A 115,343-nucleotide genomic window follows, 5' to 3' on the forward strand; every position below is an offset into this window, starting at 1 on the left:
TTTATGAAAATGTTTATAAAGTACTAATGCCTTTTGAAAATCGAGACTATCAGAAAAGACTAATACTTTACTCATTGGATCAATACCCAATTTTTCATAATGCGCGATCGCTTTTTCACCCCATTCAATAGGATCACCAGAGTCGTGACGTAAACCTTGGTAGCTCTCTGCAAAGGTTTTATCAAAATCACGCAAAAATGCATCCATTGTAATGCAATCTGTTAATGCGATACCTAATTGATCTGGATATTCATCTAACCAAGATTGCAAGGCGGCGCGTTGGCTGTTTGCCAGTTCAGGACTAATCTGTTGATGAGCCTGAAACCACTCGTGAGCTTGTGTTCCCACAGGGGCTAATTGCATCCGTTCAGCTAAATGATAGTTACTTGTACCAATAAGATAAGGAAAATGATTTTTCAGCTCATCCACAATGGCACGCTGCACATCATAAGAAAAACGGCGACGAGTACCAAAATCCATCAATTTGAAATCAGCTAAGTCAATCTGTTGCTTAGCAGCATCACGGTAGAAGATATCAATTAATTTACGTAGTTGATTAACTGCATCGTCAGGAGTGACTTGAGGCGAGCGAGCACGATGTACAATTTCACTCACTAAAGCCAACAAAGGAACTTCCCATAGAATAACTTCACGCCAAGGGCCTGTTATCCTGATCATCAGTTGGTTTTCAGGTGTCGCTGAAATTTGGACTTGTTCTGGTTTAAAGCGAAAATGCTTAAACCATTGCAGATAGTCATTTTTGAAAAAGGGGAGACTCTGAAGATAGTCAAATTCTTCATTCGTTAATGACAGGTCTGCCATCATATTAACTTGATGGCGTAAGGTTGTTGCATATTCACCTAGACGTTCATCACTCCGACAGCGGAACTCAGCAACGACAGGAATATCACTATAATGATGGTAAACCGCTTGTTGCATGTGGAGCTTATATGCATCGGTATCCAACAGTGATGTAATAATCGGTGTAGCGTCTAAAATCATAGCGCGTCAAGCATCCTCACGGAGCGTTTTTATGTCTGCTAAATCGTTAAGGTTGGAGAGTATACCCGAATATGACGACAAAGCGTCACTATTCAACAATATTTCTCTGCGACATAAAAACAAGCTGTAAAACTTAGATGAGTTTACCACGTTAAACATAATTTGGGAGTATATTAGCATCATTTACCAAATAAATTGATTACATGTATTAATAAACTATTAACATTCTGTTGACTTTTGATGTTTTCAATTGAATATTCGACTGGCTAAACAGATTTTTGACGAGTAAGCTTTGGTAATATAACCGTTAAATAGTCGTGTTAACTAAAAGGTTTTTTCTATGACACAACAAAGAATCGCGAAATTTCGCAAAGATTATCGTGCCCCTGACTACACAATCACCGATTTACATCTTGATTTTATCTTAGATAAAGAAAATACCCAGGTTACGGCGATAAGCCAGTGTAAACGCCTAAACTCAGATGCAACAGCATTAGAGTTAGATGGTGAAGACTTAACATTAAAATCAATTGCAGTAAATGATGTTGCTTGGACACACTATAAAGAAGAAAACGGCAAACTCATCATTGAACAATTGCCAGAGCAATTTACATTAAAAATTGTTAACGAGATTAATCCATCGGCTAATACAGCATTAGAAGGGCTGTATGTTTCTGGTGATGCGTTATGTACACAGTGCGAAGCTGAAGGTTTCCGCCATATTACCTACTATTTAGATAGGCCGGATGTGTTAGCTCGTTACACCACAACAATTACGGCAGACAAAAAACAGTATCCTTATTTATTGTCAAATGGTAACCGTATTTCACAAGGTGAACTTGATGATGGTCGTCATTGGGTAACATGGGAAGATCCACATCCAAAACCAAGTTATTTATTTGCGGTAGTGGCGGGTGACTTTGATGTATTACGAGATACTTTTATCACCAAAAGCGGTCGTGAAGTCGCTTTAGAGCTTTTTGTTGATAAAGGTAATTTAGATCGTGCCGATTGGGCAATGACATCATTGAAAAATGCGATGGCATGGGATCAATCTCGCTTTAATTTAGAATACGATCTCGATATCTATATGATAGTCGCTGTTGACTTCTTTAATATGGGTGCGATGGAGAATAAAGGACTGAATGTCTTTAACTCTAAATATGTACTAGCAAAAAGTGAAACGGCAACTGACAAAGATTATTTAGGTATTGAGTCTGTTATTGGTCATGAATATTTTCATAACTGGACAGGTAACCGCATCACTTGTCGTGATTGGTTCCAATTAAGCCTAAAAGAAGGTTTAACAGTTTTCCGTGATCAAGAATTTAGCTCTGATTTAGGTTCTCGCTCTGTTAATCGTATCAATAATGTACGGGTGATGCGTACCGCACAGTTTGCAGAAGATGCAAGCCCAATGGCGCATCCAATTCGTCCTGATAGCGTGATCGAAATGAACAACTTCTATACTTTAACAGTATATGAAAAAGGTTCAGAAGTGATCCGAATGATCCACACCTTATTAGGCGAAGAGCAATTCCAAGCTGGCATTCAAATGTATATTCATCGTCATGATGGTAGTGCTGCAACTTGTGACGATTTTATTCAAGCAATGGAAGATGCTTCTAATGTTGATCTGACTTTATTCCGTCGTTGGTATAGCCAATCAGGTACGCCACAACTGACAGTTCGAGATAGTTATGATGCTAATAAAAAGCAATACACTTTAACTGTTAGTCAAATGACGCCCCCGACAGCGGATCAAACTGAAAAACAGCCATTACATATTCCATTAGATATTGAGTTGTATGATAGCAAAGGCAATGTGATCCCACTGCGTTCACAAGGTCAAACTATTTCTAATGTATTAAATGTGGTACGTGAAGAGCAGCAGTTTATCTTTGACGATGTACCAGAACAACCGATCCCATCTTTATTACGTGAATTCTCTGCGCCTGTAAAACTTGACTACCCATTTACGGATGAGCAACTCTCTTTCTTAATGAAATATGCACGTAATGCATTTTCACGTTGGGATGCAGCCCAAGCATTATTAGGTCGCTATATAAAAGAAAATGTTGCTCGAGTTCAAAAAGGTGAAACCTGCATTTTGCCTGAAATGGTGGTTGATGCTTTCCGCGCAGTATTACTTGATAAAGATATTGATCCTGCATTAGCAGCACTTATTCTGACATTACCAACAGATGTTGAAGCGGGTGAATCATTTAGTATTATTGATCCTGTTGCCATCCATAAAGCGCTTGGTTTTATTCGTAAAACACTGGCAACTGAAATGGCCGATGAATTTTCTGCTGTTTATCATTCAATGCATATTGGTGCTTATCGTGTTAATCATGATGATATTGCAAAACGTGATTTACGCAATGTTTGCTTAGGTTATTTAGCAGTTGAAAATGAGCAAACAGGCAACAAACTTGTTGATGCGCAATATCACAATAGCGATAACATGACCGACGCACTTGCCGCACTTAGCGCGGCTGTAATGGCTCAGTTACCTTGCAAAGATGCGTTATTACAAGAATTTGATGATAAATGGTATCAAGATGGTTTAGTGATGGATAAATGGTTTAGTTTACAAGCTATGAGCCCAGCAACAGATGTGTTACAGACAGTACGTAGCCTGTTATCTCATCGTTCATTTACACTTGCAAATCCTAACCGTACTCGTGCGTTAATTGGTGCATTTGTAAATAATAACCCAGTTGCTTTCCACGCTGCAGATGGTTCTGGTTACTTATTATTGACAGAAATTCTGACTGACTTAAATAGCCGTAATCCACAAGTTGCATCACGTCTTATTGAGCCGTTTATCCGCCTTAAACGTTACGATGCAACACGCCAAGAAAAAATGCGTACAGAGTTATTAAAACTGAAAGAACTTGAGAATTTATCAGGTGATTTATATGAGAAAATCACCAAAGCTTTAGCTGATTAATATTACGTTTTATATCACTTTATGAGTGAGCGAATAGTATAAAATCAGCATGATAATTAGATCCCCAGCATAGTCTGGGGATTTTTTTATGGTAAATTGTGAAATTGAAGCGTTTACTTTTCGTGCTTTTATCTATATGATGCACGACGCTTAAATTGTCGTAGACATATCATTCCTAATACCCGATATTCTCAATGGAGATCGTATGTATTATTCCTTAGTAAGGAAGGCATTGTTTCGGCTAGATCCTGAACGTGCCCATGATTTTACCTTCCGTCAGTTAAAACGTTTATCTCATTCCCCATTTCAATTTCTTATTCAGCAGTCTCTTCCTTCAAAACCCGTTTCCTGTATGGGACTCTCATTTAAAAATCCACTTGGTCTTGCTGCCGGTCTTGATAAAAACGGTGATTGTATAGATGCATTGGGTGCAATGGGATTTGGTTTTATTGAAGTTGGTACCGTGACACCTCGTCCTCAAGTAGGAAATGATAAACCCCGTTTATTTCGCTTAGTGGAAGCTGAAGGCTTAATTAACCGAATGGGTTTTAATAACCTTGGCGTCGATAACTTAATTGAAAATGTAAAACAATCTCGTTATGGTGGCGTACTGGGTATTAATATCGGTAAAAATAAAGATACCCCAGTAGAGCAAGGTAAAGATGATTATCTGATTTGTATGGAAAAAGTCTATGCTCATGCCGGTTATATCGCAATCAATATCTCATCACCAAATACCCCCGGTTTGCGTACTCTACAATACGGTGAAGCATTAGACGATCTGCTATCAGCAATTAAAAATAAACAATTAGAGTTGCAGGGAAAATATCAAAAATATGTTCCTGTTGCTGTTAAAATTGCACCTGATTTAACACATGAAGAATTAATTCAAGTTGCAGATAGCTTAGTTCGTCACCATATTGATGGTGTTATTGCGACAAATACCACATTAGATAAATCATTAGTTAGTGGGTTAGATCACTGTAATGAAGCTGGGGGATTAAGTGGTCGTCCGGTACAATCAAAAAGTACACAAATAATTCGCCAATTAAATGAAGAATTAAAAGGTGCATTACCTATTATTGGCGTTGGTGGAATTGATTCATTAACGGCAGCCAGAGAAAAAATGGATGCAGGTGCTTCTCTTATTCAAGTCTATTCAGGATTCATTTATCAAGGTCCTGCACTTATCAAATCTATAATTAATCATATCTAAATACATTTTATAATGAGTTAGGGGCTTTTCTTCTGCCCCTAACTCGTTTATATTGCCCCTAGTTGGTTATTTTTTATTAAATTGCACTGATTGTGCTTAATTAATAGTAAAATGAATCCTGTTTTTGTTAGGTGATATTAAATATTTTATTTAGGTCATTTAATTTTGATTGTTTATCAGAGTATAAAACAGGGAATGAATCGAAGGGGGATTAATTAGTGATAATAAAACCCGATGATCGCTGGCGTTGGTATTTTGATGTTGAGCAACAAAAATTAATGCTTGATTTAGCAAATGGTATGGTTTTTCGTTCCCGCTTTCCAAGCAAAATGTTGAGTGAAAGTGCTCGACAATCAGCATCTTTTACCGTCGATGATGCAGCTCTTTATTATGGATACGATGAGCAAATTCGACAAATAGATATGCCATCAGAATCAAGAGCTGAATTAGCTTTAAATGCATTAATAGCCCATCGCTTTTTAAAGCCACTGATGCCTAAGAGTTGGTATTTTGAAGTTAACAATAATCAAATCAACCCTTATTTATCTCAAGTGGTAGAAGCCTCATTAAAGGAAGCAGACGAAACAGCTCTTTTTTTAGTGACTGAAGTGGGGGCTCAAGCTTGTTTATGTTTATTAGCTCAACCACAGTTAACATTATTTGATAGAACACTTAATTTTTGTGACCCAATAAAAATTATGAATGATAGGTTAAGCAATTACCATAAAGAGTCAGAGTCAGGATCATTTTTGTACGAGAAAGTTATTTAACAAAAAGAGTAAAAAGGACTTACTCTTTTTATCGTTACTCATTATTTATAACATTCTAAAAACAAATTCACCCTAAACAAAACTCCCCAAAATCAAATCCTCATTACTCTCTTTCTGTATCTTTTTTCTAGAAATAAATTTATTGATAATTCATCATTGAGTTTTTAATAAGATAATTCTTATTAAATAAACTGTTTTATTTAAAATAAAAAAGAAGGTCAGGACAAATTACCTTCTTTTAATTTGCGATAAAGATAAGTGTTATTTTTTATTAAGCGAAAGTTTGACATTACCGTTAGGAACACAGCTACAGGCTAAGATTTTACCTGAGCGTTTAATTGCGCCAGCTTTTAATGCATTAACATCGCCTTCATCCAATTGGATAACACAAGAGCCACAAAGGCCGGCTCGGCAACTATAAGGAATGGTATAACCATTATTTTCAAGCTGTTCTAACAGAACTTCTTGGTTATTACCTTCAAAAACCTCGCCGTTAAATTCAATGCTGACAGTCCGTTCTTGTGTGTTTTCAATGACAGGTGCTGATTGTGTTTCAACAGGTGCTGTTACAAGATATTGTTTTGCTTCTTTATAAGCTAATACCTCAACAGCATCTCCCACACGAATAATACCCGTTTGACGAATAATGATATTTTGACCAAAATCGACATCACCGGTTTCATCACTACGGAATGTTTGCAGTGTTGCGAGTGGTTCTGTGTTAGGATGCTTAACGCCTTTATCAATACTAATTGTGGTCATGATGCAACGGCTACAAGGTTTCATCAGATCCATCACAACAGAGCCAACACGAATAGTCTGCCAAGTATCTTCTTCAAAAGGCTTTGCACCTGTTACGAGGATATTACCTCGAAATTGTTCAATATTAATTGAAGCAGGGCAGCGCTGTTGTAAGTATTGAAATGAGGCTTCATTAATTAATAAGTAAGGGTAACCATCGGCGAAAGAAACAGCGGTTTCTGGATTTCTTTTCACTCGGCGTGTCGATTTTTCGCCTGTCCAACGAAGTTGAACATCCATTTTTAAATAACGACTGAACCACTGATTTATTTCATCTGGTGCCACATACGCGGTAAAATGGTTGCCCCAAACTTCTGTCGGTTGCAATGTGGTCTCAAAATCTTGATAGGTGATAGCAATGCCTTCACCATCAGGTGCTTGAATATAAATACCATTTGCCATGATCGTGGGAATAAAACACAGCAAAACGGGAAATTTTCGTGCCGTGATAAAAGTCCCTTCTGGGGTGGTTATCATAAAATCACGATCAAACGTGAATCCGCTCTCACGAGCAAATGCATGAGAAAGTCGAATTCCCTTCATTGATTTAACTGGGTGTATATAAAGGCGTGAAACGTTGATCATCAGTGCTCCCAAAAGACATTATTATTTTTTATAGCCAGTAACTTTATGACAACGTAATACAATTAGCTATAATGCCCAACAATTTTATTTTAGGTGGTAACAATATTATGCGCTCTCTGTTTGCCAGCACAGGCCGAGGTCTGGAAGAACTATTAAAATCTGAACTTGAACACCTTGGTGCTCAGGCTTGCCAGATAACTCAAGGCGGTGTTTATTTTCGTGCTGATGATAAAACCATGTATCAGTCTTTACTTTGGAGTCGTTTAGCGTCGCGCATTATGTTGCCGTTAAATGAGTTCAATGTTTATAGTGATCTAGACTTATACCTTGGTGTGCAGGCAATTGACTGGAGTGAGATTTTTACTGTTGATCAGACTTTTGCTATACATTTTAATGGCACGAATGACATTATTCGTAATAGCCAATATGGTGCATTAAAAGCGAAAGATGCCATTGTTGACTCATTCCAACGTAAAATAGGGCAACGTCCAGATGTCGCTAAACAATCTCCTGATATCCGCTTAACCATTCATCTTCATAAAGAAAAAGCCTCGCTATCTTTAGATTTAAGTGGTGATGGTTTACATCAGCGCGGCTACCGCGACTTAACAGGGCAAGCACCTTTAAAAGAGAACTTAGCTGCCGCAATTATTATGCGTTCAGGCTGGAAAATTGACACACCACTGATCGATCCAATGTGTGGCTCAGGGACGTTATTAATTGAAGCCGCAATGATGGCGACTGATTGTGCTCCAGCATTAAATCGTGTGCATTGGGGATTCCGTCATTGGCTAGGTCACGATGAAGCGTTATGGAAAGAAGTGACCCATGAAGCTTTTGCTCGTTTCCGTGAAGGTAAAAAGAATACCACGGCGCGTTTCTATGGTTTTGATGTTGATAAGCGCGTATTGGATATGGCAAGAGCCAACGCACGCAGAGCCGATGTTGCTGAACTGATCACATTTGCTCACGGTGATGCGGCTAAACTGACAAACCCTGTTTCAGCAGAAATCAAAGGGACAATTATCAGCAACCCACCATATGGTGAACGCTTAGAAAGTGAACCAGCATTAATTGCACTTCACAGCCAATTAGGAAGAGCAGTAAAAGCACACTTCCCAGGGTGGAGATTGTCACTATTTAGTGCATCACCTGAGTTGTTAAGCTGCATTCAATTACGTGCTGAACGAGAGTTCAAAGCAAAAAATGGTCCTCTAGATTGTGTACAAAAGAACTATTTACTTTCTGAGACACCATCAACGATTAACACTGGACTTGCGGAAGATTTTGCAAATCGTTTACGTAAAAATGAGAAAAAACTCGCGAAATGGGCAAAACAACAGCAAATTGAATGTTATCGCTTATACGATGCTGATTTACCTGAATATAATGTTGCTGTGGATCGCTATGGCGATAAAGTGGTTATCCAAGAGTATGCGCCACCTAAAACAGTTAATGAACACAAAGCCCGTCAGCGTTTATTCGATGTGATTAGCGCAACAATGGAAGTACTGGCATTACGTTCTGATCAACTGATTTTAAAAACCCGCCAACGTCAAAAAGGTAAACAGCAGTATGAAAAAATGGCCGAAAAGGGTGATTTCTTCTTAGTTGACGAATTTGGTGCAAAATTCTGGGTGAACTTAACAGATTATCTTGATACAGGATTGTTCTTAGATCACCGTATTGCACGAAAAATGCTAGGTGAAATGAGCAATGGAAAAGATTTCTTAAACCTCTTTGCTTATACCGGTACTGCATCTGTACACGCTGGGATTGGTGGTGCAAAAAGTACGACGACAGTTGATATGTCACGTACCTACCTTGAATGGGCTGAGAAAAACTTCCAAGCAAATGGCTTATCTGGTAGACAACATCGTTTAATGCAAGCTGATTGTTTACAATGGTTAATGCAAAGTAATGAACAATTTGATGTGATTTTTATCGATCCACCTACGTTTTCTAACTCAAAACGAATGGAAAACACCTTTGATGTGCAGCGTGATCACATTGAACTAATGAAGCATCTGAAACGTTTGTTAAGAAAAGGCGGAACAATTATGTTCTCAAATAACAAACGTGGATTCAAAATGGAACATGACGAGTTAGCAAAAATTGGGTTGTGTGCAAAAGAGATAACACAGAAAACATTATCACAAGATTTTGCACGTAACCGTCAAATTCACAATTGCTGGCTGTTAACTCATGCTGGTGAGGAATAATTTACAATGCCGTTAATTAGTTTGACAGGGGCTTATTTATCTTTCAGTGATGCCCCACTATTAGATAGCACCGATTTATTTATTGAAGAAAATGAACGAGTTTGTTTAGTTGGGCGTAATGGTGCAGGTAAATCAACACTATTAAGAGTGTTATCTAAAGAGCAACCTTTAGATGACGGTCAAGTTGTTTATGAGCAAGATCTTGTGACTGCTCGCTTACAGCAAGATCCTCCAAGAGATATTGAAGGCACTATCTTTGACTTTGTTGCTGAAGGTGTTGAAGAAGATGCTAAATATCTAACGGATTATCACCATATTTCTAAACTGATTGAGACAGATCCTTCTGATAAAAATCTCAATAAAATGGCAGAGCTACAAGAAGTACTTGATAGCCGTAATTTGTGGTTGCTTGATAGCCGAATTGCAGAAGTGCTAGAAAAACTTGGTTTAGATGGTGAAGCTGAGCTTTCTTCTTTATCAGGTGGTTGGCTAAGAAAAGCAGCCTTAGGGCGCGCGTTAGTCAGCGCACCAAGAGTGCTATTTTTAGATGAACCAACAAACCACCTTGATATTGAAACGATCCTTTGGCTTGAAAAGTTCTTAAAAGATTTTCAAGGAAGTATCGTATTTATTTCCCATGACCGTTCATTTATTCGTAATATGGCAACGCGTATTATCGATCTTGATCGAGGAAAACTTTCTTCATGGCCGGGAAATTACGATAAGTATCTTGAAAGCAAAGAAGAAGCGTTGCGTGTTGAAGAGCAACAAAACGCAGAGTTTGATCGTAAATTAGCGCAAGAAGAAGCGTGGATACGCCAAGGCATTAAAGCACGACGTACTCGTAACGAAGGTCGTGTAAGAGCATTGAAAGCATTACGTGTTGAACGTAGTGAACGCCGTGAAGTGTTAGGCAGTGCTCGTATGCAAGTCGAAGAAGCTACGCGTTCTGGTAAAATCGTATTTGAGTTAGAAGATGTTAATTATAGTATTGGAACCCGCAAGTTAGTTCGTGATTTTTCTGCCAAAGTACAACGTGGCGATAAAATTGCGCTGGTGGGGCCGAATGGTTGCGGTAAAACCACTTTATTGAAACTTATGCTAGGCGATTTAAAAGCAGACAGTGGGCGAGTTCATTGTGGTACTAAGCTTGAAGTTGCTTATTTTGATCAGCACCGTGCAACACTTGATCCTGATAAAACAGTGATGGACAACCTTGCTGAAGGTAAGCAAGAAGTAATGGTAAATGGTCGTCCTCGCCATGTACTTGGTTATTTGCAAGACTTTTTATTCCCACCTAAACGTGCAATGACACCTGTTCGTGCACTTTCAGGAGGTGAGAGAAACCGTCTATTGCTAGCACGTTTATTCTTAAAACCAAGTAACTTGCTTATTCTTGATGAGCCAACTAATGATCTCGATGTTGAAACATTGGAATTGCTAGAAGAACTCGTTGATGCTTACCAAGGCACTGTTTTACTGGTTAGCCATGACCGTGAATTTGTTGATAATAGTGTTACTGAGTGTTGGATCTTTGAAGGTGATGGTGTTATTAACAGCTACGTTGGTGGATATTTTGATGCTCAGCAACAAAGAGCACAGTCGGTTTCACTAAAGGGTGAGGCAAACAAATCACGTAACACACCAGAAAAAACTGAAAAAGAAGCAAAAGCGAAAGATAGCTCTAAAAAGAACACTCGCACTAACAAGTTAAGTTATCATTTGATGCGAGAACTGGAGCAACTTCCTGCAAAATTAGAAAGCTTGGAAATGCAGTTAAGTGCGTTACAAGAAGAAGTGAGTGGGGCGGATTTCTTTACGCGTCCTCATGAAGAGACAGAAAAAGTCTTAAAAGCGCTTGCAGATAAAGAACAAGAGCTTGAAACTGCTTTTGATAGATGGCAAGAGCTAGAATTGATGCAAAACGGCGAATAGCCAACCGAAAACGGGGCATCACGCCCCGTTTTACTTTCTAGATTAAATATTCTTTTATTGATTATTCTAAATAAGAGGTGTCGCTGTGTGCTCTGGTCAACAACATCGTCATGAACATAAACATGAGCAAATATTATGTCCTCAGTGCGATCTGGTGGTCAGTGTTCCTCAATTAGCACAAGGAACAAAAGCAACATGTCCTCGTTGTCATACTGTATTAACTGCACGTTGGCGCCAGCCTTTTTATCAACCTGTTGCATTAGCAATTAGTGCATTATTTATGTTGCTGATGGCAAGCCAGTTTACCTTTGTGAGTATGGAAGTGGCGGGTATTGTCAACAATGTCACATTGATGCAAATTCCAACGGTTATGTTTAGCGAGAATTACGTTGAATTAGGCGCATTCTTCCTACTGTTTGTCCAAATTGTGCCCGCTTTTTGTATGGTGGCAATCTTACTTCTTTGTACACCTATTCAATTACCTAGAAAGCTACAAATTTGGTTATCACGTATTTTATTCCAATTAAAATCGTGGTGTATGGCAGAGATTTTTCTTGCAGGAATTTTAGTTAGCTTTGTAAAATTAATGGCTTATGGTGATATTGGACTAGGACTCAGTTTCCTGCCTTATGTGCTTTATTGCTTATTTCAGATTCGAGCATTCCAGTGCCTTGATAGACATACTTTATGGGAAAAATTAGAACCTCGTCCAAATTATCCTGATATTGAATCGGGTAAGTCTGGGTTAAAACAAGGGGTTAGATTATGTCGTTCATGTACGGCAATTTTACCTGCAGATCAATATGAATGTAGCCGTTGTGAAGTGAAAGGACATGCAAGAAGACCTAAAAGTTTACAATGGACGGTCTCTTTGTTGATTACGTCATTAATTCTTTATATCCCCGCTAATTTATTACCCATTATGGTCACTGAATCTTTAGGTAATAACATTTATTCAACCATTATGGCTGGGGTTATTTTGTTATGGGAAGATGGCTCTTATCCTGTCGCAATGGTGATATTTATTGCCAGTATTATGGTACCAAGTTTAAAAATGCTCGCTATTGCTTGGTTGTGTTGGGATGCACACAAATCTAATGGAAAAAGAGATCCTGCTAGAATGCATTTTCTCTATGAAGTTGTTGAATATGTAGGGCGTTGGTCGATGATTGACGTCTTCGTAATTGCTGTTTTAGCTTCATTAGTCAGAATGGGACGTCTGATGAGCATCTATCCTGATTTTGGAGTGGTGCTATTTGCATTGGTTGTAGTGTTAACTATGTTCTCTGCAATGATGTTTGATCCTCGGTTGACGTGGGATAAGTGTACAACCGATGATGATAAACCCACGATTAAGGAGCCTAAGGGTGACTGAAAAGAATGAAACTGCTTTAACTGAAGCAAAAATTAACAAGCTAAAAAGCTGGTCTCCAGTTTGGATCATACCACTTGTCACCTTACTGATTGGTGCGTGGATACTTTATTATCATTTCAGCCATCAGGGTCCAGAAGTTACATTAATTACCTATAATGCAGATGGCATTGAAGCGGGTAAAACCAAAATTAAAAGTCGCAGTGTAGATATTGGTCTAGTTGAAAGTGTCACTCTCGATAGTAATTTTAGTCGCGTTATTATTACGGCTCGCCTTGATAAAGGAATGAAAGAGTTATTACGCGCAGATACTGCATTTTGGGTTGTAAGACCTCAAGTTGGTAAAGAAGGTGTAACGGGTTTAGGAACCTTACTTTCTGGTGCTTACATAGAGTTACAGCCGGGATTGAAAGGTAAAGAAGAAGATGAATTTAATCTTCTCGACTCGCCGCCGTTAGCTTCGCCAGATGCAAAAGGTATTCGCATCAATTTAGTCAGTGAAAGAGCTGGCCAATTAAATGCGGGTGATCCTGTTTTATTCAGAGGTTATCAAGTCGGTTCTGTTGAAACCAGTGAATTTAATATTGATAGCCGAGACATGCATTATCAACTCTTTATCAAAGCGCCTTATGACAAAATGGTGACATCGAATGTTCGATTCTGGAAAGATTCTGGTATCGCTTTTGATATGTCTTCATCGGGTGTTCGCGTTGAAATGGCATCACTTTCTACACTCTTTAGTGGTGGTGTTAGTTTTGATGTTCCTGCGGGATGGATCCCGGGTGATCCTATTGCACCTAAAACAGAATTTAAGCTCTACGATAATGAAAAGAGTATTCAAAACTCGTTGTATACTGACTATCGTAGCTACATCATGTTCTTCTCTGATTCTGTAAGAGGATTACAAGCAGGAGCTCCAGTAGAATTCCGTGGAATTCGCATGGGAACAGTTGTACAAGTACCTTATTACACTAAAGGTATGCAACAATCGCTGGATAAAGATTTTCGTATTCCCGTACTTATCCATGTTGAACCTGAACGTTTCGCCAATGATGTTGGTGAGAGTTTCGACTTCGTTAAAGAAATAGCCTCCGCTTCTAATAATGGATTAAGAGCATCACTGAAATCAGGTAACCTTTTAACTGGCGCACTTTATATTGATCTTGATTTCTATCCTGATGAAACTCAATGGAAAGGCCCACAAGAAGTTGCCGGTTTCCAACAAATTCCGACAGTTGGCTCTGGTTTAGCACAAATTCAGCAAAAAGTGATGACATCACTGGACAAGATCAACAATCTTCCTGTTGAACCAATGCTTAAAGAGATGACAGCGACATTATCTGAAAGCCAAAAAGCCGTCAGTGAAGCTAAAGAAACATTGAAGTCATTGAATGCCATGATTGGTAGTGATGAATTTAGAAATCTTCCTAATGATATTCAGCAGTCATTGAAAGAGATCAATCGTAGTATGCAAGGCTTCCAACCAGGCTCTCCTGCATACGGAAAAATGATTGATAATATGCAACAGCTTGATCAAGTGTTAAGAGAGATGCAGCCTTTATTGAAAACATTAAACAATAAGAGCAACGCATTGATTTTTGAAGCGAAGGAAGGTAAAGATCCAGAACCAAAGAGGGCTGAAAAATGATGAAATACATCATTGGGATATTTGTATTGATGTTAACGGCATGTTCAAGTCAGACTAATAAAACGTATTATCAGTTGCCTGATGTTTATCAAGGCAGCGTACCAGAACAAGTCTCAGTAACACAATCAGCTAAGAAGCCTCAAATTTGGGTTCAGCCGATCCGTTTATCTAATATGTTAGTCAATGCTGGAATTGTTTATCAAACGACGGATATTAACTATACCGTGGCTAATCAGCACCTATGGATTAACCCACTTGATCAGCAGTTACAACAGAACCTTATTTCAGGTTTAACAAAAGCCTTACCGGGTACAGTGGTTGCTAATCAACCTGTTGAAGATAACTTGGCGAAATTAACAGTCACGGTCAATTACTTTCAAGGTCGTTATGATGGGCAGGTGATTATTTCGGGTGACTGGATTTATACTGAAAACAATAAAGTGATTAATCAGCCATTTTCTTTAGTTTTAACGCAAACAGAAGATGGTTATCCAGCTTTAGTGCGTACATTAGGACAGGGATGGGAGCAAGTTGTTTCTGATATAGCGAAAGCAATTCAAGCTCAATATTAACTGACTTAGTATTACGTTTATTCAAACCCAATATTCTCTTAATTTGTGTCTAAGTTGAATATTGGGTTTTGTTTGTTAAAAAATAAAGGAAACAATATGTTAGAAATCCTTAAAAAGAAATATCCCACTGCGATCAGTTGGTCATTTGGTGATAATGCTCAGTTAGCGGATGAGTTGGCTATGCTGGTGGTAGAAGGAAAAAAAACGGCAACGTGTAGCTCATTAAATGGCTTTTTTAGTGACAGCGTTATTCCTGTTATTGGGGGATTTAGTATTATTCTAAACAGTCAAAATGAGCCAGTTTGTGTTATTCGAACACGTTCTTTGCAGCTAATCCGATTTAATGAAGTTACCGAAGAATTGGCTAAGAGAGAGGGGGAAGGAGATTTAAGTTTGGCGTATTGGCAAGAAGGGCATAAAGATTTCTTTAATCGAGAAGGCCATTTTTCAGAAGATATGGAGTTGGTATTTGAAGAGTTTGAATTAATAGAAGTATGTAAGAGGTGTTAATAGCCTCTTTTATTTTCAATAATAGCTAATTCCTTAATAAAACAAAGGTAATTAAAACGAGTTTTCTACAAAAAAATAAAAATAGAGCAAAAAGTTATATTTATAAACCAAGCCTTATATTGACATAAATTTAAATAAAAACATTATTTTATCTTATTTAATTTATTGGTTTCATAAGATAAACCTAAAAAGGTTATTTTTTATTCCTCTATCTTTATAAAATATCAATAACTTATAATCACCACAATATAACTCATTAAAAGAAGTAGCTAATATTTTTAATTAAAACATTAAATAAAATAAATGATAACTATTGTTATTAAACTTGCGGTTGGCTCAACATCACAAATATGACATTTGTATTAACTTCTTTACTTGCTTAAATGCTCAATAAAGCGTATCAATTTATAGTGGTTGTTGAAAAAACAATCATTATCTTTCCGCTTAAACTTAGAACGTGAGGGTTGTCTAGATATGAAAAGACAGAAACGAGATCGTTTAGCAAGAGCATTATCGAAAGGTTATCAAGCTGGTATGCAAGGCCGTTCAAAAGAACTTTGCCCTTATTTCGCCATTGATGCGCGTTCACATTGGCTTGGAGGCTGGCGACAGGCCATGGAAGATCGCCCGAGTCTGGTAAAATAAATAACCCGTCGTAGTGAAATAGATAATAGCTTATTTTTAGTTTTATTAAATATTATCACTAAGATTTTACCGACAATCAAAACGAGGTTATTTATATACATTCCTATGTACACATTGAGCATAGGACAATTTGATTATAAATAACAAAAAATCAATTTGGATATAAAAAGGCTTACATATTTTGTAAGCCTTTTTACGTTATCTTATCATTACTTTTTTAATTTTGTTTTATGAAAACTTTTGCATAAGCGAAAACCATAAATAGTAAGAAAAATAGCAAGAATTCTATGCGCGTGTTTTATAACCAATCAATTTGTTATAAAGGGAAAATAGACTATTGGAGTAGATAAAAAAATACCGTGTACTTTATATTACACGGTATTTCTATAATAGATTCAGATTTTGATCGAACTTAGAATGCAGTTGTATCTTTAAATAAGCCAACTTTTAAGTCTTTTGCTTCATAAATTAGCTTACCATCAACATACACTTCGCCATCGGCAATACCCATAATCAGTTTACGATTGATAACACGTTTGAAATCAATTTTATAGGTAACTTTTTTTGCTGTTGGTAATATTTGTCCGGTAAATTTAACTTCACCAACACCAAGCGCACGGCCTTTACCTTCACCACCAAGCCAGCCAAGATAGAAGCCAACCAGTTGCCACATGGCATCTAGGCCTAAGCAACCCGGCATAACAGGGTCATTGACGAAGTGGCAATCAAAGAACCATAAATCTGGCTTGATATCGAATTCTGCTTCGATAAAGCCTTTATTATGGGTGCCGCCATCTTCCGTCATTTTAATGATGCGATCCATCATTAGCATATTACCAGATGGCAGTGGTGGGCCATCTTGGCCAAATAATTCACCACGGCCTGAAGCAATGAGGTCTTCTTTAGAATAAGATTCGCGTTTATCAACCATTGTCTATATAGCCTTTATCAAGTGTAAGACAACAGAATAGCTTACACTTGTACGCTGAACAACTCCGATCACTTGAAATAGAATTATCTGAATAGACGTAAGAACCAAGGTAATTTAGGTCTATCCTGATTATTTGCGAGTGTTATACGATCATGAATAACAGCTAACAAGTGTGAGTCTGATTGTTCTGGTTCACATTGCTCTTCATAATATGGCTGACGAGTCAGTAACGTTATTGCTTCTGCTACATGAGTGACAGGCCAAATATGAAATTTCTCTTCTTTTACCGCTTGCTGCACATTTTCGTTAAGTACAAGATGACGAATATTAGCAAGGGGGATAATCACGCCTTGCGCACCCGTTAATCCTCTTTGTTGGCAGATATCAAAGAAGCCTTCGATTTTCTGGTTTACGCCACCAATCGGTTGAACTTGACCAAATTGATCGACTGCACCTGTAACGGCAATTTGCTGATCAATAGGTTGTTGTGCCAGAGTGCTAATAAATGCACATAATTCAGCCAAAGAGGCGCTATCACCATCAACTTCGCCATATGATTGCTCAAAAACAATCGAGGTGCTAAATGGCTGTGGTTGGTCTAAACGTAATTCTGAGTTCAAGTAAGCTTGCATAATCATCATTCCTTTAGCATGAAGATTGCCACCAAGCTCAGCTTTTCGCTCAACATCCGTAAATTCACCATCACCTATATGTGCAACGCAGGTAATTCGAGTCGGTTCTCCGATTAAATCAGGATATCCCGGGTAATCTAAGACAGAAAGTCCATTGATTTGACCAACAGCTTCACCTTCTGTTTGTATCATGACTTGGTCTTGTAAAATCTCATCACGGCTACGCTCTAACAAATAGCTGTGTCGCCATAGGCGATTTTCTTCTGCTTTTTTCAATGAATCGGCAGTTAGAGAAGTCTCATGATTGAAACGTATTGCATAACGAAGTTGGCGTAAAAGCCACTCTAAATCGAGGCTCAGCATTAGCTGATCTTCATGCTGTCTTGCTGCTTGTGTTAGCAAGACTTCCCAAGCATCCGCAGATAAAGAAGGGAGTCGATATTTTTGGCACAGTGAATTTACAAAGCCACACCATTGAGCAAGTGCTGTTTCATCTTCTAAATACATGTCGTATTCATATTCACCATATAAAGCTGCGCTACTTAGCTCAGGCTCCATAAATTCAAGCTCTTCAAGGCTTAGCCTATCACCAACTAAAATCACACGAAGATTGAGCGGCATACTTTCAATAGGTAAAGGCAGGGACTGATTGTCATTCCAGACAAGCCACTCAAAACGTTGCTCTTCAACCATTTTTTTAAGGCGAAACCACATTAGTGGTTGTGCGAGTAAAGACTTTATAGAGAGGACTAAAATGCCTCCATTTACTTTATGCAATAAGCCTGGGCTAAGAGTAACTTCGTCTTTATGGCAATAGAATGAACCAAAGAGTTGTTCTGGTTCTATCCATTGGCAACAAGTAATAGATTCTGATGATGAAAATGCGCCGAGTACATTTTCTTGCCAATCGATTTTATTGGTTTCTGCTTGATAGCTACCAACAACAGGATCAGTTTTGATCCCTGATTGCGTTAATGTGTCTGTCAACATATCAAAGTAAGCAGTAGAATCATCCGCTTTTAGCAGCATAAACTGCCCTGAATCTGCATTGTTTAACCATTGCAAGCTTTCATACAGGCGAGGTTGAACCTCACGAAGTAGAGATGCAGGTAATTGAGATGCTGTTTGAAAGAAAGTTTGGTAGGAGGCGTAATCAGGACGTAACGCCTGCCATTCTAATTCGTTGTTTTTCAAGGTTACCGTTTTTATTATTGATTAGTGAAAAGAGATAATTAGATATCGTATAAGTTGATATCTATCCTGCAATAAGACGGTTCTTTAACTGTCATCAACTGCATAGGCAGGGAATATGTATCGCTACGACCTTATAATCACGAATTAATAAGTGGTCATTAAGGTTTTATGATAGCGACGCTCGATTCTATCATAACGTGCTCAGAAAACTATCCCTTATCAAGGCTTGTTATTAATTGATAAGCAAGATTATCTAAAATAGCTTCGTCTATAAAATAGTCAAAAAATTTCGGTTCAGTGGCAGTATTTTTGTAAAATTGTTGATATGCTACTATATAGTTACGTTGTCACGGGATTTTGTATGAAATATCAACAATTAGAGAACCTAGAATGTGGCTGGAAGTGGGCCTACTTAGTAAAAAAACACCGCGAAGGTGAATTAATTACCCGTTATATAGAAAAAAGTGCAGCTGATGAAGTTATTGAGCAATTGTTGCTTCTTGAATCGCAACCATTAAAAGTTTTAGAGTGGATAGATCTGCATATGGATCCTGGTTTATCTAATCGGATGAAGCAAACTATTCGTGCTCGTAGAAAGCGTTATTTTAATGCAGAGCATCAACATACGCGCAAAAAATCAATCGACTTAACGTTTAAAGTTTGGCAACGCTTATCTGCATTGTCACAACGAAGAGGGATCACATTATCAGAAACGATAGTGCAATTAATCGAAGACGCTGAGCGAAAAGAACAATATGCATTGAAAGTGCATAGTTTAAAAGATGGGCTTATTGAGTTATTAGAACGCGATAAAGAAAAATAAGTTACATTAATTTTGGCTAACCGTCTTTGATAATTTATTTTTATAGTTATTTTTGTTCTCTGTTTTTATTGTGATATTTCATACCTGTTCGAAAACGTTTTTGTCTTTATGTTCCTACCTTAATTTTATCTCTATAAAGAAAAACCCTGCTAATGGCAGGGTTTTGAATTCATCAACAGTAGATTATTCTACTATATGAATTATTGACCAGGTTGAACAATAACTTCAGTTGTACCTTGGATTTCAATTTCAACACGACGGTCTGGCGCTAAGCAATCGATCAGAGCTGAACGAGCTTTAACGTTGTCACATGTGTTGCCAGTAACTGGGTTTTCTTTACCACGACCTTCTGCAGAGATGCTGTTTGCAGGGATACCTTTAGATACCAGGTAATCAACTACAGATTGAGCACGTTTTTCTGACAGAGGCAGGTTGTAGTTTTGTGAACCAATACGGTCAGTGTAACCAATAACTACTACACGACCTTGAGTTGGGTCGATGTTAGCCAGTTCATTGTACAGACCATTCAGAGCTTCTTGACCTTCAGCTTTCAGAGTAGATTTGTTGAAGTTAAACAGAACGTCTGAACGTAGAGTAAAGGTTTTGTTCTCAACAACTGGTGCTGGAGCTACAACTGGTGCTGGAGCTACAACTGGAGCTGGAGTTTCTTGGTTGAAGCGGTAAGCAACACCAACACTCAGCATGCCGTTGTCTGGACGCGTATTCAGAGTACCTTTATCACCAATGTTGTTGATCCACTGATATTCAACACGGGTAGCGATGTTTGGAGTGATCGCGTATTCAGTACCTAATGCGAATACTGGAGAAACACCAGTGTCGTTATTAGAGAAACGTTCTTGTTTTGGAGATAAAGAAGTAGCGTTTTTAGTTGCAGAAGAATCTGCACGCCATACCATACCACCTAAACGTGTATAAACGTCTAAGTCTTCCATTACTGGATAGCTTAATTTAGTGGTTAATTGGATACCTTGAGCACGGAATGCACCGTTGTCATATGAACCTTTATAAGTCATACGACCTAACCAATCATAACCCAGTTCAAAACCTAAGTATTGGTTGTACTGATAACCAGCAAATGCACCTGCACCTAACTGATCACGGTGAGTGTTACCGTTACCGATAGAAGTTTCACCGAAATGGTTACTTGTACCTTGGTATTGAGACCAACCTAATTTACCACCAGTATACCAGGTATTGTCTTTTGGAGCTGCTTGCGCTGCAGTTGCGAAAGCTGCCACTGCCACTGCTAATGCGATAGCTGTCTTTTTCATTTTACGCCTCGTTATCATCCAAGTTAGGCATTTGGCTTTAAGCCTTATTATTTGCCCTTGGTTAAATTATTGTTAGGAATCCAATGCTTTCATCAAGTGATGATCCCAAAAATGGGATTTAAAGCATAACCTTAACGACATAAAGTCTACAATGAACTTAAAAAGTTACAAGTAATCCTTTAAAATTCGACTTAAAATTTTAAAAAGATCCGCCTTATTCCACAATGGGAAAGATTCTGTATTTTTGTTAAATTTATTGTAACTATTTGATTTAGGTTATAAATGCATTTGACTTATCTTAAATGATACCAGGGTGTTTTGAGTATTAGGAAAACTCTTAAATTTCACTAATGGTAGTGAATTGAATGAATTTTTACGGAATTCAAATGTCGTTTAGATGCATTACTACTTTCTAAATGGATATTCGTACTAATTTGCTGTCGCATAATAAACCCGAGGGTTTTCCCTTTATTGGCAGCAGATTCTAACCGTTTCATCTCTTCTGACGATATTTCTGGTAACCAACCGAGCACTACACTGTAATTACCACTCACCAGTGCTTTTTCCATTAAATCAACAGTGGTTATCATATTTATATGATTTAATTGAATTATTTTGTTAAGCGGTAATCCTGCATTTTTTAACCAAGCACGATTTAGCTTTTGTTGTGGGTTTAGCCACAATAACCAGCGTGATTCATGGCTATACTGTTTTAGTAGTGGTAAAAGGATGTGATTAATGACGAGCGGATTTTGGTAGAGAAGTTCACTCACCATACCTTGTTTATTATTACTATCGTAAGTCGCCACTGTTGAAGGGATAGATAGAGGTAATACCTCATTTGAGATCTCTTGGAGAATGGTGTTCTGTCTTGTCGGAGATGATGTTGAGAGTTTCATGTTTACCTCTGCCTATATGCACTGTATGAATATACAGTATCTATAAATTTCGCTTAAATCAAGCTCATTTTTTTGAAAGTTCCTCTCAAATTTCATGTAAATCTCTATTTTTAAGTCGTTAACTATTGGCAATAAAAAGGAAATTCTTTATTGTCTTTCTTGTTATATCTTATGCATGTTTTTGAATTCAAAGATAAAATTTAATCTTAAAATTTGTGTTGGAGTTTCAATGTTATTTTTACCTGAGCAAAGGAAGGCTCATTTGTTATCGCGTATTGCGCAATATGGGGAGTTAACAACAAAGTCTCAATTTGGTGGTGTTAGCTTAATGATTGATGATGTTATGTTTGCTATCACGTCTGACAATGAGTTTTATTTAAAAGGAAGTGGTTTTTTAGAAACTCTCTATAAGGCAACAAAAATGAGTTCCTATACCTATTTGAAAAAAGGAATTCCTATCATATTGCGTTATTACCACATAACGGATTCGTTATGGGAAAATCAGCAAAAATTAGATCAATATATTGATATGTCATATCACTACAGCATTCAAGAATATTTAGGGCAACGAAAGAAGCCTTGCAGAATAAAAGACTTACCTAATCTAGGTGTGATATTAGAAAAAAGGTTGAATCAAATTGGTATTAATCAAGTTGAAGAACTGCGCTTAATCGGTGCTAAAGCGTGTTATCTAAAACTAATGCATAGCCAAAATTTGAGAAATAGTGAACTTTTACTTTCATTGGCAGGAGCAATTGTTGGGTGCCATCGTTCAGTATTGCCTAGTCAACTTAAAATGGAGTTATTAAATTGGTACAACGAATTGTCTTTTCAATAAGATAAAAGTAATGACCGTTATTTTCTCTAATGTGCTTATGGGAATTAGAGAAAATAACGTCAATTAGAGATTAGACTTGGGGTTGATGTAAGCTATTTGATTCACTTTGCTCAATAATTTGGATACAACTAATAATTTGTGGCAGTAAATCTAATAGTAATCGGATTTGAGTGAGTACCAATTGAATACGAGGATTATCTGCATTAGGTAATAGATTGATCCTTTCAATTAATTCTACATGAGATTGCTTAACCCCTTCATCTTGAGGCATTTTTCGACGTAAAGCAGAATCAATATAACAAACAGTATCATTAAGCAAAGTGAGTACATTCTCATCTTCTATTTTTGAACGATGAACGCCAAGTGCAGAAATATAACTGAGTAAAGTATGATTCAAGCAAAGCAACTGGAAAGCTACTTCTTGGGAAGCTTGATAACTTTTTGGCTCTGATGACATATTGGAGATCAGTGATGCTAACTCACCATCACTGCTATGGGCATTTCGACGAGCAATTCGATAACTCAAGCTATTATCTTTTCCTTGGTAATACTGAATAAGGATGGCATCAAGATAATAGCAGTTATTTGTCATTGTTTTTTGAATAACAACAGGCAATTGGCGGAATTTCCAATCAGGCCAAATAAAGCTGACTGCAAACCATGCTATGGCACAGCCAATTAAGGTATCGATAATACGGGGGAGGGCAACATCATAGCCTTCACCCAGTAAATTGAAGCTTAATAAAACTAATAAAGTAATAAATAGTGTTGCATGTGCATATTGTATGGTTCTAAATGCGAAAAAGAGCGTACCAGTTATCACAATTAAAACTAACTGACCTTCGATTGAAGGAACAAAATATAAAATAGGGAAACCGATTAAAATACCAATAATAGTACCACTCACACGTAAAGTAAGACGTCGGCGAGTAGCATTGTAGTTGGGTTGGCAAACAAACAGGCTGGTCAATAATATCCAATAGCCTCTATCCAATTGGAAAAATTGAATAATGGCATAACCAATACATAACACGAGTGACATCCTAACAGCATGTCTAAAAAGTGCTGATTTAGGCGTGAGATGCTCTTTTATTCTTAGTGCTATATCGCGCCATCCAGTTAAACCATCATCAGAAAGTTGCGTCTCTTCCTTTTGGTCATGAGATATTTGGTATTGCTCTGTACTAATACTTCGTAAAAGCGCATCAATACCTTGGAGATTTTGCAGTAAGTTATTTAAAGGTGTTATTAATTGTGGCTCTGAAGTTGTGTTTTTTAAATGACTTAATGCATTTTCTAAATAATTTATAGCGCGTTCTAATGAAGGATTATGCTGATATTTTTTATGCCAAAGAATAGATTGTGCAACTTGTTCACAAGCCCGAGCCTGCATAGAAAGTAGACGTTGAAAACGAAATAACACATCGCTATGTCGCAATTCACTACTTAATAGTTGGTATTGAACATGCGACGAACTTGCTCGCTCATGAATATCTTGAGCAACAAAATAGTAATGAAGTGTGAAACGACTACTACGTTGGCCCCTGTCACCTTTTAATCGACTTAATAATGTAACTTTAGTTTGGTTCATAGTGTCAATTAGTTGGCTATTTGCCATTGCTAAATTATAAAGCGAATGTTGATAGTCATCTTCAATATCAGGATCAAATAATGTTGCTTTAGCTTCGAGGTAAGTTGCAAGTTGTTGGTAGCAGCGTGTTAAATTGTCCTGAACTGGACGAATTGGGAATAATAAGTGACCAACTAATGTTAAAGAGTTATACCAGATAGCCCCTAACAGTAATAAAACGGGTTGTTCATACCATTCAGGGAAAATAGGCATACCCAACATAGTATAAATTGCGATTAATAAAGCACCAAAAGCAATAGTCGCGTAACGTTGCCCTAAAGCACCTAATAAAATAAATCCCCAAGTAGAAATGGCTAAACCACAAAAGAATAAAATAGGATATGGATAAAGCAGCCCTATTGATGCTGAAGCAAGAAGAAAACAGCATAAGGTAATAACGAGGTTTTTTAAACGACCAACAAGCCTATCATCTAAGTCAGTTAATGCGGCCGCTACCACGCCTAAAGTTAGAGGAATTGTATATTTAGGCTCTTGCCCTAAAATCCAAGGAAACAAAGTCGTTCCTGTAAGCGCGATTATTATGCGAATATAATATAAAAAGTGGCTATTATAGATAAATCGGCGGGCGCCATTTAGCAAAGTGAACACAAAAAGCCCTTAAATAAACAAGATGAAGATAATTACCTCTTAGAATATAGGGTTTATCACCGATTAAAAAGAGCTTAACAACAGACTATTTGTTATTTATTGCAGGAATTACGTATGGAACTGAAATCCACCCCGATGGGACAACGTTTAGCACAACATCCTTATAATAGAGTCAAATTGTTAAATGCAGGTATTGAAGTCAGTGGTGAAAAACATCAGTATTTAATTCCTTTTAACGAATTGATTAATATTTTCTGTAAAAAAGGGATTGTGTGGGGGGAATTAGAATTTTTATTGCCTGAAGATAAAGTTGTTCGATTACATGGAACAGACTGGGAAGAAACTCAGCAGTTTTATCGTTATCTTTATCAGACATGGCAAAATTGGAGCAAAGAAATGAGCGAAATAAGTGCTCAGGTTCTTGAGAAGCAACTCCATAATATTAATGAAATCACTCAATCAAATAGATGGATAAAACAGTCTAAACTGAGTGAAATTCAACAATCTATCAAAGAAAGCTTTTCTGCTATTCCTCTTCCTCTTGAACGCCTTATTCAATTTGATAATTGCCAAGCACTTTATCAGCAATGTTTGGAATGGCTAAAGCAAGGCGAAACACTTATTAATAAAGAAAACTCTGCATGGGTAACTCAAATATTAAATGAGCATGCGGAATTTTTTAATACAATTGAATCATCATCATTAAATGAATCACAATGTCGAGCCGTAATTAATGGCGAAGAAAATATTCTTGTTCTAGCGGGTGCGGGAAGTGGTAAAACATCGGTATTAGTCGCGAGAGCAGGTTGGTTATTACGTCGTCAGTTAGCGCAACCCGCTCAAATTTTATTACTTGCTTTTGGGCGTAAAGCCGCACAAGAAATGAATGAAAGACTTTCTAGTCGTTTAAATGCCGATATTATGGCAAAAACATTTCATGCACTGGCATTATCCATTATTCAACAAGCGACAAAAAAGCAACCTAAAATTAGTGAGCTTGAAATAAACAGTGAAAAAAGAAGATCTCTATTATTAGGTGAATGGCGAGAGCAGTGCCAACAGAAAAAAGCACAAGCAAAAGGGTGGAGAGAGTGGTTATCTCAAGAACTTGAATGGGATATCCCCGACGGTGAGTTTTGGCATGATAAAAAATTAGAAAACCAAGTTGCTGTAAGATTAGAGCGTTGGGTTGGTTTATTAAGAATGCAAGGTGGTAGCCAAAAGTCTCTGATCGAAAGTGTACAGCCTGAATATACAGACGCCTTTAAAAAGTATTTAAAATTATTATCACCATTATTAAAAGCTTGGAAAACGGCACTAAAAGAAGAAGAAGCGATCGACTTTTCTGGCTTATTACATCAAGCTATTAATCTAATTGAAAAAGGGCGTTTTATTAGCCCATGGAAACATATTCTTGTTGATGAATTCCAAGATATTTCACCCTTAAGAGCTTCATTATTAACCGCATTAAAACAGCAGAATAAACAAACATCTCTATTTGCAGTGGGAGATGATTGGCAAGCCATTTATCGTTTTAGTGGCGCAGAATTATTATTAACGACTTCTTTCCATCGTTCTTTTGGCGAAGGTGCTGAATGTGCACTAGATACGACTTATCGCTTTAATGACACGATAGGAAATATTGCCAATACGTTTATTCAACAAAACCCAACTCAATTATCTAAGCCTTTAAATAGTTTAGTGAAAGGTAATAAAAAGTCAGTTGTACTGTTATCTGACGATCAACTTGAAAACTTACTAAATAAAATGAGTGGTTATGTAGAAGAAAATGAAACTATTCTTTTACTTGCTCGTTATCACTATTTAAAACCAGAATTATTAAAAAAAGCAAAAACACGCTGGCCTAAATTAGACCTACAATTTATGACTTTTCATGCTTCAAAAGGGCAACAAGCGGATTACGTTATTATTTTAGGTTTACAAGAAGGTAAAGATGGTTTTCCAGCACCAGCAAGAGAATCGATTATTGAATTAGCATTACTGCCTAGTGTTGAAGATTATCCTAATGCAGAAGAACGACGTTTAATGTATGTCGCTTTAACAAGAGCAAAAAAACAAGTATGGCTATTATTTAATAAACAACAGCCATCTTGTTTTGTTTCAGAGCTAAAGTCTCAAGGTGTTCCTATACAGCGCAAACCTTAGATTATTTTAATCTATCTTTTAAATAACCTTCGTAATCTGGAATTTTAATTGTAGATTCTTGTGAAAAAAGAGGTGATGAAATTAAAAAGTTCGCAGTTGCACGATTCGTTGCAACTGGGATATTCCAGACAGTAGCTAAGCGCAGAAGAGCTTTAACATCTGGGTCGTGCGGAACGGCATTTAATGGATCCCAAAAGAAAATCATAATATCAATTTTCTTTTCAGCAATCATTGCACCTATTTGTTGGTCGCCACCCATTGGGCCACTTAGCATTTGAGTAACAGTAAGACCAGTGTGGTGATTAATTAAATTACCGGTAGTTCCTGTTGCAAATAACTTGTGTAGAGACAGTTGTTCACGATTATTTTCAACCCATTCCAGTAATGAGCTTTTACAGTGGTCATGGGCAACAAGCGCGATATTTTTTTCTTTTAAGAGCGTGCGGTCAATTTGTTCCATTTGATACCTTTAAAAATAAATATAGTAATTGTTCCAGTTTTCAAAATACCTTTTTTTTATCTTATAAGCTATGAACAGATCAAGATACTATGATGTATCATAATATTTTCAATCTTCATGATGAACGGAGTAGATAAATGGTGGATTCAGATATTTATGACATTTTAAGAAGCGTTAAGACCATTGCGCTTGTTGGTGCGAGTAATAAAGAAGATCGCCCAAGCTATAAAGTCATGAAATTCCTATTAGAACAAGGCTATGATGTTATTCCTGTTAATCCAGGTATGTCAGGTCAAACCCTATTGGGGCAACAATGTTATGCCTCATTAAAAGATATTCCTGTTGCTGTTGATATGGTTGATGTTTTTCGTCAATCTGATGTTGCATTAGAAATTGCACAAGAAGCAATTGAAATTAATGCCAAAGTATTATGGTTGCAAATTGGTGTTATTAATGAAAACGCTAAAGATTTAGCTGAAGATGCAGGGTTGCGTGTGGTAATGGATCGCTGCCCTAAAAAAGAAATTGAAGCACATGGCCTTCCTTGGTAATACACTAAAATAAAATCGCCGAAAACAAATCGGCGATTATCATTTCATTCAGATCACTGCTTATATAGATTAATTAAGTTAATTTCTTAATCGTGGTGCCTGTAATTGGCTACGAATTGACTGTGATAACTCATCTAATGAGTCATTATCTAAGTGTTCATCTGAAACTTCATAAGTTATCTGCGCTTCAGCAAGATAAGTATGAACGGGTTGTCCTTCATCATCTTCCATCACAACATGGTACCAAGGTGCTGCTCGCAAGGTCACATTAGATGCAATATCATCCTCATTAGGTTGATCAAGGGAATATTCAGCATCCACATCGACAACAACGCCTAAGTAGCCGAGTAATTTATGTCTAACTTGCTGTCCTATCCCAAATTTGCTGGCGGTCATCATAGTATCACCTCCATATAGCCTTGCTTATTGGTTATATATATGAGGGTACAAAGTGAAATTTCAAGGATTTGAAAAAAATATAATCCTTTGCTTTCATTATGAATAAAGAACCTCACAAAATCAGATTATCTATTGTATAAAGAAAAGACAATAACCTAGACAGAATTTTTATTTGAAAATACTATTAGAAGGGCATATGAAAATCGGTAGAGAATATATTATTCAAGGGCGAGTTCAAGGTGTTGGTTTTCGTTTTTTTACTTATCAATGGATGAAAAAACAACCAATAACAGGATATGTTTGGAATCGTGATGATGGTAGCGTGGGAGTAAAGGCTTTTGCGAAAGAAAATGCGTTAAAAGAATTTGAGGATTGGTTAGAAGCTGGTGGCCCAAGAAGCGCCAAAATTACATTTTGGTCAGCAACATCTTGTGAATATGAAAAAATGGTAGATTTTTCAATCCACCATTATGAGTAATATTATTTTAATGATTTCTAATTATCTTTATCGAAAGATAATATTAAATACATTTAACGGGTTTTGGTAAACCAGCAAGTTTTGTAGCTTGTTTTGCAGGGCCTTTAGGAAACAAACGATAAAGATAACGGCTATTTCCCTTTTCATCGCCATATTTTTGTGCAAGTGCTTTTACTAGCATACGAATAGCAGGAGAGGTATTAAACTCTAAATAAAATTGGCGAACAAAACGGATAATCTCCCAATGTTGTTCTGTAAGCTCAATTTCTTCTAGTTCAGCTAATGTTGGAACCATATCTTCATTCCACTCATTGCTATTTTTTAAATAACCGTGACTATCTGTCTCGATTTCTTTTCCGTTAAATACAAACATGTGAGTAGCAACCAATCAAAAATAATACCGCTAATTTAGCAAAAATAAGGAAAATACCCAAGTAGAACCCATAAATCGTTGATAAATTAAGCCATTGACTTGTGATGCGTTTAATTTTACGGCAAACAGTACGATAAGGGCTTTACAACATAAGCATAGGTGTTTATATTGCTCCCCATTGCGGAGGGGTGGCCGAGCGGCTGAAGGCAGCGGTCTTGAAAACCGCCGATGGGAAACCATCCGAGAGTTCGAATCTCTCCTCCTCCGCCATCTTCACTTCTAGCAACGTCTTCTAAAGTTTCCCAATCCCAAGTAAATCAAGCATTTCAACTAAATCCCATTATTCCAACGTCTACTATCGTCTATTGAAAATTACCCCCTCTAGCTGATACATATGGGGTACATTTATACCCCATGATTTGAGTATCCCCAAATGAAGCTAACCACCTTTAAAAATATTGCCCTTGAATGGTATAAAGGCAGAAAGGATCGCTGGTCTGTTGGTTATCGTGATGACATGATGGACGCATTCGAAAAAGACGTCTTTCCTTATATAGGTAATCGCCCGATTGCTGAAATCAACCCATGGAATTACTTGAAGTGCTTTCTATTATGGAAAAGCGCGGAGCAACCGAGAAGCTAAAGAAAGTGCGTCAACGTTGTGGCGAGGTATGGAAGTACGCCATTATTACTGGTAGGACTGAGTATAATCCTGCGCCAGATTTAGCCAGTGCCTTTGTACCACATAAGCGTGAGCACTACCACTACGCCCACCTTTCAGTTAGTGAATTACCAGAGTTTCTTTCTTCTATAGATAAGTACATGGGGAGCCAGATTGTGAGAGTGGCACTGAGGATACTTATATTAACTGGAGTTCGACCAGGCGAATTGAGAAAAGTGGAATGGTCAGAAATTAATTTTGATACTGGAGTATGGGAAATACCGGCTGAAAAAATGAAAATGCGTCGCCTTCATATTGTACCATTATCAGAGTAGGTTATTGAGTTGCTAAAACAGATACACCCAATCAACGGAATTAAGCATAATCAACAGGTATATCTACATACGGGATAATCCCGTATCATTATGGATAAATTAATGTTTAGATCACCCCTAGAAATTGGAATTATTATCCGATGTTCCAGAGTCCCTATAAGCATTTTATTTTAACCAATAGCTTATATTGTGATGGTATCAAGATTAATAAACCAAAAATTAAAAAAGCAAAATTAATCAAGATCACCACGTCAGGAACGGTAATAAAAACACCAGAGCGAATTAAAACAGCCACAGGTAAAGTTATGGCCACAATGACTATTCAGGCCGAGAGTGACAAGCGTAGTCCATACCCATTAAAGATAGTGGCATTCGATATTAACGCGCTGGAGCTAATGACCTGCCAGAAAGGAAATAAAGTAACCGCTACAGATCGCTATGAATGGTTTAATGGTTATCAGCTAACAGGGGTACAGATAGTTACTTGCTAGCATCTGTATGTAAATATAATCTTTAATGTTAATTTGTGTTTGTGACGAGAGTTTTATCAAAATGAAAAATTTATTAGTTTCAGTTGGTTGTGTTTTTGCTTTATCTGGATGTGCCGTGACAGAATATAATTACACTCCAGACTCGTATAAAATAAGCGAGCCGAAAGTAGGGAGTGTTAATCGTGCGATCATAGGTCAAACTTTAGTAAGAGAAGGTAACATAAGTGAACTGAGTGCGATTAAGATACTAACCCCAATACAAATAGATTTGGTTTATAAAATTATTCCTGGTGTATTCAAAAAAGTTGGTTCAAGCGACAAAGGTGATTTTTATATGCCAACTCAAACTATTGACTCTGGTTCTGTAGTTGTTGAGGAGCTTGGTCAACCATGGAGTTCAATTTTAATAAAAAAAGGAACTAATACTGATGAAATTTGTATTGTAACTGACTTGAATGTAGTTGTTTGTAGCGATAAGGCTAAAATTGAATATCTTAAGCTAAATAATTCCGATGGTAATTCATTTGAGCAGGCTTTAATTTTTAATGGGATAAATGATCAAATTGTAGATATTAGTTATAGAAAAATAGGCTCAAATATAGAAAATCAAGGGTTTGGTAATAATATTCAATATAACCTTAAAGAAAATAATATTATTTCTTATGAAAATGTTAAATTGAAAATTATAAATAGCTCTGACAATTCATTGACATATGAAGTTATAAGTAATTTCTCTGGTAATTAGAACCCGCGAAAACGAATAATTTTTCCAACACATAGCGTTAAACATATAAAGCAAGTTTTTTGTTTAACGCTGCCATCGTAACGCTGAAATATTAGAGCTGATAATTTCCCATATATAAAAAATCATCAATGAGCTAGTTACTGGGCTACACACGGAATCACAATTATTTATATCATTTTTGACACTGATAGCATCAATTTTGACGTTACGTTGATCTAAAGTCCTAGAAATCGTTGACATTACGCTGGTGGGCTTGCCTATATGTTTGACGCTATCGAAATATCACCCTTATATAAATATATTTCTATAAGTCCGAATTGATCATAACTATAAGTGCGTTAAAGCCAGTTGTATCAATGCTTACGGGATGGTTGATAGATAAAATATACGTCAACGTAACGTCAACAATATAAGGTGTTTTTTGTTGATCTAATGATGTATTTCTCTGTATTTATTCGTCTCTGAAATTTTAGCCTTATAGCTCACGGTAAATAGGCTATTTCCCCTCTTTAAACTAACCCACAATTAGTTACCTACCTTAAACTGCCCCTCTTTAAGATGGCTAGTTCAATTAGCTAGAAAATATCTAATTAATCTTAAATCAGCCTATATAAATTTAGTTACTTGTTCGCTTAGTTAATACATAGTTAATCTACCAAAATACTGTTTAATGACTTTCATGCTGAGGAATAAATATGATTATTCGTTGTTATAGCGGCAAAATAGGCGAAAACAAAATAGATGAGCTTACCAATTTGTTGTATAGATGCGTCCTTGGTGGTGCTAGTGTTGGGTATACTGACGCAGAAGCTCAAATTGATGATATGAGAAATTATTGGATTAGCATTAGTGACTCATTATCCATGAATAATTTTAAGCTTGTTTCAGTAGAGGTCGACAATAAAATTGTTGGCGTTGTTGGGCTTGAGCTATGCACAAAACCAAATGGCAAGCACCGAGGCGAAATTTGTAAGTTATTAGTGCTGCCTGACTACAGACGTAAGGGGCTTGCAAGAAAATTGATGCTAGAGGCTGAGCAAATAGCATGGGAATTAGGATTGTCACTTTTAACACTAGATACAAATACGAAAGGTGTAACAGTCAGTCTATACAGCTCGTTAGGGTGGCGGGTTAGCGGAGAAATCCCTGCTTTTGCACAATCAGTTAATGGCGAACTTGAATCAACTACTATCATGTTCAAACTCAGGCCAGAAAATAAAGTTTAAATAATATTGGTTGATGGCAAGTCAATTTGAGATTACATCCGTGTTAGTTTTACGGTTCCGTTTGAAACGGAGTCGTGAAAAACACAGGGTAGGGTTATTTCTGGTTGGTGTTTTATTATCTACAATGAAATTACTATTGATGATATTTATGCAATGATGTTACTGGAAAGTATAGGGCTAACATGAGATTAAAAATCACCTCAAAACAGGCATGATAAAAATATTAGGGGGTACATTTTGGGGGAACTATAAAGTTAGAATTTAAATAATTATTTTATCTTTTTTATGGGGAGTTATTGGCATGTCAGGGCTGTTTTTTTCGTTCTATTAAATAGGTGAGAAAATAATCAATAAAACTCACCTATTTAATATCAAAATAATTTTAAAGACTTATTTATTGATTTCATTATTCTGAGCTTGAAGATAATCAGTGAGAAATGCTTGTGCATTACCTTCATGGGATATCCCTTCAGCGTAATTTACTGATATAGGCTGAGGTTCTCCTGGTATATAAAGGTTACCACAGCATTTATTCTCAATAATTAGAGCAACAAATTTATTTCCATTAGTATTTATTGAATATCGGGTATCTCTACTTGTTTTTTCGACCTGCATCTTCTGAATTTTTAAATTCCAGTCATGATCAATACCTTCGATCTGTACTAATGCTTCATTAGCATTACGATCACCAATACGTAGAGTCCAAACAATCACTCCTTGTTGACCTTTATAGGCAATGACATTATTTGCCACATCAGGGCGTTGCTCTGCATGTGCGTTCCCTATTATGCAGGTAAATAATATAGCGATTAAAGCTATTAATTTTTTATAACTAGCCATATTTTTTATCCTAATATATTGTTATATATAAATAATTATGTAAGCACTAATATTCGATTACTATGATATTAGTTATCATAATAGATTTGTTTATTTTTAAACATAGCATGAAGTTATTATTAGGATATTTCTTGTTTAATTTTCAAGAAAATATTAATCAATTATTATTGAGAGAAAGTAACCTTAACTTTTAAATAATATAATAAAAATTGATACAGAGAAGCTACACTTCTCTGTATTTTTCTATTTGATTCAGATTACAAAGATAAAATTCGTTCAGATATTAGTGACATTAATTTTTCCGATTGAACATCGGTGATTATCATCGTATTCATACGACATTCATTCAAATTGCTATTATTTTTAGGTGGTCTTAGATCATCGTGGACTGTTGCAAAACTTAAACCAAAAAGTTTGCGTGATTCATATTCAATATCAATATGCCCATTTATACCGGTGAAAATATCTGGGCGGATTAGATAACCTATTACACAAGGATCATGTAAGAAGGGATCAAATGCAGCATATCCACGAGACATTTTTGCTGCTGTTCTAGCAATGACATTACCTTGCTCTAACGACTGACATAAACCTGCTCGAATATCAGCTTTATGTGTGACATCTAATCCCAACATAGTAATGTGTTCTGCTGTATCAAAGACAATATGTGCCGCGTGTGGATCGACATGAAAATTGAATTCGGCTGCTGGTGTTATATTCCCATTACAAAATGCAGCCCCTCCCATTAGTACAATATCTTTCACATTATCCTTAAGCCTTGGTTCTTTTAGCATTGCCATGGCGATATTAGTAAGTGGTGCTGTCGGGCAAAGGGTGACTTCTTTAGGATTAGACATCACAGTATCAATAATAAAATCGACGGCATGTATATCGGGATAAGTGTAATTAGATTTTGGTAACATCACACCAGCAAGGCCGTTATTGCCGTGTACTTGTGTCTTACTTCCCCTACGTGCTATCAAAGGTCGTTCACATCCTCTGGCTAAAGGAATATCAGGCCGTGACACAAATGAAAGAATATTACGAGCATTCTCATGAACTTTATCTAACTCAACATTTCCAGCTACTGTTGTGATCCCCAGCACTTTTATTTCTGGTGACGCCAACGCCAGTAAAATAGCAATAGCGTCATCTACACCCGGATCACAATCTATAATAATTTTAGTCATATACTTCTCCTTTGATAACTTACATAACACATTGAATAACAACTAGAATTAAAAACATGACTCATGAAATAAATATCAGCTAATAAAAATACCAACCATAGTTGCAGATAAGCAACTCACTAACGTTGAACCCACAATCAGTCTAAAACTATTCGCCGCTATCATTTTTCCATGTTCTTTGCTGATACTGGCGACACAAGCAATAATCATTCCGACTGAACCAAAATTTGCGAACGAAATTAGGAATACAGAGATAATGGCTTCTGTTCTTGGGCTCAGATCACCCAATTTGATATAGTCAACCATTGCAACAAATTCATTCGTTAAAATTTTTGTGGCAATAATTTGCCCGAACTCAATACTGTCCTGCCAAGGGACACCAAGCACAAATGCAATAGGAGAGAAAATATAACCAAGAAGGCCTTGGAAACTTATTCCTATGAGGCGTAAAAAAATATCATTCAACATGCTAATTAGAGCAATAAAGCCAAGAAGCATTGGAACTATCGCTAGAATTAATTTAAAACCATCGAGCATATGCTCTGTTAGTACTTCAAAAAAACTATGATGTTCATTTTTAGGGCCAGAAAAATGGTTCGATATCTCAATAGGATCATTAGGGTTAATAATGGAAACAATAACGAAAGTACTAAAAAAGTTTAGGCAAACACCAATAAATACAAACTGAGGTGATAACATTTGAGTATAAGCACCCAATATTGCGATATCGACAGTAGACAACGAGCATGCAGCTATTGTATACATTTGTGGTTTTGTTAAATTGGGTATGTATTCTTTAATCGAAACATATACGGCCATCATACCTACAATGACAGCACTAACTGCTGAAAACGATTCAAGTTTACCTACTTTGGCTATTTTATTAATAAGGTATCCGATAGTAAGAATAATCAAACGTAGAATACCAAAATATTTTAATATCCCAATAATTGAACAAATAAATACTAAAGGCATTAGAGCAACAATAACGAACACAATAGGTGTTTTTGTGCTTATATCTCCAAATACAAAATCAATTCCTTTATTTGCATGATGTACTAAATATTCTATACCTATATTCGTCGTATTAAGAATTGAGATCCCAATAGATGTGTGTAGAAGTATAAAAGCAACGGAGGCCTCTATTAATAAAAGAATAATAATAGGAATAAATTTTATTTTTATTTTATTAGCATTAAAACTAATAGAAGATGCGACTATAAAAATTAAGAGAAGGCTAATAATGAAAATTAAATATTTCATAACGACCTCGATTATATAATTTATTAACGGGGTGGGTTATTTGTGCACTTCCCTTACATACGCTCTTTTTTTAATCTGGCATCAACACTTGTTCTAGATGGCATTGATGATGCCCCTTTTTTTTCAACGGCCAATGATGCATAAGCAATAGAAAACTTAATTGCTTCATCCATATTTTTACCTTCTATTAATTTTGCGGCTAAAGCACCTGTAAATGCATCACCAGCACCACTTGTATCAACGACAGATGCATTCATCGCTTTGTAATATTTCATCGTGCTACCATTGAAATAAAGAGCACCACTGTCACCAAGTGTCATTACTATTTCTTTAACACCTAAATTGTGTATTGCTTTTATGGCTTCCTGTGCTGAAATAACGCTATCAATTTTAATGTTTGATATTAATTCTGCTTCTGTTCCATTCGGTATTAATAAATCAATAGATGGCAAATGTGAGACAATTTGATCTGAATAGGGCGCTGGGTTAAGAATGACATAACATCCCGATTTTTTTGCTATTTCAATCGCAAACTTGGTCGCTTCTATATTATTTTCTAATTGAGTAAGAAAAACACTTGCCGATTGTAGATTATTAATATCTGAAAGAATTTCAGCTTTAGTGATTGTTGCATTAGCCCCTAGATCAATAACAATACTATTGTTACCAGTAGCGTTCTCAACCATAACTAATGCATTCCCTGTTTTTGCATTGGCATCCTTAATTAATGTATATGAACTTATTTTTGTAGTGCCGAAATATTTTTCTGCGGTAGCACCAAATGAATCGTCGCCTACTTTAACAAAAAAATGTACATGATCATTTAATTCAGCAGCTGCAACCGCTTGATTTGCACCTTTCCCTCCAGGGAAAAAATTTGTCGAAATTGCTTTGATTGTCTCTCCAACAAAAGGAAATCTTTCAACTTCTGTGACAACATCTAAATTGAAAGATCCTAAAATATATAATGAGCATTTATCTGCAGTTTTTTTATCTCTACCTTGTTCTTCGCAATCAATTTGAAGTACTCTGGTTTCATCAATAGTTCTATTTATTATTGGTTCTAATTCAATTTTTTGTAATCTCACTCCACCATGAAATTTAGTTGCTATACCTAATAACTCTAATTCATCTATGTATCTTCTTACGGTTCTTTCCGATACATGAAGTAGAGCACTGAGTTCTTTTACGTAGATAGAATTATCTTTCACTAATTTTTTTCTGATAAATGCAATACTACTCTTTTTTTTCATATCACCCCTCGTTTGTTAAAAAATGTTTTACCATTTGTTAGGATGATAGAGGTTAATCAAGTTTATTCTGCTTGAGTAGTCACGTTTTTTGCTCGTAATTGGACAATTATCTGTCCGTTTAGATAAATTTTAAGGAAAATGTTTGGATAACGCAGTTTGCTTATGTTAAATGGACGGGTTAGTTAAAATCGTCCATTTAACGTCAAAGTAGTTAGCGAAACCATATCAGACCCGAATATTTATTGTTGGATGCCGTTCTATTAAAACGAATTTATTTGTAGTCAGATAAAGATAATTTTTATTGATGATGCTAATGATAATTGTTAGCATTAACTCTCTATTATGGAGAGTATACTATGAAAAATAAATATCACCTGTTAGCAATATTCCTTTCTGCATTACTTCCTTTTACCGCATCGGCTACAACATATCCAGTTACAATTACCGATACAGATGGGCAAAAAATAACGTTAAAACATGAACCTAAACGCATTGTATTACAAGATGGTAGAGATATTTTAACGCTGGCTTTGCTTGATAGAAATAACCCGTTTGAAAGAGTTGTAGCATGGAATAATAATCTGAAAAAATCGGATCCACAGACAGTTTCTTTATTAGAACAGAAATGGAAATCTAATATAAATGCGATCCCTGATATGGGATTTAATGACAAAGGTGAAGTTAATGCAGAGCGAGTTATTGCACAACGACCTGATGTTCTGATCGCTCAACTAAGAGCCAAACCCGCATTAGAAGGATCGGGCGTTGTCAGCATTTTAAGAGAGGCTAATATTCCTATTATTTATGTTGATACTTTTTTAGAGCCAGTCAAAAACACGAAAGAAAGTGTTGAGCTTCTTGGTATTATTTTAAATAAAGAGAGTGAAGCTAAAGAATATACAGATTTTTATCAACAACACCTAGATAGTATTAAAAATAAAACTCAAGAAATTAAAAATAAACCAAGTGTATTTGTAGAAGCAAAGGCTGGAGCTAACGGTGATGGGTGCTGCTTTACACATAATAATGCGGGTTGGGGGGGATTGATCCAAGCTGTTGGTGGTGACAATATAGGCAGTCATTTCTTACCAGGCGCTTCGGGTGTTATTTCTTTAGAGCAGGTTATTAGCACTAAACCTGATGTATATATTGTAACGGGATCTCGCTGGATCAATAAGAATAATATTGCTGCACCATTTGGCTATGGGGTATCTGACAAAGAGACTCAGGAAGGTTTCAAACGATTGAAGAGCAGAATTGGATTTAATCAGATCGCAGCAGTTGAAAATGAGCGATTATATGGTATATATCATAATTTCTATAATCATCCATATAACATCGTTGGTTTAGAATATTTAGCAACTTTCATTTACCCTGAACAATTTGCAGAATTAAAGCCAGAAAACACCTATAAAGAGATAATAGAAAAATATACCACATTACCTAATGCTCAATTTCTTTGGGCAGCAAAAGCAGATAAATAAAAATTTTAATTATAGCCCTTGTTTTTAAGGGCTTTCTATATTCATTTACACTTCGGCTAATCAGAGTATCTGACTTAATAAAGTTAAAATAAGGCTGATCACTATAATAATGAGCAATACACCCAGAATCGTTCTTGCTAAAAGGCAAGAAAGTGTTGTGGGTGGCGCTTTAGGAAAAAGTGCAGAGAAACACCAATAGGCTAATATAGTGGTCAAAAAAATTGCAAAAAGTATAGAACTAATAAAAAAGATCATTTATTGATACTCTTCTTGTGTCAATAATAAATAACCGTTCGGTTATCGCTTTATTTTTGAACATCTACGATATTTATCGTTCTACACAGTTTTATTAATATTTTCCAATACGCATTAAAGCATCTTCAACATCTTCATCATGATCAATTGTAAAAGCAATAAAATCCTCAGTTTTTGGGATTTTTTTGTAAGTCTCTGTTTGCTTAAACAGGGTTAGAGATTCTGAAAATATGTGAATAATTTTTGTTAAAACGTGAGAGTAAGAGCCGTCTTCATAAGACGTATGATAAAGTTGTTCTAAGTATGTTTCATCGATAGGATAAATAGTACTAAAGCATTGGTATTCCCAATCACCTGTATTGTATTTTAAGCTTTTTATCTCTTCATTTGAATGATAAACATGATTATCAGATTGATTTTGATAGTATTTTAATGTTTTTTGAAAATATTCTTCAGTGTTAAAGCAAAGATTTACTTCTCCATATGCGGCATTTAAATCGAACGCAAAGGCGTAAAAGACTTCGCCACTTTTTTCTGTTAAAAATTTCTCTGTTTCTGTTATTGCAAAAGAGACAATATCATTTTTTATATTTTTAATTATTTCATCATTTAATATCATCATTGAATCATAATCCAGTTAGATACAGCGACAATCATAATAATTGCTCTGTATGAAGATAATTAGAATAGTATATTAATATTATAACTTAATGATATAAAATAATGAGTGCCTACTTTTGATTAGTGATAAAACACCTAATGATAGTTCAAAAGGTGTTTTGTGTAATTATTGACGTGCAATTACCCGTTTTTCTTTACGATTAAACCAACTTTCGCGTAATTTATCGTAGCTAAGATTAAATGCATAAGTATAAAAAAGGAAAAAGACAAAAAAAACAATTTCTAATAAGAATGCACTCCATAACGACATATTTAATAGAAATGCCAATATTGGTAAACCAATAACCACAAAGCTTAATTCAAAACCAATAGCATGAATGACTCGTATTTTTGTTGGTCTTGATCCTTTGATTAAAGGCCAATAGCGGTCAAAAATCATGTTATAAAATAAATTCAATAGCATAGCTAATGTTGATAAAACAATAGCAACAGTTCCCATTTGAAAAACTGAGCGACCCAAAACCCATGCACTAAGTGGCGCTGTTATTGCGATGGCTATTACTTCAAATGAAACAGCGTGAAAAACGCGCTCAGTAAATGTTTTTTGATATTGGCTCATATCCCACCTCAAATTAATTATTTAACAAAAAACGAGTGCAATTATTGATGATATTTTGTATATATACAAAATAGGAGCCATCGAAAAAACCGATACCATAATGAACTATTCTATAGAAACTTTGCGTACATTTGTTGAAGCTGCTTCATTAAAATCATTTTCTGCAGCAGCACGAAAATTAAATAAAAGCCAATCTACGGTCAGTAGTACAATCGCCGGATTCGAAGATGATATGGGGTTTGAATTATTTGAGCGTAAAGGGCGGGAGTCAACACTGACTTTTGCAGGACAAAAAGTGTTGAGCTTGGTTGAAGATATATTATCGGCTGATGAACGATTACAGGCATTAAGAATAGAATTATCGCCTGAAATGGAGCCTCGTTTAAGTTGTGTATTCTCTGATATGTATCAACCACCTTATTCAGAGCAACTTTTGAAAATTCTAGATAAAGAATTCCCCCATCTTGAATTTGAGTTTCTTGTTGCTGAGAATGATGATGTGATTAATATGCTGCAAAATAATCAGGCGCATATTGGTATGATGGAATCACGAGCAGAATACCCTGCTGATATTGCTTTCGCTCGTTTGCCTATAAGTGGTAAGTTAGGACTATATGCACATAAAACGCACCCACTTGTAAGAGAAAAGAAAATCAACTATCAACATTTAACAATGCATCGTCAATTAAGGCTAAGCAGTAGTGCCCAATTTGCTATTAATAGTGAGAAAAACTGGCTAGCACCTAACTATTTATTATTACTTGAAATGGCAGAGCAAGAAATGGGATGGGCAATATTACCCACATGGTTAGTTGAGCAATTTGGACATGATTTGTTAGTCAGTCTAGATTATGACCAATTTCCCAAGAAAATAGACATTGATTTAGTATGGTCAAGAAGCAAGCCACCAGGAAAAGCGGGGTATTGGATGATAGATAGGCTATTAAAAAATGATCTTCAGTTTTCTCTCTAGGTATTAATCAATCACCTTCATCATCAATAGATATAGCGAAGGTGATATATTCCTTTCACTACGCCAGATCACCAGCCACAAACATTGGTTTCTTCATCCATATCATAACCACGTACAATATTGATAAGATCTTTCACTATTAAACTGGACATATCAGCATCTAATAAATCAGCTAAAAAGCTATTTTTATCAACAGAAACACCGTTATTTTTGTTTGTTAATACTAAGGTAAGTTCTTGCGAGTCAATATTTACCTTATTTTTTAACTCATTAACCAAAAGTAAAACTTCTTTAGTAGCAACTTCTGGAATATATAAAATTTTAGGATTTAGAAATATTTTTTGAGATTTTTCTTGGCCATTGGCATTAATTAATTCTAATAAATAGCCTTTATTTTCATTTTCCATATTATTATTAACCTTCAGCAAGTATTTTAGGATCGACATAAAAATCGACATTAAAAACAGTATCTTCAGTTTTTGCTTCTATTTTGTGCCATGTTTCTGGCGGGAATACACCAAATTCACCAGCATTAATCACTAATTTTTCTGTTGGTTCTGGGCTAATTTCATCTGCATATGCGTAATAAATAATCATTCCTTGCATAACAGACAGCTTAGGATAAACCCCTTGGCGAGTACCTTTATCTAAATGCCTTTCCCAAATTGATTTTGGGGCTGTGTCTTTGGTCCAAAGTGGTGTTGAGCGTACATGGATATAGTGAGTGGGAATAATAATTCGTTCCATTTTGCCTCCCTAAAATGAAGAGATTAATTTTTCTATTTTTATCTTAGTTAAGAAGAAAAATTATTGCTGATAATGTAATAAGCTATTGTGCTATTGAATAAAATCTACCTCTTCTAATGAGGTATTTCAAATGCAATTTTATGAAAAAAAGTGACAATATAGTTCTAGGCTTATTAATATCTTGTTTTATTTGATTAAATTATTTTTTAAAGTTTAAATTATCTTTTACTTAAAGGTCGTTTTTTAGGCATTTCTCAGGTGTTATTCTTGATGTTTACTCACTAACATAATTTCTTTGTTCTATAATTAATCAACCCTAGGGGATTAATATTTAATTCATTATTTAACATAATTGAGATATCACTATGGAATTAAAGGATTACTACGCCATAATGGGTGTTAAACCTACCGATGATACTAAAACGATTAAAACGGCTTATCGCCGTTTAGCTAAAAAATATCACCCTGATGTAAGTAAAGAGCCGAATGCTGAAGAGTGTTTTAAAGAAATTGCTCAAGCGTGGGAAATATTAGGCGATGAGCAACGAAGAGCCGAATATGATGAGCTTTGGGCACATCGTAACGATCCTAAGTTTAAGCAATTTACACAACAACATTCGAATAAAAAAAATCACCAAAGCTTTAGCCAAGAAGATTTTGATGATTTTTACGCTTCATTTTTTGGTCAACACTCTCCATTTGAAGGTCGTCGAACTCAACAAGCACCTAAACAGCGTGGACATGATTTAGAGATAGAATTAGCCGTTTTTCTAGAAGAATCGCAGGAAGAACATAAGCGTACGATTAGTTATCACTTACCAGTTTATAATATTTTTGGAATTTTAGAAAAAGAGATCCCTAAAACTTTGAATGTTAAAATTCCAGCCGGTGTTATTGATGGGCAACGTATTCGTTTAAAAGGTCAGGGTACAGTAGGTGAGAATGGAGGCGAAAATGGTGATTTATGGTTAACAATTCGTATTGCACCTCATCCTTTGTTTGATATTAAAGGCCATGATTTAGAAATAGTTGTTCCTGTTGCTCCTTGGGAAGCAGCATTAGGTGCAAAAATTCCTATACCTACAATAAAAGAAAAAATCTTGTTAACTATTCCTGCGGGAAGCCAAGCAGGACAAAAGCTACGTATTAAAGGAAAAGGGTTAGTTAGTAAAAAGGTTAGCGGTGATTTATATGCAATTTTAAAAATTGTTATGCCACCTAAATCCGATGAAAAGACACGCGAATTATGGCAACAAATTGCAGATAGTCAGACCGATTATAATCCACGTAAAGACTGGGAGAATAAATAATGGGTCACTTAACAACAACCGTATTTACTGTTACTGAGTTTTGTCATCATACTGGAATATCAAATGATGAACTCAAAGAATTTGTAGCACTTGGTGTAATTGAACCGCTAGAAATTGAAACTCAGGAGTGGTTTTTTGATGATAATGCTATCGTGGTGACACATCGAGCATTAAAACTTCATAAAGAGCTCGCATTAGATTGGCACGGTATCGCTATCGCACTGACTTTATTAGATGAAAATGAACAGCTAAAACAAGAGAATAAGCAATTACGTCAGCAGTTAATGCGATTTATAAATGAATAATCATTAATAAAATAGCTACTAAAAGAGTAAACACTTTAGTGGCTATTTTTATGCCTGAATTTTATTAATGACTTATAGTTATATATTTGTTATTAATTGATTTTAAAGGTTATTTATCCTCATTGCCTTAGGTTTCTATTCTTAGAATACTTACTTTAAAAATAAGTAAAATGATGTTGAGATCACACCTATATCATAACTATTAAGTTATGATGACTATAATATTTCAATTATCATCTTCTCTTTTATTATTAATAAGAGATTTATTTTTTGTAAGGGAAAAATAATGAAGCCACTCCAAACCAATAAACTAATAGAATGGCGCAGAAAGTTTCACCAGTTTCCAGAAATTGGCTGGACTGAATTTGTGACGACAGGCACGATAATCAGCGTATTGCGAGATATGAATATTGAAGTAAAAGCTGGGCCTCATATTATTTGTCGAGAAAGTATTTTAGGTCGAGATGAAAAATTAGTTAATGAAGCCATCAAAATAGCCGAAGAAGAAGGGATCGGTGCTGAGTTATTGGCTGAAATGGACGGTTTAACAGGGTGTCTGGCTATTATTGATACAGAAATTCCTGGCCCTACATTTACCTTTCGTTTCGATATTGATTGTGTTTATGTTCAAGAGTCAAATGACGATACTCATCTGCCTAATAAACAAGGATTTGCTTCGTGCCGTTCTGGATTAATGCATGCTTGTGGTCATGATGGACACACTGCAATAGGGCTTGGCCTTGCTCATTGGTTAAAACAAAATATTCACGCTTTACGCGGGAAATATAAATTGATATTCCAACCCGCAGAAGAAGGAGTGAGAGGTGCAAGAGCAATAAGCGACAGTGGAGTATTAGATGATACTGATTATTTTATGGGGATGCATATTGGATGTAACTTGAAAAAAGGTGAAATTGCACTCGATCCTTTTGATTTTCTTTGTACCACTAAATTAGATATTTCTTTAAAAGGAAAACCCGCTAATGCTATTGATGAACCAGAAAAAGGAAATAACGCATTAGCCGGAGCATGCTTTTTAGCTAATGAAATATTAGCAACGCCAAGACATGGTAAAGGTATGACGAGAGTGAATATTGGAACTTTAATTGCAGGCGAAAATCGTAGCCTTATTCCTAGTTCTGCGAAAATGCAATTAGAAGTGCGTGGGCAAGATGCTGAAATAACACAATACTTATTTAATAGTATAAAAAAATATGTTGATGGTATTGCAATTACTTACCAACTAGAAACAAAAATAGACATTACGGGCGAAGCGACAAATTTCAGAAATGATCGAGAAATGATAGATATCATGCAAGGTGTTGTTGATGCGCATCCAGATTTATTAAATGTCGTATTACCTTTAGGAGGAAGTGAGGATGTCTCATTAATGGTAAGAAGAGTGCAAGAGAAAAAAGGAAAAGCGATATTCTTCTTAGTTGGCGCAGATCAATGTGATGGACATCATAAAGAAAAATTTGATATCGATGAAGAGGCGCTTTCCATCGGGTTAACACTTTTTACTGAAGGTATTCTCTCTATTCTTGAGATGCATAAATAAGAGAAAGGTCTCTTCTATTTATCGATATTGCATAGAATGAGACCTTAATAACTATTTAATTGGGGTCGAAAATAAAGAGGCATCAGGTTGATGTTCTTTAATAAACTCAATATAAAGTTGTGTTTCATGCTCTGTTTTTTGCGACGTGAAAAAACAAATATTACTCATAATCATCGGTGTAAATTCTCTATAAACAATATCTTCTGTTTCAATAGTAGGAAATGAATTAATTAAACTGATCCCTAAGCCATTTTTTACAAATGTCATAGCTGTATCTTGATCAGAAACTTCAGCAATAATATTAGGCTTAGATTTTGATTTATTGAGTGCTCGATCAATAACTGTGCGCCCAATATTACTTTTAACTAAAGCAATAAAAGACTGTTCATGTAAATCATCAGGTGTGATGGTGTTTTTTGTAGATAATTCATGTGTTTTAGGAATTGCACAAATAATTTGAGTTTCTCTCATCGGAATTTGAGTCAAATTATAATTGCTGTTAATGGTCATATTATCAGTAATGACAATATCAGCTTGTTCTTTTGCAATTAAAGAAAGTAGCTGCTCACTTCTAGATATTTCTAAATGGACATTAACTTGATATTTTTTGATAAACAGAGTGGTGGCCTGATTGATAAAACCATAAGCTAATGTTGGTGGAACTAGGATCCGTAGACTTCGTTTTTTTTCTTGATGATGAAAATGACTCAATCGACTGAAAGATTCGGCGATATTGGCAATTTCTTCATAAAGCAATAAGGCATCAGAGTTTGGAATTAGTTTATTATTTTCACGAGTGAATAACTTTTTACCACAGCGTTTTTCGATCTGGTTCAATGTCTGACTTACAGCTGGTTGAGAAATTCCCAGCTGCTCAGCTGCATTAGTAACACTTCCCTGATCGATCACGGTTTGTATAATTTCGAGGTCACGTAAAGTCGCCCATCCCCCTGACCAAGAAGTTCTTTTTATGTTCATTGTCATTATGTTTTTTGTTTTAGTCAGTTTATCTTGTGTACGATTATACCGTTAATGAATTGATTATTGAATAATAGTAATGATGGAAATTTTAAATGATTTTTATAAGGAATATTTTAAGAGTAAAGGCGTAGATTATAAATGTTATTTGGGATTTATAACTTTTATTATAAAACTTATTGACCGGCTGTTATTGATATTTTTGTCTATAAAAAATCCATTTTTATAGATTTAGAAAGACATAATTATATAATAATTCCAATAAGAGCCATTGGAACTATAGAAGAGTTCAATCAACTATTTAAATTTATACAAGAAAAAAGTAGAAAATAGATTTCAAAAAAAGAGTTCCAGAAAATAAAGCTGGAGCTCTTTTTTTAGGTTAGCATAACAAAATTAACACAAGTTATTATCAGATTTAATGTATTGCTATCGTCTTTAATATCAATGGCTATTTATATAAATAACACTGCTATCAATTACATTAAAATAATATTAATAACAAAGCTCATCTAATTTTATTTTTATATGAAATATACCTTTCAATAAAGCTCTCTGATATTAATATGATGCATAAAATTAATATTTTTATTTAGAAATATAATAATCATTGAGATATAAATCACGGAAATTAACACATTTTCATTGCTAATATTTCGCATCAAATTATCTATCTAGTTTTTTATTTTGATTCTAAAAAGATACTTAATTGATTTATAAATTATAAATAACAAGCAAATGGGGGAGTTTTATGTCTTTATTCAAAAAAGGTATTATCGCTTTATCCGTTAATATTGCATTAGTTTCTTCAGCTTTAGCCTGTACAACGTTGTTAGCGGGAAGCGAAGCGACAAATGATGGTTCGTTGATTATTGCTCGCAGCGCAGATAGCGATGCATTAAAAGCACAACATTTTGTTATTCATCCGGCTAAAACGAATCAAACAGGTATTTACAGCACCAAAGAGCATAATGGTGCTAATAATTTCACTTATCCATTACCTAAGAATTCATTACGTTATACCACTGTACCGAATTGGAAAACACAACTCCATGGTGCAACAGGATTTAATGAACTGGGTGTGGGTGTTAGTGGTACAGAATCTATTTTTGCTTCACCTAAAGCGCTCTCTTTTGATCCCTATGTTGAAGATACTGGAATAACTGAAGATGATATTCCAGATGTCTTACTTTCAAGAGCAAAAACAGCTCGTGAAGCAGTGGAATTATTAGGAAGTATTATTGAAAAACAAGGTGCTGGTGAAGGGTTTGGTGTTGCTGTTGTTGATAAAAATGAGCTTTGGTATTTAGAAACTGGAACAGGACATCATTGGATCGCACAAAAATTACCTAAAGATAAGTACTTTGCGACAGGAAACCAAGGCCGATTACAACACTATGATATTAACAGTGATGATGTTTTAGGCTCTAAAAATCTAGTGGAATTTGCTGTTGAGAAAGGGCTATATAACCCTGAAAAAGAAGGAGGGTTTAATTTTTCAAAAGCTTATACACGAGATGATGAACGAGATCGTACTTATAATGATCCGCGTGTGTGGGTTATTCAGCAACAATTTAATCCATCATTAAAACAAGCTGTGGATGATGGTCGTAATTTCGCGCCTTTATTAACACCAGAGAAAAAAATATCTGTTGAAGAAGCTAAAGCGATGTTACGTAATCACTTTGAAGGAACAGAGCACGACCCATATACTAATGGATTAAATGGTCAAGAATCTTGGCGTCCAATCAGTGTATTCAGAACTTATGAAGCGCATGTTATGCAGGTTCGCCCTGAGCTTCCTCAGGAAATAGGTGAAGTTACCTATGTTGGTTTAGGCATGGCCGATTTAACTGCATTTGTTCCGTATTACAGTGGATTGAAAGCTTATCCACAACATTACGGAATAGGAAGCAATCAAGCAGACAGTGATTCTATTTACTGGAAATATCGTAAGTTACAAACATTAGTAATGACAGATTATCCAAAACTTGCACCAATAGTGAAAAAAGCTTATCAAGAGTGGGAAGTAAAAACTGCATTAGAGCAAAAAGAGATGGAAGCTAAATATCTCACTATGGTGAAAACAGATAAAGCTGGCGCAGATAAAATGCTTAATGAATTTAATTTACGAGTCATGGCAGATGCTGAAAAATTAACTGAAAATTTAATGAATGAATTGTTTACAGTAAGAACAAAAGATATTCAAGACGATATTTTCTTTGCTAACAAATCTAAAAAAGACTAATAGCAGTGAAATATTTCAGCTATCTATTTTAATAGAAAGATCCCAATTTAATTGGGATCTTCTTTATAGGTGAAATTAATTAAAGAACGGGGATATAGTAGCTAATTTTTTGTACGTAATGCTCACTTTGACCAAGTAATTTATCGTAACCTACAGATTCTTTTAGTGTATATCGTTCAATGTCTGGGCCGGGTCTGCGTAATAAATTCATTTTCGGAAGTACTTTTGTATAGACCGTATAAATAATGTCATCATAGTCAGTTAATGAATTTAAGATTTCATTCATATGAAATGTAATGGCTAGATAGTTGCCACCTGGCAATTCTAATTGTGACATGGCAGAAACATTTGATGTTTTTGCTAGTTTCTCTTTATCAACGGCAGTGCTATAAATATACATAGTATCTTCTAATGTACTTGCAGATGCTCGATGCATTGCATATAAGTCTGTGGGGATTGTATGTACATCTTTTAAAAATTTACGCCAAAATTCTTTTCTGAATTTTTTCTTGTCTGAATCCCATGTTGAAATAGGCTTATTGTAATGATGTGACATGCCAACTAATTTTTGAGATGGGAATGTAACTACTTCATATTTAGCACTCAGTTCAACGGTTTTTAATGCAGGAAAAATCAGTTCACTAATATCCCAGCCTGGTTTTTTTCTATATTCCGAAGGCGTAATATTAAACTGTTTTTTAAAGGCTCGGCAAAATGTTTGTTGGGAGTCAAAGCGATACTTTAATGAAATATCTAATAGGCTACAACGTGTTACTCTTAACGCATAGGCGCCACAAGATAAACGACGAGCGAGTATGTATTTTCCTAAAGATATTCCTGTATACGCTTTAAATAAGCGCTGAAAATGCCATTTTGTATAGCCTGATTTCTCAGCAACAATATCTAACGATAAACGTGAATCGAGATTTTGCTCAATCCAGACGATGATATCTTTAACAACATTCTCTTGTAGCATGAATATTCCTATTATTTTTTTCTATCGATATTTTTCAACAAGATCGACTTAATTTATTGAACTACAATAAATTTATAGGTGTTAGGATAATAGCATATCGTATAGTGATATTTACATTGAATAAAGTAAAATAGACGGGTAATAATGTAAAGTTATGTATTGCAATTTATTTGAATTAAAATTGACATTAATTAAAAAATTGTATTTTAACTCAATCATCAATGATTGATGATTTTTTATTAAAATTAACCTTAAATTAAAAAATTTATATATATTTTTTAATTTTAATAAAATGCGGAGATATCCTATTTTATCTTTAAAAGATAAAGTCTAGTCTTAATTTATTAGTAAAACATTACTTGGTTATTTTAGGAGATGTAAATGAATAAGTTACTTTCTATTTCTGCTATTGCTTTAGTTTCTTCATTAATAACAGCTCCTGCTTTGGCAGCTAAAACAGATACTTATAACTGTGAAGGCCAAAAAATCAGAGTTTCTTTCCCTAATGAACAGCTAGCTGTTATGTATTATAGCGATGAAATTATTGTTTTAAAAGAAGCTGTTGCAGCTAGTGGTGCTCGTTATGTTGGTGAAAACTTCCAAATTTGGGGTAAAGGAAAAAATGAATTTAATTTAGCAACAATTTCAGAGGATGATGCAGTTAATGGGCGAGTTGCTGAAGATAAGGGGCGTACCTGTAAATTAGTAAAATAACGTAGAAACCAGTTATAAATAAAAAAGGACAATTTATTGTCCTTTTTTTATTAAGAAAAAGATTAAGTAAATATAATAATTAAAAATAACAAGTATAGAAAAATGATAACGCATTTTTTATCACATAAATAAGTTGGTTATAAAAAATTAGTTATAAAGATAGTCTTATTATGACTTTCGTAGTGGCGATCAATGGTAGAGCCCTTACTTATTAGGGCGAGTTTGATTATACTCATAAAGAGTAGTATAAAATATACTCTTTTTTGTTTTTTAAAAAACAAAAATAAATTTCGGTTTATCCATTTATCTGCAACGAAACACAATTTATTGCGAGTTTATATGAAGTCTTACCCTTAGCTAGTCTCAATATTAATTTTTAAAAATAGAACTTTAAAATAGGCATTGCTATCCAATATGGCTGGTAATGTGTTATCAAAAATTAATAAAAGACAAAGTCTAATGAAAATTAAAAACTCAAGAAAAAATAATGTATTATTACCAGATAATAGAATTTTAACGTGGTATGAATCTGGTCCAGAGCAAGGTAAGCCAGTATTATTTTGTACTGGTGCAGGTATGAGCGGTTTATTAGGTGTAGACATTGGCCTCTTAAATAGACTTAATATTCGGCTGATTGCACCAACTCGTCCTGGATTAGGTGATTCTACTTTTGATCCTAAAAAATCGTTAAAATCTTTTTCTGAAGATATTTTATTCTGATTAGATCATCTTCGTATCAAAAGTATTAATGTAATGGGGTTTTCGCAAGGTGCTATTTTTGCGATGGCTCTTTGTGTTTATTGTCATGTTAATAAATTACTGATTGTCGCAGGACAAGATCAATTTGATTATCCTGATACACAAAAAAAGTTAACAGAAGATGTTATCAATATGCAACGTCAAGCTGTTGGATCACCTGATCTGTTAACCAGTTGGATTAAGCAAAATATAACAGCTAAATGGTTAATGGATTTTATCCTAAATTACAGTGCTGATGTTGATTTGGCTATTTATAAGTCAGCTAATTTTCTCTCAGTTTATCAAGAATGTATGGCTGAAGCCTTTAAACAAGGTAATGATGGATACACTCAAGATTTGCTGATTGCGATGCAACCTTGGGGATTCTCACCTGAAGAAATAAAGACACCAACAACTTTATGGTATGGAATGAAGGATACCAGCACAGTTCATTCTCCTGATTTTGGCGAATTATTATTTGAACGTTTTCCCAACGCAGAGCGTCATTTATGGCCAGAAGAAGGGGGAGCACTTCTCTGGACGAAAACAGAAGAAATTTTATTAGAACTGGCTGATTAAGGTGATGTAGTACGTTAATGATAAGGTAGATACGAGTTATCTTAAAAAAATAACAGTATCTACTTTTTTATTCATATTCTTAAATTAAAATAAAGAGATAGCTGAAATAGATAATTGTTTTTATCTTATAATTATTTTCTAATTTAATGTGTAAAAAGTTATTTTTAAAATAAAGATGAAAATAATTTGCTATAAAACGAATTATATGACTTAATAGCGCCACTGGTTTGGAAGTACAGACCTATTTATGTTAGTGCAGTTTTAAGTAGTTCACCGTTTAGCGTTATCCCTGATACCTCTTCGTTGCGAATTCCTTCAAATAGTGACCATAAGTAAAAATCCGAAATCAAACCGAAAACAATGCCTTATGGCAAACTAATTAATTAAAGGAAATCTTATGTCTAATACAATGTCTGGTACAGTAAAATGGTTTAACGATGATAAAGGCTTTGGCTTTATCACTCCTAAAGACGGTAGCAAAGACGTATTCGTACACTTTTCAGCGATCCAAAGCGACAGCTTCAAATCTCTGAAAGAAGGCCAAGAAGTTTCATTTTCTATCGAAAATGGCGCTAAAGGTCCAGCAGCAGCGAACGTAACCGCTCTATAATATATTGAGTTTTATTACAGTATATATTGCTGGTGCAATATCAATACAAGTAAAACTTAAAGAACCTCACTTCGGTGGGGTTTTTTTATGTCAATTTTCAGTATATTTAATTTTAAAGTTTATTTATCTACGCGTAAAAAATAACATTATTAAAGTTATGTAAATATTTAATATAATTAATAGATGTGTATTTACCTTAATTACCAGTGAATTTTACAGATAAATACATTAATTAATAAAAAAACTCTTATAATGGTGAAATAAAGGCATTAAGTTATTGTCTTCTCAATCAAAAGAAAGAAAAAATTTTTATTAGAATAAAAGATATCAGATAAATCATAAAAAATAATTTAAGATAAAAAATAAAAGTAATATTTAATGACTTATCTTAAATAATTATTGTCTAATTCAATGTGGCTTAAATGCTTTTTAGTTCCTAAAGGACAAACTTGTGTACGCAAAAAATATTTTTTCATTGCATTTATTACATCCAAAATATTTCTTAACTTGGTTTGGTGTTTTTATTCTTTTTTTATTAGTACAGCTACCTTATTCGTGGTTACTTTTTTTAGGTAAACATCTTGGATTGTTATCTCGTTTCTTTGTCAAAAGAAGAGTTTCTATCATAAAGAAAAATTTAGAATTATGTTTTCCTAATAAAGATGAAAATGAAATTAACAAGCTTGTTATGGACAATTTATCGTCACTAGGTGTCGCATTATTTGAAACAGGTATGGCGTGGTTCTGGAGTGATCGTCGATTAAAAAAACTATTTGAAGTGCAGGGGATCTCCAATTTTACTGATGCTAGTGATAAAAAAGCTGGAATTTTACTCATTGGTATACATTCTATGTCACTAGAATTAGGTGGGCGCATTATGGGGCTTTGTTTCCCTGTAAATGCGATGTATAGGCCACATAATAATAAAGCGATGGAGTTTATCCAAACTAAAGCAAGATGCCGTTCAGATAAAGGCATGATAGATAGACGTAACCTAAAGTTTATGGTTATGGAGCTAAAAAAAGGAAAAGCAATTTGGTTTGCTCCAGACCAAGACTTTGGTTTAAAAGGCACAACATTCTCTCCTTTCTTCTCTGTTGAAAAAACATCAACCTCAAAAGGGGTTGCAATACTCGCGAAACTATCAGGAGCACCTTCTTTAACCGTCACTTTAGTTAGAAATGAAAATCAAAAAGGTAAAAAGTACAGCTTAATCATTGGTAAAGAATTAGTTAATTATCCTTCTGAGGATATTCAAAATGACACAGATAGAATGAATAAGCTGATAGAAACTGAAATTATGAGAGCTCCAGAACAATATTTATGGGCTCACCGTCGTTTTAAAACTCGGCCAGCAGGTGAAGCCAGTTTTTATAATTAATGATTAATATATAAAAAAGACCAACACACTATGTGTTGGTCACAGTAAATACTGGAAGCAATGTGAGCAATGTCGTTGTGAAAAACCAAGTAAAACACTCAACCATTCACAATGGTAAAAGATAATCATTATCACTTGCATTGTCAACCCTAGGATTTGTATGGATTTAGAAGATAGGAATATAAGAATTTTTATAAATGAGTTAAAACAGAGTTAGCAGATATAGAAATAAACTATATCTGCCTAATATATTATAACCATAATAGAAAATACCATTTATATAGTAATGAATTCTAATTCTTGGAAAATATATACTCATTATTTAATAATAAATATTATTTCTATTTAATAGAGATTAATGTTTATTAAAAAATATAGGGTTTTAAAGTTACTATATTAATTATATACGATATCCATTATACCTACATTTTCTTTGATCCAATTTATACTTACTGAACCTTTATTTTCACCTAATTGAGCATTAAATATTTTATTGGGTTCGATTTTATGTAAAGTTTCTTCCATTTCAGTTCCATTCCAGCAATTTGCTTTAAAAGTATTTCCTACTGAGTCCGTCATACAATTTCCCTCTACAATAGAGCCTGTAAATGTGATTGTTCCTGAGCCGATGACTTTATTGTTATTTGCCATAGTTGGAGCTGATAATAAAAGTGTTAAGCAAATACCGATAATAAAATTATTTTTCATTCTATATTCCTCAAATATTCTTTATTTGGTTAACTTTTGATTTGTTTTTTGTGTACGATAAATAAATGTCTATTCGTACCGAGTTGATGGAAGGAATATTAGAGGAAAAAAATATATCAATCTGTAAAAAATCTTGATGGTTAATGACTGCTAGATAAAGATTTATGAATGATTTTTTGAAAACTTCACTAATGGAATAATAAGTAAAATTAGAAGTGGATTGCATAACTATTTGAATGATATGTATTTTGTAAGCTTTGCTTTATTTTCATTAACAAGTTAATTTTATTTAATATTAGTTATATTACTTAATTTTTTTATGATACATTTTGTTGTTAAAACAAAAAATTAATAAATTGAGCTATTTCAAGATGACAAAAAATTTGTCAAAGTATTTCGACGAGATGACTATAAAAGTAAAAATTATATCTTTATTTGATGGTTTTTATCTAGTTGAGTATTGATATCTTAATTTATCACTTTATTATCATTAAAAATAAACGACAAAAAGAGAATAGACTATTTATGCAGAGTTATCATTCGCTATCAGCCCAAGTTTACCAAATAGATAAACCTATAGGGTGTAGTTTTGGTGACGTAGAATATTATCAAGAACGTCTTAAGGACGTTAATGGTAAAATCTTAGAACCCGCCGTGGGAACTGGGCGTATTTTGATCCCTTTATTAAAGGCTGGATTTAATGTAGAAGGGTTTGATCTTTCAGATGAGATGCTTTATTTCTGTATGGAAAATCTAAGAAGAAATGGATATTCTCAAGATAAGGTGACTAAAGATAATTTGTTGACTTTCCAAGTTGAGACACTTGTTGACGCAATAATTATTCCGACTGGGACTTTTTTATTGTTAGATAGCGAAACAAAAGCACTACAGTCACTTCAACAATGCTATAACGCATTAAATCCAGGTGGACGTTTGTTAATTGATATTAGTTTGGCGCATACCTTTACTCAAGGCCAGTGTTCTAGTCGACAATTTGAAACGCCGGAAGGGGATTTAATTACCTTACAGATAGTAAATGCTGAAATAGATTATATTAATCAATTAACAGTATCTCATCACCGTTATGATAAATGGAGAAATGGGAAAATAATTGAAAGTGAATGGGAAGTGTTTAAATTGAAATGGTTTGGTGTGTATGAATTTAAACGACTCCTTGAATCTATTGGTTTTGACAAAATAACAATTTCTGGGGATTATCAATATTTACGTGAACCAAATAACGAAACAGAAATTATTACTTTTGAAGCTTATAAATAGAAATCAAACAGGATATTGACAATAAGGCCATAAAATAATGGCCTTTTTAATATCATTAGTATTTTTTCTGATTTTTTTGAAAAGATCAAAAGTTGTCTTTGCTATGAAAAAAGAAAATAAGAGAACGTTTAATTTGAAAGAAATAGTGATTTTATTTGCCAGAATTAAAGTGAGTTCTTCAGATAAAAAAATCCCCGCACTAGGCGGGGGAAAATTAAATATCTATCAGTGATGAAATACTAAAACCAATAGTAAGGGAAAAAAAGATATCAATCTGTAACAAACTTTTAAAAAAAATAATAAAAATAAGTGTGAAATTAAAAGTGTTTTTTGAAAAAATCATAATTACTTGATATTTTGATAATATAATTAATTGTTTTTAATTGATTTTTAATTTATTAGGGACATTGGGTTGGAGTGTGTAACTAATAATCATGTTAATTTAACAATAAAATTTATATACATTTAGCTAAGAGTATTGATAAATTCCTTAATTTTTAGAACAACAAAAATACGTATTTATAACTATCTTAGGTAAAAATCAGACAATGATAATGATTGATTATTGCCTGATTAGAATAGATGTAAGAAGATGATAGGGTGTCTATCCATTAACTACCATTGTTTTACATCAATCATATTGTTTGGTGGGTATATCTTTGCGATATAAGAAGAAATATTATTACGAATATAAGGACTTTTTTCTTCAGGATACATTTTCCAAGCTTTTTTTAAATAATCCAATAGCTCATTATTGATATAATTTGAACTAGATAATGCCTGGATTGCGCCTAAGCTGATCTCTTCATTTTCAGAGATTATTAGTTCATAAAACGCTGATACTTTATCTTTTAAATTAACATCATGAGAAGCAGCATAAATTGCACTTCTTATTATTTCTACATTTGGGTGAGTAAAGAATGGTTGAAAATCTTCAACTAAAATAGCGTTTAATTTGGTCAAAGAGTAACCGATAAAACGCAATGTATCTTCGTTATTAGTTACTTTAAGTATGGGGAGAAGCCTCTCTTTGAAAAGAGCACATTGATCTTTATATTTAAAGTAAATAATAGGAATAACGATATCTGTTTTTTCATTAAATGGAGCAACTAAAGCTTGCTGAATATAAGGCAGTGCTTGTTCTTTAAAATAGGTAGCTAAAACATTTAATGAAGCTTTATATAGCTCCATATCTTTAGTTTGTAGTTGTTGCTCTAAAAAATCCAAACTGTTGTTGGATAATTCAGGAAGTTTAGTTAGTGAGTTTATTGCACTAATTTTTTTCGTGATATCTTCATTATTTTGGGCAAATTGAAGTAACGTTTCTTCATTACCTCCCATTCGATGACCAAACCAGCTTGTATCATAGCCTAAAATTACTTCATCTAACCAACGTTCATACCATTGTGTAAATGAAGTTTCATAGGAAAATCTGTAAGGAGTATCTGAATTAACCCAATCGGATGTATATAAAATATGACCTTTATAATCTCCATTAACTACTAATAAAAGATCATATTCGCAACCACAAGTACCTAAATAAAGCGTACCTTGATGAACTCTATTGAAAATAGTATCAAAATCTTCATCACTACAGTTTTCGGGTACATTACATAATGCTTTCCATTCATTGATATCCATTTTAGGGCTAAGTAAGCAAGATAAGGAACAATTTAGTATGCCATTCCTATTGATTTGATTGCATCATCAAAAGTATATAGGCCATAGTAAGGACCGGCGCTACCATAAGAGCCTGTACCGCCATTACCAATTTGAGTTACAAAGGTGATATAATCTTCAGGAAATTCACATCCTATTTTTGCTTGTAGCTGATTAACTTTCTCTTTTGATAACGGAGAATTTAGCTGATATTTATGATTATCAGCACCAAACTCTTTATGTTCATGATCAATACTAACAACTAGTGCTAATTTCTCACGGATACGTTCAATAGGATTATCTGCATATTTTTTATTAAGTTGTTCCCATTGTTTCTCTGGTGTTAGCTCTTTATTTTTTCCAATGAACGCGGAAATAAAACCCATAATTTAAAATCCCTATTGATGATATGGCTTATATTATAAAGTGGTTATTTCATAATTATTTTTAGATAGTGATAACCAAATACAATATTATTATCTTACTTAATTTTCACTATAAACTATTTTAATTTCAATAAGATAATAGTATTTTGTATGAAAGCTTATCCTTCATTTAGTGTTAAGTGGCGTATGGTTTTATGCAGATAAAAAAAAGACCAACGCTAGGAGAGTTGGTCAATAAATACTAGAAGCAATGTGAGCAATGTCGTTGTGAAAAACCAAGTAAAATACTCAATTATTCACAAGTTAAAAGATAATCATTATCATTTGATATGTCAACCCTATGAAGATTGTGGTCACTATTTATTCACACTAAAAGCCAATAAGTTCTCTTACTTTACAGAAACCAAAGTAGGAATTTTGTTATTAATAACAATAAGATCACTATTTTCTGATTGCGGACTTATTGTATTTTTAACGGCATTCATTTTTTTCATTTTATTGACTAAATCTTTAAAGTGTTTAGAGCGTAAATGTATCGTTTTCTTAACCATGAGTTTTCTCCTTATTGATGATAGTTATAACGATAATAAGGATATGCTCTAAATGCAAATGATAATTAATATCATTTATTGGTGATGTATAATTTGATGATAAATGCTCATGAGTAGGTAAATAGCATTATTTTGTCTACATTTTTGTGTACAAGTTTCTCATCTTCAGTCTCTTGAAAGAGTGATATTATGAATAATAAAAGGAACTAATAGGAAATTTTTGCGATGGCGTATGATTTGACGAAGAGATTGGTTATAGGGCTTTCTTCTAGTGCATTATTTGATTTACAAGAATCAGATAATATTTTTCGCACGCAAGGGGAGGAAGCCTATCGAAAGTATCAACATAAAATGCAGGATATGCCTTTGAATAAAGGCGTTGCATTTCCTTTTATTAGTCGCCTTTTGAAACTAAATAATATTAGACCTGACGATCCTCTAGTTGAAGTTATTTTGTTATCCAGAAATGATCCCGACACTGGATTAAGAGTGATGAATTCTATTGAACATTATAACTTGGGGATCACCCGAGCTGTATTTCTTCAAGGAAAATCACCTCATATTTATATCCCAGCATTTGATATTGAGTTATTTTTATCTGCTGATCATGATGATGTTTTACAAGCGATTAATGCAAATTATCCAGCAGGGCAGATATTAGCCGGTCATGTTAATGATGATGATGCTGATGAATTAAGAATTGCTTTCGACTTTGATGGTGTGATTGCTGATGATGAAGCGGAGGTTATTTATAAAACTTCAGGCGAGTTATCTCAATTTCATAACCATGAAGCCAAAATGGTTGATGTACCTCATAACCCTGGGCCATTAAAAAAATTCTTACTGCGTATTTCTGACATTCAAAAATTGGAATTAGAGAAAGTAAAACAAGATCCTACTTATATTCCATTACTTAAGATCTCTATTGTTACTGCGCGCAATGCACCATCTCATAAACGTGTTATTAACACGATGAGAGCATGGGGAATTTCTGTCAATGAAGCTTTTTTTATGGGTGGAGTAGAGAAAGCCAATGTTCTGAGAATTTTAAAACCACATATATTCTTTGATGACCAAAAGCTGCATTTAAAATCATCATCTGAATTACCTTCGGTACATATTCCTTTTGGAATAGCTAATAAGAGTGTTGATAATAAATAAGATGATTTTAATAAATTGAGTGTCTGGTATATATAGCATACACTTAATTTTTCTTTTGTCTAATTATGTTTTTAATTCGTTTTAAATAATAAAATCGCTCAATACTGGATCTATTTTATAAGAGTGGTATGGTGTTAAATAATTACTGAAAATTATAAATTTAAAATATTTATAATTAATTTAAAGAGGTTGAAAATTTAATTTAAATAAGGAAAATTGAAGTGGATAATAATCATAAATTTTTTTCTGACGATGTGTGCCCTAAAACTGCATTATATGGCCAATTTTATGGTGATAATCACTATGCTGGTCGAGATTATGAGCGGAAAATATATTTTGGGAATAAATTCCCAAAAACAAAGAAAGGTTTTTATTTTAAAAAATTAATGAATTTTAAATAATAAAAATAACAAGCAAATCTAATAGAGTCATTTTAAATAGAGATATCAATGTGACTTAAACTGATATATAAATTTAAAAATAAATTGATGATTGCGTAACTAATATAATTTACTACGCTGAAAAATAACAGCACAGTAAAATTTATTATTAAATCTTTTCAATACCAATAGGTTGATAACCTTGCCATAAAGGTTTGAAATGTTCATCTGAATTATTTGGTATTAGATGAATGTAAAAATCACCGATTTTGCTCAATAAAACGCAATCATCAACATCTTTCAGATTGTCTTTATGTGTTGTTGCTGACTATCTACTAAAAATGTTGCAATAGCTCTCTCTCTTTAGCTTCATTCGCTGATTTAGCAACAAATAAATCAAACTCATGTAATTGAGCTAGATTTGATGGGGGATAGCCGATAGCCTTCCACATTAACAAAATATAAGTTACAGCAACTATCGCTAGGTTTATCATTAAGAGTAATATTAAATCCATCAACCCAAGTGATTTCTGCATAACCATCAAGATGTATTTTGCCTTTATCTCCAAACCATGCTTCTCTTAATGCAGGTCAAGCATCTGTGGGTTTTTTCTGTTGTTATCGATATATTATTCATTATACAACCGTATTGAGAACAAGTATAAAAATGAAGATGATTAATTTTATGAACTAAATTATTTATTTTTACTCTAAATATATGTTATTAATTTAAAATATTATTTGGAGTAGATATGAGATTACTTATGCTTTTGAGTGTTTTTTTTATTTCTGCTTGCTCATCAACTGGAGTAATAGAATCTCAAGAAAGTAGAAGTCATAAAGAAGATCCATATTCTGATAGCACATTAAATAGTATTAAGGCTAATCAGAATATTTATATTGAGCAGCAACGTAGTAAAGGAAAGTTTTAATCTGTTAAAATAAATGATTACTTTTTGGGCCACCTAAGTGGCCTTTTTATATGCAGAAATATAAAATATGGCAATGTTAATCAGAATTTTTTCAATTTCCTGTGTAAGAATAAGGTACGTATTCTTATTGTAATTGAGGGTATTGAATAATAACTCTATAAAAAATAGTAAAAATAAAAAAGAGAAAACAAAAAATTAATAGAATCTTAAGGTATATGGAGCTATATTTATATTCAGATAATTTATGAGATGAGGCTGTAATGAATAGAAAAGAATTAATTATATTAAAGAAAACTATAATGTAGAGCCGGAGTGTTTATGGACTAAATATCCAAATTATATAGTTTTTAGGCATAATGGTAATTCGAAGTGGTTCGCAGCTATAATGGATGTTCTAGAAAGTAAATTATCTGATATTGGTAGTAGCGATATAGTCGATATTATAAATTTAAAAGTTATGCCAAATCTAACGGGATCATTACGATTGAAAAAAGGAGTATACCCAGCTTACCATATGAATAAAGAGCATTGGGTTTCTATTAGCTTCTCATCTGAATTTGATGATAGCGAATTAAAATCTTTGATTGCTGAAAGCTATAATTTGACACAATAAATTAATAATTTTATTGATATAGTTTACTCAATTTTTAAACAGTTTCTAACTATATGAGTTAAGCTATTACCATAGCTTCTTTCATATATGTCTTTATTGATTTTTATCTGATATTAGTCATTTTAAATGTACTTACATTCTTTTTGAGTAAGCCTCTGAGAATGTAAAAATCGGTGAGTATATAAATTAGCTTGTTAAAAAACGACTTAATTATAATTAGAAAAAGCCTTTCTAATCATAATAATAGTTACTGCCCCCAAGAATATAATAAAGAAAATAAGTGAACTAAATATTAAAAAATTAATATCGTTTTTTTTAAATATCAACATTATCAATAATAAGAACAGAGAAAGTAAAAAGAATTTTTTATTACTATTAATCATGCAATATACGTAAGAAACTAAAATAGATACTAAGAGAAAAGTAAAATAGGCAATAAGTAAAGCAACGAATTCTAGGCTGTTAAAAAAATTAGAAGGTATTTCTTCTTCGTGGAATATTATTGTTAGCACGATAGCGGTTGCTATAAAACTCATTAAATTAAAGATTAAAATAACAAATTTATTAGTATATAAAAATGACAGTTGCTTAAAATAAATAACTTTTATAAAAATCTCTAAAGAAGATATCAATACGATAATACTGATAAAAAAAATAGCAGAAGAAGTTGCTAACCAAATAATATCATCATAGCCAAATGTAGATATACTGAGATAGAGCGATATCACCAAAGATAATACTGGGGATATAAATGTTAACAACTTCTTCTTTTCTTGTTTGTCATTCATATTCCTATCCATCATAAAAACAACCAGATATCAATTAGGCATTAGAGTTTGATAACCGAGTAATTGTACAAGTAGCTCGATTCCATTGGATATCGACACTACTCTGTTTTCAAATACTGAGTGTAATTTGAGGCTGATACTTACTTTAAATTGATATTATTATTTTTTGCCCACTTTCTTAATCTTCCATTAGCGTTAGCATAAGGGGAAGATGTATTAAATGATATCATCCGACCCATTGTCCATTTTTTGTACCATGGTTTACCATACAAAATATCATCTGTTCGTTCATTAATAAGCTTCACAATTTTATTTTTTACAGTCTGAAGTTCTCAGTTACTAGCGAGTCATAATTTAGCTCTCTGTAATCTGAGTAAAATTTTTGAGCGAGAAGACCAAGTTGATTCCACTTATAACCCGTATCTGGAAAATCGATAGGTAGACCTTTGGCATCCGATGTGATCCATTTTACAACAAGAGCATTCCACCCGAGCAAATACGAAACAAGATCACGAACACTCATCTCTGTTCCTTTGGCGTGCCCATCCATTGAGTGTTCTGAAGTGATTTCTGCTGGGATTATATTAAGGTAACTAATTAATTTATTGAAATTTTTATCAATAGCCAAGAGTAATTCAACTTTTGTTTGTGGTACGCTCATAAGGAATTCCATCTCATTAAAATAGAGAAACCATAAGGGATGTATAGTGTTTGAAAACAAATTAATTATGTACTATCTACCACAATATGGGAAAGACTCTTTTATAAACAGTGTAACCGTTGATTTTTTAATAAAATTAGATCTCTATTTTTAAATAGTGGGTAAATAATAATCGGTATATAGCCGAAGAATGGATAAAGACTGTAATTAAAAGAGCAGAAATAAAAGAAAATTTTATAAATTCTCTATATTTAACTTATGTTGTGCGTAATTACTAAAATACACTCTAAATAGATAATTGTAGAAAATAAAAGGATTTGTAATGGAAAAAGTGAGTTGTACCAAGTTTTCCAAAAAATAGAAAATGACATTGATAACAATGCTGATTCAGGAAACGCTTTAAAGTTATTTGAAGTGTATAATGAAACGGCATTTTGGGTAGAAGTCGAAGCAAATGAATCCATAACATCAAAAATTAAGTTATCAATTTATGAGACTGAAGGTGAGAATAGACCATTTCTCAATGCCTATATAGCAGATCCTGATTCAGAATTTCCTCCTGAGGACATAAAAAATTTAAGAATAATGAATTAACCACGTTTCGTAAGTTCACTGGCTTTGACATTATGTTCTTTAGGGCATCATCTGTTCCATTTGATTTAATGGTAATAGAAAATGAAGATGAAATGTTTCCAATTACTGGGGAGATGTTTGATGCTTATGCAACTTACATTATGAATGCCAACTCTTCGGAACATAATGATAAGGTTAAAGCTATTTCTGCTAAGTCTAAATTAATTGAGAAAGGTGGGCCATCCATTCTTATTTGGCTTCTACTAGCTGTCATATTTCTATTGATAGTATTTTCTTTATTTGTTTTATAAACTTAGCTAATGATTTAAACAAATTTCTAGTATAGAAACAGGGCGAGAATTGAGCTTTAACTAGGGTAAATCTGATGGGGGTTTTACCAGAGTTTTACCCCAGTTTTACCCCTCGTAAATTTCAGACATAAAAAAACCAACCGTAAGTGGTTGGTTTTTCTAAAGAATTTTGGTCGGCATGATAGGATTTGAACCTACGACCCCCGACACCCCATGACGGTGCGCTACCAGGCTGCGCTACATGCCGTTTGTGCCCTGTATATTACTGTTTTTGAGTGCTAAAGCAACCCTTAGCTGATTAAGTGACGTAATTTTGTGCGTCACTTAATAGCGTTAGCGTTCAATAAAACGCTTCTGTTCAGCCAGAACTTGCAGTAATAATTTTAAATCAGGTTTTGCAGAACTGATCTCTTGTCCTGATTTATCAAATAAAGCGTATCGACCATGCTTATCTATCAACAAAGTATTATCTTGTAAAAAGACTACGAATGCCTCTTCATCACCTGTGAAAATCCATGGATGATTACGAGTGCTTGCAAATAAATCTTCACCTTGTGAATAGTTGTCTGCTGGACTAATGACATGTAAAACATGCTGCATCAAGGTTGTCATAACATCTTGATGGCTTGTCATTCGATCAATAACCTGCGGCGTCATATTTGGCCAGTGTATCATTAATGGCACCTGTGACTGGCTTAAATTAAAGGTGGTCTTATCTGACAGCCATTGATTAATTTGCTTCTTATTATTGTCTTGATGATAGTTAGAAGTGACAACCACAACAGTATTATCTAGCACTTTGGTTTCTTGTAATGTCTTAAATATTGTCTCTAATTGATCATTTAATGTGGCACGTTGAGACGCATTATTGGTATGACCATTAATTTGTAAGAAGGAGAACCAAGGTGTTGTTTGGTTGTTTTTGACTAACCAATTACTCCAACTATCAATAGTGGCATTATTATTACCACTGCGTGACGTTGGGAGGGAGAAATCTGATAGCACAGCTTGTTTAAACAGTGGTGTTTGGAAACCATTCGTTGAAAACATGGCTAATTGATAGTTTCGATAACTTAACGCATCGAAAAGTGCAGAGTTCTTTCTGCTACTTAATACACTGTCTAAATAAGAAGGTGAAATACCATAAAATAGCCCAAATAATGCAGTATCATTATTAATACCTGATGAATAATGACGCGAAAAATAAAGGTTATTTTGTGCAAATTGTTGCAAGCTTGGCAATTCAGGCACTTCTTCAGTCCCTAAACCATCAACCACCACCACCAGCAAGTTATAAGAATAGGTATCCTTGGCATAGATTAACGGAGCAAGAGGATAGGTGATACCTTGTGCTGCTGGATTACCTTCACTGATAACACGTTGCTCATATTCTGATTGATTAATAAAACCGTGGCGCTCAAGGAATTTACGCGCTGTCATTGGATAGGATAACGGCAAATTAGCACGTTGCATGGTGATTGGGCGATAAAAGTTAGCGTCAGCCCAAATTGACATAGAGTGGGATACTATAAAGCAAGTAATAAAGACACCTGCTAATGGTTTACCCCAGCGTTGGCGGTTTAAACTGCGTAATTTTTGCCAACTCCATGTTGCAAAAAGCATTTCAATCAGAAAAATGATGGGGATGCCAATGAAAATAAGTTGCCATTCGCGCGCCATTTCACCTTCATCTGGGTTAATCACGAGATCCCAAACAAGTTGAGTCAAATGGAGTTGAAATTGCTGGTAAACGGCGATATCAAAAATAAGGATAGTTAATCCTGCACTGGCAAGGGCACAGGAAATAACTCTAAGTAGCCGTTGAGAAACAGCGACAAAGGTGAGAGGGAAAAGGATGAGTATATAGATAGCAAAGACAATAAAACTAAAATGTCCCATCCAACTCACAATAGCGTAAAAACGACCAGCAAAAGTTGCAGGCCAATCAGAAATAAACAGGTAACGGCTTCCAAGCAGTAAGCTTAGAATAATATTAAATAGCGCAAACCAGTGACCCCAACTGATCATTTGGGATACTTTTTCACGATAGGACTGAGGTCTCGTTACCATGTCTATAAATAATTTTTCTATGTTTATTAGTGAATATTGCCTTCATCAATTGAAGCACGCAATGCGTGAACAAAAGAGTCAGCAATCAGCATTCGTTGAGCAGGGGCAATACTTGTATTAATTAAGTTTGTCACCATGTTCCCCAACACCATCAAAGAAAGATCTGTAGGAGTATGATGTTTTTCAAGAACGCTGACAAGTTCTGCAAGTAATTGCTCAACTTGTTCATCACTATAACGGGATTTTTGTGGCATAAAATCTGAATTCCTACTAAATGAATAAAACGCTATATATTACCGTATTACTAGGGCTTTTTCCGCTATTAAATTAATTAATTTTCCCTTGATACTGAAAGTAGGGAGTGTTTGAATACGCGCACGAGAAAGAGACGCAATAGAAGAGGACGACCATGAGTCTAGATATTAACCAATTAGTTTTGCATCAACTTATTAAGCGAGATGAGCAGACATTAGAAGTTGTGCTACGTGATTCACTCTTAGAAATTGAACCTGTTGTTCAGGAAATGATTGAAGAGTTACATCGTGTATACAGTGCAAAAAGTAAAGCTTATGGTCTGTTTAATGAAGAAAGTGAATTAGCAGAAGCGCTGCGTTTACAACGTAAAGGTGAAGAGAACTTTTTAGGTTTTTCACGAGCAGCAACGGTGAGACTAAAAGATGAATTAGCAAAATACCCTTTTGCAGAAGGTGGTACCGTTCTATTTTGTCATTATCGCTATTTAGCGGTGGATTACCTTTTAATTGCTGTACTGAGTAGTTGTAACAGTATGTGGGTAAACGACAGTCTAGATGTGTCATCAACACGTTATTTAGATATTCCTCATGCAGATATTATTGCTCGTATCGATTTAACTGAGTGGGAAACCGCTCCCGACTCTTTACGTTATTTAACGTTTTTAAAAGGTCGAGTTGGACGTAAAGTCTCTGATTTCTTTATGGACTTTTTAGGTGCGCAAGAAGGTTTAAACGCCAAAGTTCAGAATAAAGGCTTATTACAAGCAGTTGATGATTTCTGCGAAGCTTCAGAAATGGGCAAACAAGAGCGTCAAACTTGTCGTGAGCAAGTATATAGCTACTGTAATGAGCAATTACAATCTGGCGAAGAAATTGCCTTAACGGAGCTTGCTGAAGAATTACCGTCTCTAGGCGACCAAAACTTCGCTCAATTTACTGAAGAAAAAGGCTATGAATTAGCTGAAACATTTCCAGCAGATCGCAGTACATTACGTCAACTGATGAAGTATTCAGGAAGTGGTGGTGGATTAACTGTGAATTTTGATGCGAAATTATTAGGGGAGAGAATATTCTGGGATCCAGCAACAGATACGCTCACCATTAAAGGAACACCACCTAATTTACGTGATCAGCTACAACGCAGAGCATCAGAAAAATAATTAAGTAGTAGAAACAAATAACGCCACATTAAGTGGCGTTATATGCTCGGCGTCCCGAAAAATAAAGCTCGAAGGGTGGCTTATTAAGCGCGCAGGAAGTCGATATGAGTAATTTTTGGCTTATACTCGTGACGTTGCACTGCTTTAACTTTAACTTTAGTTTCTTTGCCATCGATAACCAGGTTTACGAAATCTGAATAGAATTCTGATTTGTGTTCTTGGTTGATAACTTCGTTGTGATCTAAATCGATAGCGATTGGCTCTTCATTTCCGCCATAAACGATAGCAGGAAAACGGTTAGCCACACGCAGGCGGCGGCTCGCACCCTTACCCTGCTCTTTACGTACAGTTGCATTAATAGTTAACATCTTTTTTCTCTTATGAAAAAGAAAGAAAATACATACTTGTTACAGGCGACCCAGCAACAAGCTCGAGATTTGGTTTATCTAAAAATAGATAAAGCGGGGCGCATTTTAACGAAAAAGTCCTCTAACAGCAAATATAAATCCAGATTAATACAAGGTGTCTGCTTTTCGATAGCGGCCAGTATAGTCAAAAATCTTATTTCTTATCTTCCAGAAGCTCTCTTTTTTACCTTTATGAGCCACAATAAAGTCAGGGTGACGCAACAAATCAAATTGCTTAATAATATCGTTGGCATTATGCCAAACAAAAGGAACGCCTGGTGCGCGTTGATGTTCACGTAAAAATTTTAATTCAAATACTTTTCGTTGAGCGGGGGTTGTTAGTCGAAAACGTTCAGAGACGGAGGTGCCTTCTTCATCGTAATAATTAATTTCTAACCATTCACCTTTAACATCATTTCCCGATTTAAATTGCATTCCACCACAACGTAAGACTAATGCTCCTTTGAGTTTTAATGCTGCTTTGAGCATATCATCAGGATCAACTAAGATCTCATCACAATGAACACAGCGACGTGCTGCAATATCATTTTCCTCATTGCAATGAGGGCACAATTTAAAGCGAAAACGAAATTCACACTGTTGTTTTTGCCCTTGTTCATTGAGTTCCCAACCTTGGCAACGGCGACCATAATGTTCAATGATATCGCCATCAGCATCTACAATGCCCCAAAATGTGTTGGCAAATTGGCAAATAGGACAGAAAACTTGTACCGGCTTACTATTCGGATTGGGTTTTTTAGTACCGACTTCGGGTAGATAGAGATCGTGAGGGTTACCTGCATAATCTAAAATCAGGCATTCTGTTTTTCCTGCAAATAATCTTAATCCTCGTCCTACAATTTGCTGGTATAAACTAACAGACTCAGTGGGGCGTAAGATAGCGATTAAATCAACATGAGGTGCATCGAAACCTGTTGTTAGCACGGCAACATTAACCATATAACGTAATTGTTGCTGTTTAAAACGGGAAATAAGATAGTCACGTTCAGAAGAGGGGGTATCAGCACTGACTAATGCTGCTTCATCTTGTGGTAAAAGAGAAAGGATCTCTTTTGCATGTTCAACCGTTGCCGCAAATATCATTACACCTCGGCAACTTTGTGCATATTCAATAATTTGAGCAACAATATGAGGTGTGATGCGTTTTTGTCTCTTTATTTCTCGGTTTAGATCTTCTTCATTAAATATCCCATTTTGACTTGTTCTTACTTGGCTAAAGTCATATTGCAAAATAGGCATATCTAGGCGAGTTGGCGGAACTAAAAAATGATTGTTTATCATATAGCGTAAAGGCAATTCATAAATGCAATCACGAAAAAAGCAATCTTCATCACCTCTGATCATACCGTGATAATGATATTGATAAATCCAGCCTGTAGGTAAACGATAAGGTGTTGCAGTTAATCCTAAGATCCGTAATTGTGGATTAATGGATTGTAATTGTTTAATGACTTGCTGATATTGGCTATCTTCAGACAAACTAATGCGATGGCATTCATCAATAATAAGAAGAGAAAAAGTATCACTAAATTGCGATAAATTACGGGCAACAGATTGAACACTGCCGAAAACTACTTTTCCGCTACTCTCTTTTTGTTGTAAGCCCGCAGCAAAAATATCCGCAGATAGACCATAAGCCTCATATTTGCTATGGTTCTGCTCTACTAATTCTTTTACGTGTGCTAAAACCAAGACACGTCCGCGCGCTCTTTTAGCTAGTTCAGCAATCACTAAACTTTTTCCTGCGCCAGTAGGTAATACAATCACCGCAGGTGTATTGTGTTGGCGAAAATAAGAGATTGTCGCGTTAACAGCGTCAAGTTGATAAGGTCTGAGTGTAAAAGCCATAACTCTACATAAGAAATCAAACGGGGCGTCAGCGTAACATTTTTTTATAAGTAGCGCGAATAAGGGAGGAGTAAAGGGCGTGATAGTTTATTTATAAATTAATTAGTTGTTTTATTGTTAATATTCATTTTTAATAGATACCTCATATCAGATGGTATTCTTCCATTTTTCAGAGAAATTCATGCGATTAGATAAATTTTTGTCCCAGCAATTGGGTATTAGCCGTAGCTTGATCCTTCGTGAATTAAGAGCAGGGCTTGTAACAATTGATGGCGAAATGGTGAAAAGCGGTTCAACCAAAATTGCGCCAGAGCAAGAAGTAGCTTACGACGGTAATGTCTTAACTCAAATTTTAGGGCCTCGTTACTTTATGTTGAATAAGCCAATCGGCTATGTGTGTTCAACAGACGATCCTGTTAATCCAACTATTCTTTATTTTATTGATGAACCGTTGGCTCATAAGTTACATGCAGCTGGGCGTTTAGATATTGATACAACCGGGCTTGTTTTATTAACAGATAATGGTCAATGGTCACACCGTATTACGGCGCCAAAACATCACTGTGAGAAAACTTATTTGGTTACGCTAGAAGAGCCAATTGCAGAAGGTGTCGCTGAACAATTCCAAAAAGGTGTTCAACTTAACGGTGAAAAAGATCTAACAAAACCAGCCACGTTAGAAATTATTACACCAACAGAAGTCAAACTTACTATTAGTGAAGGTAAATACCACCAAGTAAAACGTATGTTTGCAGCAGTGGGTAATCATGTAAGTGCTTTACATCGTGAGCGTATTGGGGATATCTCATTAGATGAGACTTTAGCTGAGGGCGAATATCGTCCATTAACAGAAGAAGAGATCAACAGCATTCACCTACCTCAATAATTATTATTTATCCTGTCGTTTTTGGGAGTTTATCTGCGTGCAACAGCAACGTTCGTCGTACCTTAGTCTCATTTTAATACTGGGACTTATTTCCATGCTTATGCCATTGGCTATAGATATGTATTTGCCAAGTTTACCCACTATCGCGCAAGATTTTGGTGTGCCCAGTGGCAAAGTGCAAATGACATTAAGTATCTATATTTTTGGTTTTGCTATTGGGCAATTAGTCTATGGTCCTATGGCTGATAGTTTGGGACGTAAGCCTGTCATTTTGGGCGGCGTGATTGTTTTTGCTTTTGCCTCTAGTGCATGTGCATTATCTGAATCAATAGATATGCTAATTGGTATGCGTTTTTTACATGGTTTTGCAGCAGCTGCGGCAAGTGTTGTGATTAACGCATTGATGAGAGACATGTTCTCTAGAGATGATTTCTCTAGAAGTATGTCTTTTGTTGCACTTGTTATGACCATCGCACCTTTATTAGCGCCACTATTAGGTGCTTGGGTGATGAACTGGTTTTCATGGCATGCTATTTTTTGGAGTATTGCGATAGCTGCTGTGATTGCATCTGCATTAATTGCTTTTTATATTCCAGAAACCTTGCCAAAAGAGCGTCGTCAACGCTTTAGCTTAAGAGTGACATTTAGCCAATTTATTAGTCTGTTTAGAACACGTCGTGTCCTTTGTTATATTTTGGCTTCAGGATTTTCTTTTGCTGGCATGTTTTCATTCCTTAGTGCTGGCCCTTTTGTCTATATCGAATTACATGGCATTCCATTTGATCAGTTTGGATTATATTTTGGCTTTAATATCATCTTCTTAATTGTAATGACAAGCATCAATGGGCGATATGTTCGCCGATTTGGTGCATTGAAGATGTTGCGCCTAGGCTTAACGATTCAATGTGTTATGGGGATCTTTTTATTGCTGGTGGTCGCTTTTAATTTACATTTCTATTTCCTTGTTGTGGGTGTAGCAATGTATGTGGGTGGGATTGCGATGATAACATCGAATGCGATGGCTGTTATTCTTGATGACTATCCTCATATGGCGGGGACGGTTTCTTCTCTTGCTGGAACAGTTCGTTTTGGTGTAGGTGCTTTAGTAGGAACAGCTATTGCTATGTTACCAGCAAAATCAGAATGGCCAATGGTAAGCTCTATGGCATTTTGTGTATTGTTTGCTATGGGTTTCATCTTACTTGCACGTCGTTATAAATAAGAATATCACGCTATAAATAACAGAAATTTATAGCGTGCTCCTCTTTTTCTGCCTCTGTTTCCTCTAAAAACACCACATTTTCCTCTGCTGTATTTCATGAATCGTTTCAAATTAGTGTGATTTTTTGATTTGAATCAATACTTGATGTTGTTATTTTGTTAAATTGAGTAAAATTTATTTTAATAATCATCTATTATTGTTTTGTTGATATGAAGTATCGTGATAAAAATTGATGGATTGTTTTACTTGAATGCGTAATATTTTATACAATTATTTTATATGGTTGATAAAATGTTAAATAAATGAAAGAATAATTGAAGAGATTAAGCATCACAGGTATGAATACCTGTAAATACTAAACTAAATGAATGGTTTGATACGTCTCTTCGCTTTCTTGTAAAATAATTGTAACAATTGTATTCTATAGTTAACAAAGTTCTAATATGCGTGTGAGCAAGTCAGTTCAAACTCGTATTGATGATGTATTAAATTAACGTGTTGATGAAACAGGATTGATTTGTGGATAATGTACAACTTTCGGTAGTTCATAAGCTGCCGCTGAGTTATCGGTGGCTAGCAGGCTTTACGGGCACAAGAGTAGAAATACTGCCTGAAAATGATGCTGGAAAGCAAAATACGCTGATTGGCTTAAAGTTGTTAAGTCATGATGGTATGACACTGGGTGAAGCAATACAGAATTTGCGTCAGTATCTGAGTAATCTTCATATTGAGAGCGTTGTGATTGAATGGGATGGCGCTCCTTGCCTTTTCCTTCATAGTGACGATGAATGTGCTGCTTTATGTTGCTTAAAAAATGCTGGTGTCGCTATTGCTGAGCCATTCCCAACGGCATATTCTTATTTATAACACTTACTTAATGTTATAAAACCAACGAAGCCATTGTGTGGTTTAAGTATGATAAAGAATATAAAAAAAAGCCTCATTAATTAATGAGGCTTTTTTATTGCATTAAGATATAAGGGAATTAATTATCTTAATACATTTTGCGAAAGGTTGTTTTCAACAAGTGCGGCATCATTATTTTCTATAACACGTCTTGCTGCATAAAAACGTTTATTCCAGTAGGTATTAGACATTTCAGACACTGTTACACCATTGCTGGTGGATGCATGTACAAATTTATCATTACCGATGTAAATTCCAACATGGCGCATAGTACGGCCTGTTTTGAATAGAACGAGATCGCCTGCTTGTAATTTTGATTTATTAACCTGAGTACCAGAGAATTGTTGGTCTGAGGTTGAGCGAGGGAGTTCTACACCGAATTGGTCAATAAAGGTTCTTTGAACAAAGGCAGAACAATCGATGCCTTTTTTAGTGTCTCCACCTAAACGATAAGCGACGCCTTTCCAGTCTGCATATTGGTCAAGTATCTTAGATTTTATATCGAGATTCTTCACCAATGATTCAAATTCATCTTGTGATGCTTGGGAAATAGATGTGCTTGATGATGTATTAAGTGGGGTGGTGCTTGAATTCGCTAAGCGTGAATTTGCGTTCTGTGAGCTACATGCCGATAGCGTAGCTACAACAATGAACGCCGGTATGAGCTTAAGCATTCTCATATACGGTTTTGTTCTCATTGTGACAGATTTCCCTTACATCCTTACGTGCAGAAGTGCACCTGAATTATTCACCAAATAACCAGAGAATATAGTGTAATTTAACTCTGGCAACCTTATTTCGCGAAAAACGTGCTCTAAAGCACGTAAATATCTACATTAAACAATAAATAATGAGGAAACCACAAAAGTGTACAGAAATAGGGACTAAATGGCGAGAGAAAAGAAGCTTAATTTACAAAACATTAGATAATAAAGTGCTAATACTTAAAATAGATCTCATTTTGTCATAATAATATCATTTAACTGTCAAAAAATGACCAAAAGAATAAGTGCAAATATCACACTTATTCTCTTTTAATTAATTAGGTGGGTTTTCTTTTTTATTTTTAAAAGGAAGGGTCTTTTCCAGTTTCCTAATAATAGCATCAGATAATGGTGTTATTAATAACCAACTTGTGGCGATCAACGTTAAAGAAACAGAGCCCACTAAGATATCAGAAGCCCAGTGTGCCCCCGCCATAACACGCGGTAGTGAGAATACAACGGTAATAAGAAGTGCGCATAAAAAAGAGCGAAACGATAGATAACGTAATATAAAACTACAAAAGATAAGTAGCATTAAGCCGTGATCACCAGGAAAGCTGTCACCCGAGGCATCTTTTGTCGGAATACCGGTCACAATACCTACCCTATGTACATTTTCAAAATGAAGTGTCGGACTGGGTCTTTCAATTGGAATATTTTGTCCAATTTGATTGATGAGTACGGCACTAATTACCATCACTAATCCTACAATTATAAGATGGCGTTTGCCCCTATAATCTTTCTTACGAAATGTATGGTAATAAAGTGCACCCATTGCCAATAAAATAACTAAATCAAACTTTCTGTTATTGATATAAGCAACAAAAGTCGCAAAAAAACTATCAGGTAACAGGTGCTGATTAAAAAAATAAAAAATCTGGGTATCAATTGATAGCCAGATTCCATGCTGTGCAGGAAGATACCAAGAGAGAAAAATAATTAATCCTGTGAGATTAAGTAAAAAAATAACAAGTGCTTTTTGGCGAAAATTAGAAAGTTTCATAGTAATAAAATGGCAAGTTTTAAGTTTTTTGTGATGCCTGTCACAAAAATTCAAAGTTTAATGATAGGACTATAGTCAAAATAAAAAAATATATCTTTGCAATTTATCGCTTAAGTGGATGTTATTTTTTTGTTTCTTTTTTGTTGTACCTCGTTAATCTCTACTTAACCTAAATTTTAGGTGTTTTTTTTCAATAGTCGTAATTTGAGTAATTTATAATTGTTTTCTATTCTTTAATTAAAGATAAAAGTTAAATAAAAAAAGTTACAGGCCGATATTAGTTATGTCTTTAATAACATATTGGCTTGTGACTCCTTACACTCCAATAACAAAGGAGATTCAAAATGAAAAAGATATATATTACAGCTATATGCTTATCTTTATTATTTAGCATTCCATCTTTTAGTAAAGAAAATAAAGTTATCGGCTCTGGAACTATCACTTTTGTTGGTGCAATTGTTGAGGGTAATTGTTTAATGGATACAGATAAAAACACTTTTAAAACAAGTTGTTGGAACGGTAGTGAAATGCAAGAATCTCAATATCAGTTAGAAAGGAATAAGCACTTTAGCTCTAAATTGATTAACAATAAAGGTTCTATGAATATTAAATGGATAAATGATCATTTAGCTATAATGAATGTTGTTTATAACTAAATTTTCATTTTTAAATAATAAAAATTATAGAGTTAATTAAATATTTTTTAATGCTTCTCTATAGTGTTATTTATTATTTTAAATATTTGGCTTAAGTTTAATCAACGTTGATTTCTTATTTATAAATATCGAGCGTTTATATTTGATAGACATCAAATATTCTTCTTATGTCTATATGAATGTCATATTTTATTGCTATGATGAAAATATGTCGGGTAGGTGTGATCCCCATACCTGCTAGCGCAAACAAGAAGTGAGGTCGTTATGAGAAAATATCTGACCGTAGTATGCAGTCTTCTCGTTTCCAGTTCGATATCATTGGCTTGGGCGTCTGATCCCATGCAAACAACAGGGCAGATTTATCTGCGGGGTGCGATTGTGGATCCTGCATGTGAAATGAATTTTACATTTGATAAAGCTGAATACCAATGTTACAAACACAACAAAGTGTTTACATCTACTCAACCCATCATTCCAGCGTCTTTTGATAAATCCCAACAAACTATTATTTTGCCTCAAGATATGGGTAAGGCTGAGATCCGTTGGATGGATGATACCCAAAAGAATGGTGTTATTGACGTTCAGTATTTTTAAGGCATCTGTGGGGAAATAGAAGTAGGTAGTAAAGATAAACAAGTCAAATAATCGTTTGTCACATTGGGTTTCTTTACGATTATCTGACCTATTTAAAGCAACATTAGCTATGCGCTAATGAGTAGAGTTTTTGACTGTTGATTAGTCAGCACGGCCCATATAGCGACGTTCAGCAATATGAATGCGAATTTTATCGCCAGTAGAAAGATATTCAGGAACCTGAATAACTAACCCTGTTGGTAATGTCGCAGGTTTAGTACGAGCACTTGCAGATGCGCCTTTAATACCTGGAACAGTTTCAACAATTTCCATATCAACAGTTTGTGGCAGTTCTAATGCTAAAACTTGACCATCCATTGTTAATACTTGCATTCCCGCTAAGCCTTCCTCAGGAATAAACAGTAATTCATCTTCGATTTGATCTTTTTTGAAGGTATATGGTGTGTAATCTTCATTATCCATAAAGATATACTCATCACCATCGATGTAAGAAAAGCTAACAGCACGACGTGTTAAGCTGATGGTATCAATCATATCATCGCCTTTAAAACGCTCTTCTACTTTCTGGCCTGTACGGATATCCGTAAAACGCATTTTGTACAGCGTACTTGCGCCACGAGCACTTGGTGCTTGGATGTCGATATCTTTTACCAGTAATAATTTGTTGTTATAACTAACAGCCATACCACGTTTAATTTCATTGGCTTTTGCCATATAAAACCTTCCATTAAATAACATTGACGATAATGGCGACAAAATTACTCGCAGTGCAGAAACTTGGCAAGTTATTCGCTCATTTTTTTATAAGATTTGATGAAAAAATAAAGCCAGCTCAAGTATGGGCTGGCTTTAGATATTAACTTTTAGAAAAGAAATTAACGGTAGATAGGAAGAAGATTAAAGTTCGCTAAAATATGTGCACTGGCATTGATAACACCAAATAAAATAACAAAACCAATCATAAACATACCACCAGGAGCTTTAAAACTTTGACTTTGATTACGTTCACGACTTGCTTTTGCCATTAATGCAGGGATAATCGCAGCCCAAATCGTTGCTGCAAGTCCTGCAAAACCAATGGCATATAAGAAACCATCAGGAAAAATGATTGCTAAAATAGTCGGTGGTATAAATGTGACTAATGCAGATTTAAATCGACCGCTTCTTGTATTTGAAAACTTAAAGAAGTCCGCTAAGTAATCGAATAATCCTAATGACACGCCTAAGAATGAACTTGCTAATGCCATATAAGAGAACAAGTCTAATAACATTGATACAGTGGCATTGGCGGTTGTTGAACGCATTTGTGCTAATAAGTTACCAATATTTCCACCATCAGCAATTACCTGCTTGAAACCTTCGCGAGGAATATTACCTTGTACAACAAACTGCCATAAAATATAAATCGCCAGTGAAATCAATGTGCCAATAAGCAAGCTTTTCATGACGGCTTTGCCATCTTTACGATAGTACGTTACTAAACCTGGAATATTGCCGTGATAACCAAACGAGGTTAGTAAATAAGGTAACGCAGCTAAAGCATAAGGTAAGTAACTCGCATTGTTTTCATTGGTATTAAATAACACAGGCATTTTTACTTCCGTAAATAAGCCACCAATGGCTAACACAAAGGCGATTACCATACCGCCAATTAAAATAGTGCTTAGTCTATCTACTGAACGTGTTGATAACCAAACAAAGAAAGCAACAATTAAGGCAAAGACTAAGCCGGCAATGGCTTGTGGTACGCTGATCATACCTGCAAAGTTTTGCACGATAATGGAACTGCCAGCAGAAATATAAGCGTAAGTTAAAATATAAAGAACAAACGCAATCGATAGTCCATTAATCGTACTCCAGCCTTTTCCTAATAAGTCTTTGGTAATGGTATGAAAGCTTGATCCCAAAGGATAATGAAGGTTTACTTCTAAGATCATTAACCCAGACATAAATAAACAAAACCAGGTGTAGATCAGAAGAAAAATAGAACCAGTAAACCAGACACCGGAAGTCACAATAGGAATGGAAAACATGCCTGCACCCACAGCGGTACCTGCAATGATCATTGCGCCACCAAGTACGGATGGACGCTTTGTTATTGACGTGACTTCTGACATAAGATGTCCTTATAAAATTGACTCAATGTACTAGCTTGATGGTGTAAAGAATACACGTTTGCTATAAAGGTGTAAATAGAGGTTATTGTGCTTTATAAAAGAAAAAAGTGAGTAAAAATAATACAGTAGAAAAAGGGGGTTATATAAATCAATGGATTAGTGTGAGAATTATTAGAAATGATAAAGAAACACAGCGATAAATAAGTGAAAATTTGCGCAGAAATAGATAATTCGAACATTATTCTGAACAAAAAAGATCCAGAATAATGAACGTGATAGGGTGTTTTTAATTAACCTTGATAAAACTGCTTACTTTTCCATAATGCAATAGAATTGCGACTAGCTTCGAAGTGTGGCTCAGGTAAATCATCTGGAGAACACCAGCGGATTTCAGAGCATTTATCTGGTTCCATCAATTTAGGCTCATCACCTTGGTGTTGTGCGATCATACAAATAGAGACAGTGTGTTTACCTTCTAACTGGTAAGTTTCTAGATTATTGCTAATACCAATCACTTGTGGTGCAGTGATCACAATCCCAATTTCTTCTTCTATTTCGCGAATAGCACATTGCTCAAAAGTTTCCCCTTCATCAACATGTCCACCAAAAATTGACCAATAAGGGGCATGTTTTCCACAACGTTTTCCTAATAATACTTCACCATTTTCATTAGTGATAATTACGCCAACGCCAACTACGACAGACATTTAAGACTCCTTTTTTTCTTTTTTATATAGTTATAGTTAATGTATGAAATAAGTCGCTTTTTACGGTCAATATTCTCCTTTGCGGGGGGATCGAGTGCAAGGATAAAAAAACAAATTCACTGAATAAAAGGTTAATTGATGCTATATATAGCACCCTAAATATTCATAATAAAAATGATTGGGGAGTGAAGGCATGAGTCGCCGTGTCGCTACGATCACCTTAAACCCTGCTTATGATCTTGTTGGCGCTTGTCCAGCTATTGATGTAGGTGGTGTTAATTTAGTCCAAACTGCTGGGCTTAATCCTGCGGGTAAAGGCAATAATGTCGCGAAAGTCTTACGTGATTTGGGCATTGATATTACTGTTAGCGGGTTTATGGGACGTGAAAATCAAGAAGAATTTCAGCACTTCTTTAGTGAAAATGGGATGGCTAACCGTTTTTATCTTGTGTCAGGACGAACACGTATTAATGTGAAGTTAACCGAAGGAAAAGGGCAAGTTACTGACTTTAATTTTTCAGGATTCACCGTATCAGAGCAAGATTGGCAGCGTTTTGCAACGGATTCACTTAATTGGCTTGGCCATTTCGATATGGTCGTTGTCAGTGGCAGTTTACCGAATGGCGTTGATCCTGAAGCTTTTACTCAATGGATGATTAAGCTAAGAAGATTATGTCCGTGCATTATTTTTGACAGCAGTCGTGATGCTTTAGTCGCAGGGCTAAAAGCAGCACCTTGGCTAATAAAACCTAACCATCGTGAATTAGAAGCGTGGGTAGGACATTCATTAACTGAAATGGCAGATATTATTAAAGCCGCTCATCAACTACGCGATAAAGGTATAGCACATGTCGTTATTTCACTGGGTGAAAGAGGGGCTTTATGGGTAAATGCATCTGGCGCATGGCTGGCAAATCCACCACATTGTGATGTGATAAGTACCGTTGGTGCTGGGGATTCGATGGTTGCTGGATTAGTGTATGGTTTATTAATGAGTCAAACGAGTGAGCATACTTTGCGTCTTGCAACTGCGGTTTCTGCGTTATCAGTCAGTCAGCCTGATGTAGGAATAAAAGACAGGAGTCAACTTGCTGAAATGATGACTAAGATAGAGCTAACACCGATTAAATAAGATAATTTGCGGTTTATTACTATAATAAAAAAACAATATAAAACGAAAACTGTAAAAAATGAAAATTGTATAAACCGCAAATCTTATTAATGCTGCTACTGTTTCTAGTGTTGTTGTGACTTTAGCCAAGCAATTTCGTCAGGCCAAATATCTGGGTTGATGGTTTCTAAAATCAGCGGAATACCATCAAAACGCTTATCTTGCATTATATAGCTAAAAGGGACTTTACCAATATTCCCTTCACCTAAACTGTGGTGACGGTCTACTCGACTGGCTAATTCGCTTTTTGCATCATTAAGGTGCATCGCTTTTAGGTATTGAAAACCGACAATCTTTTCAAATTCAGCAAATGTTTTTTCGCAATCTTCAATTGTTCTCAGATCATAACCGGCGGCGAAAGTGTGGCAAGTATCAATACAAACGCCTACACGAGATTTATCTTCTACCCCATCAATAATGGTGGCTAGATGTTCGAAACGATAACCTAAATTTGTACCTTGGCCTGCGGTATTTTCAATCACGGCAGTGACATTTTTAGTTTTTTCTAAAGTGATGTTAATTGATTGTGCTATTTTTTGTAGGCACTTATCAACATCAATTTTATTTAAATGGCTTCCCGGATGGAAATTAAGTAACTCAATACCCAGTTGTTCACAACGCTGCATTTCATCTAGAAATGCGTCTCTTGATTTTTCAAGAGCATCTTCTTCAGGGTGACCTAAATTAATGAGATAACTGTCATGGGGTAAAATTTGGGAGGGGCCGTAACCATAAAGTTCACAGTTCTTTTTAAATTTATCAATGACTTCTGCCGATAATGGTGCTGCTTTCCACTGGCGCTGATTCTTAGTAAAAAGGGCAAACGCAGTGGCTTTTATTTCATGTGCGCGTAATACCGCCTGATCGACGCCACCAGCAGCACTGACATGTGCGCCAACAAATTTCATTCTTTCTCTCCTTAGATTTATTTCACACCATGATAACAAACATACAGCGTATAACATCATATTGAGGTGATAAAAGCAAAAAAGCGCAACTAAAAATAGTTGCGCAATAATGAAAAGTACTTCTCAAGGCGAAATTTTAAGGGGGATTATTTATATCGATATTCCTATTAAGACATCAACACAGTCTGAATAAAGATATTAATTATCGCACCACCAAGGGTTAACCAGAAAAATAAGAATAACGCTAATAATAATGGTTTGACGCCTGCTTGTCGGATAGCGCTAATATGTGTTGTTAAACCTAATGCCACCATTGCCATTGCTAAGAGAATGGTATCAATAGTCACAATGTAACTAACAATAGACGCTGGAATTAAATTTAAAGAGTTAAAACCCGCCATTAAAATAAAGAATACGGCAAACCAAGGAATAGTAATTGGGCTTTTCTCAGTCGCTTGTGCACCATTGTTTGCCTTACTTTTCTTCTTACTTAAATAAGTTGAAAGAATAATTAAGAATGGTGCTAGCATCATTACGCGGATCATTTTACTAATAACCGCAGCATTTTCAGCATCAGGGCTAATTGAGTGTCCTACAGCGACGACTTGAGCGACTTCGTGAATAGTTGAGCCGGAGAAAATACCAAAGGTTTCTTCTGTAAAGGGTAACCAGCCTGCAAATGTATTTAAATGATAGAACCAAGGGTAAAGGAAAATACCGATAGTACCGAAAATCACAACAGTAGAAACCGCAACGGCAACTTGGCTTGCTTGTGCTTTAACAACAGGCTCTGTCGCCATAACAGCCGCAGCACCACAAATACTACTACCCGCACCAATCAAGATGACAGTTTGTTCATCTAAGCCGAAATATTTGCGTCCAATCCACATAGCGATAAGAAAAGTCGATGTCAGCATAATGGCATCTATAATTAAACCTGTTGCACCTACATCTGCAATTTGCTGAAAAGTCAGTCTAAAACCGTACAAAATAATACCTGTACGTAATAAATAGTGTTTAGCGAATTTGACACCTTCATCACTATAAGGCTTTGCAACAGGATAAAAGGTATTACCTACAATAATACCGAATAGGATCGCCAGCGTTAATGCGCCTAAACCCATGCTCGAAAACCAAGGAATATCACCAATATAAATAGCAAGCGCAGTTAATACGCCTGTTAATAATAAACCAGGAAGCCAGCGATAGACTGGAGTGAAATATTTTTTCGCCAATGTAATAGATTGACTTTGCTCTGACATAGAAAAACCTTGCTTATATGAATTTTGCATAAGCATATAACAAGCAATCTTATTTATTAAACTCATTATTTTTATAATAATAACCAGTAAAATCAATATAGGTGTATTTTCTTAAATGTACTTGGTATGTTACTGGTTTGTGGATAGTATGTTATTACAATGACAGTTCAAAGGTGGAATGGATATGCGAATTACGTTGCGGCAACTGGAAGTCTTTACTGAAGTTCTCAAGAGTGGTTCTACAACGCAAGCATCACAACAGCTTGCTTTATCTCAATCTGCTGTCAGTGCTTCTTTAACTGATCTAGAAAGCCAACTCGGTGTGCAGCTTTTTGATAGAGTGGGAAAACGGCTTGTCACAAATGAGCATGGACGATTACTTTATCCCAGAGCATTATCTTTACTCGAACGAGCAACTGAAGTTGAGCAATTATTCCAAGCTGGGAATGGTGCTTTGCGCATCGCTGCAAGTACAACAATAGGTAATTATATTCTTCCTCAAATGCTGGGGAATTTTCATCGTAATTATCCTGATATTCCGCTAGAAATGAGTATTGGAAATACCGAAGAAGTCGTTAAGTTAGTGAGCGAATTCCGTGTTGATTTAGGGCTAATTGAAGGTGCTTGTCAAAGTTCCGAACTGATTAGCCAGAAATGGCTTTTAGATGAAATGGTTATTTTTTGTTCACCCGATCATCCGTTAGCTAAAGCATCAAAAGTGACTTTAACTGATTTGCAGTCAGCCCCTTGGATTTTACGAGAAAATGGTTCAGGAACTCGAGATGTGCTTAACCATCTTCTATTTGCTTCTTTACCAGGTTATCGCATTGAAATGGAATTAGGTAATTCAGAAGCAATAAAACATGCCGTTATGTATGAAATGGGGATCAGCTGTTTATCTCGCCGAGTGATTGAAGAGCAGATTAATAATGGCTCATTAAAAGAGATAAAAGTAGAAGGGTTGGCATTACAACGTACCCTATATCTGGTTTATCATCGCCAAAAACATGTCTCTGATGCACTGAAAAAACTCCTGACATATTGTAATGCTGAACACTTAATCGGCAATTTTTCATAAATTGCTAATAATTGGCGCCCGATCATGAAGGTATCTTATAATCCTAGATCCTTGCTATTCACGAACGACAGATTTGCTACAATCCTCGTTAGAAAAGTGAATATAAAAGTGGAATGTTATGTCAGAACAACAAAATAGTACTGCTGATTCGGGCGCAGTACGCACTTTGCGCCGAGAGTTAAAAGCGCGACATTTAGCGATGATCGCTATTGGTGGTTCAATTGGTACAGGACTTTTTGTCGCATCTGGTGCAACTGTTGCTCAAGCAGGGCCGGGTGGGGCATTACTCTCTTATGCATTAATTGGACTAATGGTCTATTTTCTAATGACAAGTCTTGGGGAATTAGCCGCATTTATGCCTGTTTCCGGCTCATTCTCAACATACGGCTCTAAGTATGTAGAAGAAGGTTTTGGCTTCGCATTAGGCTGGAACTATTGGTATAACTGGGCAGTTACAATTGCTGTTGACCTTGTTGCTGCACAATTAGTGATGCTCTATTGGTTCCCTGATGTTGATGGTTGGATCTGGAGTGCTTTATTCCTTGGTGTTATTTTCTTACTCAACTATATCTCTGTAAAAGGGTTTGGTGAGGCAGAATATTGGTTCTCTTTGATCAAAGTTTCCACAGTAATTATCTTTATTATTGTGGGTATTGCGATGATCACTGGCATTATGAAAGGTGCCGAAAACGCAGGTTGGCATAATTGGGAAATTGGTGATGCACCTTTTGCGGGTGGATTTGCTGCCATGATTGGTGTTGCCATGATTGTTGGTTTCTCATTCCAAGGTACAGAATTAATTGGTATTGCAGCGGGTGAATCTAAAGATCCAGCTAAAAATATTCCCAAAGCTGTACGTAAAGTGTTCTGGCGTATCTTACTGTTTTATATCTTCGCGATTTTAATTATTAGCTTAATTATCCCTTACACTGATCCTAATTTACTGCGTAATGATGTAGGTGATATTAGCGTTAGTCCATTTACACTAGTCTTTAAAAATGCGGGATTATTATCTGCAGCAGCTATCATGAATGCAGTTATCTTAACGGCAGTACTTTCTGCTGGTAACTCAGGCATGTATGCATCAACGCGTATGCTGTTTACATTAGCAAGAGAAGGCAAAGCACCAAAATGCTTTGGTAAATTGTCTAAAAATGGTGTGCCACGCAATGCGCTTTATGCGACAACGGTTGTTGCTGGCCTATGTTTCCTAAGTTCAATGTACGGAAACCAAACTGTTTACTTGTGGTTATTGAATACCTCAGGAATGACTGGTTTTATTGCATGGTTAGGTATTGCGATTAGCCACTATCGTTTCCGTAAAGGTTATGTTGCACAAGGTCATGATTTAAATGACTTACCTTATCGCTCCGGCTTCTTCCCAATTGGTCCTATTTTTGCCTTTATATTGTGTTTAATTATTACATTAGGTCAAAATTACCAAGCTTTCTTAGAAGATACGATTGATTGGTATGGTGCAATTGCAACCTATATTGGTATCCCATTATTCTTATTAATTTGGTTTACTTATAAGATTGTGAAGAAAACCCGCTTTATTCGTTATAACGAAATGGAATTTCCAACACATATTGCGAATAAAAAATAACCTATAAATCAAGCTATTAAAACGTCCGTTTTTGTGATTGAGATCACTGTAAAATGGGCGTTTTTTTATATTTTGACCTTTCAATTATAAAAAACATGCAAAAACTTTAATTATATCAGTAATCGCATTGATAATTATTATTATTTGCTTTATTGTTAGCACACGATTTATTTGCTGAAAAATAAAATAATGGCGCTATTAGTTGTAAATAATATGCTTAATGTAATGAGTCTGATAATAATTAGCCCTTCTAGTGCTCAATATAGCCAACCAACAGTTTATCGCAATATAATAAATTACACAGCGAATGTGATTCACCGTATAATAATTTGGCGACTCACTTCTTTGTTGAATAATTTGTCTCAAATTAATTATTGGTTTTTTGTACATAAAAAACAGTTGATGGGTTGTACGGTATGTTTTTGCTTACTTAATGGGTTGGTAAGAACAGAACAACGCAGAAAAAAAACTAGGTACAACAATTGATATGAGCATTATGTCAGAGAGACTCGCCACACAAGAGCATGAAAAGAATGCATCAGATAATGTGAAAGCCCATTATCGAAGAATGATGAATAAACGCATGCTATGGTTAGGAGTTATCGTTTTAATTATTTGTGGTTCAGTGGTGTTAGATTTCACCATGGGGCCTTCTGGTTTATCGCTTGATAAACTATTAACAACCCTTTTTCAGCCTGAACTTGTTGATGCGGGTTCTCGAGTGATTGTATGGGATATCCGCTTACCTTATGCCTTAATGGCGGTTGTGGTAGGGATGTCGCTAGGATTAGCGGGTGCAGAAATGCAAACGATCTTAAACAACCCGTTAGCAAGTCCATTCACATTGGGGTTATCAAATGCCGCTTCATTTGGTGCTGCATTGGCGATTGTTTTAGGTATTGGTATTCCCGGCATTCCTGACCAATGGTTTATTTCGGCTAATGCGTTTCTCTTTGCATTATTATCAGCCTTATTATTAGACGGAATAACTCGCTGGACACGTGTTCCAACATCTGGCGTTGTACTGTTTGGTATAGCTATGGTATTTACCTTTAATGCATTAGTCTCAATGATGCAATTTATTGCGACAGAAGACACGCTCCAAGGTCTAGTTTTCTGGACTATGGGAAGTTTAGCGCGTGCAACATGGGTAAAACTCGGTGTTATGGCGGGTGCTTTTGTGGTCATTATGGTGATTTCATGGATGAGCTCATGGAAATTAACTGCATTGCGATTAGGTGAAGATAGAGCGATTAGCTTTGGTATTGATGTAAAGCGTTTAAGATTAGGTTCATTACTGCGTATTAGTATTTTAACAGCGCTTGCAGTTGCCTTTGTTGGGCCCATTGCCTTTATTGGTTTGGTTGCACCTCACATTGCTCGCATGATGTTTGGTGAAGATCATCGATTCTATTTACCAGCAAGTGCATTAATTGGCGCTTTAATTTTATCATTGGCATCAATTGCTTCTAAAAATTTAATACCGGGTGTCATTATTCCTGTAGGTATTGTGACATCGCTGGTGGGCGTGCCATTTTTCCTCAGTATGATTTTACGTCATAGGGGGAATATCTAATGATGGAAGGATTAAAGATCCAAGATTTTAGTGCTGGATATGCTAAACATCTTATCATTAAGGCACTGGATGTAGAGCCATTACCAAAAGGAAAGGTCACTGTATTATTGGGACCAAATGGTAGCGGAAAATCAACATTATTAAGGGCGCTGGCGGGATTAAATAAATCATCAGGTGTTGTCAGTTTAGATGGCAACGATCTTGCGTCGATGAATTTTGCACAACGTGCCCAAAATGTGGTCTATTTGCCACAAACATTACCAGCAGGTGTTCATTTACATGTTTTAGAATCCATTATTGTGGCGCAGCGAGCTTCAGGTGGATTACATAATGAACATAGTGAAGCTCAGGTAATGCACTTATTACGCCAATTAGGTATCGAGCATTTAGCATTACGATATTTAGATGAATTATCGGGTGGTCAAAAACAATTAGTTGGGCTTGCTCAATCATTAATTAGACAACCCTCTCTATTATTATTGGATGAGCCATTAAGTGCGCTGGATCTTAATTACCAATACCATGTAATGGATTTAGTCGCTAAAGAAACGCACCGTAGAAATATTATTACTGTTGTTGTTGTTCACGATATTAATATCGCCTTACGGCATGGCGAACATGTATTAATGTTAAAGCAAGGACAATTAATTGCACAGGGCGTGCCAGGTAAGGTTATCACGGCACAAAGCCTTGCTGATGTTTATGGTGTTCAAGGCAGATTGGAATATTGTTCACAAGGAATACCTCAAATTATTATTGATGGTTTAGTGGATAAAATATAGAGAAGTAAAATAGAAAGAGAAAAGAAATAAATATAGGGATGCAGTAAATAGGGATATTAAAATAACTAAGGGTAATTAAATTTATTTACTACCCTAATTTCTGAGCAATTGTCGATACATCCATCTATATAAAACTTAAAGAATATATGTTCTTGGAGAATCGGGAATGGTAGTGTTAAATAAAAATAAAATCGCACTTGGCGTTGTTGCTGCTATTGCATCAAGTTTTGTTATGACTGCATCAGCAGAAAATGTAGAAAAACTGCTTGTAACAACCGCTTCAGGGTTTAAACAAACCGTTGAAGATGCACCTGCATCGGTTTCTGTTCTCACTCGTGAACAATTAGAAACCAAATCTTACCGTGATGTGACTGACGCATTAAAAGATGTACCCGGCGTATTAGTAACAGGCGGTGGAAGTAGTTCTGATATCAGTATTCGTGGTATGGATCCAAAATATACCATGATCTTGGTTGATGGTAAGCGTGTTGCATCGCGTGAAACGCGTCCTAATAGTGATAACTCTGGTATTGAACAAGGTTGGTTACCGCCTTTACCTGCTATCGAACGTATTGAAGTTGTACGTGGACCAATGTCTTCTTTATATGGTTCAGATGCAATGGGGGGGGTTATCAATATTATTACTCGTAAAGCGCAAAAAGAGTGGAACTTTAGCTTACGTGGAGATAGTACTATCACAGAGCGTAAAGACTCAGGTAATACTAATCAAGGTAGTTTTTACGCCGCAGGTCCATTAATTGATAATGTCTTAGGCTTGAAAATTCAAGGTCAATATTCACATCGTAGTGAAGATAAAATTGTGAATGGTTATAACCGTCAAATTACGGCATCAGGCGGTGGTACATTAAGTTGGACACCTGATGAGCAAAATACGATTGATTTTGAATTTAAAAAAGATAACCAACATCGTGACTCACGAGTTTGGCATTCAAAATCAGGGTTACCTAGCCGAGGTAAAACACCTGAAAGCAGCTTTACTGATTATGAGCTAACCCATTATGCGTTAACTCATGATGGTGTTTATGATTTTGGTACGATGAATACGTATGTTCAGCGTGATGAAAGCCGTAACCCATCTCGTAAAATGGATTATGACGACACAACAGTGCGTAATCAAACCGTCTTTATGTTAGGTGACCATACATTAAGTGTGGGAGCGCAATATCGTTATGAAGAGCTAAAAGACGAAGGTAATAAGATTAAAGGTGGTAATAAGCTAGATCGTTATAGTTGGGCATTATTTGCTGAAGATGAATGGGCAATGACTAACGATTTTGCCTTAACGGGTGGCTTACGTATGGATAAAGATGAGAACTTTGGTACTCACTGGACACCTAGAGTATACGGTGTATGGCATCTTGCTGATGAGTGGACATTAAAAGGTGGAGTATCTACCGGTTATCGTTCACCAGATCTACGTCAAGCAACGGCATCATGGGGTCAAGGTACGGGTGGCGGTAATTATGATGCTGTTATTTATGGTAACCCAAGTTTGAAACCTGAAAAATCAGTCACTGAAGAAATTTCAATTATCTGGGATAACCGTGAAAATCTGACGGCAAGTTTAGGTCTTTTTAATACCGACTTTAAAGATAAGATTATGGAAGATCGCCGTTGTGACAGCCGTACAAATAAAGACGGTTCTAAAATGACGGATCTTCGTGACTGTACATTAGCAGACGGTGTTGGCAATAATGGGAAACCTTATGACTTTGTTAGTGATAGAACTAACGTAGATAAAGCGAATATGCGTGGTATTGAGGCGACCTTTAACTGGACAATATCACCAGAGTGGAATTTAGCGGCTAACTACACCTTTACGGACACTGAACAAAAAAGCGGTGATTTCAAAGGTAAGCCATTAAATAAACAACCACGTCATATGGCTAACGCGACCTTAAATTGGGAAACAATGCCAGAAATGGAAACGTGGGCACGTATTAACTTCCGTGGTAAAACCTCTGATTACTTATCACGTACTTCTATGTCACATGGCACGCCTTCTTATGCGTTTGTTGATATTGGTACCAGCTACAGTTTAACCAAGCAACTAAATGTTATTGGTGGTGTTTATAACGTGTTAGATCGCCGTATTGACCAAGAACATTTTAATACTACTTTAGAAGGCCGTCGTTACAACATTGGTTTGAACTATAACTTCTAATTTATTACCCTCAGTTTGTGTCATTAAGACTCCACTTGTGGAGTCTTTTTTTATCTCTAATTTTTTTGATTTGTTCAAAATTAGTACTGGAAAATTTAAATATTGAGATCTATATTTAGCTCAATAATTCATCTTATTCATCGTTTTATTCTGAGTATTAGATTGTTATTTCTACTTAGTATCTGCCGTTTTTTTCTTAATTTATTCTCTTACTTTTTATTTATATAGAACAGGCTGTTAAAAAATAGACATTTTTTATTAAAAGTCTACTTTTTAGAGTAAAAAAAAGTATGAGTTAACAATTTCTTAGCATTAATCTTATTAATATATTTTAAATGCTTTATTTTGATATTCTATTGATGATATAAATTTTGCTATAAGATTTAATTCTTATTTATCAATATATTATGCCTTTCTCCCTTTCAGTGTAGTAAAGGTTTTTGAAATGTTTAAAGCTTAAGAATTGTGATAAAAGCACAATTCTTGTTAATAAAATGTAGCGCTGAATGTTGACTTAGTTTACGAATTGAAAAGATCGTAAAAAAAGGGGGCTTTTTGATGAAAATGTATTGCTATTTAAGTCTGAGACGTGCAAAATGCGCCCACTAAAAATATGACTGATGCGTTTAAAGTGCATCGGTTTTTTTTTGCATTTTTACTTATTACTACACCAAGAGGTCAGATTCATTTGAGTCTGAATAGATAACATAATTTGATTAGCAGCCAGCCCCTTAGAGAAAGGGTTGTCATGATAGAGGAATGCTAATATGGTACATTTATTCTCTTTCGCAGTTGGGCCTAACGGCACTGCGGGCAATGATGACTACGGAGCACGGCGTCTCCTAAACACATACACATCCTTAAAAACTTCATTCTATTCTGTTTATAGGCAGATGCGAAGTCTTCCCAGTAACTGTCGGTTGAGTTTATCTAATACTCAAGCCGAGGTTATGGGAGGGTTCGCTAATGTCAGATAACGTCATCTCCTCTATCGGCACTAACCAAACTGGTGCTAACAATCGAGTTCAACTACGTAAAACCTTGACGCTAATGCAGGTAGTCATGATGGGGCTTGCTTTTTTACAGCCTATGACTATTTTCGATACATTTGGTATCGTTTCTGGCATTACCAATGGCCACGTAGCAACATCGTATGCGATTGCATTGATTGCAATTTTATTTACAGCTGTAAGCTATGGAAAATTAGTTAAGCGTTTTCCTTCAGCTGGCTCTGCGTATACTTATGCTCAAAAATCCATGAGCCCTCATGTTGGCTTTATGGTAGGTTGGTCATCTTTACTCGACTATTTATTTATGCCAATGATCAATATTTTATTGGCGAAAATCTATTTACAAGCAATATTCCCGGGCGTTGAACCGTGGATCTTTGTATTTGGCTTAGTGGCTTTAATGACGTTCTTTAACCTACGTGGTATTAACGTTGTTGCTAACTTAAATACAGCAATTGTTATTGTACAAGTTGCAGTAATGGTTGTGTTTGTTGGATTACTTATTCACGGTGTATATAACGGAGAAGGCGCAGGGGAGTTATGGACCTTTAGACCGTTTGTTTCTGTTGATGCTGAAGTTATACCGATGATAACTGGAGCGACAATACTCTGTTTCTCATTCTTAGGTTTTGACGGTATCAGTACATTATCAGAAGAGACACCAAATGCAGGTAAAGTTATCCCTAAAGCGATTTTCTTAACTGCGCTGATTGGTGGGATTATCTTTATTGCTGTTTCTTACTTTTTACAATTGTATTTCCCAGATATTTCACGATTCAAGAACCCAGAAGAGTCACAACCTGAAATAATGCTGTATGTTGCTGGTGCTTTATTCCAGTCGATTATTTTAGTGTTCTCATGTGTGACTGTATTAGCATCTGGTATGGCGGCTCACGCAGGTGTTGCGCGTTTACTTTATGTTATGGGTCGTGATGGCGTATTCCCAGAGAAGACATTTGGTTACGTACATCCTAAATGGCGTACACCAGCTTTTAACGTGCTATTGGTGGGTTTTTTAGCGTTAGGTGCCGTGTTCTTTGACTTAGTGACTGCAACTGCATTAATTAACTTTGGTGCGTTAGTTGCGTTTACTTTCGTGAATCTGTCTGTTATTTCACAGTTCTATATTCGCGAGCGCCGCAATAAAGGATTAATGGATCATATTAATTACCTGATATTACCTATCATTGGTGCAGCGACAATGGGTGTCTTGTGGATAAACCTTGAACCAGGTTCTATGGAATTAGGCCTTGTCTGGGGGGCAATTGGTATACTTTATATGGTGTGGATCACACGTCGATTCCGTCGTCCAATGCCACAGATGCCAGAGAAGTAATACCCTAAAAATTGTCATAATGATAAATAAAATGGCCTCAGCAATGAGGCCATTTTTTTACATTGAATAAACAGTATTAGAATCAAGCTGGATAATAAATAACCAACCAATTAATTGCACACAATAAAACTAAGGATATTTACTTGTTTAAATAAAAAATTAAAAATAATTTTATGTGGGATTTAGGTTTATTCTTAAGTACTAACACTTAAGTTAATTTACCTACTTAAGTTAAATTAAATACTTTTTTATCTTGGTTTTAATTCATATATATATATGAAAAACAAAATTTATATATCAAAAATATATTTTTTTATTTTTTAAGTATTATATTGATGCTCAATTAAAGATTAGCAAAATATCCTAAAAATAAAGAAAACACTTTATAAATAAAGTGTTTTAAATAATTATCATTATGCAATTTAAACTTACTTTATGAGTAAATTTTTGATTGTTGTGCTACTCTTTAATTAGGATTAGAAAATATATTTTCTTAATTAACATCTAATTAAGATGATTAAGAGAATAATACTAATTCCAATAGGCGATTTATTTAAAAACGAAAGGTAACAATATGTCTTTAATTAAGAAAGTTGCTCCGTTTATCGTGTTATCTGGATTTATGGTTGCAGGTAATGCTTTTGCTGCAACACAGGGTACAACGGTGTCATTCGAAGCATTAATTCGTGCCGCAAGTTGTGATGTTTCTTCAACAACAGAAGGTTCTAGAATTGATTGGGGAACCTTCACAAGTGATGAAGTGACTGGCAAAAACGTCGGTGATCAATTAGGAGATAACAAGACGTTTAATTTAGAGCTTTCTAATTGTACAGCAGCATTAGCAGCTGATGGAACAATCAATCTTTATGCTCGTGGTAATAAATCAAACTTTGATTCTGAAATGTTTGCTAACGCAACAGCAGCTTCTTTAGCTGTAAAATTGTCAGCAACAGCAAGTAATACTTTAGTTAAACCAAATGTTGAAACAGGTCTGACATTAGGACAAGAGATCATTAAAGACGGCACTGGTCGTATTCCGATGACTGCTGGTCTATATTTAACAAATGGTGCAGTAACAAGTGATGAATTAAAAGTACCAGTTACTTTTACTGTTGCTTATAACTAATATTACTTAATTTTTAGAGGCTCTACCTAATAGAGCCTCTCATTAAAGAAGAAATATAATGATTAAAATTACAAATAGAATAAGAAAATTTTTTGTTATTTTACTAATGATTATATCTCCATTTGCTTATTCTAAAGGAGTGGGTTTAAACGCTACACGTATTATTTATCCTGAGGGTGAGAATAGTGTAGGTGTTATCGTTCGTAATGAAGAACCAAAAATAAATTATTTGGTACAAGCCTATATTACTTCTGATGAAAACCCAATTGTATTTCAAGTCACTCCACCTCTTTTTAGAATTAATAATTTATCAAGGCATGAAGTGAAAATTTATGCCATGAGTAATTCTTTACCGAAAGATAGAGAAAGTATCTTTTATTTTCATGCAAAGATGATCCCTGGACAAAACAATAATTCTGACACAGCGGGCCTAAGTGTAGGATTTGATAATGTCATAAAGCTTTTCTACCGACCTAAAAACTTACCGATGACATCAGAGGATGCGCAAAAGAAATTAAGATTTAGTGTGGAAGGAAAACAATTAAAGGTAGTCAATAATTCCCCTTATTACATCAATTTTGCTGGATTCTCTGTCAACAATATAAAGCTAGATGTTAGTTTGGCCAATAACAATGCCATGATAGCGCCTTATAGTTCGATAAAATATGCCTTACCTACAGGCGTAACTAAAGGAAGTGTTCAATGGCGTACAATAGATGATTTAGGTGGATTTAATGAACATAAAGCCACATTTTAAACCAATTGTATTGGGCGCATTATTAACCTGTATCTCTTTTTATGGATATAGCGCTGTTGATGACTCTGCGGTTGTAATAGTAAAAGGCTCAGTAACAAAAGGAACGTGTGCTTTTACTTTATCAGACCAAGCGGTGAAATTTTCTCAATCAACATTAATGCAAAATGTTGATGAAATAGGTGTAAAAAAGGAAAACAAAATACCTTTTTCAGTTAATTATCTTTGCCAAGATTATGTTGATGAAACACCTGATATGGAAGTTGTTATAAAAGCGGGATCAGGAACACAAATTGCAAATAACAAAATATCGCCAGTGAATAATCCAACTAATGCGAGTTTTGCTCTATACGATTGTAAAGGTGATCATTGTTCTTTAGTTAATTTTAATGCTGGGACAAGTTCTGTTTATATCACAACAGGAAATGGTAATAAAAATAAAGACTTTGAAGTCGAGCTCGTTAAGAAAGACAGTTCGGCTGTTAATCCGGGTACGCTAAAAGCAATATTAGCATTAACACTTATACAACCTTGAGAAAGTAAATATGAATATATTTCTATTGAAAAGGAGTTTGTTAAGTTTATTTATTACACCAGCACTATTTATTAGTTTCAGTGCTCAAAGTGTTGAATTTGATTTTAAAGTGACGATTGATAAACAGACCTGTAAGCTCTCAGTTTCAGGAACAAGTAACAATGAAGTTGATTTTGGTAGTATTCAATCGAATAAAATTAAAAATAATCTTATAGAACCTATTCCGATAAAGGTATTACTGAGTGACTGTAAAACGAATGACTTTTTTGATACTTATGTGACGATGAAGGCAAAAAGTACTTTAAATACAATTACTTTTAATGATGATCTCAATAAAAGTTTTGGTATCAGAGTATCAAGTAAAAATAATGTTGCTCAATCTAATACTAATACGGATTTTTTTAAATCTGAAGATACGGTTTGGAATAACATAAGTAAAGATAAATTAGAAAAAACACTCTATACCTATGTCAAATGCAAAGATCCCACAGCTTGTGATCCCGAATCTGGGGAGTTTTCGGCAACGTTAACTTTTTCGTATATCGTTGATTAAGATATTATATGAATAATTTTATTATAAAAGTTTCCATTATTTTAATATTAGTTTTTAGTTATTTTAATGCTAACGCTCAAGGGGTTAGTTTAGGCAAAACACGCGTTATTTTTTCTGAAGGTAGTTCAAGTGAAAGTGTATATATTTCTAATGATGATAATCAACCTTATTTAATACAAGCTGGCATTACTGAATATATTGATGGAAACTTGTCATCTAATTTTATCGTTACTCCTCCTGTGTTTCGTTTAGAAAACAAGAGCGTATCATCTTTACGTATTTTATTAAAAGATATTCAAGATTTACCCAATGACAAAGAATCACTCTTTTATTTGAATACAAAAATTATACCTTCTACTAAACGACCTAATGAAAGTGAATTACAGGAATCAAAATTAGTATTAATAACTAATTTTGTTATTAAAGTAATTTATCGACCTGAAAATATAGCAAGACCTTCAGAACAAGATTACAAAAAAATCCTTATTAAAGAACAGGAAGGAAAGTATTTTTTAGATAATCCAACTCCATATTATATGACATTAACATCAATTAAATTTAATAATGAAAAATATAATAAAACTTTATTGTTAGCACCTTATAGCAAAACTGAATTGATAGAAGTATCAATAAAAGAAGCTAGTTGGCATGTAATTAACGACTATGGTGAATTATCAAAAGAATTAAAATATAAGGACTAATGAAATGAACGTTTTAAATAGTCGTGCTTTTTCTATTACTACTTTTATATTAGGTTTTTTTTATTGCCAATTAGCATGGGCTGCTAATAATGCATTTGAATTTTCATTACAAAGAATGACATATAATGAAGGCAGTAAAAGCATTTCTATCGGTTTAAGAAATAATGAAAAAAAAGCGTATCTCGTTCAAGCGAGTATGAGATGGTTAGATGAATCTACGGGGTTACAATTAATTGATAAAAAAGAGAACCCTCCTTTTATTTTAACACCATTATTACAAAAAATAGAGCCTGAAGAATACTATGAGTGGGTGATTAAGTTTACTGGCTCAGAAAGTGCATTACCAACAGATAGAGAGAGTGTTTATATTTCTCAATTTCGATTAATACCATCTACATCTGAAGAAACTCCAAATGTGCAGATGAACTTTATTAGAGCATTAAACTTTAAAGTCTATTATCGGCCAAAATCTCTTGAAGGTATAAAAATAAAAGATGCAGAAAAAAAATTATCATTATCAATTGATGGTAATAAGATAATTGCTAAAAATGATTCACCTATTTATTTGGCTTTTAACACAATAAAAATAAATGGAAAAGAGATCGAGCTGCAAGAGTTATCGAAAAATGTACCTCCATTTGGTACACAAGAATACTTATTTTTTAATAAAAAAAATGTTACATCTATTCATTGGCAAGTATTAGATGAGTTTATGTTCCCATTAGATGAAAAAATGAAAACAGTAAATTAATAAATTTATAAAAATATATGTTTTTATAAAGCTAAAGGTTAAGAGTGTAAAAATGAATAAATCAATGACAATGTTTAGATACAGTTTTTTTACATCACTTATTTTGTTCTCATTTAATTCTTTTGCAGAGGATTATTTTGATCCTGCATTACTTGATGGGCAATTAGGTGCATCTGCAAATGAAATTGATTTAAGCCAATTTTCACAAAAAGATGCGTTACCTGAAGGTAAAATATCTTTGTTAGTTTATGTCAATACTAATAATAATGGTGAGTTCATTATTAATTTGGTAAAAGGGCCTAATAATAAAGTGGTGCCTGAAATAACACGAGAATTATTAGATAAATTAGGTGTTAATACGAAGGTGGTACCTAAGTTAAATATGTTAAAAAGCGATCAGGTGATTTATGATATTAATGAATATATTCCTGATGCATTAATAAAAGTAAATTTAGCAGAATTAAAACTAATCACTAGTTTTCCTCAAATTGTTATGTCCAATGATGTTGTTGGCTATATTGATCCCGCCTCTTTTGATAGTGGTGTTTCTGCCATGTTTATCAATTATATGTTTAGTGGAGGACATTCTTCTAACGATAGCCATTTTGATAAAGTTAATAATAATGGAAAACAAAAAAATGATAATTTCTTTGCTCAACTAAGAGCCGGTTTTAATCTTTATGATTGGCGTTTACGTTCGACAATGACACAGACGTATACCCGAAATTCAAATAATGTAGAGACTCAAAGTAATAATAGTAATAAATTTTCTAATACATATCTTTCTCGTAATCTTTATTCTTTACGATCGGAATTTATTATTGGTGAAACTACAACCGGAAATGATGTCTTTGATAGTATACCAATGAAAGGTATGCGTTTAGTTTCTAACGAACAGATGTTGCCAGCGAGTCAACAAGGTTTTGCGCCAGATGTGAGTGGGATTGCTCAATCTAATGCCCAAATTACTATCCGACAAAATGGGAATGTCATTTATCAAACTTATGTTGCACCCGGCGCATTTAAAATAACCGATCTTTACGCGAGTGGCTCAGGAGGGAACTTGGATGTCACAGTGAAAGAAGAAGATGGTTCAGAAAGGACATTTACAGTTGCTTTTTCATCATTACCCGTAATGTTAAGACCGGGGGGGTGGAAATATGAAATTAGTACTGGACGATTTGATGGTGGCACAACGGTTGGTTCTAAAAAAGCAGATTTTCTGCTTGCCAGTGGTATTTATGGTTTACCTCATGATGTCACTCTTTATGGTGGGTTATTAGGTGCGAAAGATTATTACGCTATTTCTTCTGGGATAGGAATTTCATTAGGTAATTGGGGGGCTCTGTCTACAGATATCACACATGCTCATGCTGACTTTAATACAATTGGCTCTCAAAATGGGCAATCTTATCGATTCCGTTATTCTAAGAATATGACCACTACAGGAACCTCTGTTGACTTAACGGCATTACGTTTTTCAACTAAAGATTATTACGATTTTAATCAATTTAATACTGAAGATTATCAGTTAAAAGATGGTACTTCACCGTGGTTAGGTGAACGAGAAAAAAGTCGTTTCACAACGTCATTATCACAATCATTAGGTCAGTACGGTAGCATTTATTTATCTGGTAGCCGTTATAATTATTGGGAACAAGATAAGAATGTTACTCAACTTACGACAGGATATAATGGCAATATTCGTGGTATTAACTTTGGCGTTAATTACAGTATTGATAGAATAAAATCAGATGATAGCTGGCCTGAAAATAGGCAAATTAGTTTTAATGTGAGCGTTCCATTTAGTGTGTTTAGTAATTCACCTGCGCTTAGCAACTTTAATAGTACTTACATGATAAACCATGATAATAATGGAAGAACTAACCAGCAAGTTGGATTATCTGGTAGTGCATTTAATAACTCCTTATCTTATGGTATTTCTCAATCTTGGGCTAACCAAGGCCAGTCTAATAATGGCTCAGTATATGCTAATTATTCAGGTAACTACGGTACATCCTCTCTAAATTATAATTATTCAAGTGACTATTATAATGTTAATGGCAGCATGAATGGTGGTTTACTTTTACATTCAGGTGGTTTATTGCTGGGTAGAAGTATGGGAAGTAGTATGGCCATTATTGAAGCACCTGGAGCAAAAGGTACTGAATTAAGTTCAGGAAATGGTGCAATTAATGGACAGGGATATGCGTTATCACCGTATCTTACAGAATATCGCCAAAACACGATTGCATTAAATGTTAATACATTGCCAGATAATACAACCCTACAATCCACTTCTCAAAATGTAGTTCCGACAAAAGGCGCTATTGTTAAGGTTGCCTTTAAAACAAAGATTGGCTTCCAAGCTATTTTAAATCTTTCTCAGAATAAAAGTGTTATTCCATTTGGCGCTATTGCTACGTTAATTGATGCTGATAATCCTAATGATTTGAATACTGGTATTGTTGGTGAAAATGGTCAGCTTTATATGAGTGGGCTTCCTGATAATGGCAAGCTGTTAGTGAAATGGGGTAATAAAAACCAGCAAAGTTGCAACGTTTCATATAATGGCTTAAGCGATATTGAAGTCAATAGCAAGCAACCAATAAGAATTTTATCTCTTTCTTGCCAATAAAAAATAATCTTTATTTTATAGGTGGATGCATAACAATGAAAATGCGTAATTTAATGATGGCATCACTAACTTCAGTATTAATGACTTCGTCATTTAATGTTTTAGCTGGAACAGATAGGGGGGCTATGACATTAAGCTTAACTGGGGTGATTGATATGAATATTAGCCCTACACAAGTTCAATATATAAATGGTACATTGACTGGGAATAGTAGTTTTCCAGGGAGTCCTGTTTATGATAATAGCAGTAACTCTTCTTGGGATACTAAGTATGCGATTATTTCTTTAAGTCAGTCAAAAACAAGATGTGATGCTACATTTGTTTCTAAAATTCCAGGGCAAACTAATAAATACGGTCTAAAATTAACGCATTCCAATAATACAAGTACGGCAGTTTATGTAACACCACAATTTAACTTCAATGTCAGTTTATCTAATTTTAGTTCTAATTATCAAAGTGCTTATTCGGGGCAATTTTTTCGGGTGAATAGTAGTCTCGTTGATAAAGAATCATCTAGCATTAATGTATGTTTTGTGCCACATAATTATGCAACGACAACAGTTCCTGGTGGTGGCTCAAAAGTTGTTAGTGTCACAACTCCAAGTTCATTTCCTGTTTATATTGATGCTAATTTAACGCCAGGTAAGTTAACGTATAAAGGCACTCCTTTTTATGTAGGTAGTTTTGGTCGGAGTGCTAGTGGTGACTTTTTTGCACAAGTTAACGTAATTGCTGATGTAACAGTAAAACGTTCTTGTGCTGTTACTGGGGTATCTAATCAACAAATTAATGAAAATATGACATTTACAAATGAAGTCATTAAAGACTCTGTATTTACATTATCCTGTGGTGGTACAGGTAACCCTGTAAATATGTCAGCGGTGATTAAAGAGGGAAGTTTAGATCCAAGTAATGTAAATAAATTAGTCTTAGCTCCTATTAATGGTACTGTATCTAACAAAAAGCCTTGGGTTATAGGATTACCTTATAAGCAAACTTCAACACCGAACTTAAAATGTGCTGATGAAAATAATAACAACTTATTAAAGTTCAATAATACTGATATTGAGCTAAGTGGAACCAATATGGGGAATAATCAACCTGATATATTTGGTATCAAATGGGCTCTTTGCAAACCAGATGGGACAAAAGCAGGTGAATACCGTGGAAAAGTAGATGTGAATATTTTTGTCCGTGGATAAAAATCACAAAGTTAGAAAAGAAAAATAAAAGTGGACCTTAAGGTCCACTTTTTTATGGAAGATATTTTTATTTCTATTGATTTAAGCTAAGAGTTTATTTTAACTCGAATAGGCATTTCAATAATGAATAAATTATTTCAATTCAAGTTATTTAAACTAAATAAAAGGCTATGATTTAATTTAAAGTACAATTTATTTTAATTTTTATAATTAATTAAGATTAATATTAATTAATTTATTAAGTGATTTCTTTTGTTATATAAGGCTAATTTTTTAACATAAGTTGATTTTTTTAATCTTTATATTGTCAAAGTTGCGGTATTTTATTTGTTATTCGTTTTTTGATATTTACTTTATATATTTTAATATTAATAATGTTAAAGATTAGATGTATCTTAAATACAATTAAAATCACACACTCTATTTATTGCACAATATGAAAAAAATTATACTCTTTTTAAATTTATGGGTGTTTTTTACGCTATTTAATATTCCCATATCTTCAGCAGATGCTTCTGAAAAAGCGACTGAAATCTTTAATCAGCAACAACAGCATAATCAAAGCCAACAAGAAGCGCTTTACCAACAATTAACACCTGAAATACCTAATATATATTTTGATATTGGCAAATATGAAGAAACAGAGAATAAGACAGAAGAAAAGCTTTGCTTCCAAATAGAGCACATTGAAATAACAAATGCCGAAGTTATTCCCCATTGGGTTAATTTATCCCTTTTAAAAACTGAATTTATAGGACAATGTTTGGGGGTAAAAGGAATAAACGCTTTAGTGACCCGTATGCAAAATCGGCTATTAATGCATGGGTGGATCACCACGCGTATTGTTGTACCTGAACAAGATATTAGTCGCGGAACTTTATATCTAACAATAGTTCCCGGCATTATTCGCAATGTTAAGTTTACAGATGACTCTGATAAATACGCCTTGCTGTATACCAGTATGCCTGCACATAAAAAACAACTACTCGATTTACGAGATATTGAACAAGGGTTAGAAAATCTGCAACGATTACCGGTTGTTAGTGCAGAAATGGAAATTAAGCCAGGTGAAAATGCAGGCGAAAGCGACATTGTGATAAAGCGAAAACAATCTCGTTTCTGGCATACTTCATTGTGGATAAATGATGCCGGATCACCTGCAACAGGGCGTTATCAAGGTGGTTTAATGTTCGCACTAGATAATCCTTTAGCGCTGAGTGATTTGTTCTATTTATCAACAGAACGTGATTTAGACTTTGTTGGTAGTAAGAATAATCAAAATATTATGGCGCATTATTCAGTGCCTTTTGGCTATTGGTTATTCGATATTAACGCCTCTAAATATGATTACTCTCAGACAGTAGCAGGCCATATTAAAGATATCCTCTATTCAGGAGAAAGTGATAGCGTTAATGCAGGTGTGTCATACATTCTCTTTCGTAATCAAAATAGTAAAACAACATTACGTTATGGTGTTCAAGCAAAAGTATTACGAAATTATATTGATAATACCGAAATTGAAATACAACGCCGACGAGTGAGCCATTGGCTAGTGAATCTCTCGCATCGTCAATATTTTAGCTTTGGGACTTTGGACGGTAGTATAAATTACCAAAAAGGAACTCGCTGGTTTGGTTCAATGGCGGCTTACGAAGAAAAGTATTTTGATAATTACTATGCAACAGATAAAGCGAATATTTTAACGTGGCGAGCTGAATTAGATATTCCAATATCTATTGCCCAACAGCAATTTAAATACCAAGCAAGCTATCGCAAACAAATGACTCACGATGCATTAACCCCCATTGATCAATTTGCAATTGGTAATCGTTGGTCTATTCGTGGATTTGATGGTGAAAGAACGCTCAGTGCAAATGAAGGTTGGTTTTTACAAAATACATTGAGTTGGCGATATCCTGCAACAGAACAGTTTATTTACCTTGGTGCGGACTATGGTGAGTTAAAAACAAATACGGATAATCCTCGATTATTAGGTAAACATCTTGCTGGTGGTGTTGTGGGTATAAAAGGTTCGTTATTTTCATCCACAATAAAATATGATTCATTTATTGGCATACCATTATCTAAACCTGATAGCTTTAAAACGGATCATATTAATTTGGGGTTTAGTATTAATTTTAATTATTAAAATACAGAACTAACTCAAATATTAAATAAAAAATAATAATTAAATAAAATTTTGTTGTTTTGATGGCAAGGATCTAACACATGAATAAATTATGTTATCGCGTTATTTATAATCGTACACGACAGTTAATGGTTGTCGTTTCTGAATTAACTAAATCAAGTGGTGAAAATAATAAACGAAATAATATTATTTCATCGCCTATTCGTACATCACTTAATAGTGTGGCCTTTATTTTACTGCTAATGCAGGGATTAGTGAGTTTTTCAGCACAAGCAAGTCAAATTATTGCTGATCAACATGCGCCCCAAAATCAACAAGCAACGGTATTACAAACAAGTAATGGGCTTGCTCAAGTTAACATTCAGCAACCGAATCAACATGGTGTTTCTCGTAACCAATTTACACAATTTGATGTCGATAATAAGGGCGCAATTTTAAATAACAGCTTGCAAGATACGCAAACTCAGTTAGCAGGAATGATAACAGGCAATCCTTGGCTCGTTAATGGTGAAGCTAAAGTTATTTTAAATGAAATTAATAGCCAAAATCCGAGCCAGTTAAATGGTTTTATTGAGGTTGCAGGTCAACGTGCTGAAATTATTATTGCGAATCCAGCAGGGATCAGTTGCCAAGGTTGTGGCTTTATTAATGCAGTAAATACCACATTAGTTGCCGGTAATGCACTAACGCAAGATGGTGCAATTACTGGATATGAAATTAACAATGGTAAAATTGTTATTTCAGGAAATGGATTAAATGATACAGCGAGTGATTACACGCGTATTTTAGCGCGAGCGGTAGAAGTAAACTCACGTCTTCAAGCTAATAAATTAGAAATTACGACAGGGAAAAATATATTAGATAACGAAGGTAATATTGTAAATCAGGATGATAAAGCTGAAAAACAAACTGACTATGCAATCGATGTTGCACTGGTTGGTGGTATGTATGCTAATAAAATAAAGCTTGTTGGTACTGAGCATGGTGTAGGTGTACGTAATGCTGGAGAAATTGGTGCTGATATTGGTGGTTTAACTCTTAATGAAAATGGGCAGTTAGTTAATAGTGGTAAAATCCAATCTTATTCAGAATTAGATATAAAAACAACGAGCCTTAACAATCAGGGGTCTATCGTTGGTAAGCAAAACCTAAATGTTACTGTTGAAAACCATTTAGCAAATAGTGGTACGTTACAAGCTAAAAATAATATTCAAGTTGATGCAAAAGGAACTGTTTCTCAAGCGGAAGCAGGTAAATTTCTTGCACAAGAAAATATTCAGATTGATGCTAAAAACTATTTGGCAGAGAAAAAAAGCCAGTTAGGTGCTGGCGTTGATAATAAAGGTAATATCTCAAAACCTGCAACGTTGACATTAAATATAAAGGACGAATTAAATTCTGCGGGCCAACATTTAAGTAGTAGTAATATTGCTTTTAATGCTAAGAGTATTGATCTTTCAAATAGTCATACTCAGGGTAAATCACTGCAAGTAAAAGCGGCAGAAGGCCACGTAACTTCTGACTCAGCTCAGGTTAATGCTGAAAATATAGTGCTTGATGCGGGTACTTATATCTCAAATCGTCACGGTGAAATTAAAGGTGAGACGGTTTCACTTATGGCACCTCAATTGATTGATAATACCAAGGGGAAAATTACACAAACAGGCTCTCGTGAGTTATCTTTCAATGCAAATGAGTTAAATAATCAACAAGGTGAAATTAACGCACGAGGTGTGCTGACTTTTAACAACCAAATATTAAAAAACCAAAAAGGAAATATTCAAAGTTTAGGTAATCAATTAATTGTAAAAACAACCGAACTGAATAACCAGCAAGGTATTATTTCTTTACCCAAACAAGGATTATTAGCTATAGAAACCCAGCATCTTTCTGGAAGAGAAGGAACATTATTATCAGCAGGAGACTTATCTTTACAAGGTCAACTGCTTGATTTAGAAAATGCAACAACGCAGGCTGATAATATAACTATTACTGCAACTAATCTGAATCATGATAATGCGACCTTAAAGCAAACAGGAGATAAGACAACATTTATTACAGTTAAACAAACACTCAGTAATCAACAAGGTAAAATCCAGACTCAAGATCAGTTAACGCTTAAAGCAAGTATAATTAATAATAATCAAGGCGAAATCAGAACATTAAATAATGATCTTGCTATAACAACGCAACAAGACTTGATCAATACTGAAGGTAAATTAATTGCAACTGCTCAGAATAAAATCGATGCAGGTCAATTAGATAATTCAAAAGGTCTTGTACAGGCTGAAAAAAATATTTCACTTACCTTAATGAATGAGCTGAATAATCATTCAGGTAAGATTATTACGTCTGAAGATAGTCAAATCCAAGCAGATCGATTGAACAATCAGCAAGGTGAAATTGGTGCGAATACATTAAATATAATGTTGAGTAACGAGGCGAATAATAAGAAAGGCATTATTCTTGCTCAAGATACGCTCCATTTTACAGCAAAAGGTATCGATAATAGTGAAGGTAGTATCCAATCTGAAAGTAACATGTGGATTGATACCAAAGGATATACATTAAATAATCAAAATACCCAGCATTCAGGCGGCATAATTAGCCGTATCGCATTAAATTTACTAACAGGAAATATTAATAATATTCAAGGCGTTATTAATGCCAGAAAAACAATTGACTTACAAGGAAAAACAGTCAATAACTTAAAAGGTCAAATAGTAACTAAGGCGAATTTTACTGCTGAGACTCAAGGCTGGAATAATACTTCAGGATTAATACACGCATTAAATATTACAATAAATACTAATAAACAAAAGCTTATTAATCGGGATACACAAGATAATCAAGGTATTCAGGCCAGTCAAAAACTACAATTAAATACGGGTGTTTTAGATAACTATAAAGGTGATATTGGCGGAAAAACCGTATTGTTAACAACAGAAGGGCTAGATAACGGGCAAGGTATTATTGATGGAAAAACGTTAGATCTGAACACAGGTAAATTTACCTTGATTAACCAATTAGGGAAAATAAGTTTAACTGAAGGTGCAGATTTAAAAACGGGTGAAATTAATAATCAACAAGGGTTAATTATTACAGGTAAAGATTTAACAATTAATAGCCATCAGCAAATAATCAATAATCGTGAGACAAAAAAGAGTGGTGGTATTGTTAGTCAAGGAAAATTAACACTAGAGAGTGGAGAGCTTGATAATCAAAAAGGACAAATGCTTGCTAAGCAAGCTATAAATTTAACCACCCAAACTGTAAAAAACAATACAGGTAAAATTGTTAGTGAATTATCAAGTTTAACATTTAAAGGATTATCGTTAGATAATACTCAAGGCCATCTCTTTTCTTCTAAAAATTTGCTATTAACGTTAAGTGATAAATTGACCAATCACTTTACGAAAGAGAACGACCAAGGTATTGAAGCACAAGGGTTATTAACTATTACTAGTGGAAATATTGATAGCACCAAAGGGCGTATTGTTTCTGGTGAAAAATTAATATTAGAAAGTAGTGATCTTATTAATAAACAAGGAATTTTAGGTAGTCTAAATAATAATTTATCTATTACTAGTAAAGCAATAAATAATGATGATGGCTCAATCAGTGCTTATGATATTACTATTAATACACAAGGTGAACATTTAAGTAATCAAAGCCAACAAAATAGTAGCCAAATTTTTAGTAAGCATAACCTTACGATTGAAAGCGGTGCAATAGATAATACTAAAGGTAAATTAGTTGGTAAAAATACAATTAATATTACGAGTGATGGAGATTTAAATAACCAACAAGGTCAAATATCCAGCACTCATTCTTTAGATATAACGACAAACAGCTTAAATAATGCTCGAGGGCAGATTTCCTCAAATAAAGCTATCACGGTAACCTCCGATAATAATATAGATAATACAGAAGGAAAAATAGAAGGACGTGATAGTGTTAGGATTGAAAATAATGGCCAATTTAATAATACATTAGGCGAAATTATTGGGAAAAATAGTGTCGGTATTTTATCTCAGGGTGATTTAATTAACTACAAAGGGCGTTTAGGGAGTGAAAAATCATCAGTAACACTAAATACCTATAAAATTGATAACCGTTATGGTGTTATATCAGCACAAAGTACTTTAGAATTAGATACCAATAAATATGGTATTAATAATACTGATACTAGCCAAAATGGTGGTATTGTTAGTCAAAATAATATTATCTTAAAAAGTGGTGAATTAAATAATGAAAAAGGTCATTTAATTGCTAAAACTGACCTGAATATTGATACTCATCAGCAAAAAATAATTAATAATAATGGAATTATATCTGCTGATAATGGCATGTTAACGGTAGACTCAACGGCTATAAATAATATATCTGGGTTGATTTATTCTCTTAAAAACATGCTTGTTAATACTCAAGATCATGATATTGATAACAGCGATACTAAGAATAATAAGGGGATCTTAACCAAAGGAAATCTATTATTAAATGCAGGTAATATTTTTAATGTGCAAGGTAACTTAAGTGCTGAAGGCTTAGCAAAGATAACTTTTAATATATTAAATAGTGAACAAGGAAAACTTGCTAGTTTACAAAATAATCTAACCTTAACAGGAAATCAGCTTAATAATAACAAAGGATTAGTTTACGCATCAGAAGAACTCAAAATAATACTAAAAGAGTCACTCAGTAATAATAAAACAGTTGATGAGCTAGGTATTATTAGCCATGGTAATATTGAAATTACAGCGAAAAATTTTGATAACCAACAGGGGCGTTTGATTGCCAAAAAAGATAATCAGCTATCTTTGAATGAAATTAATAATCAGCAAGGCACAATAGCAAGCCAAGCTGAAAAATTAATAGTAAACAGTCAATCATTATTTAATTCTTCAGGATTAATAAGTGCTTTTTCCTTATTGGATATTAATACCCACAAACAGAAAATAGATAATCAGCAGGGTGTAATAGTTAGCCAGTCTGACAATATCACTATCAATAGTGGTGAAATAATTAATAATTCAGGCTTAATCACGGGGATAAAAAATGTAGAAATTAACACTCATGATCAACATTTTGATAATAGTCACACAAAAGAGAGTGGCGGTATTATTAGCAAAGGAGAGTTAACGATCCATGTAGGTGATTTTATTAATGAAGATGGAAAAATAATATCGACAGCAAAGCAATCCCTTTTTACTCAAGATATTAATAATAAAAAAGGAAAAATAGGGAGCTTGCAAGAGAGTGTTTCTATTGAAAGTCTGGCTATTAATAATCAAAATGGATTAATTAGTGCTAATAATAATCTAACTATTACCACTCATGATAATGAATTTGATAATAGTAACTCTTTATCTAATGCAGGTGTGATTAGCCAAGGTACACTTAATTTATATACGGGAAAATTAAATAACCAGTCTGGATATCTATTTTCTGCAAAATCACTATTACTTAATAGTTTTGGATTAAATAATCAAAATGGCGAAATTGCCAGTCAATCTAATGGCCTTAAATTAGTAACACAAGCACTAAATAATCAAAAAGGGACACTTTATTCGGCAGGCTATTTCTCATTAAATACTCAAAGTAATCAATTAGATAATAGCCAAACCTTGACTAAAGGTATTATTAGTAAAGGTCCGTTGATACTAAAAACGGGTGATATAATTAATACTCAAGGACGATTAGTTTCGGACGATAACGTTAATATCACAAGTGGTAAATTGATTAATAACCAAGCACAGCTTGGTAGTCAATATGGTAAGTTAAATCTGACCACAGCAGAAATTGAAAACAAGAAAGGTGTAATTACTGCGAAAAATGACTTAATCATTAAAGCACAACAACAAAAAATTAATAACCAAAATGGAACAATAAGTACCTTAGCTAAACTGGTTATAAATAGTGGTGATTTGATTAATCACTTCGGAAAGATTGCATCTAATCAATATGCTGATATTACAGCAAAACAACTCGATAACACAAAAGGCACTATTGCAAGTAATAGTGATAAGCTGAAATTACAAACAAAAGATGTTAATAATAATCAAGGTCTGATTTATGCGGAAAAAGCATTAACAATTTATGCTGATGGCGAATTAAAGAATACTGATAATAAAGCAACTTCAGGTATTGTTGCTAAAGATGATCTTAACCTGAAAGTTAAACAACTTAATAATCAGGAAGGATTAATTTCAGTAGTCGGAAATTTAGATCTAACTAGCCTTGAAAAAATCAATAACCAACAGGGGTTAGTCACTGTTGGGGGAAAAACAGATTTAACAACTTCCCAACTAAATAATTTTCAAGGAAAAGTCTCATCTTTGGGTTTATTAAAAATAAATCATGGTGATTCTCTATTCAATAATCGTGAAGGTAATTTAGTTTCTTCTAATAATATTTGGCTAAAAAGCGGCATATTAGATAATCAATACGGTAGCATTACTGCAAATAATTCGGTAACGATTAATAGTGCTGATTTACAGAATAATCAAGGTACATTATATGCAAAATCGACTTTAAAAATTAGTGCTCAAAAATTAGATAATACAGAAGGATTATTACAGTCCGATAATCAGCTATCAGTAAATACAAATAAAAAAATACTAATTAATACTAAAGGTAACGTAATTAGTGGTACGGAAACACAATTAAATATTGGCACCTTAAACAATCAAAAAGGCTATATTCAAGCAATTGAAAAGCTTAATATTCAATTAAATGGACAAGCATTAGATAATCAACAAGGAACATTGTTATCTAAAAAAGATTTTGTTATTCAAGGAAATAGTGTAAATAACAAAAACGGAAGTATTGTTAGCGGAAATAATACCAATATTACGTTGGAGCAAGGTTTTAATAACCAATTAGGGCAAGTTCAATCTCAAGGCTTGTTAGTCCTCAATGCTCAGAAACTAGATAACCAACAAACTCAAAATGATGAATTAGGACTAAAGGCAAGTAATATTCATATTTCAACTAATGAACTCCTTAACCATCAAGGTGTTATTCAGGCGAGTGAATTATTAAAATTAATACCAGCAGAAAAACTAAATAATCAAAGTGGTTTGATTTCTGCAAATGAATTAACTATAGGTGGATCACCAAAAAATAACTTAGCCATTGATAATAAAAAAGGGCTGTTAGCTACAACGTCACAGCTTCGCTTATGGGCTGAAAATTTAACCGGCGATGGTGACGTTATCTCGGGAGGTAACAGTGAAATTCAGCTCAAGAATGCTTTTGTATTAGATGAAAATGCCACAATTAAAGCTCAAGACTCATTAATATTTTCTTCAGAACAAAGAATTGATAATCGTGGATTTATTTATGCAGGTGAGCAACTTTCACTGAAAGCAACAAGCTTTACTAATTATGAACCTGTAAAAAATAATGAGATCATTACAGCACGTATTGCAAGAAGTGCTGATGAGTATGAAAAACGTAATGGTGAAGTGAGTGCTAAAAATCTAGCGATTACAGTATCAGATAATCTGCACAATACAGGATTGATTGATGCCTTTGGGGGAAAACTTTCCTTAATTGCAACGACAATCTATAACCAAGTTGGTGGTCGTATATATGGCGATAATATTTATATAAAAAGTCAGCAATTTGATAATAGTGCGAAACTTGATGAGATTGCGCCAGTATTAGCATCTCGTGAAAATTTACAACTTTTCAGTAATACGATAAATAATCGTAATCATGCCCTGATTTATAGTGGCGATGATATGGCAATTGCTGGTTTTGATACCGAAAATCTGCCAGAAAGTATCGCTGCTGATGTCCTTAATAATGAAAGTGCATCAATTGAAGCAAATGGGAATTTGTTTGCCCATATTTCAGAAATTAATAATCGTGATCTCTATTTAAAAATAAGTGATCCTGAAAAAGTGTCTGAAATTCCAATGTATCAATTTGGTGTTGATTACAGTAGTGATAAATTTGACGCTGATGATGAAAAAATTTGGTACAACATCAATACGCGTGAACATTTATTACATGTTAATGGTAGACAATATAAAGATTTTTATGAATTTAAATATAATATCGTTACAGAAGAATCTAAATTATTACACCGTGATCCCGCATTAATATTAGCGGGCAAAGATATCACTCTAAAAGGTGATAATTTAAATAATATAGATAGCCATATTATTGCTGGCGGAAAACTGATTATTGATGGAATGCATATTAATAATCAGGAAACTGCTGGGCAACATATTGAATACCATGAAGGTACAGCAATAAAGCATAAACGCCCAGGTAAGCGTAGAGGAGGTAAGAAAAAAAGTAGCTCGACTTCACATTCTCAATATGGGCCGTTTGAAGTGGTTACTGATTTGCCATTGGGCTTATTAGAATATAAAGAAAACAGTAATCAAACGTCAGATAAACGTCCAGAAGCAAGTAAAACTGATGAAGTTATTATATCAGCTAAGCCAAGGCTTGGTCTTCTAACTATTAAAGAAAAGAGTATTGATGTTCATACTGAAAATATTGCTTCTATTACCTTAGATAAAGGTACCGAGAAATTAGCTAATGAATTGTCGTTAACACAACATCAAGATAATTTATTGACTGAACAAAATGATTTTATCTTATCAGGGAAGATAGAGACAAAAAAACTTGATGGAACTATTGAGCAAAAAACAGCTGAAAATAAAGCTTTAAAAGTAGGTAATGAAGTCTCTATTACTGAAATTAAACAAACTGAAATTAATCAGCCAAAATTAATCCTACCTGAAATAAAACATGTAGATAAACAGCCTTTAGTGCAACAGCCTATTGGTAAAATTATTACAGTACCTCAATTAGATAAACCAACAGAAAATAAAACTATTGAGGTTAATATTCAAACAGTAGCACCAATATTGAAATTACCTGAGAATCGTTTATTTAACTTAAATAAAGGAACAGATAGCCAATATATTGTTGAAACAGACTCTCGTTTTACCAATAAAAGAGAGTGGTTAAGCTCAGATTATATGCAGAATGCATTATCTGTTGATCACAATAATACACATAAACGTATTGGTGATGGTTTCTATGAACAACGCATAGTACGCGATCAAATTATTCAATTAACGGGTAATCAATATTTAGATGGGCATAATGATAATGAGCAACAATATCATGCATTGATGGATGCAGGTATTCGTTTTAGTGAAGAGTTTGGTATTAAACCGGGTGTAACACTAACACCAGAACAAATGGCAATGATCACGGCTGATATGGTGCTATTAAACAGCAGGGAAATCACTTTACCTAATGGTTCCGTTGAAAAAGTGTTGGTGCCACAAGTTTATGCCAGAGTATTACCTGGTGATTTGCAAAATAGTGGCGCATTGCTTTCAGGTAGTGAAGTTATTTTAAATAATATTCCAGAGCTGAAAAACCAAGGTACTATTTTAAGTAAAAATGGATTACAAGCATCAACAGATAATTTAATAAACCAAGGTCTTATAAAAGGAAAGACGGTTGATTTAACAGCGTTGCATGATATTAAAAATGAGGGCGGCCAAATTGCAGGGCAGAGTCGCGTTAATTTGCAAGCCGGTGATTCTCTTATTAGTACTGCGACAACAAAGGGTGACGAGACTAATCAATGGATAAATCGTGGTGCTGCCATTTATTTAACTGAGCCTGATGGCGAAATTGCATTAAAGGCAACACGTAACTTAGAACTGACGGCAACAGATATTTTAGCCGGTGGTAATAGTCGAGTTTTATTAAATGCAGGTGAAAATATTGAGTTAGGAACTATCAATACGGTTCGCCAAGAAAATATAGATTGGGATAGTAAAAACTATCTGCATAAAACGACGCAAAAAGAGATAGGCTCTCGCCTTTATGCGGGTGATATTACATTGCAATCAGGTGAGGATATTCATCTTACAGCAACAGATATTCAAGCCACGGGACTGTTAGGATTACATGCAGGTAATGATATTTCGCTAAATAGTGGTTACTCCTCAATTGATCAAATTGCCCATAGTGTCACAAAAGACAAATCGTTTGGTTCATCGGAAACACGCACGACACATGCTGAAATTCATAATAAACAAGCAACAGGCTCTCTATTAAAAGGGAATGAAATTTCGGTTTCTGCAGGCAATAATTTAACGGCACAAGGCAGTGAAATTATAGCAACACAAGATATTAATCTTGATGCAGGTAATCAATTATCACTAACAACGGCACAAGAATTAGAGTTCCAATCTTATGAAGAAAAGATCAAAAAATCAGGGATTGGTGGTACTGGCGGTATTGGTTTTACCGTCGGAAAATCAACTTTTGAACAACTGAATAACAGTGATGCGATTACTTATAAAGGCAGTGTAATCGGCAGTACCGAGGGCAATATTCGCATAAATTCGGGTGATAATCTCACTATAGATGGCAGCGAAATGATTGCCAAAAAGGAGATATCTCTTACTGGGGATTCTGTTGATATTTCTTCTTCTGAAAATAGCTATACCGAATTAAGTCGAACCAAAAGTAAACAAAGTGGTGTGACGGTTGCCCTAAGCGGTACGGCAGGAAGTGCTATCAATGGCGCTATTGCGGGATACAAAGCCGCCAAAGAAACTGACGATAGCCAAATTAGTACCTTACAAAGTATCAAAGCTGGGCTTTCGGGGGCTCAAGCAGTGGGTGCTGTAGCGTTAGATAATGCCCAATCAGGTACAGATAATGAAAGCACAACATTAATTGGCGCTAATGTTTCTTATGGTAAAAGCTCGTCTGAATCAGAAACCATACACCAACGAAATATTGCTCAAGGCAGTAGTTTAAGTGCAGGTGAAAGCCTCTCTATCACTGCAACAGGTAAAGAAACAGGCGATATCACTGTTACGGGCAGTGAACTGCAAGCTGGCAACGATCTCTCGTTGATAGCTACCCGCGATATCACTTTACAGTCAGCACAAAACCAAGAAACAACAGACAGTAAAAACGAAAGTAAAAGCGCTTCTGTTGGCGTTGGTGTGACAGTGGGCTCTGGCGGTGTTGGCGTTAACATTAATGCGAATGGAAGTCGAGGTAAGGGATTTGAAGAGGGCGATCACACCTATTACACCAATACGACGCTAAATGCAGGGCAAACTCTCACCTTACAAAGTGGTCAAGATACAACCCTAAAAGGCGCACAAGCTCAAGGTGATAAAGTTATTGCGAAAGTGGGTGGGGATTTACATCTTGAAAGCCAGCAATCCATTGATGACTACAAATCGAAGCAATCGAGCGAAAGTGTGGGTGGTAGTGTCAATGTGATGGGCACACCGGGAGGTTCAGCCAATATCTCGTTTAGTCGCGATAAAATGGACAGTAAATACCGTTCAGTGGAAGAACAAACCGGCTTATTTGCAGGCAATCAAGGATTTGATCTTACCGTGGGTAAACATACCCAGCTTGATGGTGCGGTGATCAGCAGTAAAGCTGATGCAAAAAATAATCAGTTAGATACAGGTACATTAGGCTTTAGTGATATCCATAATTACGCAGAATATAAAGTTGAGCATCAATCTGGTGGTGTAAGTACTTCAGGTGGCGTTGAAGGGAATATGCTGGCGAATATGGGCCATGCATTAGCTATGGCAGGCAACCATAGTGATAGCGCTGAAAACACCACTCAATCTGCGGTATCACAAGGGACATGGACAGTGCGTGATAGCGATAATCAACAGCAAGATATCGCACAATTAAGCCAAGATACCGATAATGCTCACAGCACGTTAAATAAAATCTTCGACAAAGAAAAAGAGCAAAACCGTCAACAAAAACAACAGTTGGTGGGCGAAATTGGGGCGCAGGTTATCGACTTAGCCACCACGGTGGACACTATTCGTGGTACGAACCAAGCGAAAGCTGATTCAAAACTCGATAATCTTTCTGATACCGCTTACGACAATCTCTATCAAGCCCTTTCAGAAACTAACGATAACGTTACTGAACGTGATATTCAGAATCACCTCTTCCAGCAAGCCTTACAGGATTATACTAACCAATCCGACTTTGGTTCGGGGGGTAAATACACCCGTGCAATCCAAGCCATCACCGCATTTACGCAAGGTGTCATGGGCAACAATATTGTTACCGCGATTGCTAATGGTTCAGCCCCTTATCTTGCCAACGAAGTGAAAAACCAAATTCAAGGTAACAGTGTTGAAAGTGATATTCAGCGCACGATAGCGCACGGATTACTCAATGCAGGTCTTGCGTTGGCAAAAGGTGAGAATGCAGTAGTGCAAGCTTCTGGCGCAATGACAGGGGAAACAGTGGGTATTTTATCGCACTCACTTTATGGCAAAACCCCTGAAGAACTCACCGAGACTGAAAAGCAGAATATAAGTGCATGGGCAACGTTAACTTCTGGGATTGTCGGCGGTTTAATCAGCGATAATAGTACAGGCGTTGCCAATGCCGCCCAAGCAGGGAAAGTGGTGGTTGAGAATAATGTATTTGGTCCTAAAGATCTACCTTCAGGAATGGCCGATTATGGGCAAGCCATGTCATCACTGGCTATTTCGATGGCACAAAATGATAATAGTATAGAGGACATCAATACTGCGTTAACAAGAGCGACGAAAGGAGTCCACCCAGAGGGGCAAGATCCGGCTTTAGGGATAATGATTGCATGGGGAAATATTACGGGTATACCGCTTGATGTGTTTTTAACACAACAAGAGATGACACTAGAAAAAGCAGCTGAAATAGTGGGAAGTACTCCACCGACTACAACAGCGAAAGCTCTTCAATTTATAGCAGCAAAAACCTATTTGGCATTTGTTAAAGGAGGGCAGTCAATTCCGAAGTGGGAAGGCGGTGAATATCTATATGATTTTAAACCATCATCTACGCCTTTAGAATTAATTCAGGAGCAAGGTGGCAATGACTTCAAAACAGCCTATATACGAATGGATCATATTCTTAATGGAGAAGTAAAAGTATATAAAAATGGTTTTCAAAAAGCAGGTGGAGGCCATTATTTAAGAGATCCAAATGTAAGGGTTGATAAATGGACAGCTATACCAGATATAAATGGTGTCTCAAAAGGGTATATATCAGTAAGAAATGAAGTAACAGGAAAATGGATAAAAAAGCAAAGTGAAACAACATTTTTCCCTGAACATTGGTCTAAGCGACAAACCGCTCAGGAAATAGAGAGTGCATTTAAAAATTCATCACCAGATTCTCTTAGAAAGGAAGTATGGCAAGGGGTATCGTCCTCGGGAGTTAAAATTGAAGGGTATTATGGAAAACCCGATGGAACAGGTGCAACTGCTTGGCCAGTATATAATGGTAGGAAACAATGATATGTATAGCAGAAAAATATACTTAAGATGGAGCCAATTCCATCAACATTATGCTCCATCTGGTATGAACACTAATGAAGATATTAGAAGAATACCAAAACAAGGTTATGGAGTTTGTGAAATAGCTGCTTGGTTGTCCGATGATATCCAATATTCTATTAACTCAATTGATATTTGGATAAGAAATTTTTCTGATTTTATTGAAGGAAAATTAGCAGATGGTTGCTTCGGTATGGGGAACGCCCATTGGGTTTTAGCTGTACAAGATAAAGTTTTTATCGGTTGTGAGTATGTAATTGAACAGCAGGTTATACTCACAATTGAACAAATTCTTTATGTGCTGGAACAGTATCGTCAATTTTTAGAAGCAGATTATACTAATCCTCAAATTCAGCTAGAACCCATTGATGTTGAATATATTGCGGAAGGTGACGTGGCGGTAAAGTTATATGAATCAC

At 34.9% G+C, this 115,343-nt stretch carries 96 protein-coding genes, 2 tRNA genes and 4 pseudogenes (2 of these 102 cut by a window edge); 62 read left to right on the forward strand and 40 right to left on the reverse strand.

Going from position 1 to position 115,343, the window contains the following annotated elements; all coding sequences use genetic code 11:
* Positions 1–1,002: the 5' portion of a nicotinate phosphoribosyltransferase gene (gene pncB / locus GWJ01_RS11370; RefSeq protein ID WP_109402633.1), read on the reverse strand. Its footprint begins 213 nt before the window's first position; only the first 1,002 of its 1,215 coding nucleotides appear in the window; its start codon is at positions 1,000–1,002; its stop codon lies beyond the left edge, outside the window.
* Between the two features lie 340 nt (positions 1,003–1,342).
* Here pncB and pepN point away from each other — a divergent pair, with 340 nt between their 5' ends.
* From pepN to GWJ01_RS11385, 3 genes are all read left to right on the forward strand, one after another.
* A complete protein-coding gene (gene pepN, locus GWJ01_RS11375; RefSeq protein WP_109402634.1) occupies positions 1,343–3,958 on the forward strand; it encodes an aminopeptidase N in 2,616 nt (871 codons plus the stop codon).
* A 205-nt stretch (positions 3,959–4,163) separates the two neighbouring features.
* The gene (pyrD, locus tag GWJ01_RS11380; RefSeq protein ID WP_036912193.1) at positions 4,164–5,174 is read left to right on the forward strand and encodes a quinone-dependent dihydroorotate dehydrogenase; all 1,011 of its coding nucleotides are present in this window, start codon (positions 4,164–4,166) and stop codon (positions 5,172–5,174) included.
* 218 nt (positions 5,175–5,392) lie between these two features.
* On the forward strand, positions 5,393–5,944 hold the full coding sequence (locus GWJ01_RS11385; protein ID WP_109393567.1) for a cell division protein ZapC: 552 nt from the start codon (positions 5,393–5,395) through the stop codon (positions 5,942–5,944).
* A gap of 261 nt (positions 5,945–6,205) precedes the next feature.
* On the opposite strand, the gene GWJ01_RS11390 is transcribed toward GWJ01_RS11385, so the two are convergent.
* Positions 6,206–7,330, reverse strand: coding sequence for a YcbX family protein (locus tag GWJ01_RS11390; RefSeq protein ID WP_109402635.1), 1,125 nt, complete (start codon positions 7,328–7,330; stop codon positions 6,206–6,208).
* 107 nt (positions 7,331–7,437) lie between these two features.
* Here GWJ01_RS11390 and rlmKL point away from each other — a divergent pair, with 107 nt between their 5' ends.
* From rlmKL to rmf, 7 genes are all read left to right on the forward strand, one after another.
* Positions 7,438–9,552 (forward strand): bifunctional 23S rRNA (guanine(2069)-N(7))-methyltransferase RlmK/23S rRNA (guanine(2445)-N(2))-methyltransferase RlmL, encoded by a 2,115-nt coding sequence (rlmKL, locus tag GWJ01_RS11395; protein WP_109402636.1) that lies wholly within the window; start codon positions 7,438–7,440, stop codon positions 9,550–9,552.
* Between the two features lie 6 nt (positions 9,553–9,558).
* Entirely contained in the window at positions 9,559–11,487 is a 1,929-nt protein-coding gene (locus tag GWJ01_RS11400; RefSeq protein WP_109402637.1) for an ABC transporter ATP-binding protein, read from the forward strand.
* Positions 11,488–11,572: 85 nt separating this feature from the next.
* Complete coding sequence (pqiA, locus tag GWJ01_RS11405; RefSeq protein WP_109393571.1) at positions 11,573–12,862, forward strand: membrane integrity-associated transporter subunit PqiA; 1,290 nt, start codon at positions 11,573–11,575, stop codon at positions 12,860–12,862.
* Positions 12,855–14,507, forward strand: coding sequence for an intermembrane transport protein PqiB (gene pqiB, locus GWJ01_RS11410; protein WP_109393572.1), 1,653 nt, complete (start codon positions 12,855–12,857; stop codon positions 14,505–14,507). The genes pqiA and pqiB overlap by 8 nt, the downstream gene beginning before the upstream one ends.
* Positions 14,507–15,079, forward strand: coding sequence for a membrane integrity-associated transporter subunit PqiC (gene pqiC / locus GWJ01_RS11415; protein ID WP_109393707.1), 573 nt, complete (start codon positions 14,507–14,509; stop codon positions 15,077–15,079). The genes pqiB and pqiC overlap by 1 nt, the downstream gene beginning before the upstream one ends.
* 96 nt (positions 15,080–15,175) lie before the next feature.
* On the forward strand, positions 15,176–15,589 hold the full coding sequence (locus GWJ01_RS11420; RefSeq protein WP_109393573.1) for an ASCH domain-containing protein: 414 nt from the start codon (positions 15,176–15,178) through the stop codon (positions 15,587–15,589).
* A gap of 474 nt (positions 15,590–16,063) precedes the next feature.
* Positions 16,064–16,234, forward strand: coding sequence for a ribosome modulation factor (gene rmf, locus GWJ01_RS11425; RefSeq protein WP_023581348.1), 171 nt, complete (start codon positions 16,064–16,066; stop codon positions 16,232–16,234).
* Between the two features lie 412 nt (positions 16,235–16,646).
* Here the strand turns inward: rmf and fabA are convergent, their stop codons facing one another.
* Together fabA and GWJ01_RS11435 are read right to left on the reverse strand one after the other, a co-directional pair.
* The gene (gene fabA / locus GWJ01_RS11430; protein WP_023581351.1) at positions 16,647–17,165 is read right to left on the reverse strand and encodes a bifunctional 3-hydroxydecanoyl-ACP dehydratase/trans-2-decenoyl-ACP isomerase; all 519 of its coding nucleotides are present in this window, start codon (positions 17,163–17,165) and stop codon (positions 16,647–16,649) included.
* 83 nt (positions 17,166–17,248) lie between these two features.
* Complete coding sequence (locus tag GWJ01_RS11435; RefSeq protein ID WP_161711106.1) at positions 17,249–18,991, reverse strand: AAA family ATPase; 1,743 nt, start codon at positions 18,989–18,991, stop codon at positions 17,249–17,251.
* Positions 18,992–19,352: 361 nt separating this feature from the next.
* On the opposite strand from GWJ01_RS11435, the gene matP reads away from it, so the two are divergent.
* The gene (gene matP, locus GWJ01_RS11440; protein ID WP_109393575.1) at positions 19,353–19,814 is read left to right on the forward strand and encodes a macrodomain Ter protein MatP; all 462 of its coding nucleotides are present in this window, start codon (positions 19,353–19,355) and stop codon (positions 19,812–19,814) included.
* 200 nt (positions 19,815–20,014) lie between these two features.
* Here matP and ompA read toward each other — a convergent pair whose 3' ends face one another.
* Complete coding sequence (gene ompA / locus GWJ01_RS11445) at positions 20,015–21,106, reverse strand: porin OmpA (RefSeq protein WP_109393576.1); 1,092 nt, start codon at positions 21,104–21,106, stop codon at positions 20,015–20,017.
* 347 nt (positions 21,107–21,453) lie between these two features.
* Positions 21,454–22,005, reverse strand: a complete 552-nt coding sequence (gene sulA / locus GWJ01_RS11450; protein ID WP_109402641.1) for an SOS-induced cell division inhibitor SulA — start codon at positions 22,003–22,005, stop codon at positions 21,454–21,456.
* Between the two features lie 229 nt (positions 22,006–22,234).
* Between sulA and GWJ01_RS11455 the strand changes: the two genes are divergently transcribed.
* Entirely contained in the window at positions 22,235–22,843 is a 609-nt protein-coding gene (locus GWJ01_RS11455; RefSeq protein WP_109393578.1) for a TfoX/Sxy family DNA transformation protein, read from the forward strand.
* 70 nt (positions 22,844–22,913) lie between these two features.
* Here GWJ01_RS11455 and yccS read toward each other — a convergent pair whose 3' ends face one another.
* A complete protein-coding gene (yccS, locus tag GWJ01_RS11460) occupies positions 22,914–25,082 on the reverse strand; it encodes a YccS family putative transporter (RefSeq protein WP_161711107.1) in 2,169 nt (722 codons plus the stop codon).
* Positions 25,083–25,196: 114 nt separating this feature from the next.
* On the opposite strand from yccS, the gene helD reads away from it, so the two are divergent.
* On the forward strand, positions 25,197–27,248 hold the full coding sequence (gene helD / locus GWJ01_RS11465) for a DNA helicase IV (protein ID WP_161711108.1): 2,052 nt from the start codon (positions 25,197–25,199) through the stop codon (positions 27,246–27,248).
* 1 nt (position 27,249) lies between these two features.
* Here helD and GWJ01_RS11470 read toward each other — a convergent pair whose 3' ends face one another.
* Positions 27,250–27,708, reverse strand: a complete 459-nt coding sequence (locus GWJ01_RS11470; RefSeq protein ID WP_109393581.1) for a methylglyoxal synthase — start codon at positions 27,706–27,708, stop codon at positions 27,250–27,252.
* A gap of 137 nt (positions 27,709–27,845) precedes the next feature.
* Between GWJ01_RS11470 and GWJ01_RS11475 the strand changes: the two genes are divergently transcribed.
* Positions 27,846–28,259 (forward strand): CoA-binding protein, encoded by a 414-nt coding sequence (locus tag GWJ01_RS11475; protein ID WP_109393582.1) that lies wholly within the window; start codon positions 27,846–27,848, stop codon positions 28,257–28,259.
* 78 nt (positions 28,260–28,337) lie between these two features.
* Here GWJ01_RS11475 and hspQ read toward each other — a convergent pair whose 3' ends face one another.
* Positions 28,338–28,658, reverse strand: a complete 321-nt coding sequence (gene hspQ / locus GWJ01_RS11480) for a heat shock protein HspQ (protein WP_006537351.1) — start codon at positions 28,656–28,658, stop codon at positions 28,338–28,340.
* 196 nt (positions 28,659–28,854) lie between these two features.
* Between hspQ and GWJ01_RS11485 the strand changes: the two genes are divergently transcribed.
* Entirely contained in the window at positions 28,855–29,136 is a 282-nt protein-coding gene (locus tag GWJ01_RS11485; RefSeq protein ID WP_161711109.1) for an acylphosphatase, read from the forward strand.
* A gap of 43 nt (positions 29,137–29,179) precedes the next feature.
* On the opposite strand, the gene tusE is transcribed toward GWJ01_RS11485, so the two are convergent.
* Entirely contained in the window at positions 29,180–29,509 is a 330-nt protein-coding gene (tusE, locus tag GWJ01_RS11490) for a sulfurtransferase TusE (protein WP_023581360.1), read from the reverse strand.
* Positions 29,510–29,691: 182 nt separating this feature from the next.
* On the opposite strand from tusE, the gene GWJ01_RS11495 reads away from it, so the two are divergent.
* The 5 genes and pseudogenes from GWJ01_RS11495 to GWJ01_RS11515 all read left to right on the forward strand — a co-directional run bounded on the left by GWJ01_RS11495 (position 29,692) and on the right by GWJ01_RS11515 (position 32,967).
* Positions 29,692–29,779: transfer RNA gene (locus tag GWJ01_RS11495), tRNA-Ser, on the forward strand.
* Positions 29,780–29,954: 175 nt separating this feature from the next.
* Positions 29,955–30,502: pseudogene (locus tag GWJ01_RS11500) on the forward strand (tyrosine-type recombinase/integrase); the annotation flags it as partial.
* Between the two features lie 143 nt (positions 30,503–30,645).
* Positions 30,646–30,996 (forward strand): hypothetical protein, encoded by a 351-nt coding sequence (locus GWJ01_RS18860; protein ID WP_237585715.1) that lies wholly within the window; start codon positions 30,646–30,648, stop codon positions 30,994–30,996.
* A 61-nt stretch (positions 30,997–31,057) separates the two neighbouring features.
* A complete protein-coding gene (locus GWJ01_RS11510; protein ID WP_202611193.1) occupies positions 31,058–31,741 on the forward strand; it encodes a hypothetical protein in 684 nt (227 codons plus the stop codon).
* A 695-nt stretch (positions 31,742–32,436) separates the two neighbouring features.
* Positions 32,437–32,967 (forward strand): GNAT family N-acetyltransferase, encoded by a 531-nt coding sequence (locus tag GWJ01_RS11515; protein WP_109393653.1) that lies wholly within the window; start codon positions 32,437–32,439, stop codon positions 32,965–32,967.
* Between the two features lie 390 nt (positions 32,968–33,357).
* Here the strand turns inward: GWJ01_RS11515 and GWJ01_RS11520 are convergent, their stop codons facing one another.
* The 5 genes and pseudogenes from GWJ01_RS11520 to GWJ01_RS11535 form a co-directional block, all read right to left on the reverse strand.
* The gene (locus GWJ01_RS11520; protein ID WP_109393654.1) at positions 33,358–33,807 is read right to left on the reverse strand and encodes a hypothetical protein; all 450 of its coding nucleotides are present in this window, start codon (positions 33,805–33,807) and stop codon (positions 33,358–33,360) included.
* A gap of 257 nt (positions 33,808–34,064) precedes the next feature.
* Positions 34,065–34,997 (reverse strand): nucleoside hydrolase, encoded by a 933-nt coding sequence (locus GWJ01_RS11525; protein WP_109402746.1) that lies wholly within the window; start codon positions 34,995–34,997, stop codon positions 34,065–34,067.
* Positions 34,998–35,072: 75 nt separating this feature from the next.
* Positions 35,073–35,972: a nucleoside transporter C-terminal domain-containing protein gene (locus tag GWJ01_RS11530; RefSeq protein WP_231135734.1), complete on the reverse strand. Its 900-nt coding sequence runs from the start codon at positions 35,970–35,972 to the stop codon at positions 35,073–35,075.
* 54 nt (positions 35,973–36,026) lie between these two features.
* Positions 36,027–36,260: pseudogene (locus tag GWJ01_RS18865) on the reverse strand (Na+ dependent nucleoside transporter N-terminal domain-containing protein); the annotation flags it as partial.
* 53 nt (positions 36,261–36,313) lie between these two features.
* Positions 36,314–37,513, reverse strand: a complete 1,200-nt coding sequence (locus GWJ01_RS11535; RefSeq protein WP_161711111.1) for a ribokinase — start codon at positions 37,511–37,513, stop codon at positions 36,314–36,316.
* A 356-nt stretch (positions 37,514–37,869) separates the two neighbouring features.
* On the opposite strand from GWJ01_RS11535, the gene GWJ01_RS11540 reads away from it, so the two are divergent.
* Complete coding sequence (locus tag GWJ01_RS11540; RefSeq protein WP_109402743.1) at positions 37,870–38,997, forward strand: ABC transporter substrate-binding protein; 1,128 nt, start codon at positions 37,870–37,872, stop codon at positions 38,995–38,997.
* A gap of 349 nt (positions 38,998–39,346) precedes the next feature.
* Here GWJ01_RS11540 and GWJ01_RS11545 read toward each other — a convergent pair whose 3' ends face one another.
* Positions 39,347–39,874, reverse strand: coding sequence for a DUF4303 domain-containing protein (locus GWJ01_RS11545; protein WP_109393659.1), 528 nt, complete (start codon positions 39,872–39,874; stop codon positions 39,347–39,349).
* A gap of 165 nt (positions 39,875–40,039) precedes the next feature.
* Complete coding sequence (locus GWJ01_RS11550; protein ID WP_109393660.1) at positions 40,040–40,492, reverse strand: multidrug/biocide efflux PACE transporter; 453 nt, start codon at positions 40,490–40,492, stop codon at positions 40,040–40,042.
* Positions 40,493–40,592: 100 nt separating this feature from the next.
* On the opposite strand from GWJ01_RS11550, the gene GWJ01_RS11555 reads away from it, so the two are divergent.
* Positions 40,593–41,465 carry a LysR family transcriptional regulator gene (locus GWJ01_RS11555; protein WP_109402742.1) on the forward strand — a complete coding sequence of 291 codons (873 nt, stop codon included), beginning with the start codon at positions 40,593–40,595 and terminating at the stop codon, positions 41,463–41,465.
* A gap of 68 nt (positions 41,466–41,533) precedes the next feature.
* On the opposite strand, the gene GWJ01_RS11560 is transcribed toward GWJ01_RS11555, so the two are convergent.
* Together GWJ01_RS11560 and GWJ01_RS11565 are read right to left on the reverse strand one after the other, a co-directional pair.
* Positions 41,534–41,872 carry a DUF1869 domain-containing protein gene (locus GWJ01_RS11560; protein ID WP_109393662.1) on the reverse strand — a complete coding sequence of 113 codons (339 nt, stop codon included), beginning with the start codon at positions 41,870–41,872 and terminating at the stop codon, positions 41,534–41,536.
* 7 nt (positions 41,873–41,879) lie between these two features.
* On the reverse strand, positions 41,880–42,212 hold the full coding sequence (locus tag GWJ01_RS11565) for a DUF1971 domain-containing protein (RefSeq protein ID WP_109393663.1): 333 nt from the start codon (positions 42,210–42,212) through the stop codon (positions 41,880–41,882).
* A 365-nt stretch (positions 42,213–42,577) separates the two neighbouring features.
* Between GWJ01_RS11565 and cbpA the strand changes: the two genes are divergently transcribed.
* From cbpA to GWJ01_RS11580, 3 genes are all read left to right on the forward strand, one after another.
* Positions 42,578–43,522, forward strand: coding sequence for a curved DNA-binding protein (gene cbpA / locus GWJ01_RS11570; RefSeq protein WP_109402741.1), 945 nt, complete (start codon positions 42,578–42,580; stop codon positions 43,520–43,522).
* Complete coding sequence (cbpM, locus tag GWJ01_RS11575; RefSeq protein ID WP_075673157.1) at positions 43,522–43,827, forward strand: chaperone modulator CbpM; 306 nt, start codon at positions 43,522–43,524, stop codon at positions 43,825–43,827. Before cbpA ends, cbpM begins: the two co-directional genes overlap by 1 nt.
* Positions 43,828–44,113: 286 nt before the next feature.
* Positions 44,114–45,388 (forward strand): amidohydrolase, encoded by a 1,275-nt coding sequence (locus GWJ01_RS11580; protein WP_109402740.1) that lies wholly within the window; start codon positions 44,114–44,116, stop codon positions 45,386–45,388.
* A 51-nt stretch (positions 45,389–45,439) separates the two neighbouring features.
* On the opposite strand, the gene GWJ01_RS11585 is transcribed toward GWJ01_RS11580, so the two are convergent.
* A complete protein-coding gene (locus tag GWJ01_RS11585; protein ID WP_161711112.1) occupies positions 45,440–46,372 on the reverse strand; it encodes a LysR family transcriptional regulator in 933 nt (310 codons plus the stop codon).
* Positions 46,373–47,117: 745 nt separating this feature from the next.
* Here GWJ01_RS11585 and GWJ01_RS11590 point away from each other — a divergent pair.
* Positions 47,118–48,614 carry a C69 family dipeptidase gene (locus GWJ01_RS11590; protein WP_109402739.1) on the forward strand — a complete coding sequence of 499 codons (1,497 nt, stop codon included), beginning with the start codon at positions 47,118–47,120 and terminating at the stop codon, positions 48,612–48,614.
* A gap of 79 nt (positions 48,615–48,693) precedes the next feature.
* Here GWJ01_RS11590 and GWJ01_RS11595 read toward each other — a convergent pair whose 3' ends face one another.
* On the reverse strand, positions 48,694–49,590 hold the full coding sequence (locus GWJ01_RS11595) for an AraC family transcriptional regulator (RefSeq protein WP_109393668.1): 897 nt from the start codon (positions 49,588–49,590) through the stop codon (positions 48,694–48,696).
* Positions 49,591–49,971: 381 nt separating this feature from the next.
* Here GWJ01_RS11595 and GWJ01_RS11600 point away from each other — a divergent pair, with 381 nt between their 5' ends.
* From GWJ01_RS11600 to lpxL, 4 genes and pseudogenes are all read left to right on the forward strand, one after another.
* Positions 49,972–50,304 carry an MliC family protein gene (locus GWJ01_RS11600; protein ID WP_075674310.1) on the forward strand — a complete coding sequence of 111 codons (333 nt, stop codon included), beginning with the start codon at positions 49,972–49,974 and terminating at the stop codon, positions 50,302–50,304.
* A gap of 459 nt (positions 50,305–50,763) precedes the next feature.
* Positions 50,764–51,621 (forward strand): annotated as a pseudogene (locus GWJ01_RS11605) (alpha/beta fold hydrolase).
* 397 nt (positions 51,622–52,018) lie between these two features.
* Entirely contained in the window at positions 52,019–52,231 is a 213-nt protein-coding gene (gene cspE / locus GWJ01_RS11610) for a transcription antiterminator/RNA stability regulator CspE (protein ID WP_109393669.1), read from the forward strand.
* 451 nt (positions 52,232–52,682) lie between these two features.
* Positions 52,683–53,612: an LpxL/LpxP family Kdo(2)-lipid IV(A) lauroyl/palmitoleoyl acyltransferase gene (gene lpxL / locus GWJ01_RS11615; RefSeq protein ID WP_109393670.1), complete on the forward strand. Its 930-nt coding sequence runs from the start codon at positions 52,683–52,685 to the stop codon at positions 53,610–53,612.
* Positions 53,613–54,008: 396 nt separating this feature from the next.
* On the opposite strand, the gene GWJ01_RS11620 is transcribed toward lpxL, so the two are convergent.
* The gene (locus GWJ01_RS11620) at positions 54,009–54,320 is read right to left on the reverse strand and encodes a hypothetical protein (protein ID WP_109402738.1); all 312 of its coding nucleotides are present in this window, start codon (positions 54,318–54,320) and stop codon (positions 54,009–54,011) included.
* Between the two features lie 525 nt (positions 54,321–54,845).
* On the opposite strand from GWJ01_RS11620, the gene GWJ01_RS11625 reads away from it, so the two are divergent.
* Positions 54,846–55,598, forward strand: coding sequence for a class I SAM-dependent methyltransferase (locus GWJ01_RS11625; protein WP_109402737.1), 753 nt, complete (start codon positions 54,846–54,848; stop codon positions 55,596–55,598).
* A 615-nt stretch (positions 55,599–56,213) separates the two neighbouring features.
* Here GWJ01_RS11625 and GWJ01_RS11630 read toward each other — a convergent pair.
* From GWJ01_RS11630 to GWJ01_RS18725, 3 genes are all read right to left on the reverse strand, one after another.
* The gene (locus GWJ01_RS11630) at positions 56,214–57,239 is read right to left on the reverse strand and encodes an SMI1/KNR4 family protein (protein WP_109402736.1); all 1,026 of its coding nucleotides are present in this window, start codon (positions 57,237–57,239) and stop codon (positions 56,214–56,216) included.
* 32 nt (positions 57,240–57,271) lie between these two features.
* A complete protein-coding gene (locus tag GWJ01_RS11635) occupies positions 57,272–57,643 on the reverse strand; it encodes an SMI1/KNR4 family protein (RefSeq protein ID WP_109402735.1) in 372 nt (123 codons plus the stop codon).
* Between the two features lie 389 nt (positions 57,644–58,032).
* Positions 58,033–58,194, reverse strand: coding sequence for a hypothetical protein (locus GWJ01_RS18725; protein ID WP_167392438.1), 162 nt, complete (start codon positions 58,192–58,194; stop codon positions 58,033–58,035).
* A 225-nt stretch (positions 58,195–58,419) separates the two neighbouring features.
* Between GWJ01_RS18725 and GWJ01_RS11640 the strand changes: the two genes are divergently transcribed.
* On the forward strand, positions 58,420–59,355 hold the full coding sequence (locus GWJ01_RS11640; protein WP_109393676.1) for a 5'-nucleotidase: 936 nt from the start codon (positions 58,420–58,422) through the stop codon (positions 59,353–59,355).
* Between the two features lie 221 nt (positions 59,356–59,576).
* Entirely contained in the window at positions 59,577–59,756 is a 180-nt protein-coding gene (locus tag GWJ01_RS11645; RefSeq protein WP_109393677.1) for a hypothetical protein, read from the forward strand.
* Positions 59,757–60,070: 314 nt separating this feature from the next.
* Here the strand turns inward: GWJ01_RS11645 and GWJ01_RS19055 are convergent, their stop codons facing one another.
* Entirely contained in the window at positions 60,071–60,277 is a 207-nt protein-coding gene (locus GWJ01_RS19055; protein WP_392487185.1) for a hypothetical protein, read from the reverse strand.
* A 210-nt stretch (positions 60,278–60,487) separates the two neighbouring features.
* Between GWJ01_RS19055 and GWJ01_RS11655 the strand changes: the two genes are divergently transcribed.
* Positions 60,488–60,667 carry a hypothetical protein gene (locus GWJ01_RS11655; RefSeq protein ID WP_109402734.1) on the forward strand — a complete coding sequence of 60 codons (180 nt, stop codon included), beginning with the start codon at positions 60,488–60,490 and terminating at the stop codon, positions 60,665–60,667.
* A 283-nt stretch (positions 60,668–60,950) separates the two neighbouring features.
* On the forward strand, positions 60,951–61,280 hold the full coding sequence (locus GWJ01_RS11660; RefSeq protein WP_337247769.1) for an MmcQ/YjbR family DNA-binding protein: 330 nt from the start codon (positions 60,951–60,953) through the stop codon (positions 61,278–61,280).
* Positions 61,281–61,486: 206 nt separating this feature from the next.
* Here the strand turns inward: GWJ01_RS11660 and GWJ01_RS11665 are convergent, their stop codons facing one another.
* Positions 61,487–62,068, reverse strand: a complete 582-nt coding sequence (locus GWJ01_RS11665; protein WP_109402732.1) for a hypothetical protein — start codon at positions 62,066–62,068, stop codon at positions 61,487–61,489.
* A 140-nt stretch (positions 62,069–62,208) separates the two neighbouring features.
* A pseudogene (locus GWJ01_RS11670) lies at positions 62,209–62,729 on the reverse strand (ClbS/DfsB family four-helix bundle protein).
* Between the two features lie 336 nt (positions 62,730–63,065).
* Here GWJ01_RS11670 and GWJ01_RS11675 point away from each other — a divergent pair.
* Both GWJ01_RS11675 and GWJ01_RS11680 read left to right on the forward strand, forming a co-directional pair.
* Positions 63,066–63,323 (forward strand): hypothetical protein, encoded by a 258-nt coding sequence (locus tag GWJ01_RS11675; RefSeq protein WP_109402731.1) that lies wholly within the window; start codon positions 63,066–63,068, stop codon positions 63,321–63,323.
* Between the two features lie 32 nt (positions 63,324–63,355).
* Complete coding sequence (locus GWJ01_RS11680) at positions 63,356–63,613, forward strand: hypothetical protein (protein ID WP_109402730.1); 258 nt, start codon at positions 63,356–63,358, stop codon at positions 63,611–63,613.
* Between the two features lie 170 nt (positions 63,614–63,783).
* On the opposite strand, the gene GWJ01_RS11685 is transcribed toward GWJ01_RS11680, so the two are convergent.
* The 3 genes from GWJ01_RS11685 to GWJ01_RS11695 form a co-directional block, all read right to left on the reverse strand.
* A tRNA-Pro gene (locus tag GWJ01_RS11685) sits at positions 63,784–63,860 on the reverse strand.
* An 86-nt stretch (positions 63,861–63,946) separates the two neighbouring features.
* On the reverse strand, positions 63,947–65,683 hold the full coding sequence (gene yejM, locus GWJ01_RS11690) for an LPS biosynthesis-modulating metalloenzyme YejM (RefSeq protein WP_109393683.1): 1,737 nt from the start codon (positions 65,681–65,683) through the stop codon (positions 63,947–63,949).
* A 26-nt stretch (positions 65,684–65,709) separates the two neighbouring features.
* Positions 65,710–65,937 carry a YejL family protein gene (locus tag GWJ01_RS11695; protein ID WP_004247042.1) on the reverse strand — a complete coding sequence of 76 codons (228 nt, stop codon included), beginning with the start codon at positions 65,935–65,937 and terminating at the stop codon, positions 65,710–65,712.
* 155 nt (positions 65,938–66,092) lie between these two features.
* On the opposite strand from GWJ01_RS11695, the gene yejK reads away from it, so the two are divergent.
* Positions 66,093–67,097 carry a nucleoid-associated protein YejK gene (yejK, locus tag GWJ01_RS11700; protein WP_099074944.1) on the forward strand — a complete coding sequence of 335 codons (1,005 nt, stop codon included), beginning with the start codon at positions 66,093–66,095 and terminating at the stop codon, positions 67,095–67,097.
* Between the two features lie 83 nt (positions 67,098–67,180).
* Here the strand turns inward: yejK and rplY are convergent, their stop codons facing one another.
* Positions 67,181–67,465 carry a 50S ribosomal protein L25 gene (rplY, locus tag GWJ01_RS11705; RefSeq protein WP_006537318.1) on the reverse strand — a complete coding sequence of 95 codons (285 nt, stop codon included), beginning with the start codon at positions 67,463–67,465 and terminating at the stop codon, positions 67,181–67,183.
* A 144-nt stretch (positions 67,466–67,609) separates the two neighbouring features.
* The gene (locus tag GWJ01_RS11710; protein WP_109402729.1) at positions 67,610–69,373 is read right to left on the reverse strand and encodes a DEAD/DEAH box helicase; all 1,764 of its coding nucleotides are present in this window, start codon (positions 69,371–69,373) and stop codon (positions 67,610–67,612) included.
* Positions 69,374–69,554: 181 nt separating this feature from the next.
* Between GWJ01_RS11710 and rsuA the strand changes: the two genes are divergently transcribed.
* The 3 genes from rsuA (at position 69,555) to GWJ01_RS11725 (ending at position 72,348) form a co-directional block, all read left to right on the forward strand.
* On the forward strand, positions 69,555–70,259 hold the full coding sequence (gene rsuA, locus GWJ01_RS11715) for a 16S rRNA pseudouridine(516) synthase RsuA (protein ID WP_109402728.1): 705 nt from the start codon (positions 69,555–69,557) through the stop codon (positions 70,257–70,259).
* Between the two features lie 37 nt (positions 70,260–70,296).
* Positions 70,297–71,481, forward strand: coding sequence for a Bcr/CflA family multidrug efflux MFS transporter (locus tag GWJ01_RS11720; RefSeq protein WP_337247768.1), 1,185 nt, complete (start codon positions 70,297–70,299; stop codon positions 71,479–71,481).
* Positions 71,482–72,000: 519 nt separating this feature from the next.
* On the forward strand, positions 72,001–72,348 hold the full coding sequence (locus GWJ01_RS11725; RefSeq protein ID WP_109402727.1) for a YejG family protein: 348 nt from the start codon (positions 72,001–72,003) through the stop codon (positions 72,346–72,348).
* A 122-nt stretch (positions 72,349–72,470) separates the two neighbouring features.
* Here the strand turns inward: GWJ01_RS11725 and mepS are convergent, their stop codons facing one another.
* Together mepS and GWJ01_RS11735 are read right to left on the reverse strand one after the other, a co-directional pair.
* Complete coding sequence (mepS, locus tag GWJ01_RS11730; protein ID WP_098943463.1) at positions 72,471–73,085, reverse strand: bifunctional murein DD-endopeptidase/murein LD-carboxypeptidase; 615 nt, start codon at positions 73,083–73,085, stop codon at positions 72,471–72,473.
* Positions 73,086–73,425: 340 nt separating this feature from the next.
* Positions 73,426–74,154, reverse strand: coding sequence for a phosphatase PAP2 family protein (locus GWJ01_RS11735; protein WP_161711113.1), 729 nt, complete (start codon positions 74,152–74,154; stop codon positions 73,426–73,428).
* A gap of 344 nt (positions 74,155–74,498) precedes the next feature.
* Here GWJ01_RS11735 and GWJ01_RS11740 point away from each other — a divergent pair, with 344 nt between their 5' ends.
* Together GWJ01_RS11740 and GWJ01_RS11745 are read left to right on the forward strand one after the other, a co-directional pair.
* Entirely contained in the window at positions 74,499–74,810 is a 312-nt protein-coding gene (locus GWJ01_RS11740; protein ID WP_109393687.1) for a hypothetical protein, read from the forward strand.
* 339 nt (positions 74,811–75,149) lie between these two features.
* Positions 75,150–75,404 carry a hypothetical protein gene (locus tag GWJ01_RS11745; protein ID WP_226892311.1) on the forward strand — a complete coding sequence of 85 codons (255 nt, stop codon included), beginning with the start codon at positions 75,150–75,152 and terminating at the stop codon, positions 75,402–75,404.
* A gap of 141 nt (positions 75,405–75,545) precedes the next feature.
* Here the strand turns inward: GWJ01_RS11745 and yeiP are convergent, their stop codons facing one another.
* The 3 genes from yeiP to GWJ01_RS11760 form a co-directional block, all read right to left on the reverse strand.
* Positions 75,546–76,118 carry an elongation factor P-like protein YeiP gene (gene yeiP, locus GWJ01_RS11750; RefSeq protein ID WP_098943455.1) on the reverse strand — a complete coding sequence of 191 codons (573 nt, stop codon included), beginning with the start codon at positions 76,116–76,118 and terminating at the stop codon, positions 75,546–75,548.
* Positions 76,119–76,279: 161 nt separating this feature from the next.
* Entirely contained in the window at positions 76,280–77,521 is a 1,242-nt protein-coding gene (mtr, locus tag GWJ01_RS11755; protein ID WP_109393688.1) for a tryptophan permease, read from the reverse strand.
* Positions 77,522–77,811: 290 nt separating this feature from the next.
* Positions 77,812–78,228 carry a nucleotide triphosphate diphosphatase NUDT15 gene (locus tag GWJ01_RS11760; protein WP_109393689.1) on the reverse strand — a complete coding sequence of 139 codons (417 nt, stop codon included), beginning with the start codon at positions 78,226–78,228 and terminating at the stop codon, positions 77,812–77,814.
* 193 nt (positions 78,229–78,421) lie between these two features.
* Between GWJ01_RS11760 and fruK the strand changes: the two genes are divergently transcribed.
* Complete coding sequence (gene fruK, locus GWJ01_RS11765) at positions 78,422–79,360, forward strand: 1-phosphofructokinase (RefSeq protein WP_109393690.1); 939 nt, start codon at positions 78,422–78,424, stop codon at positions 79,358–79,360.
* Positions 79,361–79,464: 104 nt separating this feature from the next.
* On the opposite strand, the gene nfo is transcribed toward fruK, so the two are convergent.
* Together nfo and GWJ01_RS11775 are read right to left on the reverse strand one after the other, a co-directional pair.
* On the reverse strand, positions 79,465–80,307 hold the full coding sequence (nfo, locus tag GWJ01_RS11770) for a deoxyribonuclease IV (RefSeq protein WP_109393691.1): 843 nt from the start codon (positions 80,305–80,307) through the stop codon (positions 79,465–79,467).
* A gap of 167 nt (positions 80,308–80,474) precedes the next feature.
* The gene (locus tag GWJ01_RS11775; RefSeq protein ID WP_202611194.1) at positions 80,475–81,569 is read right to left on the reverse strand and encodes a YeiH family protein; all 1,095 of its coding nucleotides are present in this window, start codon (positions 81,567–81,569) and stop codon (positions 80,475–80,477) included.
* A 184-nt stretch (positions 81,570–81,753) separates the two neighbouring features.
* Here GWJ01_RS11775 and yieE point away from each other — a divergent pair, with 184 nt between their 5' ends.
* From yieE to GWJ01_RS11865, 18 genes are all read left to right on the forward strand, one after another.
* The gene (gene yieE, locus GWJ01_RS11780) at positions 81,754–82,647 is read left to right on the forward strand and encodes a DNA-binding transcriptional regulator YeiE (RefSeq protein WP_075673572.1); all 894 of its coding nucleotides are present in this window, start codon (positions 81,754–81,756) and stop codon (positions 82,645–82,647) included.
* 118 nt (positions 82,648–82,765) lie between these two features.
* A complete protein-coding gene (locus tag GWJ01_RS11785) occupies positions 82,766–84,253 on the forward strand; it encodes an amino acid permease (RefSeq protein WP_109393693.1) in 1,488 nt (495 codons plus the stop codon).
* 487 nt (positions 84,254–84,740) lie between these two features.
* Complete coding sequence (locus GWJ01_RS11790; protein ID WP_109393694.1) at positions 84,741–85,829, forward strand: FecCD family ABC transporter permease; 1,089 nt, start codon at positions 84,741–84,743, stop codon at positions 85,827–85,829.
* On the forward strand, positions 85,829–86,611 hold the full coding sequence (locus GWJ01_RS11795; RefSeq protein WP_109393695.1) for an ABC transporter ATP-binding protein: 783 nt from the start codon (positions 85,829–85,831) through the stop codon (positions 86,609–86,611). Before GWJ01_RS11790 ends, GWJ01_RS11795 begins: the two co-directional genes overlap by 1 nt.
* A gap of 166 nt (positions 86,612–86,777) precedes the next feature.
* Positions 86,778–88,796, forward strand: a complete 2,019-nt coding sequence (locus tag GWJ01_RS11800) for a ligand-gated channel protein (protein WP_109393696.1) — start codon at positions 86,778–86,780, stop codon at positions 88,794–88,796.
* Between the two features lie 767 nt (positions 88,797–89,563).
* The gene (locus GWJ01_RS19060; RefSeq protein WP_098943434.1) at positions 89,564–89,773 is read left to right on the forward strand and encodes a hypothetical protein; all 210 of its coding nucleotides are present in this window, start codon (positions 89,564–89,566) and stop codon (positions 89,771–89,773) included.
* Positions 89,763–91,142, forward strand: a complete 1,380-nt coding sequence (locus GWJ01_RS11810; protein ID WP_109393697.1) for an APC family permease — start codon at positions 89,763–89,765, stop codon at positions 91,140–91,142. Before GWJ01_RS19060 ends, GWJ01_RS11810 begins: the two co-directional genes overlap by 11 nt.
* A gap of 574 nt (positions 91,143–91,716) precedes the next feature.
* Positions 91,717–92,268, forward strand: coding sequence for a fimbrial protein (locus GWJ01_RS11815; protein ID WP_161711115.1), 552 nt, complete (start codon positions 91,717–91,719; stop codon positions 92,266–92,268).
* Between the two features lie 58 nt (positions 92,269–92,326).
* On the forward strand, positions 92,327–93,025 hold the full coding sequence (locus tag GWJ01_RS11820; protein ID WP_109393698.1) for a fimbrial biogenesis chaperone: 699 nt from the start codon (positions 92,327–92,329) through the stop codon (positions 93,023–93,025).
* Complete coding sequence (locus GWJ01_RS11825; protein ID WP_109402723.1) at positions 93,003–93,557, forward strand: fimbrial protein; 555 nt, start codon at positions 93,003–93,005, stop codon at positions 93,555–93,557. The genes GWJ01_RS11820 and GWJ01_RS11825 overlap by 23 nt, the downstream gene beginning before the upstream one ends.
* Positions 93,558–93,582: 25 nt before the next feature.
* A complete protein-coding gene (locus tag GWJ01_RS11830) occupies positions 93,583–94,110 on the forward strand; it encodes a fimbrial protein (protein WP_161711116.1) in 528 nt (175 codons plus the stop codon).
* A gap of 8 nt (positions 94,111–94,118) precedes the next feature.
* On the forward strand, positions 94,119–94,811 hold the full coding sequence (locus GWJ01_RS11835; protein WP_109393701.1) for a fimbrial biogenesis chaperone: 693 nt from the start codon (positions 94,119–94,121) through the stop codon (positions 94,809–94,811).
* Between the two features lie 4 nt (positions 94,812–94,815).
* Positions 94,816–95,562, forward strand: a complete 747-nt coding sequence (locus GWJ01_RS11840; RefSeq protein WP_109393702.1) for a fimbrial biogenesis chaperone — start codon at positions 94,816–94,818, stop codon at positions 95,560–95,562.
* 52 nt (positions 95,563–95,614) lie between these two features.
* Entirely contained in the window at positions 95,615–98,200 is a 2,586-nt protein-coding gene (locus GWJ01_RS11845; RefSeq protein ID WP_237585716.1) for a fimbria/pilus outer membrane usher protein, read from the forward strand.
* 35 nt (positions 98,201–98,235) lie between these two features.
* Positions 98,236–99,402 (forward strand): hypothetical protein, encoded by a 1,167-nt coding sequence (locus tag GWJ01_RS11850; RefSeq protein ID WP_109393703.1) that lies wholly within the window; start codon positions 98,236–98,238, stop codon positions 99,400–99,402.
* Between the two features lie 436 nt (positions 99,403–99,838).
* Complete coding sequence (locus GWJ01_RS11855; protein ID WP_109402721.1) at positions 99,839–101,551, forward strand: ShlB/FhaC/HecB family hemolysin secretion/activation protein; 1,713 nt, start codon at positions 99,839–99,841, stop codon at positions 101,549–101,551.
* 80 nt (positions 101,552–101,631) lie between these two features.
* Positions 101,632–114,885: a hemagglutinin repeat-containing protein gene (locus GWJ01_RS11860; protein ID WP_161711117.1), complete on the forward strand. Its 13,254-nt coding sequence runs from the start codon at positions 101,632–101,634 to the stop codon at positions 114,883–114,885.
* Positions 114,836–115,343, forward strand: the 5' portion of a protein-coding gene (locus GWJ01_RS11865; RefSeq protein WP_226893907.1) for a hypothetical protein. The gene runs 29 nt beyond the window's last position; the window shows 508 of its 537 coding nt (coding positions 1–508); the start codon lies at positions 114,836–114,838; its stop codon lies off the right edge, out of view. The genes GWJ01_RS11860 and GWJ01_RS11865 overlap by 50 nt, the downstream gene beginning before the upstream one ends.

The sequence above is a fragment of the Proteus sp. G2618 genome (assembly GCF_009915995.1).
Lineage (GTDB): Bacteria > Pseudomonadota > Gammaproteobacteria > Enterobacterales > Enterobacteriaceae > Proteus > Proteus terrae.

Excerpts from the sequence above, each read along its gene's own strand:
- pepN (WP_109402634.1), top strand. The coding sequence starts at position 1,343 with ATGACACAACAAAGAATCGCGAAATTTCGCAAAGATTATCGTGCCCCT.
- pyrD (WP_036912193.1), top strand. The coding sequence starts at position 4,164 with ATGTATTATTCCTTAGTAAGGAAGGCATTGTTTCGGCTAGATCCTGAA.
- GWJ01_RS11390 (WP_109402635.1), bottom strand. The coding sequence starts at position 7,330 with ATGATCAACGTTTCACGCCTTTATATACACCCAGTTAAATCAATGAAG.
- rlmKL (WP_109402636.1), top strand. The coding sequence starts at position 7,438 with ATGCGCTCTCTGTTTGCCAGCACAGGCCGAGGTCTGGAAGAACTATTA.
- GWJ01_RS11400 (WP_109402637.1), top strand. The coding sequence starts at position 9,559 with ATGCCGTTAATTAGTTTGACAGGGGCTTATTTATCTTTCAGTGATGCC.
- pqiC (WP_109393707.1), top strand. The coding sequence starts at position 14,507 with ATGAAATACATCATTGGGATATTTGTATTGATGTTAACGGCATGTTCA.
- GWJ01_RS11420 (WP_109393573.1), top strand. The coding sequence starts at position 15,176 with ATGTTAGAAATCCTTAAAAAGAAATATCCCACTGCGATCAGTTGGTCA.
- rmf (WP_023581348.1), top strand. The coding sequence starts at position 16,064 with ATGAAAAGACAGAAACGAGATCGTTTAGCAAGAGCATTATCGAAAGGT.
- fabA (WP_023581351.1), bottom strand. The coding sequence starts at position 17,165 with ATGGTTGATAAACGCGAATCTTATTCTAAAGAAGACCTCATTGCTTCA.
- matP (WP_109393575.1), top strand. The coding sequence starts at position 19,353 with ATGAAATATCAACAATTAGAGAACCTAGAATGTGGCTGGAAGTGGGCC.
- ompA (WP_109393576.1), bottom strand. The coding sequence starts at position 21,106 with ATGAAAAAGACAGCTATCGCATTAGCAGTGGCAGTGGCAGCTTTCGCA.
- sulA (WP_109402641.1), bottom strand. The coding sequence starts at position 22,005 with ATGAAACTCTCAACATCATCTCCGACAAGACAGAACACCATTCTCCAA.
- GWJ01_RS11455 (WP_109393578.1), top strand. The coding sequence starts at position 22,235 with ATGTTATTTTTACCTGAGCAAAGGAAGGCTCATTTGTTATCGCGTATT.
- helD (WP_161711108.1), top strand. The coding sequence starts at position 25,197 with ATGGAACTGAAATCCACCCCGATGGGACAACGTTTAGCACAACATCCT.
- GWJ01_RS11470 (WP_109393581.1), bottom strand. The coding sequence starts at position 27,708 with ATGGAACAAATTGACCGCACGCTCTTAAAAGAAAAAAATATCGCGCTT.
- GWJ01_RS11475 (WP_109393582.1), top strand. The coding sequence starts at position 27,846 with ATGGTGGATTCAGATATTTATGACATTTTAAGAAGCGTTAAGACCATT.
- hspQ (WP_006537351.1), bottom strand. The coding sequence starts at position 28,658 with ATGATGACCGCCAGCAAATTTGGGATAGGACAGCAAGTTAGACATAAA.
- GWJ01_RS11485 (WP_161711109.1), top strand. The coding sequence starts at position 28,855 with ATGAAAATCGGTAGAGAATATATTATTCAAGGGCGAGTTCAAGGTGTT.
- tusE (WP_023581360.1), bottom strand. The coding sequence starts at position 29,509 with ATGTTTGTATTTAACGGAAAAGAAATCGAGACAGATAGTCACGGTTAT.
- GWJ01_RS18860 (WP_237585715.1), top strand. The coding sequence starts at position 30,646 with ATGTTCCAGAGTCCCTATAAGCATTTTATTTTAACCAATAGCTTATAT.
- GWJ01_RS11510 (WP_202611193.1), top strand. The coding sequence starts at position 31,058 with ATGAAAAATTTATTAGTTTCAGTTGGTTGTGTTTTTGCTTTATCTGGA.
- GWJ01_RS11515 (WP_109393653.1), top strand. The coding sequence starts at position 32,437 with ATGATTATTCGTTGTTATAGCGGCAAAATAGGCGAAAACAAAATAGAT.
- GWJ01_RS11520 (WP_109393654.1), bottom strand. The coding sequence starts at position 33,807 with ATGGCTAGTTATAAAAAATTAATAGCTTTAATCGCTATATTATTTACC.
- GWJ01_RS11525 (WP_109402746.1), bottom strand. The coding sequence starts at position 34,997 with ATGACTAAAATTATTATAGATTGTGATCCGGGTGTAGATGACGCTATT.
- GWJ01_RS11530 (WP_231135734.1), bottom strand. The coding sequence starts at position 35,972 with ATGCCTTTAGTATTTATTTGTTCAATTATTGGGATATTAAAATATTTT.
- GWJ01_RS11535 (WP_161711111.1), bottom strand. The coding sequence starts at position 37,513 with ATGAAAAAAAAGAGTAGTATTGCATTTATCAGAAAAAAATTAGTGAAA.
- GWJ01_RS11540 (WP_109402743.1), top strand. The coding sequence starts at position 37,870 with ATGAAAAATAAATATCACCTGTTAGCAATATTCCTTTCTGCATTACTT.
- GWJ01_RS11545 (WP_109393659.1), bottom strand. The coding sequence starts at position 39,874 with ATGATGATATTAAATGATGAAATAATTAAAAATATAAAAAATGATATT.
- GWJ01_RS11550 (WP_109393660.1), bottom strand. The coding sequence starts at position 40,492 with ATGAGCCAATATCAAAAAACATTTACTGAGCGCGTTTTTCACGCTGTT.
- GWJ01_RS11555 (WP_109402742.1), top strand. The coding sequence starts at position 40,593 with ATGAACTATTCTATAGAAACTTTGCGTACATTTGTTGAAGCTGCTTCA.
- GWJ01_RS11560 (WP_109393662.1), bottom strand. The coding sequence starts at position 41,872 with ATGGAAAATGAAAATAAAGGCTATTTATTAGAATTAATTAATGCCAAT.
- GWJ01_RS11565 (WP_109393663.1), bottom strand. The coding sequence starts at position 42,212 with ATGGAACGAATTATTATTCCCACTCACTATATCCATGTACGCTCAACA.
- cbpA (WP_109402741.1), top strand. The coding sequence starts at position 42,578 with ATGGAATTAAAGGATTACTACGCCATAATGGGTGTTAAACCTACCGAT.
- cbpM (WP_075673157.1), top strand. The coding sequence starts at position 43,522 with ATGGGTCACTTAACAACAACCGTATTTACTGTTACTGAGTTTTGTCAT.
- GWJ01_RS11580 (WP_109402740.1), top strand. The coding sequence starts at position 44,114 with ATGAAGCCACTCCAAACCAATAAACTAATAGAATGGCGCAGAAAGTTT.
- GWJ01_RS11585 (WP_161711112.1), bottom strand. The coding sequence starts at position 46,372 with ATGACAATGAACATAAAAAGAACTTCTTGGTCAGGGGGATGGGCGACT.
- GWJ01_RS11590 (WP_109402739.1), top strand. The coding sequence starts at position 47,118 with ATGTCTTTATTCAAAAAAGGTATTATCGCTTTATCCGTTAATATTGCA.
- GWJ01_RS11595 (WP_109393668.1), bottom strand. The coding sequence starts at position 49,590 with ATGCTACAAGAGAATGTTGTTAAAGATATCATCGTCTGGATTGAGCAA.
- GWJ01_RS11600 (WP_075674310.1), top strand. The coding sequence starts at position 49,972 with ATGAATAAGTTACTTTCTATTTCTGCTATTGCTTTAGTTTCTTCATTA.
- cspE (WP_109393669.1), top strand. The coding sequence starts at position 52,019 with ATGTCTAATACAATGTCTGGTACAGTAAAATGGTTTAACGATGATAAA.
- GWJ01_RS11620 (WP_109402738.1), bottom strand. The coding sequence starts at position 54,320 with ATGAAAAATAATTTTATTATCGGTATTTGCTTAACACTTTTATTATCA.
- GWJ01_RS11625 (WP_109402737.1), top strand. The coding sequence starts at position 54,846 with ATGCAGAGTTATCATTCGCTATCAGCCCAAGTTTACCAAATAGATAAA.
- GWJ01_RS11630 (WP_109402736.1), bottom strand. The coding sequence starts at position 57,239 with ATGGATATCAATGAATGGAAAGCATTATGTAATGTACCCGAAAACTGT.
- GWJ01_RS11635 (WP_109402735.1), bottom strand. The coding sequence starts at position 57,643 with ATGGGTTTTATTTCCGCGTTCATTGGAAAAAATAAAGAGCTAACACCA.
- GWJ01_RS18725 (WP_167392438.1), bottom strand. The coding sequence starts at position 58,194 with ATGGTTAAGAAAACGATACATTTACGCTCTAAACACTTTAAAGATTTA.
- GWJ01_RS11640 (WP_109393676.1), top strand. The coding sequence starts at position 58,420 with ATGGCGTATGATTTGACGAAGAGATTGGTTATAGGGCTTTCTTCTAGT.
- GWJ01_RS19055 (WP_392487185.1), bottom strand. The coding sequence starts at position 60,277 with ATGGTTATGCAGAAATCACTTGGGTTGATGGATTTAATATTACTCTTA.
- GWJ01_RS11655 (WP_109402734.1), top strand. The coding sequence starts at position 60,488 with ATGAGATTACTTATGCTTTTGAGTGTTTTTTTTATTTCTGCTTGCTCA.
- GWJ01_RS11665 (WP_109402732.1), bottom strand. The coding sequence starts at position 62,068 with ATGAATGACAAACAAGAAAAGAAGAAGTTGTTAACATTTATATCCCCA.
- GWJ01_RS11680 (WP_109402730.1), top strand. The coding sequence starts at position 63,356 with ATGTTCTTTAGGGCATCATCTGTTCCATTTGATTTAATGGTAATAGAA.
- yejM (WP_109393683.1), bottom strand. The coding sequence starts at position 65,683 with ATGGTAACGAGACCTCAGTCCTATCGTGAAAAAGTATCCCAAATGATC.
- GWJ01_RS11695 (WP_004247042.1), bottom strand. The coding sequence starts at position 65,937 with ATGCCACAAAAATCCCGTTATAGTGATGAACAAGTTGAGCAATTACTT.
- yejK (WP_099074944.1), top strand. The coding sequence starts at position 66,093 with ATGAGTCTAGATATTAACCAATTAGTTTTGCATCAACTTATTAAGCGA.
- rplY (WP_006537318.1), bottom strand. The coding sequence starts at position 67,465 with ATGTTAACTATTAATGCAACTGTACGTAAAGAGCAGGGTAAGGGTGCG.
- GWJ01_RS11710 (WP_109402729.1), bottom strand. The coding sequence starts at position 69,373 with ATGGCTTTTACACTCAGACCTTATCAACTTGACGCTGTTAACGCGACA.
- rsuA (WP_109402728.1), top strand. The coding sequence starts at position 69,555 with ATGCGATTAGATAAATTTTTGTCCCAGCAATTGGGTATTAGCCGTAGC.
- mepS (WP_098943463.1), bottom strand. The coding sequence starts at position 73,085 with ATGAGAACAAAACCGTATATGAGAATGCTTAAGCTCATACCGGCGTTC.
- GWJ01_RS11735 (WP_161711113.1), bottom strand. The coding sequence starts at position 74,154 with ATGAAACTTTCTAATTTTCGCCAAAAAGCACTTGTTATTTTTTTACTT.
- GWJ01_RS11740 (WP_109393687.1), top strand. The coding sequence starts at position 74,499 with ATGAAAAAGATATATATTACAGCTATATGCTTATCTTTATTATTTAGC.
- GWJ01_RS11745 (WP_226892311.1), top strand. The coding sequence starts at position 75,150 with ATGCAAACAACAGGGCAGATTTATCTGCGGGGTGCGATTGTGGATCCT.
- yeiP (WP_098943455.1), bottom strand. The coding sequence starts at position 76,118 with ATGGCAAAAGCCAATGAAATTAAACGTGGTATGGCTGTTAGTTATAAC.
- mtr (WP_109393688.1), bottom strand. The coding sequence starts at position 77,521 with ATGTCAGAAGTCACGTCAATAACAAAGCGTCCATCCGTACTTGGTGGC.
- GWJ01_RS11760 (WP_109393689.1), bottom strand. The coding sequence starts at position 78,228 with ATGTCTGTCGTAGTTGGCGTTGGCGTAATTATCACTAATGAAAATGGT.
- fruK (WP_109393690.1), top strand. The coding sequence starts at position 78,422 with ATGAGTCGCCGTGTCGCTACGATCACCTTAAACCCTGCTTATGATCTT.
- nfo (WP_109393691.1), bottom strand. The coding sequence starts at position 80,307 with ATGAAATTTGTTGGCGCACATGTCAGTGCTGCTGGTGGCGTCGATCAG.
- GWJ01_RS11775 (WP_202611194.1), bottom strand. The coding sequence starts at position 81,569 with ATGTCAGAGCAAAGTCAATCTATTACATTGGCGAAAAAATATTTCACT.
- yieE (WP_075673572.1), top strand. The coding sequence starts at position 81,754 with ATGCGAATTACGTTGCGGCAACTGGAAGTCTTTACTGAAGTTCTCAAG.
- GWJ01_RS11785 (WP_109393693.1), top strand. The coding sequence starts at position 82,766 with ATGTCAGAACAACAAAATAGTACTGCTGATTCGGGCGCAGTACGCACT.
- GWJ01_RS11790 (WP_109393694.1), top strand. The coding sequence starts at position 84,741 with ATGAGCATTATGTCAGAGAGACTCGCCACACAAGAGCATGAAAAGAAT.
- GWJ01_RS11795 (WP_109393695.1), top strand. The coding sequence starts at position 85,829 with ATGATGGAAGGATTAAAGATCCAAGATTTTAGTGCTGGATATGCTAAA.
- GWJ01_RS11800 (WP_109393696.1), top strand. The coding sequence starts at position 86,778 with ATGGTAGTGTTAAATAAAAATAAAATCGCACTTGGCGTTGTTGCTGCT.
- GWJ01_RS19060 (WP_098943434.1), top strand. The coding sequence starts at position 89,564 with ATGGTACATTTATTCTCTTTCGCAGTTGGGCCTAACGGCACTGCGGGC.
- GWJ01_RS11810 (WP_109393697.1), top strand. The coding sequence starts at position 89,763 with ATGTCAGATAACGTCATCTCCTCTATCGGCACTAACCAAACTGGTGCT.
- GWJ01_RS11815 (WP_161711115.1), top strand. The coding sequence starts at position 91,717 with ATGTCTTTAATTAAGAAAGTTGCTCCGTTTATCGTGTTATCTGGATTT.
- GWJ01_RS11820 (WP_109393698.1), top strand. The coding sequence starts at position 92,327 with ATGATTAAAATTACAAATAGAATAAGAAAATTTTTTGTTATTTTACTA.
- GWJ01_RS11825 (WP_109402723.1), top strand. The coding sequence starts at position 93,003 with ATGAACATAAAGCCACATTTTAAACCAATTGTATTGGGCGCATTATTA.
- GWJ01_RS11835 (WP_109393701.1), top strand. The coding sequence starts at position 94,119 with ATGAATAATTTTATTATAAAAGTTTCCATTATTTTAATATTAGTTTTT.
- GWJ01_RS11840 (WP_109393702.1), top strand. The coding sequence starts at position 94,816 with ATGAACGTTTTAAATAGTCGTGCTTTTTCTATTACTACTTTTATATTA.
- GWJ01_RS11845 (WP_237585716.1), top strand. The coding sequence starts at position 95,615 with ATGAATAAATCAATGACAATGTTTAGATACAGTTTTTTTACATCACTT.
- GWJ01_RS11850 (WP_109393703.1), top strand. The coding sequence starts at position 98,236 with ATGAAAATGCGTAATTTAATGATGGCATCACTAACTTCAGTATTAATG.
- GWJ01_RS11855 (WP_109402721.1), top strand. The coding sequence starts at position 99,839 with ATGAAAAAAATTATACTCTTTTTAAATTTATGGGTGTTTTTTACGCTA.
- GWJ01_RS11860 (WP_161711117.1), top strand. The coding sequence starts at position 101,632 with ATGAATAAATTATGTTATCGCGTTATTTATAATCGTACACGACAGTTA.